Below are 112637 nucleotides of genomic sequence, written 5' to 3'. Positions count from 1 at the left end.
GATCCTCGGCGCGAGCAGCCGCCAGGTCACGCTGCGGGTCGTGATCCCCTCCGCCACCTCGTGGATCTTCACCAGCCTGCACGTCAGCTTCGGCTTCGCGCTGATCGGCGCGATCGTCGGCGAGTACATCGGCGCGACCAAGGGCCTCGGCCTGCTGGTCTCGGCGTCGCAGGGCACCTTCAACGCGGCCGGCGTCTACGCGGCCATGGTGATCCTGGCCGTCGTCGCGCTGCTCGCCGAAGGGCTGCTGGCCTTCCTCGAACGGCGGCTCTTCCGCTGGAAGCCGGCCGACGCCGCCGACCGCTGAACTCCCCGCCTGCCACCGCACCCTCCTTCCCTTAAGGACGCCACCATGCGTACGCACCGCAAGCTCCCGGCCGCCGCGGCCGCCGCCCTGCTCGCCCTGACCACCCTCACCGCGTGCGGCGGCGCGACGACCTCCGCCGCCGACGGCGGGAACGGCAAGATCAAGATCATGGTGGGAGGTCTCGACAAGGTCATCTATCTGCCCGCCAGACTCACCCAGCAACTGGGCTACTTCGAGGACGAGGGCGTCCACGTCACCCTGCTCACCGAACCGGCCGGTGTGCAGGCCACCACCTCGCTCGTCTCCGGCGACGTCCAGGGCGTCGTCGGCTTCTACGACCACACCCTCGATCTGCAGGTCAAGGGCAAGCAGGTGGAGTCGGTGGTGCAGCTCGCGCACGCCCCCGGAGAGGTCGAGGTGGTCTCGAACCAGGCGGCCGCCGACCTCACCTCGCCCAAGGACTTCAAGGGCAAGAAGCTCGGGGTCACCGGCCTGGGGTCGTCCACCGACTTCCTGACCAAGTACCTCGCGGTCAAGAACGGCGTGCGGACGGACGAGTTCACGCCGGTCGCGGTCGGCGCCGGCCAGACCTTCCTCTCCGCCATCCGGCAGGGCTCCGTCCAGGGCGGGATGACGACCGATCCGACGGCCGCGCAGATCGTCGACAAGAAGCTCGGCAAGGTCCTCATCGACATGCGCACCCCCGAGGGCTCGAAGGAGGCGCTCGGCGGCCCGTACCCCTCCTCCAGCCTCTACATGAGCACCGACTGGGTGAACGGCCACAAGAAGGAGGTGCAGAAGCTCACCAACGCCCTGGTGCGGACCCTCAAGTGGATGTCCACGCACACCCCCGAGCAGATCGCCGCGAAGATGCCGTCCGACTACGCCCAGGGCGGCAAGCGGCTCTACGTCCAGGCGATCAGGGACACCCTGCCGATGTTCACCAAGGACGGGGTGATGCCGGCCGACGGCCCGGCCACCGTCGAGCGGGTGCTGAAGTCCTTCAACCCCAACCTCAAGAACGCCACGGTGGATCTGAGGAAGACCTACACCACCGAGTTCGTCAAGAAGGCGGGCTGACCGGCCGGCGGCAGGCGGCCGCCCCCGGTCAGACGAAGTTGATCTCCGCCCGGCCCAGCAGCGGATCGTCGACCAGCTGCCACAGCGGTACCGCGAAGTTGCCGAAGCCGTAGCGGCCGCCGAAGTGCAGGCCCAGTACGCGGTGGTCGGTGAGGTCGATGACCGGGGAGCCGCTGTTGCCGCCCAGTGTGGAGCAGTCGTGCTGGATGACGTTCCGGTCCGGCACCAGCTCGGTCGCGGTGCCGGGCTGGAGCCGTTTGACGTTGTAGATGTCCATGAAGATCCGGCGCATCGACTCCGGTTCGTTGCGCCGGCCGTCGTACGCCGGATAGCCCACGCAGTACACCGGACGCCCGGGCAGATCGCCGGGCGCGTCGGCGGCCACCGCCAGGGGAGAGGGCAGCGCGCCGCCGCCGTCCGGCGGCGCGACCCGCAGCAGCGCCAGATCGACGTCCTCGTGGATGCCCAGGATCTCCACGACGTCGAAGGAGGGACCGCCGCCGGGCTCGGCGCCGCCGTACTCCTCGCCCATGTCGACATTGACGCTGACGCCCGGCTGGAAGGTCCAGCCGGCGCCGCCGCCGCGGGCGAACTCCGCCGCCACATGACGGTTCGTCAGCACCACCTCCGGGCCGACCAGGAACGCCGTGCCGAGCCAGTCCAGGCTGATGTGCCCGGTCAGCTCGACCCGCCCCACCCGGGCCAGCGACTCCCGGATCGCCGCCCGGTGCCCGTCGAGCACCGCCCAGTCGCCCTGCTGCGGTGCGAAGTCGTGGTTCTGGACGAGGATGGCGGGCCGGCCCTCCAGCAGCACGATGGCCTCCATGCCGAAGGACTCGTCGTCGCTGATCTCGTCGTCGCGTCCCTCGGCGAGCTTCTCCAGACCGCTGACGCCCGCCGACAGCACCCGGGTCCGCTCCTGCTGGGCGAACTGGGAGATCTGCCCGGCCGGCAGCTCGTCCGCCGGAAGCTCCTCCAGGGACTCGGGGATCTCCCAGGACAGCCCCTCCCGCACCCGCGCTGCGACCTCCCGCAGGTCCGAGAAGACCCGCTCGGGTCCCGCCGCGACCGGTGATCTGCTCCCTCTGTGCATCGTGCCCTCCTTGGACTGTGGCCCCGCTAGACCGCCGCCTGTGCCGCGGCGATCTCGGCATGGACACTGGGACTGGTGGTCTCCAGATGGCGCATCACACTGCGCATCTGGGTGCCGACGTTGACGAACGCCGTGGTCCGGCCCTGGAACTGGACGTTCTCCACCCGCCGCGTGCCCCGGTGGAGCGCGACCACCTTCCAGTCGTCGGTCAGCACGGGCGAGCCCGAGGAGCCGCCTCGGGTGTCGGTGAAGTAGCGGATGTCGTGCTCGTCCGCCTCGTAGACGAGGTTGTTGCGCAGCGCCACCCGCTTCGGCCGGCCGCCCGGATGCTGGATGATGTTGACCGCGACGTAGTCGCCCCGGGCGACCGCCAGCGGCCGGTCCGCCAGCTTCAGCACCGGCCGGACCGGGCCGGGGGTCAACCGCAGTACCGCGTAGTCGAGTTCGGCGTCCGCGGCGAGCAGTTCGCCGACGGTGGCCTCCTCCGTCTCCACCTCGTCGGTGTCGAAGTCGAACCGGGCGGTGCTGTGCCGGGCCTGCAACTGCAGATCCGCGCCGTCGGCCATCGGCCGGCCCGTGCCGGTCCCGGCCCTGGCGTTGACCACATGGTGGTTGGTGACCAGCAGGTCCGGGGCGATCAGCCACCCGGTACCGGAGTGCGGGAAGCCGTTCGGCTGCAGCGGCGCGCCCCCCTGGTACGGCGGCACCTTGATCCGGGCCACCGCCCCGCCGGCCAGCTCACCGCCCCGCAGGAATCCGATCGGGACGGTGTCGTCCCGATGGATGATCTCCTCCTTGATCTCCACCGCCGGAGTGGGCAGACCGGCCAGCACATCCGGCTCACCGCCCGCCTTGCGGGCCACCTCGTCCAGGGCCCGCTGGAAGACGGTGAGCGGCTCGGCCTCGGTGGTCTCGGCCACCGCGTTGCGCAGCCAGATCTCCAGCGGCACCGAGCCGTCCACCAGCCGCTCCACCCGGTTCATCTCGTTGAGATCCGAGCGCACCTGCCGGCCGGGCGCGGGGTTGAGCGGCAGCGTGCCGCGGTAGCGGGGCATGATCCCGTCGAGCAGCAGCGGCCGGACGGTGGGGTCGGCCAGCCCGGTCTCCACGGCGGCGTCCAGCAGCTGCTGGATCTCGTCGGGCGAGAGATAGGTGTTCACCGGTCATCGCTTTCCACTGGGACGCGCCCGGGTACCGGCGCGTGCTGGACGATCCGGGAGGTGGCCGCCGGGCGGCCCGTGCTGCCCACTCCCATGGCCGCCGCCACTCCGGCGACGATCTCCCCGCTCTCGTCGGGCGTGTCCAGCAGCCGCCGGGCCAGCTCGTCGAGGGTGCCGCGGTCGCGGGCCAGCCGCAGGATCCCCGCGATGCTGCTGGGCGCCCCGCCCGCCTCCGGCCGGGTCGGCCCCGCGGCCTCGTTCAGGATCTCCATCACGGCGCCCAGCAGCGCCGGTTGACGCAGGGTCGCCCGGCTCATCGCCGCGCCGAGCGCGTCCAGCGTCTCGTCGTCGGCGGACAGGCCCACCACCTCCAGCGCATGGTCGAGCGCCGCGGGCTCCTGCTCGTAGATCTGCGAGGCGACCGCGCGCACCAGGACGGGCTGATCGGCGAGTACGTCGTCGGGCAGCTGCCGCAGCCGCTCGGCCAGCTGCTGATCCGCCTCCTCCGTGCCCCCGTTGCCCGAGGTCAGCTGCGCCCGCGCCAGCAGCGCGCCCATCGCCTCCAGGTCCTGCCCCAGGCCGACCGCGACGTCCTCCGCCACCCGCAGGTCCCGGCCGGCGCTCTCCCCGTCGCCGGCTTCCTCCGCGAGCCGGGCGGAGAGCAGCAGCAGCTCCAGACGGCGCTCCTCGCACCCCGCCCGCTCCGCCGGGCCGAGGGCCTGCGCCACGGCCGAACGGGCCTCGGGCAGCCGTCCGAGCCGGCTGAGCGTCTCGGCGAACAGCGCGTGCAGCGGGCTGCACGGCGTCCACGGGCGGCGCCGGCCGATCCGCTCGAACGCCGCCTCCGCGAACCCCTGTGCCAGCAGGTCCTCCACCTCGCGGGCGGCGATCCGCTCCCAGTCCTCCTGGTCGGCGCCCGCCGCGACCTGGTCCGGCGTGCCACCGCCGAGCCGGGCCGTGAGCAGCCCGGCCGCCCGGGGCGTCATGTCCTGCTGCGCCCCGGCCAGGAACCGCTCGACGCCCGGCAGCCACCGCTCCTCCACCGAGCGCGGGTTCTCGTCCAGCCGCAGCCGGTGGTAGATCTCCTCGGCCCGTGCCTCCAGCCCCTCGCGCGCGGCGTAGTAGTCGACGGCGCGCCGCTCGACGGCCCGCATCACCTCGGTACGGTCGCCGCCCGGCAGCCGCAGCATGATGGCGCGGACGTCGCCGCGGTAGCGCACGGCGTCCGGGCCGGCCGGCTCGACCATGTCCAGGTGGCTCAGCTCGTCGAAGAGCACCTGGGCCTGCTCCATGGTCGCCGTCCGCAGCCCGCAGGGTTCGGCGAGCACCTCCTTGATGACCTCAGGGGTGATCACCCGCAGCACCAGGCCCGGGTGGGCGAGCCGGCGTACGTCCTCGTCGGTGATGTGGCTGAGGATCCGGTCGTAGAGGATGCCCTGGACCAGCAGCTGGTCGACCCGGCGGAAGACCTCGCGGCGGCGTTCGGGCAGGCTGCGGATCAGCTCGCTGGTCCGCTCGGCCTCCAGCCCGGTGAGGGTGGCGGCCCGGGCGGCCAGCTTCAGGCTGAGCGGATGGCCGCCGACCCGGTCGGCCAGCGCCCGTGCCACGTCCGGGTCCCCGACCCCGCAGGACATCAGCACGTCGACGGCCGCCTCGGGGGCGAGTTCGCCGAGTTCGATGTCGAGCGGGGTGGTGGCTCTCGCCGGATGCTCGACCGACGCCCGCCCGGAGACGATGAACCGCAGCCCCGGATAGACGCTCTGCAGCGTGAGGAAGATCGCCCACATCCGTCCCACCACCGGTGAGCCGCGGTACTGCGCCTCCTCGAACGAGTCGACGGCGATCACGAACGGCGGGTCCGGCCGGCTCTTGTCGGTCTTGCCGTCCGCGACCGCCCGGACCAGGACGTCGGCGACCCGCCGGATCAGATCGGTCTCCCGTCCGGTGGCCAGCATCTGGAACTGCTGGGAGGAACGCCGCCCCAGCACTGCCCGGGTGGTGGCGAGTTGCTGGAGCTGGGTCACCCGGTCCTGCCCCTCACGCTGGCTGCGGACCACCTGCTGGCACTCGTCCGCCAGCGCGTCCAGCTCGGCGCGGTGGGCCGGGTACTGGACCCCCAGCTGCCGGGCGGCCTCGGCGATCAGGGTGACCGGCTCCCGCAGGGAGAGGGTGGGCCGTTCGAAGTCGATATACGCGAAGGGGAGGCCGCCGCCGGAACTGTGGACTCCGTCGAGCACGAACTTGGCGAGGAGGGTGCTCTTGCCCATGCCGCCGGGGCCGTGGATGACCAGCGGCGGCGCCGGCTCCAGGGCGCCGGAGGGCTGCTCCCCGGACGCCGCGGACAGGCCGGCATAGCGCCGCAGCTCCGCCAGTTCGCGGTCCCGGCCCTGGAACGGCCGCCGCACCAGGCGTTCCAGCGGCTCCAGCAGCCGGGCCCGCTCCAGGGAGTGCTGCAGCGCGGCGGTGTCCGGCAGCAGGCCGGTCGTGCCCGGCACCTGGGACAGCCACAGCACCGCCTGGAGGACGTCGGTCAGTTCGTCGGCGGTCATGCGGTCGGTGTCCGGCGGGCTGCCGGACAGGAAGGCCAGCGCGAAGTGCTCCGGTCCCGGGCCGGCGGGCAGCTGGTCGAGGTTGCACTCCAGGACCCGCCGGGCCGCCGCGGGTCCGGCCAGGCCGCGTAACGCCTCCTCCCGGACGTCCGACGCCAGGGCCCACTCGGCCCGGTCCGGCATGCCCAGGGTCGTGCAGTCGTCGACCAGTTCCAGGGCCGCGGCGCCGGCGGCCCGCTCCTCCCCGGGCAGCTTGAGCCGACGGGGATCGAAGCGGCCCAGCAGACAGGCCGCCTCGCGGTAGGCCCGGCGGGCCGCGGGCACGTCCGGGGCCCGGTCCTCGCCGGTGCGCAGCGCCGCCCGTAACCGGGTGGCGAACAACTCCCTTACGTCGCAAGGTGGTTCGGTGGTCCGCTCAGAGGGATCGATAGACATGGATGGCCCCCTCCGCGGCCGTGCAGATCCTGCGCATATAGCTTTCGCCGTGCCGGGCGTCCGTGGCGGAGGCGTGCAGCACCTCCGCGACGGCGATGTCCACGAGTTCGGCGATGGTGGCTTCCCGGGCGTCGCCGCTACCGAGGAGCGCGGGCGGTGATTCGTGGAAGACCTGGTCGAAGAAGGTCCGCAGATCGCCGGGCTCGACCACCCGCGCGGTGTCCCAGCAGATGTTTCCCCGCAGGTCGTGGGGGAGCTGGCGCATCGAGCGCCCGTATCCCAGGAGCACCAGCCGCGGCGCGTCGTCGCCCCGTACGTCGGCGTGCTCGTAGATGGCCATCGCCAGCTGGCCGATGAAGTCCCACACATCGGAGCTGGGGTCGAGCTTGTCGCACTCGTCGAGGACCAGCCACAGGCGCTCCTCGACGGCGGTGGCCCGGCCGGCCACCCAGTGCGCCGCCTCGTCGATCGAGGGGAGCAGATCGTTGAGGCCGGTGGGGTTCAGCGGGGAGGCCCCGGCGTGCGGACCGGCGACGAAGTCGGCCAGCCGCCGGACGACCCGGGCGGCGGTGGAGGTGCGCGAGAGGGTGACCCGTACCGGACGGAATCCGCAGTGCTGTCCGATGTGCCGCAGGAAGCCGTAGGTGTAGGACCGGCCGCTGTCCGGCTCGCCGTCGACCAGCAGGATGAACTTGTCGGGGTCCGCGATGAACCGGCGCAGGGTCTCGCGCAGGTCCTGGCGGTCGATGAACGCCTCGGTGCCGTTCTTGAGGACACAGGTACGGAAGTTGTCCCGCGCGTTGTGGGCGCGTAAGTCCTCGCGCAGCCGGTCCCGGAACTCCTCGGCCTTCCTCACCTGCGGCAGTACCCGCAGCCGGTCCTCCATCGTGAGCACCTCGACGAGCCTGAGCTGCCGCTGGATGTCGGTGCGCGACTGGTGCACGAGGGCGCGGGCGTTGTCGGCGCTGGCCCTCCCCAGCGGCAGCGCGGCGACGAATTCCGGGGGGAAGCCGAGCTGGGCGAGCTGGGTGTGCGGCTCGGTCGTGTTGACCACGAACTCCCGCACCCACTCGGTGACCAGGTCCCACTCGGTTTCGTCCAGCGGCACGTCGCACCTACCCCGGACCCTCGTCGAAGATCCGCTGGACCGGCTCCCTGACCTGGCGCTGGGCCAGGTACTCGGTGATGCCGTGGTGGTTCCTGCTGTCGTTGGTGACCAGCAGGTCGGTGACCTTTTCCTGCGGCGCGTACTCGGGCCGCAGGGTGTGGTCGAGCGCCACCAGGTCCCGCAGGTCCGAGGCGTTGCGCCAGGCGGCCACGCCCGCCGGAACCGCCGGCGGCCGCGCCAGATGGTCCTGCACCTCCGAGATCGCCAGTGGGGAGCCGAGGGTGACCAGCAGCTCCACCTCCCGCCCCTGCTCCATCAGCACCTCGTAGGCGATGATCGTGCCCAGGCTGTGCCCGACGATCACCAGCGGCCCTCCGTCCAGGCCGTCCAGGGACCGCGCGACCACCTGCCGCATCTTTGGCCCCGACCCGCCGAAGAAGTAGGCGTACACGTCCTGGAACGCATGCTTGACCAGCAGGCGGAACAGCGCGGTGCGGCCCGACTGGGGCAGCGGCAGCGCCTCCAACGGCAGCTCCGCGCTTCGCTCCTCGTTCTCACCGGCGTGCGCCAGCGTGTCGGCGAGGTAGGTCATGTCCCGCAGCCAGTCGGCCAGTGCGCGCTCCTCCAGGCCGGCCCGCCCCTCCAGCCCGAGGTCGCCGGCCTCCTGCCGGGCCTCTTCGAGCGTCCGGGCCACGAACTCCTCGGGCGGCTCGGCCTCGGCCCGCTCCGCCATGGCGGGCAGTTCCTCGATCAACTCCGGCCCGCCGTCCAGCGGGTCCGGCCGCAGATCGGGCAGCGGTGCCGGATACCGCACCGGGGCCCAGTACGCCATCCGCGACGCCGCACCCATGTCCCGGCCGAACAGCGCCGTGTCCCACTGGGACTTGAGCAGCTCCGCGCGCGGCTTGTTCCCGTTTCCGTGGACGTAGACAACCGTGGGTGGCATTGCGCTTCCCTCCGCGCCTCAGCGCTGCATCATGATGTCGTCGTGGGAGGCGAGGCGCTTCCAGCGCTCGCCCGGGGCGCGTACGGCCGGCATCAGATCGGCGGCCGGCAGCGGCCCGAGGTCCAGCGAGGTCAGCTCGACGACATCCGACACCGGCACCTGGAACGTCCGGAAGGCACCCAGGGGAGGCGGCGCCCCCGGCGTCGCGCCGGCCAGCGCCCGCTCGGCGTCCCGGGTGAGGTCCGGGCTCTGGTCGAGGACGTACGCCGTCGCCGCCAGCGACCCGTCCTGCACGAACGCCACCACCTTCCAGAAGCGCAGCGGCACCTGCACGCCCCGGTACGGCGGGTCCGAGTCGTGCAGCACCGGCCCGGTCAGCACGGTCAGCTTGCGGTCGAACGTGGCGGCGTGGTCCAGCAGGAAGTTCTCCAGCCCCTGCCACAGCTGCTTGCCCTGGTTGAACACATCGGCCTGCGGGGCGGCGTTGGTGTAGTGGAAGGTGTCCGCGTTGGCCTTGTTCGCCTCCGCGGCCCCGCCCCATACGGGATCGAGCCGGCGCACCAGATGGCCCTTGTCCAGGGAGTTGTCGCGGTACACCTCGTCACCGGTCTGCTGGTGCTCGTCCAGCCGCGGGTCGAAGCGCCAGCTGCTCTCCCGGGGCACGTGCTCCACCAGGAGGCGGCCGTCGATGCACACCGCGGTCGCGGCCGCCATCCGCCGGTCCGGGCGCAGCACGACGGTGAAGTGGGTGTACGGCAGGACCATGGACGGCACATCGGGACTGCTCGGCGTCGGCAGCGGGACCGGGACGCCGAGGAAGTTCTCGTCGTAGCCCGTTCGGTCGGCTAACGGGTCCCGGGTCTCGGTCCGGGCCGTCGCCCCACCCGACCGCGGGGAATCTGATGGGATCATGTGACCACCGGTTCCCGGTGGCGCGGACCACCGAATCGGTGCCCCGCGGGAAGCCACTCGAACAGCCGGGGCGTCCCCCGGCACCCGGCCCGGAGGAGCCCGTTCAGGCGGTTGGGCACCACGCCGCGTTCAGCGGTGCGCGGGCCACGGAACGCATCCAGGCATCGCCCGTCACCCCGCCGTCCCCAAGGAGCACCCCCATGCCGACCGGCCTCTCCCTCCACGTCGGACTCAACCAGGTCGATCCGGACAAGTACGGCGGCTGGGACGGCCGGCTCGTCGCCTGCGAGAGCGACGCACACGACATGGCGCGGCTGGCACACGGAGCCGGGTTCGACGACACCACCCTGCTCACCTCGGACGGCACCGTGAAGAACATCACCGCCGAGCTGCGCGCGGCGGCCAAGGCCCTCAAGAGCGGCGACATCCTGCTGTTCACCTACTCCGGACACGGCGGACAGGTGCCCGCCACCGGCGGCCGCGACGAGGAGCCGGACGAGTTCGACGAGACCCTGGTGTTCTACGACCGCGAATTCCTCGACGACGAGCTGCACCGGGAATTCGGGCGCTTCGCCCAGGGCGTCCGTATCCTGGCCCTCCTGGACTGCTGCCACAGCGGCACAGGCATCGAACTGCCCGGCGGGAACGAGCAGCACGCCCGCCTTATGCCGGTGCCCAAGCAGGAGGAGATCTACCAGCGCGACAAGGAGTTCTACCGGGAGATCCAGCGCGATCTCGCCGCGGGGAAGAGCCGTACGCGGGACGCCGACGCGCTCCTCATCTCCGCCTGCCAGGACGATCAGCTGGCCTCCGACGGCGCTGTCAACGGGGAATTCACCGGAACTCTGCTGAAGGTCTGGAACAACGGGGCATTCAGCGGTGGCTACCGCAGCTTCCACCAGGAAATCCAGCGCAATATGCCGGCCACCCAGGTCCCCAACCTCTTTATGACCGGAGCGCCCACCGACGCGTTTCTGGAGCAGCGGCCCTTCACGGTGTGACGGCGTACCGCGCGCCTGCGCGGGGGCACACGCGGACGGGACGCGGCCCGAGGGCCGCGTCCCGCACTCGGATTTCGCTCACTCACTCCGCGGGGTAGATGTCCCCGCCCCGCATCATGCTTTCCTGCTCGCTCTGGGACTGCAGCCTGCGGGCCTTCTCCTGAAGCCGCTTCCGCTCGTCCGGGTCGCTGGTGCGCTCCGCGGCCGCCTTCAATTCCTGAGCCTTGTCGCGCATCTGCTGGATTCGTGCGCGTGTTTCTCCTGTGGCATTCATGATCTGTCCTCGCACGGTGTAGGGAAGTCGCCTCTACCAGCGAATCAGGCTCGGCGGCCGTCGGCACCTCGAAGGGCCGCTCGCCCCACCGCGGAAATCGGCCGGCCGCAACGAAGCCGGATCGTAGGAACGCCCCGACCGCGGCGCGCCCGGGCGTCTCGGCGTGTCTCCACCGGATGGCCTTCCTGAATGGCGAGGGCGCCCCAGAGGGACGTTGGCTGAACCACAGCAGCACAACGTCCGCTGAGTGTCAGCGCTTCTGGTGTTTGACGCTCTCCTCGTTCAGTGGAGACCCTCCATGACATCCGAACCAGCACTTTGTGGGGGCGACGCCGAACTGTCATCGACAGAACACGGCGAGCACATTCCGCCCGACACCCCTGAGCAGAACTCGGCCCGCACCATTCTGTGGGAGGCAGTCACCCATCGGCCCCTGGAGGAGGTCGCCGCCCTTGTGGAACTGCTCAAGCGCAGCGACGACGTTCCCAACCCCGGTGACGAGGCCCTGCGAGTGGCGGTCGTGTCCCGTCCGGTGAGCGAGGTCGCTGCGCTCTTCGAACTGCTCCGGGCCGCCCCGAACACCGTGGAATCGAGCCATGACGCGCTGCGCGCCGCGGCCGTGGGCAGGTCGGTGGAGGAGGTCGCGCAGCTGATCGAGCTGTTCGACCGCACGAAGCAAGGCGGTGCCGACCTCTTCGGCGGCGCCGACCCTTACGGCGGCGACTCCCCGCACCTGTCCGACCACTTCCCTCCCGGCCCTGGTGGCCCCATGGAGCCGGAGCCCACCACGGCCATGCACGTCCTCGACCCCGACGTACGGCCCCTGGGCAACGCCGCGCCGCCGCACACCGCCCGCCGCGAGGCCCCGCCGCAGCACCCCAACCGCCCGCCCTGGGCCCAGCAGCAGGCCGGCCACGCACCGCAGGGCGGCCCGGCGTGGCACGCCCCGCACCAGGAGCCCCGGCCGCCCGGCTACGCGCTGCCCGGTGTGCTGCACTCGGTGCTGCGCTGGCCGGCCGCCGCGGCGCTGGCGCTGTGCGGGCTGAGCCATCTGCCGGTGAACTCCTCGCACATGCAGGGCGCGCAGGCCGCCGCCGGGCTCTCGATGGCCATCACCGTCATCTACCTGCTGCTGGCGGGCTGGCTGGCGATGCGCGACACCGCCATGGTCTGGACGGTGAGCGCGGCCGCGGCCATGGTCATCGTCGCCCTGCACGCACTGTCCCGGGCCGGTGTCCTGACCCCACTGGGCAGCGGACTGGGCGACACCGCGATGTGGCCCGAAGTCATCGCGGTGGGACTGGCCATCGTCAGCGCGGGACTCGCGGGGGCGGCGCTGCTGATCCGCCCGCGCCGGGTAGACCCGGTCACGGCCGGAGCATGAGCGGCCGCCGTACACATGGCGCCGTGGGCGCGGGCCGGGACCCCGACGGGGGCCCCGGCCCGCGCCCTTCGCCCGCCCGGTCGACGGGCGCGGCGCCTCAGGAGTGCGGAGCGCCGTAGTGCCCGGCGAGCCGCCGGCGGTACTCGTCGTCGCCGATGTGCTTCTCCCGGTCGAACTCCGGTGCGTCCTCGATGTCCTTCTTCGTACGGGCGAGATAGACCGTGCTCCGGTCGTGGTCGATCGAGGAGACCACACCGGCCGGCAGCAGGACGTGCCGGCCGAAGATCCACACATGGGTGTCGACGACCAGACAGGCGGAGCCGGACTCGTCGACCTGTGCCTCGACCGTCCCGACGGTGCCGTCGATCGCCTCGACCGAGTAGCCGGTGAGATCGGTCCCGGCCCGGCGTTCCACGGCGTCGTGGTAGCGCCAGATGCTGTCCGTCACAGCGACACCACCCCTCTCACTTCTCCTCACCTGCCTCGGTGTCCGCCCGGCCGCGCGGCTACGCCCGCTCGCTCTTCTCGGTGGTACGGAACGCCAGCTTGTCGTCCCGCACCTCCACCAGCACCTCGTCCCCGGCCGACAGCGCACCGTCCAGCAGCAGCCGCGAGAGCGCGTTGTCGACCTCGCGCTGGATGATGCGGCGCAGCGGCCGCGCCCCGTACTCGGGCTGGTGGCCGCGGTGGGTGAGCCAGTCCACGGCCTGGGGGGCGAACTCCACGGAGATGTCCTGGGCCTCCAGCCGGCGCCTGGTGCCCTCCAGCAGCAGACCGGTGATCTGCTGCAACTGGGCGTCGCTGAGCCGGTGGAAGACGATGATCTCGTCGAGCCGGTTGAGGAACTCCGGGCGGAAGTGCTCGCGCAGGCTGGCCAGCGCCCGCTCCCGGGCCGCGTCGCCGCCCGGTGCCCCCGAGATGTCCGCGCCGAAGCCGAGCACCCCGCGACCGCCGCTGAGCGCGTCGGAGCCGAGGTTGCTGGTCATCACGATGACGGTGTTCTTGAAGTCGACCGTACGGCCCTGGGAGTCGGTCAGATGCCCGTCGTCGAGCACCTGCAGCAGCATGTTGAAGACGTCCGGGTGGGCCTTCTCCACCTCGTCGAGCAGCAGCAGCGAGTACGGGTGGTGGCGCACCGCCTCGGTCAGCTGGCCGGCGTCCTCATGACCGACGTATCCCGGAGGGGCGCCCACCAGCCGGCTGACGGTGTGCCGCTCCTGGAACTCGCTCATGTCCAGCCGCACCATGCGCTCCTCGCTGCCGAACAGGGCCTCGGCCAGCGCCCGGGCCAGTTCGGTCTTGCCCACGCCGGTGGGGCCGAGGAAGAGGAAGCTGCCGATGGGGCGGTTGGGGTCGGCGAGCCCGGCCCGTGAGCGCAGGATCGCCTCGGAGACCGCCGTGACGGCGTCGTTCTGCCCGATGACGCGGTGGTGCAGCCGGTCCTCCAGGCCGAGCAGCAGCTCCTTCTCCTCCTGCGTCAGACTGCTCACCGGCACACCGGTCTGCCGCGACACGATCTCGGCGATGTCCTCCGCGGTGACCATCACGATCCGGCCGTCACCGCTCGGCGCCGCGCCCCGGGCCGCCTCGATCCGCGTGGTGAGCGCGGTGATCCGGTCCCGCAGCTCGGTGGCCCGCTCGTACTGCTCGGCGGCGACCGCCTGGTCCTTGTCCACGGCCAGCTGCTCCACCTCGCGCTCCAGGGCCCGTACGTCGGTGGTCTTGGCACCCGAACGCAGCCGGACCCGGGCGCCCGCCTGGTCGATCAGGTCGATGGCCTTGTCCGGCAGGAAGCGGTGCGGGATGTAGCGGTCGGAGAGTTCCACCGCCGCCAGCAGCGCCTCCTTGGTGTAGCGCACCTGGTGGTGCGCCTCGTAGCGGTCCTGCAGTCCGCGCAGGATCTGCACCGTGTCGGAGACGGACGGCTCGGGCACCAGGATCGGCTGGAAGCGGCGGGCGAGGGCCGGGTCCTTCTCGATGTGCCGCCGGTACTCCTCCAGGGTGGTGGCGCCGATGACATGCATCTCGCCGCGGGCCAGGGCGGGCTTGAGCATATTGCTCGCCTCCAGCGAACCGCCGTCGCCGCTGCCGCCGCCGGCCCCGACGACCGTGTGCAGCTCGTCGATGAAGACGACCAGCGATTCGGGGTGCGCCCTGACCTCCTCCATGATCCCGTTCATCCGCTCCTCGAAGTCACCGCGGTACCGCGTGCCGGCGACGACGGCCGTCAGGTCCAGGGCCACCACGCGCCGGCCCGCCAGGGTCTCCGGCACGTCCCCGTCGGCGAGCCGCTGCGCCAGGCCCTCCACGATCGCGGTCTTGCCGACGCCCGCGTCGCCGACCAGCACCGGGTTGTTCTTCCCGCGGCGGGAGAGCACCTCGATGGTCTGCTCGATCTGCTCCTCGCGGCCGATGACCGGGTCGATCCGGCCGGCCCGGGCCAGATCGGTCAGATCGCGGCTGTACTTGTCGAGGGTGGGAGTGTCGTGCTTGGGCGCGGCGCCGTGCTCGGGTCCGCCGTGCTGGGGCCCGTGGCCGCTCTGCGCGGCGGCCTGCGGGTCGAAGTGGGCGAGGTTCAGGATGCGCCCGGCCGCCGAGTCGGGGTTGGCAGCCAGCGCGTCGAGCACATGCTCGGGGCCGATGTACGACGCCCCGTTGTCCCGCGCCAGATCGTGCGCGCCCAGCAGCGCCCGCTTGACCGCGGGGGTCACCGCGACGCTGGACTGCTTGGGGCCGTCGCCGGCGCTGCGGTCGATCTCGGCCGCGAGCGCGTCGGGGTCCGCGCCGGCCTGCCGCAGCAGCGTGCGGGTCGGCTCGGCGGACAGCGCCGCCCGCAGCAGGTGCTCGGTCCCGAGCTCGGGGCTGCCGTGCTCGGCGGCGTAGGTGGCCGCGGAGGTCACCAGGTCCCGGGCGGGCCCGCTCATCAGCCGCGCGATGTCGGCCTGGCGGGGTACGGGCTGCCCCGGCTCGCCGCTCCCGGACGTCGCCCCACCGCCGAAGAAGCGTGCGAGGAATTCACTGAACGGGTCCGGGCCGTAACCCTCCGGACCCATGAATCCATTGCTCATGTGTGTCCGTTCCGCTGTCACGGCGGTACCGCGACATGCTGCCTTGCCGGGTTCCTTGGGTCGCCTACGGGCTCCTGCCTGGCGGGTGCCCGGGGGACGAGGCGTCACACACCACTGCTCTGCTTCAGGATCGGCTCCAACAGACCCATCCGCACCCGGACGGCGGTCAGGTCAGACCTCCTGGTGGATGCGGGCCAGATCGGCGGTGAGCGCGTCGAGCCAGATGACCGAGTCGAGCAGGAGGGCGGCGGAGCGCGCCCGGGCCTCCCGGTCCGGGCTGTCGCGCGGGATGGGCGGGGCCACGGCCAGCAGGGCGCGGATGTCGAGCGAGGGGCGCGGCGGGGGCCGCTGGTCCCGGGCGGCGGCATCGTCGGCGCACAGGCGACGGGCCAGCGCCCGGTACTCGGCCGCGGTCTCGTCGGCCGCCCGTTGCAGCCAGGCGCCGACCTCATGGTGGGTGATCCGGCCGGGCCGGCCGGGCAGCAGCCGTTCGCCGCGCCGGGCGTCCGCCCCGGCGACCAGCACCGCGGGCCAGTCCGGCTGCCGGGCGGTCTCCTCCCGCGGCTCGCTCTGGTACTGGGCCAGGCTCTCCTGCGCCAGCGCCAGCGCACGGTTGATCGCGTGGATGCCGCCGGTGCCGGCCGCACCGGTGGCCCCGGCGGCGGACGCGGTGCCCCGTGCGTCGGTTGGCCCCGGCTCCACGACATGGCCGACGGTCCGCCCGATGGCGTCCGCGACCGCCGAGCACACGCCGGCCATGCTGCGGCTGACCTCCCGGCCCGCGCCCCGCGGCCAGGCCACCAGACCGCAGGCCAGCCCGATGAGGCTGCCGGCCAGCACGTCCAGCAGCCGCACCGGGGCGAGCTGCCAGGTGACGGGCGAGACCTGCGCGAACAGCGTGGCGACGACCAGGGTGAAGCCGCCCTGGGCCCAGGCCAGCCCGCGCAGCGGTCCCATGAAGAAGGCCAGCAGCATCACCGGCGGCAGCAGCGCCGCGTACACCGCCGGCCGGTCGTGGACCACGGCGAGCAGCCCGCCGGCCAGCAGCGCGCCGGCCAGCGTGCCGATCAGCGCCTGCCGCACCGCGGAGCGGGTCTGCAGGCTCGTCGTTCGGGTGAGCGTCAGCGTCGCGAGCAGGACCCAGAAGCCGTGCTGCAGATCGAGGAGTCCGGCGACGGCACGGGCCGCCGCCAGGCCGAGCGCGAACCGGCAGGCGTTCTGGAAGATCACCGAGCGCGGGGTGAGGTGGGTGGTCAGCCGCCACCACCACAGCTCGGGGGCGTGTGCCCGGGCGTAGCCGAAGGCGTGTCCGGCCGGATCGCGGTCCACGGTGCGGTCGCCGAGCAGCAGCCGGGTGGCCAGCACCAGGACGACCGCGGCGTCCGCGGCCTGGACGACCTGGGACCTGCGGTGCACGAAGACCAGCCGGTCGTCGCCGCCCAGCTGCTCCAGGGAGTCCAGGGCCCGATGGGCGCGGGCCGGCGCCAGCTCGCGCTGCAGCGCCGCGGGCGACGGCCCCTCGGCGGGCCGCAGCCGCCCGCCCCGCCGCAGCGCCACCGCCGCCTCACGGGCCGCGACGCTGATGCCCTGGAGCAGTGCGACCGTCTCCGGGCGGTAGCCGTGCCGCCCCCCGGCCACGGCGTGCAGGGCGACCAGCCGGGCCAGCAGGGTGCGCACCGCCTCGGCGGCGTGCGCCATCGCCTTGTGGGCGAGAGTGGGCGAGGAGGGCAGGTCGGCCGGCGGTACGCGGGCGGGCCGCAGGGCGTCGGCGGCCGTGCGCGCCCGGGCGAGCGCCTGCCCGGGGACCGGCCCGCCGTGGTGGTCCGCCAGGCCCGCGGCCGCGTCGGCGGCCTCGGCCAGCAACCGCCGGAAGGACGGGGTGTCCGGTTCGGGCAGCACCAGGCGCTCGGCCAGCGCGAGCAGCACCGCGCCCAGTAGGAAGCCGGACAGCCGCTGGCCCAGGGTGTCCGGGGCGTACGGCGGGAAGCACGGGAGGATGTACAGCAGCTGCATCCCGGGAGCCGCGCCGGCGATCCGTGGCCCGGTGGTGCCCGCGTAGGCGACCAGGAAGCCGATGACGAGCATGCCCAGGACGGCGGCCCAGGTCTCGACGGCCAGCAGGGTGCCCAGCGTCAGCAGCCCCAGGCCCGCCGGGATCGCGGTGAGGACGGTCGCGGCCCGCTGCCGCCCGGACCCCGGGATGCGCGCCAGCGCCCCGAGCGCGACCACGGTGAAGGTCGCGTACACCGACATCACGACCAGGTCGAGCCCGTAGCGGCAGACGTAGAAGGCGACGCAGGACGCGAGCGTCACCCGCAGCGCGTTGCCGACCACCGGCCGGTGCGCACGCAGCACCGCCGCGTCGGGCCCGCCGGCCGCACGCCCCGGCCCACGCCGTGCGGATACTTCCTGCCGCGGCCTCACCTCTCCACTATTGGCCCGCGGCCCGGGCCCCGCACCGCACGCGGCCCAGCCAGCCCCCGGCCGCCTCGAACGCCCGCTCCGCGGCCGGCAGCGCCCCGAGCGCGCCCAGGAACCCGTGGAAGGTCCCGGGGTACTCCTCGACCCGGGCCGCTACGCCCGCCGCCCGCAGCGCCCGGCCGTAGGCCCGGCCCTCGTCGCGCAGCGGATCGCACTCGGGCAGGACCAGCAGCGCGGGCGGCAGCCCGGTCAGGTCCGGCGCCAGGCCGGGGGAGGCGTACGGATGGCGGCCGTCGCCGTCCGGGCCCAGATACTGCTGCCAGTACCAGCGCATATGGGCCGTGGTGTGGAAGAAGCCGGTCGCGTAGTCGGTGGCGGACGCGCCGGTCAGGCGGTGGTCGAGAGCCGGGTAGAGCAGGAGCTGGGCCGCGAGCGGGGGGCCGCCGCGGTCCCGGGCCATCAGCGTGACCGCGGCGGCGAGCCCGCCCCCGCTGGAGTCGCCCCCGACGGCCACCCGCGCCGGGTCGCACCCCAGCCGGTCCGCCTGCGCCGCGGCCCACACCGCGGCCGCGTACGCGTCCTCCGCGGCCGCCGGGAAGCGCGCCTCGGGAGCCTTCCGATAGGCCACCGAGACCACCAACGCGCCGCTGCGCACGGCGAGTCGGCGGCAGGTCGCGTCATGGGTGTCGAGGTCGCACAGCACCCATCCGCCGCCGTGGAGGAACACCAGCAGCGGGCCGGGCCCGGTGGCTTGGGCCCGCGGGCGGTAGAGGCGTACGGGGAGGTCGGGCGCGCCGGGCGGCCCCGGGACCCGGCGGTCGAGGGTGTCCACGCCGTCCGCCGGGCCGGGCCGGGGCCCCGCGCCGGTGCCGGAGGCGCGGCGCAGCGACGCGACGTCCAGCGGACCGCGGGCGGGGTCGGGGAACCGCGCCGCCATCGCGTCGGCGATCCGGCGCGCGAGGGGCGGCAGCGGATCGGGGGAGGAGGACGGCGGGTTCATGCCGTGGTCAGCCCTCCGTCCACCGCGAACTCGGCGCCGGTGATGTACGAGGCGGCGTCGCAGGCCAGGAAGCGGACCAGGTGGGCCACCTCGTCCGGCCGGCCGACGCGGCGCCACGGCACCCGCGGCCACTCCCGGCCCCCGGGATCCGTGCCCAGCGCATGCGCCACCATGGGGGTGTCGATCACTCCCGGGTGTACGGAGTTGACCCGGATCCGGTCGCCGGCCAGATCGAGGGCGGCGGACCTGGTCAGCCCGCGCAGCCCGAACTTGCTCGCCCCGTAGGCCGCGTGCCCCGCGATCCCCCTGAGCCCGGCCGTCGACGAGATGGTCACGATCGACCCGCCGCCGGCCCTGCGCAGCTCCGGGACCACCGCCTTGATGCCGAGGAAGGAGCCGACCAGGTTCACCCGCAGCAGCTGGGTGAAGTCCTCCTCGGTCTCCTCGTCGACGGGGGCGGCGTGCCACACCGCCGCGTTGTTGACCAGGATGTCGAGCCGTCCGAAGGACGCCGTCGCGGCCTCGGTCACCCGCTGCCAGGCGCCCGCGTCGGTCACGTCGTGCGGGACGAACACCGCGGCGTCCCCGAGTTCGGCTGCGACCGCCCGGCCCTCCGCCACCCGTACGTCGCCGAGCACCACCCGCGCCCCGGCCTCGACGAACAGCCGCGCCTCGGCCGCGCCCTGGCCCCGCCCGGCACCGGTGATCACCGCGACCTTGCCGTCCAGCCGCTCCGCGCCGGCGCTCATGCCCGCTCCTCAAGCGCGCGGAAGTGCGGGATGACCGTCTCGCCCCACTGCCGGATGGTCTCCAGGCACACCTCCTGCGGCACGGTGCCCATCTGGATCAGGCACATCACCTCGTCCACCCCGATCGCCCGCAGCCGCTCGACGTAGGCGATGGCGTCCTCGGCGGAGCCGTAGGCGTGCCGGGCGTGGTACGGACCGGTGTCGACCGGCCGGGCCGGGATGTTCGCCTCGTGCAGCTTGGCGACGAGCTGTGCCCGGCGCCGCGCCAGCGCCTCGACATGGTCCTCGTCCGGTGCGTAGGCCCTCGGCGCGGGTCCGTCGCCGTACCAGTGGGCGATCGCCTCGGCGAAGAACCGCTGACCGCGGGTCCCGATCCGGTACGCGTCGTCGGCGTCGTCCAGCACGATCGTGGGGCACAGTGCGGACAGATGGTCGTTGGGCCGCTCGGTGACGAGGTGCGCGCCGCTGCGGGCGGCGATCGCCTTGTCGTAGAGCGTGCGCATGGCGCGTACGTCGTCGGCGCCCGCGAAGCCCATCACCAGGGCGCCGACGCCCAGTTCGGCCGCGCGCCGGAGGCTCTCGTGCTTGCTGCAGGCCATGAACAGCGGCGGGTGCGGGGCCTGGACGGGCCGGGGGAGGACCGCGCCGGGGCCGATGTCGATCGACCCGTGCCACTCGAAGGTCTCCGCGCGCCAGGCACCGGCGAGGATCCGCAGCGCCTCCTCCACCTGCGGCTGGGTGTCCTCGGGCCGCACCCCGAACATGGCCATCTCCTGCCGGGTGGCGCCCCGGCCGGCGCCGATGTCGACGCGTCCGCCGGAGAGGACGTCGAGCATCGCGGCGCGCTCGGCGACCCGGACGGGGTGCTGGTAGCCGAAGGGCATGGTCACCACGCCATGACCGATGCGGATGCGTGCGGTCCGCGCGGCGACCCAGGTCAGAAAGATCTCGGACGCGCTCATATGCGCGTACTGGCGGAGTGCGTGGTGCTCGACCGCCCAGATCCGGTCGAAGCCCATCGCCTCGGCGTGCACGGCCTGTTCGACGCAGTCGTGGAGGACCCGGCGTTCGTGTTCGGGGGCGGGGTCGGCGAGTTGCGCCTCGAAGATCATCGAGAATTTCACGAAACTCCCTTCAGGGTATTTCGAATAGAAATATGTCTAGCAGTAACACCCGTACATCGGAAGGGAGTTGGTGCCGTCCGATCCCCGCGCCCCGGTCCCTTCCGCTCCGGCCGCACCCCGGGCGCGGGCGGACGCGGACCGTAGACTGAGGCTCGTGACGGAGACGAGGGCGGGCGCGGTGAACTCCGGCGATGCGGAGCGGCCGGCGCTGCCGGCGACCAGCTGGGCGGTGCTGGGGCTGCTCTCGTTCGGTGAGGAGCTGTCCGGCTACGACCTGAAGAAGTGGTCGGACGGCTCGCTGCGCTTCTTCTACTGGAGCCCGTCCTTCAGCCAGATCTACGGTGAGCTCAAGCGCCTGGAGAACGTCGGCTACGTCAGCTCGCGGATGGTCGCCCAGGAGACCGGCAACCGCGACAAGCGGGTCTATGTGATCACCGACGAGGGGATGGCGGCGGTCCGGCACTGGGCGCGCGAGGCGCCGGTGGAGCCGCCGGTCCTCAAGCACGGAGTGATGCTGCGGCTGTGGCTGGGCCATCTGCTGGAGGCCGACCGGATGCGTGAAGTGCTCGGCCGGCACCGGGAGTACGCGGAGGCCATGCGGCAGCGCGCCGAGGTGGACGTCGAGACCGCCCGCGCCGAGGAGGCATGGGCCTACCCCTCACTCGTCCTGAAGTGGTCCGAGCGCTTCTACACCGCCGAACGGGACCTGGCCGACGCGATGCTGGCCGACCTCGACGAGCTGGACGGCGGACGCGGCTGAAGTGCGCTGCGAGGGTGTCCGTGATGACGTGGGGCAACGGATCTGATCGATGCCATGCGGCGCTGCCCATGCCGCGGGTCCGCGGCGCCGACGACACCGCCGCCTCTTGTCTGCGAGGGAGCGCGGCGACTACGTGTCGGCGGACGGGCCGGGCTTCGCCTGGAGTTCGTCGAGTCGCAGAAACGCCAGGGCGCGGCGCATCAGGTCGACGAGATCCTCGGGTTCGTCCTGCCAGGCCCAGTACTCCATGGTGACGGTGAAGGCATCCAGCACCGCGGTGGTCAGCAGCCGCACTTCGAGGCTGTCGACAGGGGCGGACGCCCGGGACGCCAGCGCGGGCGCGAGCCGTTCCTGCATCTCCCGCCCCGCAGCGAGCCAGCGCGTCTTCAGGACGGGGACGGTCCCCAGGACCCGGACCAGCCGCCGGGCCCGGGCGGCGTCCTCCAGGCGCCGCTCGGCCGTCGCCGTCCCGAAGGACGCCTCAAGGGCGGCGCTGAGCGGTTCATCGACCGGATGTGCCGCGAGGACGTCCACGAGCTGGCCGACGCTGGAGGCGAAGAGGGGGGTGAGGGCGTCCTCCTTCGTCGAGGAGTAGCGGTAGAAGGTGCGCAGGGAGATGCCCGCGGCCGAGGCGATGTCCTCGACCGTCGTCGCCTCGTACCCGCGGTCGGCGAACAGGGCCGCCGCGGCCTCCGCGATCTCCAGCCGAGTCTGAAGGCGCCGATGCTCCGTCAGGGACGGACGGCCCCGCGCTGCCGCCATTGTGTGCTCCTCACCGTGCTTCACCTTGGCCGTCATTCTCCCAGACATTTATTGGCACGCTGCGCCAAAAAAGCGTATGTTGAGTGACGCCTGATCAGGTGCCGATCGGCCGGCGGTCGATTCGTCTGCTGTGTCCGGTGCACCCGCAACGCCAACGAAGGAGCGGACCATGTCCCGCACGTACCTCGTCACCGGAGCCGCCTCCGGCATCGGCAAGGCCACCGCCACCAGCCTCAGGGAGCAGGGGCACACGGTGATCGGCGCCGACCTCAAGGACGCCGACATCGTCGCGGACCTCGCCACCCCCGATGGCCGGGCCCATCTGGTCCGGCAGGCCGGCGAGCTGAGCGGTGGGCGCCTCGACGCCGTGATCGCGGGCGCCGGCCTCGCCGGATTCGACCCCCGGGCCGTCAGCGTCAACTACTTCGGCGCGGTCGCCACCTTGGAAGGGCTGCGCCCCCTGCTGGCCGCCGGTACGGCCCCGCGCGCCGTCGTCATCGCCTCGGTCGCCTCCGTCCACCCGTACGACACTGCCATCGCCGACGCGGCGCTCGCCGGTGACGAGGACGCGGCGCTGGCCGCCGCTCAGGCGGCGGTCGACCGGGGAGAGGGCTATGCGATCTACGGCTCGACCAAGGCCGCCATCGCCCGATGGATACGCCGCACCGCAGTGACCGCCGACTGGGCGGGCGCCGGCATCCCCCTCAACGCCATCGCCCCCGGAACCGTCGTCACCCCCATGACCGAGCCCATGCTGGCCAGCCCGGACCTGCGCGAGATCGTCGATGCGACCGTCCCCATGCCGCTCCACGGCCACGCCCAGCCGGCGCAGATCGCCCCGCTCCTGACCTGGCTCACCTCCCCGGAGAACGAACTGGTCACCGGCCAGGTCGTCTTCATCGACGGCGGCGCCGACGCCGTACTGCGCGGTGACGGCACATGGTGAGCCGCGAAGGGAAACGGCCGATCGGAGACGTCCCGCAGCCCTCCCCAGCCGCAGCCACCGGAGGCTCACCCGTGCACACGCTCACCCGCACCACCGTCGTCACCGCCGACCCCGACACCGTCTGGCGGCTCATCGGCAGGTTCGGCGGCCTCGCCGACTGGCACCCCCTGCTTCCGCCGTCGGTGATCGAGGACGGCGCCGACCCCGAGACGCCCGGGGCGGTGCAGGCGTTCTCCGTCGACGGCCGCGTGCTCATCCGGGAACGGCTCCTGGAGAAGGACGACTCGCGCCGGACGCTCAGTTACACCATCCATGAATCCGCCGTCCCCGTCTCCGACTACGTCGCCACGCTGTCCGTCCACCCGCACGACGCGGGCGCCGAGATCCGCTGGGCCGCGACGTACGGGGCCGCCGACGAGCTCGTCCCCGAGATCGAGAAGCAGTTCGGCGACACCATCTACGCCACCGGCCTGAACGCCCTCAAGGAGCGCTTCGCCCGGCCATGAGCCGTGGCGTGACGCGCAAGGAATGTGACGCCAGCTCAAGGAGCGTCGGCGAGGACCAGCGCCCGGCAATCCGACGGCGTTCCCCAGGCGTCCCGCAGCGGTCGCGCCTTGCGGATCCACAGGGAGAGGTCCAGTTCCTCCGTGTATCCCAGGGCGCCGTGCAGTTGGAGCGCGGTGCGGGCCGCGGCGTATCCGGCCTCGCCCGCGGCGACCTTCGCCGCCGCCACCTCCCGGCGCGCCGACGGGGCGCCCGCCGCCACCGCCAGCGCCGCCGCGTGCACCAGCGGCTGGGCGAACTCCAGCCCGATGAGGGTGTCCGCCAGCCGGTGCTTGACCGCCTGGAACGAGCCGATCGGCACCCCGAACTGGGTGCGCTGCTTGACGTAGGCGACCGTCTCGGCGAGCAGGGCGCGGCCGAGGCCGAGCGACTGGGCGGCGGTGAGCAGCCGCGCGAGGTCGACGGCGTGCGCGGCGGCCGCGGCCACGGCCGGTCCGTCGGCCAGGACCGTGCCGCCGCGCGGGCGGGCCGGCCGCCGGGTCGGATCGAGGCAGGGCTGCACGGGGCCGTGCGCTTCGGTGCGGCGGAGCGTGGCGCCCTGGACGACGAGGACGGTGTCGGCGGCCTCCGCGTCCAAGGCGTACGGCGTGTCGGCGCACAGGCTGACCACGGCGTCGCCGGAGGCGATCCGCGGCAGCCATCCGCCGGCCCCGGCCTCGGCCCCGACCTCGGCGTCCTCGCCGAGCCGGCCCCACAGCGCCGCCGCGGCCACCGTCTCCGCCAGCGGGCCGGGCACCGCATGCCGCCCCAATTCCTGGAAGGCGACGACCAGTTCGACCGGCAGTGACCCCGTCCCGCCGTGCTTCTCCGGTACGGCGAGCCCGAACACCCCCGCCGCCGCGATCCGCGCCCACAGCGCCCGGCCGGGCCCGGTGTCCCCGCGCGCCCAGGCCCGTGCCGCCGCCGCGGTGCCGGACGCCGTCAGCAGGCCGTTCAGCGTACGGGCGAACTCCCGCTGCTCCCCGGTCGCGAGGAAGCGCATCACCGGCGTCCCTTCGGCAGGCCGAGCAACCGCTCGGCGATGATGTCGCGCTGGATCTCGTTGGTGCCGGCGTAGATCGGACCGGCGAGCGAGAAGGTGTAGCCCTCGGCCCACCTCCCGTGCGCGGGCGCCTCGTCGGCGTCGTCGGCGAGCGCGCCGTAGGGGCCGAGCAGGTCCAGCGCGGTCTCGTGCAGCGCGATGTCCAGTTCGGACCAGAAGACCTTGTTCAGGCTCGATTCGGCGCCCAGCTCCCCGCCGTCCGCGAGCCGGGTGGCGTGGGCGTAGGTGTGGAGCTGGTACGCACGGGCACCGATCAGCGCATCGGCGACCCGGTCGCCGAGAGGGCCGGCCGCCTCGGGGGCCCGGCGCCACAGCGCGGCCAGTCGTTCGGCGGCCGCCGTGAAGCGGCCCGGACTGCGCAGCGTCAGCCCGCGCTCGTTGCCCGCGGTGCTCATCGCCACCCGCCAGCCCCGCCCCGGCTCGCCGATCACCTCCTCGTCGGGCACGAACACCCCGTCCAGGGCGAGTTCGGCGAAGGCGGGCTTGCCGTCGAGGCGGCCGATGGGGCGCACCGTCACGCCGGGCGCGTCCAGCGGGAACATCAGATACGTCAGGCCCTGGTGCGGCCGGGCGGTGTCCGGGTCGCTGCGGAACAGGCCGAAGGCGCGGTCGGCGAAGGCGGCCCGCGACGACCAGGTCTTCAGGCCGTGCAGCAGCCAGCCGCCGTCGGTCCGTACGGCCGTCGCGCGCAGCGATGCCAGGTCCGAGCCCGACTCCGGCTCCGACCACGCCTGGGCCCAGATCACCTCGCCGCTCGCCATGGGGCCCAGGACCCGGGCGCGCTGCTCCTGGGTGCCGTGCTCAAAGAGGGTGGGGGCGAGGAGGCTGATGCCGTTCTGGCTGACCCGGCCGGGGGCGCCCGCGGCGTAGTACTCCTCCTCGAAGATCAGCCACTGCAGGATCGAGGCGCCCCGGCCGCCGTACTCCTCGGGCCAGGAGACCGCCGACCAGCGGTCCGCGAAGAGCCGGCGCTCCCACTCCCGGTGGGCGGCGAAGCCCCGTGCGGTCTCCAGCGACGGCAGCGGGGCGGCGGGTACATGCTCGGCGAGCCAGGCCCGGACCTCGGTCCGGAAGGCGTCCTCGGCGGCGGTGAAGGCGAGGTCCATCAGGCCCCGGCCTCCCGGGAGGACGGCTGCGGCTCCGTGGAACGCCGCCGCATCGCGTGGATGTCCATGCCGCCCAGCGGGTCCGCGGCCGTCTCGGCGTTGTGGGCGTGCGCGAGATGGTGCAGGCCGAACACCGAGTCCAGGCCGCCGTGCAGCCCCTGGAGGTCCTCGGCCTGGTTGACGGCGCGTTTGGTCAGCGCCAGGCCCAGCCGGGGCATCTCCGCGATGCGCAGCGCCAGTTCCCGCGTACGGTCGGCCAGTTCGGCGCGCGGTACGACCCGGTTGACCATGCCCACCTCGTAGGCCCGCCGGGCGCTCATCCGGTCCCCGGTGTAGAGGAACTCCTTGGCGATCCGCGGCGGCATCACCCACGGGTGGGCGAAGTACTCGACGCCGGGTATCCCCATCCGTACGACGGGGTCGGCGAAGAAGGCGTCATCGGCGGCGACGATCAGATCGCAGATCCAGGCGAGCATCAATCCGCCCGCCACACAGGCCCCTTGGACCGAGGCGAGCACCGGCTTGGGCAGCTCCCGCCAGCGGCGGCACATGCCGAGATAGACCTCCGACTCGCGGGCGAACCGGCTCTCCGCGCCCGCCTTGTCCGAGTGGTCCCACCACAGTCCCGCCCTGCGGTCGAAGGGAAGGTGCGCATCGCGCCCCGGGCTGCCGATGTCGTGGCCCGCGGAGAAGTGCCGGCCCTCGCCGGCGAGTACGACGACCCTGACCTCGTCGTCGTCCGCGGCGCGGTAGAAGGCGCGGTCCAGGGCGTAGGTCATCGCGGAGTTCTGGGCGTTGCGGTAGTCCGGGCGGTTCATGGTGACGGTCGCGACCGGGCCCTGGCGTGCGTAGCGCACGGGCTCGTCGTCGTGGGCAGCGGGCATCCGCCCCTCCTTCCCTAACAAGTGTTTGGTAGGTTAACGTACGGCCAGGAGCAGCGTCGAGGCCCAAGGAGGCTCGCGTATGACACCGCCCCGCTATGTGCCCGGCCACGATCTGCTCGCCGGCCGCAGCGCCGTCATCACCGCGGCCGCCGGGGCCGGCATCGGCGGCGCCACCGCCCGCCGCTTCCTGGAAGAGGGCGCCCGGATCGTCGTCGGCGACAGCCACGCGCGGCGGCTGGCGGAGAGCGCCGAGGCGCTCGCCGCGGAGTTCGGCGCGGACAAGGTCGAGGCCCTGCCCTGCGACGTCACCGACGAGGAGCAGGTGGGCGCCCTGCTGGAGCTGGCCGAACAGCGCCACGGCCGGCTCGACATCGTGGTGAACAACGCCGGGCTCGGCGGCACCGCCGACCTCGTCGAGATGACCGACGAGCAGTGGAGCAAGGTCCTCGATGTGACCCTGAACGGCACCTTCCGCTGCACCAGGGCCGCGCTGCGCCGGATGCGGCGCGGCGGCCGCGGCGGCGTGATCGTCAACAACGCCTCGGTCGTCGGCTGGCGCGCCCAGCGCGGCCAGGCCCACTACGCCGCGGCCAAGGCCGGGGTGATGGCGCTGACCCGCTGCGCCGCCGTGGAAGCCGCCGCGTACGGCGTACGGATCAACGCGGTCTCGCCGAGCCTCGCCATGCACCCGCACCTGGTGAAGGTCACCACGCCCGAGCTGCTCGCCGAACTCACCGAGCGGGAGGCGTTCGGACGCTACGCAGAACCCTGGGAGGTCGCCAATGTCATCGTCTTCCTCGCCGGCGACTACGCCTCGTACATGACCGGCGAAACCGTGTCCGTCAGCTCCCAGCATGCCTGAGGAGCGCCGCCGCGAACTCCTCGCCGCGGCCGCGGAGGTGTTCGCCGTCCAGGGCTACGACGCGACCACGGTCCGGCAGATCGCGGACGCGGTCGGGATGCTCGCGGGCAGCCTCTACTACCACTTCGATTCCAAGGAATCGATGCTGGACGAGATCCTGTCCACGTTCCTGGACGAGCTGTGGGAGGGCTATGACGCGGTGCTCGCCGCGCGGCTCGGGCCCAGGGAGACGATCGAGGCGCTGGTCACCGAGTCCTTCCGGGAGATCGACCGGCACCGCGCCGCCGTCGCGATCTATCAGAAGGAGGCCAAGCACCTCGCCGCACAGCAGTCCCGCTTCGGCTACCTCGCCGACTCCCGGCAGAGATTCGAAAGGGCCTGGCTGGGCACCCTGGAGCGGGGTGTGGCCGACGGAGTCTTCCGCGCCGACCTCGACGTCCGGCTGACGTACCGGTTCGTCCGCGACACCGTCTGGGTGGCCGCCTCCTGGTACCGGCCGGGCGCACGGCACCGCCCCGAGGAGATCGCCCGCCAGTACCTGTCGATGGTGCTGGACGGCATCGCCTTGCGGAACTGACCGGCCGATCCGCAGAATCTGACCAAGGAGACCACCATGTCCGAGGCATATATCGTCGAGGCGGTCCGCACCCCCGTCGGCAAGAAGGGCGGCGGTCTGTCCGGCGTCCACCCCGCCGACCTCGGTGCCCATGTGCTGCGTGCGCTGATGGCACGCACCGGCGCCGACCCGGCCGCCGTGGAGGACGTCGTCTTCGGCTGCCTGGACGCCGTCGGGCCGCAGGCCGGGGACATCGCCCGCACCTGCTGGCTGGCCGCCGGGCTGCCCGAGGAGGTGCCCGGCGTCACCGTCGACCGCCAGTGCGGCTCCTCCCAGCAGGCCGTCCACTTCGCCGCCCAGGGGGTGCTCTCCGGCACCCAGGACCTGGTCGTCGCGGGCGGCGTCCAGAACATGTCGCAGATCCCGATCGCCTTCGCCAGCCGGCAGGCCGCCGAGCCGCTGGGGCTCACCGAGGGCCCGTTCGCCGGCTCCGCGGGCTGGCGGGCCCGCTACGGCGAGCAGCCCGTCAACCAGTTCCACGGCGCCGAGCTGATCGCCGCGAAGTGGCGGCTCACCCGTACGGACATGGAGGAGTTCGCGCTCCGCTCCCACCGGCGGGCCGTGCGCGCCATCGACGAGGGCCGCTTCGACCGCGAGATCGTCCCCTTCGGGGACGTCGCCGTCGACGAGGGCCCGCGCCGCACCACCTCGCTGGCGAAGATGGCCGAGCTGGCGCCGGTCGTCGAGGGCGGCCGGCTGACCGCCGCGGTCTCCTCGCAGGTCTCCGACGGCGCGGCCGCCATGCTGCTGGCCTCCGAGCGCGCGGTGGCCGAGCACGGCCTGACCCCGCGGGCCCGTATCCACCATCTGTCGGTACGGGGCGAGGACCCCATCCGGATGCTGTCCGCACCCATCCCCGCGACGGCGTACGCGCTGAAGAAGGCGGGCATGACGATCGACGACATCGACCTGGTCGAGATCAACGAGGCGTTCGCGCCCGTGGTGCTGGCCTGGCTCAAGGAGACCGGCGCCGACCCCGAGCGGGTCAACGTCAACGGCGGCGCCATCGCGCTGGGCCACCCGCTGGGCGCGACCGGGGTACGGCTGATGACGACGCTGCTGCACGAACTGGAGCGCACCGGCGGCCGGTTCGGGCTGCAGACCATGTGCGAGGGCGGCGGGCAGGCCAACGTCACCCTCATCGAACGGCTGTGACCGGCCGCGCGGGCGGGTGACTCAGCGCGGCAGGGCGGCGAGGGTGCGGTGCGCCTCGGTCATGATCCGGTCGACGAGTTCCGCGCAGGACGGCAGATCCCCGATCAGACCGGCGACCTGGCCCGCGGCCATCACCCCGAGATCGGTGCGGCCTTCCACCATCGACGCCCGCAGCAGCATCGGGGTGTTGGCCGCGAGCAGGACCTGGCTCCAGGACAGCTCCTTGCCGTGCTTCATGGCCAGGCCGTCCCGGACCATCCGGGCCCAGCTCAGCCCGGACAGCTTCCGGAACGACGCGGCATGGCGCACCGCGCGCAGCAGCGCCGCGGTGCGCCCGGACCGCTCCAGCGCCGCGACCAGCTCGCTGCGCAGCATCCGGTGCGGCAGTCCGTCGACCTTGGTGGTGACGGTGATGTCCTGCACCGCCGCCTGTAGATAGCAGTCCTGGACCGCCGGCGGCACCGTGCTGTCCGACGTCAGCAGGAAGCGGGTGCCCATGGCGATGCCGGCCGCGCCGTAGGCGAGCGCCGCGACCAGGCCCCGGCCGTCGAAGAAGCCCCCCGCGGCGATCACCGGGATCTCGACCGCGTCCACGACCTGGGGGAGCAGCACGCTGGTGGCGACGCTCCCGGTGTGGCCGCCGCCCTCACCGCCCTGCACGACGACCGCGTCCGCGCCCCAGGCGGCGACCTTCTCGGCGTGCCGGCGGGCCCCGACGGACGGGATGACGACCACCCCCGCCTCCTTGAGCCGGGCGATCAGCTCGGGGGACGGGGCGAGGGCGAAGGAGGCGACCCGTACGCCCTCCTCCACGATGACCCGTACGCGCTCGGCCGCATCGCCCGCGTCGGCCCGCAGATTGACGCCGAAGGGCGCATCCGTACGGGACCGGACCTCGCGGACCGCGGAACGCAAGCGCTCGACGGTCATGGTGGCCGAGGCGAGGATGCCCAGGGCCCCGGCGTTGGCGGCGGCCGAGACCAGCCGGGGCCCCGCCACCCACCCCATACCGGTCTGGACGAGCGGGTGCCGCACGCCGACCAGCTCGGTCAGCGCGGTGGTGATCCGGGGGGCCGTCATACCGCCGGCACCTCGCGTTCGCGCAGCCCGTCGGGGTCGATGACCTCGCGGATCAGCCGCAGTTCCGCCTCGGAGGGCTCCCGGGTGCCGGGCACCTCGTCGGGCAGTACGAGCGGGAATCCGGTGGCCTGCTGGACCTCCTCGACCGTGACACCGGGGTGGACCGAGGCGAGCCGCATCGTGTGGTCCGCCGTCGCGAAGTCGAAGACCCCCAGGTTGGAGACCACCCGGGGGAGGTGGTGGTAGCGGGTCGCGGACGGTCCGGCGGCGGCCGCGCTGTCGTAGCCCACCCCGCTGATCATGTCGACCTTCTCGACGAAGACCCGGGTGGAGTGCCTGGGCACCCAGTAACTGACCGGATTGTTGAGGGTGTTGACGGGCGCCCCGCGGACGCCCAGCAGCTGGCGGGCCGGCCGCCGCCAGTCGCCGATGCAGGAGATGTTCTGGTTGCCGAAGCGGTCCAGCTGACTGGCGCCCATCATGACGTGCCGCCTGCCGCCGGTGACCATGGCCAGGTGCTGGCGGTAGGGCAGCCAGCCCTCGGTCTCCCCGTCGAGGCCGACCAGCCTCGCCTCGCCGTCGGTGAGCAGCAGGTCGGGCGAGAAGGTGCGCTTGGCGAGCCGGGCGCCGATGGCCGGGATCGGGCCCATCGGGCTGGCCAGCACCTCGCCGTTGTCGCGCCAGGCGTCGGCGCAGGCGATCACGCAGTACTCGGCGCGGGTCGTCGTGGAGGTCGTGCTCACCGCTGCTCCTCGTGCCAGGTCTGGACCGCGGACTGGTAGCTCTTCTCGTCCCCGTGCAGGAACCGCTCGGCGAACTCCGGCCAGGGTGTGGTCGCATAGAGCTTCTGGAAGGGCTCGTCGCGGCCGTAGTCGGGGGCGCAGGAGGTGAAGTGGGCGCCGTGGGGGGCCTCGACGACTCCGGTGACCGCGTACCGCTTGATGAGCAGGGTCTGCGGGACGGCCGCCGAAAAGCCGTCCACCAGCCGCTCGCAGGAGACATAGGCGGTCTCCGCGGCCTCGCAGAACAGGTCGTCGAAGTACGGGTCGGGGCCCAGGTACTGGCCGTTGCCGAGCCGGTCGGCGCGGTTGACGTGGACCAGTGCCGCGTCCAGCCGCAGCGCGGGCATGGCGACGAACGTCTCCGCGTCGTCGTACGGCGAGGTGACCGTCCGCAGACCCGGGTTGACCCGCATCACGTCCGAGCCGATCCCGGCCCGTACGGGCAGGAACGGCAGGCGGTTGGCGGCGGCCCGCAGCCCCCACATGAACATCGCCTCGTCGACCTCCGCCAGCTCGAACTCCCCGCGCTGGCGGGCGGCGCGGAAGTGCGGTTCGAGCGGGATGGAGTCCAGGGTCGCGAACGGGGCGACCAGCTTGCGGATCCGGCCCGCTGCCGCGAGCAGGCCGACATCGGGCCCGCCGTACGCGACGACGGTCAGATCGGTGACCGGGGACCGCAGGAGCGCCCGCACCAGCGCCATCGGCTTGCGGCGCGAACCCCAGCCCCCGATGCCGACGGTCATACCGCTGCGCAACCGGGAGACCGCCTCGTCGGGTGTCATGGTCTTGTCGGTCATGGCTGTGTGGCCCCCTGCCCGGTCTCGGTGCCGAAGGTGTCGCGGATCCGGTCGGCGACCCCGCTGAGGTTCGCCTCGAAGGTGAACCCCTGCTCGAAGCGGTAGCTGCGGCGCACGTCGACGGGGTCGATGCCGTTGATGGCGGCCTTGGCGAGCCGGAGCAGCGCGCCGTCCTTGCGGGCGATCTCGCACGCCAACTCCACTGCGGTGTCCCGGAGTCGGGCGGCCGGGACGACCTGCCAGACGGAGCCGTGCGCCCGCAGTTCGTCGGCGGTGGCGGTGCGCGAGGTGTAGTAGAGCGCCCGCATCAGATGCTGGGGGACCAGCCGGGCCAGATGCGTGGCCGCGCCCAGCGCGCCGCGGTCCAGCTCCGGCAGGCCGAAGGACGCATCGTCGCTCGCCACGATCGCGTCGGCGTTCCCGGCGAGACCGATGCCGCCGCCGAGGCAGTGCCCGTGCACCGCCGCGACGACCGGCACCTCGCACTCGTAGACCGCCGAGAACGCCTCGGCGCAGCCGCGGTTGGCGCCGATCAGCGCACCGTGGCCGCCCTCGGCGGTGTCCCGCTGCAGCTCCTTGATGTCGACGCCCGCGTTGAAGCCGCGCCCTTCGGCGGCGAGCACCACGCAGCGGATGCCGGGGTCCCGGCCGGCGGCGCGCACGGCGTCGGCGAGGTCGTACCAGCCCCGTACGGGAAGGGCGTTGACCGGTGGGAAGTCCACGGTGACGACCGCGACGCCCGGCTCGGGCCGGGAGGTGGAGACACCCATGAGCGGATCAGCTACCTTTCCACCAAGCGTTTGTTAGGTAGCGAAGTTAGCAGCGGATCGCGCGCTGCGGGAGGGGTACCGGTTGAGCCTGACTCTCGATCTGTCCGGGCAGGTCGCCGTCGTCACCGGCGGGACCCGCGGCGTCGGCGCGGGGATCGCCCGGTCGTTCCTCAAGGCCGGGGCCGACGTCGTGGTCTGTGCCCGGCGGCCCCCGGACACCCCCGTTGCCGCGGCCGGCCGCACGGCCCGCTTCCGCCCGCTCGATCTGCGCGATCCGCCCGCCGTGGGGGAGTTCTTCACCCATGTCGCGGCGGCGTACGGCCGCCTCGACTGCCTGGTCAACAACGCCGGCGGTACGCCCTACCGCCTGCTCGGTGCGGCCGCCCCGGAGCGGCATGCGCGGGTCCTCGAACTCAACCTCACCGCCCCGCTGACCGCCTCCCTCGCCGCGTACGAGGTCATGCGGGGCGAGCCGGCCGGCGGATCGATCATCATGATCGGCAGCGTCAGCGGCACCCGCCCCTCGCCCGGCACCGCCGCCTACGGCGCGGCCAAGGCGGGCCTGGACAGCCTCGCCCGCACCATGGCCGTCGAATGGGCCCCGCGGGTCCGGGTCAACACCCTCGTCCTGGGCATGGTCCGCACCGAACTGACCGCCCTGCACTACGGCGACGAGGCGGGCGTCGCCGCCGTCGGCGCCACCGTACCGCTCGGCCGGCTCGCCGAACCCGACGAGATCGGCGACGCCGCGGTCTTCCTCGCCTCCGACCGGGCGGCGTACCTCACGGGTGCCAGCCTGCTCGTCCACGGCGGCGGGGAACGCCCCGCCTTCCTCGACGCCGCCACCGCCCACCGCCCCGCCGCATCCCCGTCCACCGAGGAGAGCTGAGATGACCGGAATCTGCGCCGGCCGCGCCGTCGCCGTGACGGGGGCCGGCCGCGGCCTCGGCCGCGCCCACGCCCTCGCCCTCGCCGCCGAAGGGGCCGCCGTCGTCGTCAACGACCTCGGGGTGACCGCGGACGGCTCCGGGGCCTCGCCCGGCCCGGCGCAGCAGGTCGTCGAGGAGATCGAGGCCCGCGGCGGCCGGGCCGTCGCGCACACCGGCGACATCACCACCACCGACGGCGCCGCCTCGCTCGTCGCCGCCGCCCTGGACTCCTTCGGCCGCCTCGACGCCCTCGTCAACAACGCCGGGTTCCTGCGCGACCGGATGCTGGTCAACCTCGACGAGGACGGCTGGGACGCCGTCATCCGCGTCCACCTCAAGGGCCACTTCCTGCCGCTGCAACAGGCCGCCGCCCACTGGCGGGCCGAGACCAGGGCCGGCCGCACGCCCCGGGCCCGGGTGGTCAACACCAGTTCGGGCGCCGGACTGCTCGGCAGCGTCGGCCAGGGCAACTACTCCGCCGCCAAGGCGGGCATCCTCGGCCTCACCCTCGTCGCCGCCGCCGAGCTGGGCCGCTACGGCGTACAGGTCAACGCCATCGCCCCCGCCGCCCGCACCCGCATGACCGAGCAGACCTTCGCCGAGACGATGGCGGCGCCGGCCGAGGGGGAGTTCGACGCGATGGCCCCCGGCAATGTCTCCCCGCTGGTGGTCTGGCTCGCCTCCGCCGCCAGCGACGGCGTCACCGGCCGCGTCTTCGAGGCCGAGGCGGGCCGGATCTCCGTCATGGAGGGCTGGCGCCGCGGCCCCACCGCCGACAAGGGCGGCCGCTGGACCCCGGCGGAGGCGGGCGAGCACGCCCGCAAGCTGCTGACGGCTGCCGGGGAACCGCATCCGGTGTACGGGGCGCGCTGACCCGGGCGCCGGAACGGCGCGGTCGTCCCACCGCGTGTGGCGCTCCGGCTCCGCGCGGAACGCGACGGGCGCCGCCTCAGCGCCGTCCGGTACGCAGCCCCGCGAGAGCGGCTGCCCGGGTGAGCACCTCGACGAGCATGCCGGAGGTGAGCCGGCCGGTGAACGTGTTGCGCTGGCTGGGGTGTTGACTTCCGCTCCCCGCCCTAAAGGGCGGGGATTCCTACCACGGTCGGCTGACCGTCTCGGTGGGTTCCTGTTTCTTCGCGCTGCGCCGGGACGAGTCCCGGTCTTACCCGCGCTCCGCAGGCTGATACCGCCAGTCCGGCGGCCTTGGCGACGTTGACCGCCGCATTGATGTCCCGATCGAGGACAGCCCCGCATGCCCCGCACTCCCACACGCGGATGTGGAGGGGCTTGAGGTCGTCCTTGACGCCGCACTGCGAGCACACCTGAGACGTCGGCTCGAACCGGCCGATCCGTATGAGGGTGCGCCCGTACCGGGCGGCCTTGTACTCCAGCATCGTCACGAACGCCGACCATCCGGCGTCGTGAACGGACTTGGCCATACGCGTACGGGCGAGTCCCTTGACCGCCAGGTCCTCAACGGCAACCGCTTGGTTCTCACGGATGATCTTCATTGAGAGCTGGTGGTGAAACTCGCACCGTGCGTCGGCCACCTTCGCGTGCGCGCGGGCGACCTTGATCCGGGCCTTCGTCCTGTTGTTGCTGCCCTTGGTCTTGCGGGAGAGCCGCTGCTGTTCCCGCTTGAGCTTCTTCTCCGCCCGGCGCAGGAAGCGCGGGCTGTTGATCTTCGTGCCGTCGGAGAGGATCGCGAAATGCGACAGTCCCAGGTCGATGCCGACCTCCGGCGTGACCGGCGGCAGTACCTCATTCGCGTCAGTCTCGACCACGAATGAGCAGAAGTACCGCCTGGCCGCATCCTTGACCACGGTCACAGTGGACGGCGCGGACGGCAGGGCGCGGGACCACTTCACCCGTACGTCGCCGATCTTCGGCAATGACAGGTCTCCGCCCGGGGTGATCTTCCAGCGGGCATTCGCGGTGAACCGGACCGACTGCCGGTTGTCCCGGCGCGACTTGAACCGGGGCGCGCCCATGCGTGGACGCTTACCCTTGAGACCGTCGAAGAAGTTCCGGTACGCGGTATCCAGGTCCCGGAGGGACTGTTGCAGGACCACGGCGGAGACCTCGCTGAGCCACGCCCGTTCCTCGGTCTTCTTCGCCTCGGTGAGCCGCTTGCCCAGCTCGGCGGAGGGAACGAACGGCAGCCCGGCGGCGCGGGCGTCCTCGCGGGCGCGAAGCGCGTCGTTGAAGACCACCCGAGCGCACCCGAACGCCCTGGCCAGCGCTGAGCGCTGCGGACCGCTCGGGTACATCCGGAAGGAGTACCTGAGCTGCATGTCCGTGATCGTACTAAGTTGGGTTATGGCTGAGTATCAGAACATCCGCACTGGTAGGCATCGCGCGTTCGTCATGCATGCGAGAACCGCTTCACCACCGGGCCAAAGCCGGGTGCACTGCGATTAGTCCACGGCCTCGGCGCGGCGGCGCAGGGACGGGGCCAGCGCCAGCTGGCCCGCGGCCGCGGCCAGGCACAGGGCGGTGCAGGTCAGCCAGAGGGTGGTGGAGCCGATGACGAGGAGGCGGGTGCCGACGATCGGAGCGATCAGGAAGCCGGTGCCCCAGGCCATGCCGATCAGTCCGTTGTAGCGGCCGCGGAGGTGGGCGGGCGCGAGGTCGGCGACGACGGCCGCGGTGACGGCGAAGACCAGGATCTCGCCGAGCGTGGAGACCGCGACGGCCAGTGCGTAGCCGGCGGTCGCCGAGGCCGCGGCCGCCACCGCGTTGCCGCCGGCCGCGATCGTGAAGCCGGTGGCCAGCACCCGGCTCTTGTCGAAGGCGGCCAGCCGGTGGCCGATCAGCGGCTGTACCGCGATGACGATGATGCCGTTGACGCCCATGACCAGGCCGTAGGCGCTGCTGGACAACGCGGTGCCGGTCATCGCCAGCGGCAGGGTGGCGAATGCCTGTTGGAAGACGACCGCATAGCCGACGATGAGGCCGGCGAACGCCAGCATCGCGCGGTCGCGCAGGACGCCGCGGTAGCTGCCGGCGGTGCGTTCCCGGGCGGCCGGGCCCGTCTCCGGGATGGCCAGCCACACCAGCAGCCCGAAGAACGCGCAGGCCCCCGCGTCGAGCCAGAAGAGCAGTCGGCCGCCGTGCGAGGCGAGATAGCCGCCGAGCACCATGGCGACCGAGAAGCCGAGGTTGACGGCCCACAGCAGCAGGCCGTAGGCGCGGGTGCGGTCGGCGGCCGGCACCGCGTCGGCGACCAGGGCCTGGGCGGCGGGGCGGAACAGATCGATGGTGATGCCGAGGACGAAGCAGCAGACCACCAGCAGGGTGAGGCTCCGGGCGTGGCCGAGCGCGAGCAGGGTCGCGCCGTTGGCCAGCATGCCGCCGGTCAGCGCCACCCGGCGGCCGAAGCGGTCCGCGAGGAAGCCGCCCAGCGGCTGGGAGATCACCGAACCGATGCCGACGACGGCGAGGACGATGCCGGTGGTGGCGACGGACAGGCCCCTGACCCCGGTCAGATACAGGCTCAGGAACGGATTGACCATCGAGCCCAGGCGATTGACCAGGGACCCGCCCCACAGCACCCAGAACGCGGCGGGCAGCCCGCCCGCCCGCACCCGTACGTAGCCGCGCAGCCGCCCTGGGCGGGGCTCGCCGATCGCCGGGCCGGACGTGTCGATTCCGCTCATGGTCTCCGTTCCCTCCTTGGTTCTCTCCTCCGGGACGTGCGGATCGTCAGCGGCCGCAGCCGCGGAGCACGGCGGGGGCCGGGGGCGCGGGGGCCTGCCGGGCGGGGGACGGGGCCGGGCGGGAGGCCGGGGCCGTCCGGGCGCCGTCCGCCGTTGTCGGCTCGGTGCCCTGCGCCAGGGCCGCGCGGTCGACCTTGCCGTTCGGGGTCGTGGGCAGGACGTCCAGCAGCCGGATCTCCTGCGGGACCATGTACGGGGGCAGCGCGCGGGCGCAGAAGGCACCCAGGTCCGCGGTGTCCACGGACCGACCCGCCGTCGGGACGACGAAGGCGGTCAGCCGGAGTCCGCCGCCCTCGGGCTCCGGCAGGGCCGTCGCGGATGCCGCGGCGACGCCCGGGTACTGCGTCAACCGCCGCTCCACCTCGGCCAGTTCGACGCGGTTGCCGTTGATCTGCACCTGGGAGTCGGTCCGGCCGCAGAAGTAGAACTCGCCGTCCGCGCCCCGCACGGCCAGGTCTCCGGTGCGCAGCACCACCTGGCCGGACTGCGGGCACAGCGGGTCGGGGACCAGTGCCCGGTGGGTGGCCCGAGGGTCGTCCCAGTAGCCGGAGAAGAGCGCGGGGCTGCGCAGATGGATCTCGCCGGGCACGCCGGGCTCCGCCACGAGCGCGCCGTGCTCGTCGACGAGGAGCATCTCCGCTCCGGGATGCGCGACGCCGATGGAGAGCCGATGGGCGTCCTCCGGGAGGGGGTTGGGGACGTCCTCGAAGGAGCAGGCCATCGACTCGGTGGCGCCGTAGCAGTTGATGATGCGCGCCTTCGGCAGCAGTTCCTGCAGGCGGCGCAGTTCGGGCAGCGGGAACTCCTCGCCGCAGAACAGGATCGAGCGCAGCCGGTCGAGGGCGGCCAGCCGCCCGGGCTCATGGCGCAGCGGCTGCCGCCAGATCGACGGTACGCCGTTGACCTGGGTGGCTTCGGTCTCCCGCAGCACCCGCAGCAGATGCCGGGGCCAGCGCACCAGGTCCGGCGGGACCGGCACCACACTGGCGCCGCTGCCCAGCGCCAGGCCGATGTTGAGCAGCGAGAAGTCGAACTGCAGGGGCGAGGTGCTGGCGATGCGGTCCTCGGGCGTGGCGATGCCGTACGCGAGCATGCCCCGGTAGAACGCGACCACCGCCCGGTGGCTCATCACCACGCCCTTGGGGCGTCCCGTGGTGCCCGAGGTGAAGATGATGTACGCGGGGTCGGTGACGCAGGGCACCCGGCGCCTCGGCCGGGGCTGCTCGGGGGCGTGCTCCACGGTGAGTCCGCCGGGGCCGAACCGCGCGGTGGCGAGGGTGCGGGGGAGATCCGTGCGGGCGCCGTCGGACGCCTGGAGGTGGAGGGCGGGCCGGGCGGTGCCGATGAGGGATCGCAGCCGCTGCCCGGGGGTCTTCGGGCTGACCGGGATGAAGGTCAGGCCCGCGCGGGAGGCGGCGAGCAGCATCGCGAGGGAGTGCGCGGTGGTGTCGGCCTCCAGGATCACCCGGGCGCCGGTCTCCAGGCCGAGGGTGAGCAGGCCGCCGGTGTACGCGTCCGCCAGGGCGCCCAGCTGCGCGTAGGTGGTGACGGTGGTCAGGCCCGGCCGGGCGGACTCGATGACGGCCGGGGCGTCAGGGGTGTGCCGGCCGGCGGCGAGCAGGAAGTCGTGGAGGAACTCCCCGGCGGTGCCGGCCGGGGCCGGTGGCTGCTGACTCACGTGGCGAAGCCCCCTCGTGGTGGTCGGGAACGGTGATCCGGGGCGGGCCGGGCGGTGCCGGTGCTTCCGGGTGGCCGGTGCGGCGGCGTCCGGTCGGTGGTCGGCGCGGCTGCCCCCGTGACCGCCGCACCCCCCACCAGGCTTCCGCTGTACGGAAGTTGAATTCCGTTGAGCGATGGTCAGACTCTCATGTCGGCAGTGGGGGTGGGGTGTGAGGTGGGTCACTTTGGAGGGTGTTCGGGGTCGGTGAAACCTGGACAGGTCGCGGCGGGTTGTGGCAGCGTCGCCCCTGTCTGGAATTCATCTTTCGCATGGTGGAAGTGTGTTGATGGGGGAACGTATGTCCGGGGCAGGACCGCTATCGCTGGGCCAGCTCTCGGTATGGCACGACATCCGGGGACTGCCGGCGCCGCGCCGGCACGAGCCGAACAACGCGGCGGCCTGGCCCCTTCCGCCCGGCGTCGGAGCGGAACAGGCGCGCACCGCGCTGCGCGCCCTCGCCGCCCGGCACCCGTCGCTGCGCACCCGCTACGACCTCCAGGACCCCGACGCCCCGGGGCAGTTGCCGCCCGACACCGACTTCGACGACCGGCTGGAGATCGCCGAGAGCGCGGCCGGCGAACCCGCGCGGCTCGCGGCCGAACTGGCCGCCGAGCCCTTCGACCTCGGCCGCGAACACGCCTGGCGGGCCCGGCTGCTGACCCGCGCGGGCACCCCCGCCCAGCTGCTGTTCGCCAAGCACCACATCGCCGCGGACGCCTGGGCGCAGGAGCTGCTCCATCAGGACTTCCGGCGGGCGCTCACCGACCCCCGAGGTCTCGGCCCCGCCCCACCGGGCCCCGCCGACCTCGCCGCCGAGCAGTACGGCGCCGCCGGACTGCGTCGGCAGGCCGCGGCCCTCGACCACTGGGCGCAGACCCTGGCCCAGGCCCCCTCGGCCGCCCTGCCGCGCGGCGCCGACACGGCGGCCGACGCCGTCCAGTGCACCCTGCGCTCCGCGGCCGCCCGCCCGGCCGCGCACACCGTCGCCGCACGCGCGCGGGTCTCCGTCGCCAGCGCCGTGCTGGCCGCCTACGTCCGCAGCGTGGCCCGCAGATGCGGTGTCGACGCCCTGCTGGTGCAGCTGATGAGCGCCAACCGCTTCGCCGGCCGCTGGCGGGGTGTGGTGACCTCGATGAACCAGTGGGTGCCGGCGCTGATCGAGGACGCCCGCAACGAGGACCTGGTCAAGCTCGCCGACGCGGTGCACTGGAGCGGCCTCGGCGCCTTCCGGCACGGGATGCACGAGGTCACCGCCGTCGCCGCGCTGCGCGCCCGTATGCCCGGAGCCGCCGAACCGGCCTGCGCCTTCAACTTCGTGTCCGTGCCGGACGACACGGCGCCGGACGCCCCGCCGCCCCGGGGGCCGGGGACCGCCGCTCCGCCCACGCTCACCTGGGAGGAGCCCTTCACCACCATCGGCCCGCGATGCTATGTCCGCGCCGTGGAGAGCGAGGACGCGCTCTCCCTCCGGCTCACCGCCAAGGACCTCGACCGCGCCCACTGCGCCGAACTGCTGTGGGATCTGCACGAGAGCCTGCTGACCGCCGCCGGGCGGCCCTGACGGGCATCCGCCCCGCCGGCTCCTGAACGGCCGCACGGCCGGGGAACCGGCCCGTACCGGCGCTGTCCGCCCCGGTGATCCCGGGTTCCGGACCACGCCGCCCGCCCCGCCCGGCGATGCGCCGTCGCACCAACCGGCCGCCCCCTGCCGCTCCTTCGTTCCCCGCGCTCGTTCCTGCCCCAGGAGGCCGCCGTGCCCGAACACGTGATGATCATCCACCGCTGGACCGACCGCTACGCCGACTACGCCGCCTACCTCGACCACCGCGCCCACCGCGTCAGCTACCTCACCACCGAACGGGCCGCCCGCCACCTGCCCACCGAACAGGCCGCCGGCGTACGGCTGGTGGACAGCACCGAGGACGTCAAGGCGGTGCGCGAGGCCGTCGACGCGCTGGTCGAACGGAGCGGACCGCCGACCCGGATCGTCGCCCTCCAGGAGACGGACCTCGACCTGGCGGCCGAGCTGCGCGACGCGTTCGCGCTGCCCGGGCAGCGCACCGGGGACCTGCTGCCGCTGCGCGACAAACTGCTGATGGCGCGGCGGCTCGCGGTGGCGGGCGTCGCGGTGCCGGCGACGGCCGCGGCACCGGACCACGAGGCGGTGGCCGCCTTCGCCGCCCGGCACGGCTGGCCGGTGCTGGTCAAACCCCGTCGGGGCACCGCCAGCGCGGGCATCACCCGGCTGGCATCCCCCGGTCAACTGCGCGCGCATGCCTTCCCGCACGACATCGACCTGCTCGTCCAGCAGTGGCTGCCCGATCAGGTCCTGCACGTCGACGGCGTCTTCGACGGAGCGGACGTCGGCCCCTGGCGGGCGTCGCGCTACCTCAACACCTGCCTGGAGTTCACCACCGGCAGCGCCCTGGGCTCGGTCGAGATCGACGACGCCGAACTCCTGGCCCGCATCGAGGAGATCACCGCCGCCGCCGTCGGCGCGCTGTTCACCGGGCCGTCGGTCTTCCATCTGGAACTCTTCGAGGGCGACGGCGGCGCGCTGACCGTGCTGGAGGTCGGCGCCAGGCCGGGCGGTGCCGAAGTGCCCTTCATCTGGCGCGAGGTGCACGGCATCGACCTGATGGCCGCGGCCTTCGCCCACCAGACCGGCACCCCCGACCCCACCCCCCGCCGCCTCGCCGAGCCCGCGCGGGTGGCGGGCTGGCTGCTGGTGCCGCCGTCCGTACCACCGCCCTGCCGGGTGCGGGCGCTCACCCCGCCCCGAGCGGACCGCCCCCGCACCGGGCCGTACGCCCAAGTCCTCCCGGCGGAAGGCGCGTTGCTGACCGGCGGGGGTTACGAGCACGCCGGGGCGAGGTTCCGCTTCCGGGGGAGCGGCAGCGCGGAGGTGACGGCCGCCGTCCGCCGCGCGATGCGCGAGGCGTCGCTGGCGTGCGAACCGGTCGATCCGCAGGCACCCGGCCGGCTCGTGGTGGTCGGCTGCGGCAATCCGCCCTACCGCGAGTACGCGCTGCGCACCGTCGCCGGGCGGGTGCGCACCGCCCTCGTACAGGGCACCGCCGTCGACTGGCAACGGCGCTATGTCGCCGACCGGTTCCGGGTCACGGACACCTCCGACCCGGCCGCCACCACCCGCGCCGTCGCCGCACTGCTGGCCGGCCATCGGGGTCCGGGAGCCGTCCTGACCTGGGACGAGACGCTCCTGGAGAGCACCGCCGAGGTCGCCCGCCGGCTCGGTCTGCCGCATATGAGCCCCGAGGCCGCGCACCGCTGCCGCGACAAGCTGGCCACCCGACGGCTGCTCGGCGCCGCCGGGGTGCCCTCGGCAGGCTTCCGGCAGGTGGGCACCCGAGCCGAGGCGCTGGCGGCGGCGGAGGCGCTCGGCTGGCCCGTCGTGGTCAAACCCCGTGCGCTGGCCGGCAGCATCGGCGTCACCCGCGCCGACGACCCCGGACAGCTCGCGCGCGCCTACGACCAGGCGCTCGGCGCCTCCTTCCCCGGCATCAGCGCACCGGCCGACGCGATCGTGGAGGAGTATCTGCCCGGCCCCGAGATCAGCGTGGACTGCGCGGTGTCCGACGGCGCCGTACGGATCGTGAACGTCGCGCACAAGCGGCTGGGGTTCGCGCCGCACTTCGAGGAGGTCGGACACCTCGTCGCGCCCTGGCGGGAGGAGCCCTGGGCCGACGAGGTGCGGTCCGTCGTCACCGACGCCCACACCGCACTGGGCATCCGTACCGGACTCACCCACACCGAGATCCGCCGCACCCCCACCGGACCGCGCGTCGTCGAGGTCAACGGCCGCCTCGGCGGCGACTTCATCCCGCTGCTGGGCACCCTCGCCACCGGGGTCGACCCGGTCGCGGCCGCCGTCGACCTCGCGCTCGGCCGCGCACCCGACCTCACCCCGGTCCGCGACCGCTGCGCGGAGGTGCGCTTCGTCTACCCCGAGCGCGACGGCACCGTGCACTCCCTCGATCTGACCGCCGCCGCGGCCGTGCCGGGCATCGTCGAGGCCGTCCCGCTCGCCGCGCCGGGCACCGAACTGCTGCTGCCGCCCCGGGGGATCGTGCCCCGGCTCGCCGCCCTGGTGGCCGTCGGCGACACCCCCGAGGAGTGCGCCGCCGCGCTCGACCGCGCCCAGCGCTCCGTACGGCACTCCCTGGCCCCGCTCCACTGATCCGCACCGGCCGACGAGGAGAGACAGACCCATGACCCGGATACCCGCCGACCCCGCGGCGGCCACCGGCCGACTCGGCGGCCCGACCCGCGGGGACCACCGCACGCAAAGGACTTCGAGATGACCGCCGTGACCGTCGCCCCGCCCTCCCCGAACCTGGCGCTCAACCAGCTGGTCGACCGGCGCCGCGCCGAGGGGGCCTCGCTGGTCCATCTCGCCTTCGGCGAGGCCCGGCTGCCGGTCCTGCCGCAGCTCGCCGAGCAGCTGGCGCTCGGCGCGACGCGCGCCGCCTACGGGCCGGTGGCCGGCGCCGAGGGCGTACGCGACGCGGTGGCCGGCTACTTCACCCGCCGCCGGCTGCCCACCGAGGCCGACCGGGTGATCGTCGCGCCCGGCAGCAAGCCCCTGCTGATGGCACTGCAACTGGTCATCCCCGGCGATGTGCTGCTGCCGCGCCCCGCCTGGAACACCTACGCCCCGCAGGCCCGCTACGCGGGCAAGAAGGTCTACGGCGTACCGATCCCCGCCGAGTGCGGCGGCGTCCCCGCACCGGGCGCGCTGCGCGAGACGATCCGGCGGGCCCGGGCTGCCGGCGACGACCCCCGGCTGCTGGTCCTCACCCTCCCCGACAACCCCACCGGGACCCTCGCGCCGCCCGCGCTGATCCGCGAACTGTGCGCACTGGCCCGGGCCGAGGACCTGCTGATCGTCTCCGACGAGATCTACCGCGACATCGTCCACGACCCCGAGTCCACCCCCTTCCTCAGCCCCGCCGAGGCCGCCCCCGAGCGCACCGTCGTCACCAGCGGACTGTCCAAGACGCTCGGGCTCGGCGGGTGGCGGATCGGCGTGGCGCGCTTCCCGGTGGGCGAGACCGGCGCACTGCTGCGCGACGCGGTGACCGCGGCCGCCAGCGAACTGTGGTCCACCCTCGCCGCTCCCATGCAGCAGGTCGCGGAGTACGCCTACGGCGAGCCGCCGGAGGTCCTCGCGCGAATGCGGGCGAGCGCCCGGCTGCACGGCGCGGTGGCCCGGGCGGTGCACCGCATCGCTCTCGAAGCGGGCGCGGAGTGCCGCCCGCCCACCGGAGGGTTCTACGTCTACCCGGACTTCGGGCCGCTGCGCGAGCGGCTGGCCGCACACGGAGTCACCGACGCGGCCTCGCTCGCCGGCCGCCTCCTGGACGACTCCGGGATCGCCGTGCTCGCCGGCCATCTGCTGGGCGACGACCCGCAGGCCCTGCGCTTCAAGGCCGCCACCAGCCTGCTGTACGGCGACGAACGCCTGCAGCACCAGGCGCTGCGGGCCGACGACCCCGCCCGCCTGCCGCACATCGGCCGCGAACTCTCCCGGATCGCCCGGGGCTTCGCCCGTCTGAAAGGAGCATGACGATGAAGGAGATACCTCCCACCGCCGCGTCCTTCGCGCAGCTCGCCGCGGCGGCCGACCGGCTGCTGGCCGATCTCGCGGGGCTCGACGACCAGGCCGTCGCACAGCCGTCGCGCCTGCCCGGCTGGACGCGCGGCCATGTCCTGAGCCACCTCGTGTGCCAGGTCCCGGCACTGGAACGGCTGCTGGAGTGGGCCCGTACCGGCGTCGAGACGCCCCAGTACGCCGACCGCGAGGCCCGGGACGCCGAGATCGAGGCGGGCGCCCGCCGGCCGGCCGCGGCGCTGGTGGCGGACGTCCGGGCCAGTGCCGCGCACTTCCGGCGCACGGCCGAGCAACTGCCCGCGCCCGCCTGGCGGGCCACCGTCCGGCCCTTCACCGGTGAACTGTGCACGCCCCGGCGGATACTGGTGATCCGGCTCCGCGAACTCGAACTGCACCACGTCGACCTGGACCTCGGATACGGCTTCGCCGACATCCCCGAACCGGCGCGGCAGATCATCCTCGACGACGTCCTCGGCTACTACGCCGCCGCCGAGGGCGTACCGGACTGCACGCTCGGCGACCGCGAGGGCGCACTGCTCGGCCGCTTCGGCACCGGCGGCCCGGTCGTCTCCGGCGAACCCGCCGACATCCTCGCCTGGCTGGCGGGGCGCAGCGCCGGCGCGGCACTGGAGTCGACGGCGGAGCTGCCCGCACTGCCCGCGTGGCTGTGACCGACCGCCCCACCCCGAGAGGAAGACGAACGGCGATGGCAGTCACCGTCGAACCGGAGCGGTTCGACCTCGGTTCGGTCCGCAGCTCCCTGCTGGACCGCATCCAGGCCAACCTCGCGGTGCTCGCGGACCACCACCACGGCCCCGGAGCGCACCTCCGCCTCGGCGCGCCCCTGAGGTTCCGCACCTGGGACGGGGCGGACGGTCTGCCGACGGTCGATGCGCCGCTGCCGGAGCGGCTGGCCGTGGCGCCGAGGCTCCTGGGGCTGCGGGTGGTCCGGCAGGAACGGCCGTCCCGCGGCGAGTTGAGCCGGGCGATCCGCGCCGCCGTCGGCGTGCGCTACATCGTCGCCGACGCCTTCCAGCTGCCCTGGCTCCCGTACTACGGCCGGGCCCACACCGCGCACGGCTTCCTGCTCGCCGCGGGGCCCGACGGCTGGCACGTCACGGACGCCTACCTCAGCGAGACCCCGTGGGGAACGGCGGCGCCCGGCCACTGGGTGCTGTCCGCCGACGAGCTGGCGGGCATCGAGTCGGCCGAGGTCATCGAGCTGGCGCCGGCCGGTGCGTACCCGGCCGCCGGACCGCCGCCCACCCAGGAGGCCGACGAGGCCGCGGTGACCGCCTACCTCGCCGCGTACGACGCCTGCGCCGACCGCGCCCGAGCCGTCGAACGGCTCACCGGCGAGACCTGGTTGCTGATGCGGGCCCGCAAACTGCACGCGGCCTACCGCGCGTTCGCCCGCCGGACCGGCGAGACCGAGGCCGAGCGCGCGCAGCTGCGCGCCTGGGACGAGGCCCTTGAGTGGACCCGCCTCGCCCACCGCCGGGTGTCCCGGGGCCGCGCCGAGCCACCGGGAGTCGTCGACCGCCTGCGGGCGGTCCTCGCGGCCGACCGCACGGTCTTCGGCGCCGCACCCGCCGCCCCCACCGCCTCCCCGTCCCCCGACGAGGACCGCTGACCACCCGCCCACCACCGCAAAGGCCACACCATGGACACCCGATTCACCGCACTGCTGCGCCCCTTCCTCAAGCTCGCCGGCCCCGACGAGCCCGTCATCGCCCCCGACACCGACCTGCGCCGGCTCGGTGTCGACTCCATGCAGGCCATCGAGCTGCTCTTCGTCATCGAGGACACCTTCGGGATCTCGCTGCCGGACGACGAACTCAACGACGCCACCTTCGCCACCGCCGGCAGCCTGTGGCGCGCGATCCGCGCACAGCTGCCCGACGGGACCGGCGACCGCGCCGACGGCCAGGAGACCCCGTGAGCACCGAGGCCCCGAGCGCCGTGCCCCACCCCTCGCCCGGCCGGCGGTCCGCCGGTGCCGTGCTCGACGCCCTGCCGCGCACCGCCAGTGGCGAGCAGGTGTGGGCCGCGCTCGGCCGGGCGGGACTGATCACCCGGGCCTATCGCGACGGCACGGTCGGGGCGGGAGCCGACCCCGCGGGACTTGAGGGCCTGCTCACTGCCGTCGACGCCCGCTTCTCGATCGCCGCCACCCTGTCGGTCAGCGTCCAGCTGGCCACCGCGCTGCCCGTTCTCGCGGCGGGCCGCACGCCCGTGGCGCGGCGGGCACTGGAGAGGGCGCTCTCCGGTCGGGAGACCGTCGCCCTGGCGGCCACCGACGTCAGCGCCGGCACCGACCTCACCGCGCTGCGCACCCGGGTGCTGATCGAGGACGACGGCCTTGAGCTGTCCGGCGAGAAGAACTGGATCGCCAACACCACCACCGCCGCGTCCTTCCTCGTCCTCGCCCGGCACCGGCCCGGACGGCACTTCACCCACTTCACCTGGGTCCTGGTGCCCGCCGGCGCCCCGGGAGTCGGCGTGCGGCCCGCCGACTCCGCCCTCTTCGCCGACTCCGGCGTCGGCCATCTCACCCTCGACGGCGTACGGCTGGGCCGGGACCATGTGCTGGGCCGGGCCGGCTTCGGGCTGCCGCTGTTCGCCCGGCACATCGGCACCGAGCGGCTCGCCGGCGCCCAGTGGGGGGTCGCACTGTGCCGTCGCGTCCTCGCGGACACCCGTCGCCACCTGTCCGGCCGCGCGCACGGCGAGGGCACCCTGTGGGACCTGGAGGTGGTGCGCCAGCGCTTCGCGTCCTGCCTGCTGCGGGTACGTGAACTCCGGGCGCTGATAACGGAGTTCGAGGACGCGGTGGCGGTGCGCCACGATGCGGCGGCGGCCGCCACGCTCAAGGCGGCCGCCGGCGCGACCGTCCAGCATGTGCTGACCGAGTGCGGCCAGCTGTGGGGCGCGGCCGGCTTCGCCACCGGCGGGATCCAGGAACTGCGCGCCCAGGCCGCGCTGTTCGGCATCGGCGGCGGTGCGAACGAGGTGGTGCTGGGCACCCTCGCGGACGCCGCCGAGAGCGTACTGGACGGCCTTGTGCGACCCGGCACCCCGCCGTGACCGCACCGATCGAGGTGGCCGACCGGCTCTGGGTGGCCACCGCCACCGCGGAGGGGATGGCGCCCAGTGCCCACCGCGACGATCTGCGCCGGGCAGAGCGGATGCCCGGGTGGCGCGCCCGGGAGTTCCTCACCGGGCGCGCGCTGCTGAGGGAGCTGCTCGCCGCCGTGCGGCCGGCCCTGGCCGCTGCGGACGTGGTCGCGGACCCGCGTGGCAAGCCCTGGCTGCGGGGGCATCCCGGCATCGGCATCAGCGTCTCGCACAGCGAGGGCGCGCTCGCCGCTGGAGTCGCCGTCGGGTGCGCCCTCGGCGTGGACCTCCAGCGCCCCGGCGCCCGGGTCGGCGCGTCGTTCGCGCGCCGGCTGCTGGGCGAGCACGCCGAGCGGATCGCGGCACTGCCGCCGGCGCGGGCCGCCGAGGAGGTGGCCTGGGTGTGGACCGTCCAGGAGGCGTGTGTGAAGGCCACCGGGGCGGGGTTCGCCGGCCGCCCATGGGCCATCGACGTACCCCCGGGCGCCCGCTCGGGCCGCTGGCGCGACTACCGCTGGATGGCGCTGCGCGAACACTCCGCCACCCCCTTGAGCTGCGCATTCCCCGTGGAGAGGGGATTCGGCCACGACGAGCGCTGATCGGTCGGTCCGGTGAAGGTGCCAAGTCCCCTTCTCTGCACCAGTGTTGTGTGACATATTACTGGCGTGCCCATGAGACACGGACGCTGCCTGGATACCTCCGATGTGGTCGTCGTCGGGGCCGGTGTGGTCGGCGCGGCCTGCGCCTACTACGCCGCCCGGTCCGGCCTCTCCGTCGCCGTCGTCGACCGCGGAGCCGTCGCGGGCGGCACCACCGGCGCCGGCGAGGGGAACCTCCTGGTCTCCGACAAGGAGCCGGGACCCGAACTCGACCTGGCGCTGCTCTCCACCCGGCTGTGGCGCGAACTCGCCGCCGAACTCCCCCCGGAGATCGAGTACGAGACGAAGGGCGGGCTGGTCGTCGCCGCCGACGAATCCGGGCTGGAGTCCCTGCGCGCCTTCAGCGCGGCGCAGTCCGCCGCGGGCGTGCACAGCAGCCGGCTGCCCGGCGACCGGCTGCGGGACGCCGAACCGCACCTCGCGCCCGGCCTCGCCGGCGGTGTGCTCTACCCGCAGGACGCCCAGGTCCAGCCCGCCCTCGCGGCCGCGCATCTGCTGCGCGCGTCGGGCGCCCGACTGCACCTGGGCGCGGCGGTCACCGCGCTGCTCACCGCGCCCGACGGCACACTGCGCGGTGTGCGCACCCCCCGAGGCGACCTCCTCGCCCCCGCCGTCGTGAACGCCGCCGGCACCTGGGCCGGCGAACTGGCCGCGCTCGCGGGGGTGACCGTCCCCGTCCTGCCCCGCCGGGGATACGTACTGGTCACCGAGCCGCTGCCGCGCGTCGTACGGCGCAAGGTGTACGCCGCGGACTATGTCGCCGACGTGGCCAGCGGCTCCGCGGCGCTGCAGAGCTCCGCCGTCGTCGAGGGCACCCCGGCGGGCCCGGTGCTGATCGGCGCCAGCCGGGAACGCGTCGGCTTCGACCGCACCCTCTCCGTCGAGGTGCTGCGCCGGCTCGCCGCCCAGGCGACGGCCCTGTTCCCGGTACTGGCGGGGGTCCGGGTGATGCGCACCTACCAGGGGTTTCGGCCCTACCTTCCGGACCACCTGCCCGCCATCGGCCCGGACCCCCGCGCCCCGGGCCTCCTGCACGCCTGCGGCCACGAGGGCGCGGGCATCGGACTCGCCCCGGCGACCGGTCGGCTGATCGCCGCCGCGCTGACGGGCACCCCCGGTCCGCTGGAGGCGAAGCCGTTCCGCCCGGAGCGCTTCGAGGAGAGGAGCCCCGCATGACCCGTCGCCGCACCCCCGCCGGCCTCGTGCGCGCCGAGCCCGGCCCGCCGTTCGAGATCACCCTCGACGGCCGTCCGCTGCCGGCGCTGCCCGGCCAGAGCATCGCCGCCGCGCTGTGGGCGGCCGGTGTGCTGTCCTGGCGGAGCACCCGGCGCACCGGCCGGCCGCGCGGTGCGTTCTGCGGTATCGGCTCCTGCTTCGACTGCCTGGCCACCGTCAACGGCACCCCCAACCAACGGGCCTGCCTGATCCCGGCCCGGCCCGGCGACGCGATCACCACCCAGGAGGGCCACGGGCATGCCGACCTCGCCGTCTGACCCCCACGACCTCGCCGTCATCGGCGCCGGGCCGGCCGGGCTCGCCGCCGCCACCACCGCCGCCGGACTCGGGCTGACCGTGGCGCTCGTGGACACCGCCGCCCGGCCCGGCGGCCAGTTCTACCGGCAGCCCGCCCCCGCGCTGGGAGCCCAGCGCCCCCAGGCCCTCCACCACTCCTGGCGCGCCTACGCCCGGCGCGCCGCCCTCCTGAACGCCCAGCTCGCCGCCGGCCGCATCCGCCACTTCGCCGAACACCACGTCTGGGCCGTCACCCGGGACGCCGGGCACTGGACTCTGCACGCGGCGACCGGGCCCGACGGCGCACGGGGCCGGGCCGAGCTGTCCGCCCGCCACATACTGCTCGCCACGGGGACGTACGAGCGTCAACTCCCCTTCCCCGGCTGGACGTTGCCGGGCGTCGTCGGCGCGGGCGGCGCACAGGCGATGCTCAAGGCGGGGCTGGTGCTGCCCGGCCGGCGGATCGTGGTCGCGGGCAGCGGGCCGCTGCTGCTCGCCGTCGCCGCCTCGCTCGCCACCGCCGGAGCCACCGTGCCGGTCGTCGCCGAGGCCGGCCGCTACGCCGGATACGCCCGCGCCCCGCGCACACTGGCCGCCAACCCCCGCAAGCTGATCGAGGCGGCGGCCCACGCGGCGACTCTCGGGCGCTACGGCGTACGCGTCCACCGCCGCAGCGCCGTCACCGCCGTACACGGCAGCGAGCGGGTCGAGGCGGTCACCATGTCCCGGCTCGACCGGGACTGGCGGCCGGTGCCCGGGACCGGCCGCCGCATCCCGTGCGACGCGCTCGCCGTGGGGCACGGGCTCGTGCCGCAACTGGAGCTGGCGACCGCACTCGGCTGCGCCACCCGCCCGACGCCCGACGGCACCCCCGCCCTGGTGGTCGACGACCGCCAGCGGACCACCGTCGACGGGATCTGGGCCGCCGGGGAGACCTGCGGGGTGGGGGGCGCGGAACTCGCCCTCGCCGAAGGCGAACTGGCCGCCCACGCCGTCGCCGGCCGGGCTCCCGGTGCCGCGCTGCGGCGCCGACGCGACCGCCTGCGCCGCTTCGCGCGCACCATGGCCGCCGTGCACGCACCGGGCTCCGGCTGGTCGGCTGCGCTGCGCTCGGACACCGAGGTCTGCCGCTGCGAGGAGGTCACGGCCGGCCGGATCCGGCAGGCCGTCGACGAGCTGGGCGCCCGCGACACCCGCACCGTCAAACTGCTCACCCGCGCCGGAATGGGCTGGTGCCAGGGGCGGATGTGCGGCCCCGCGGTGGCCCACCTCGCCGGCGAGCGGACCCCGCCGGCCGACCGCCGTCCCCTCGCCTGCCCCGTCCTTCTCGACCGACTCGCCAGTGAATAAGGACCGTTACCGCACCCGTACGCCTTCCTGAGGAGACCCGCATGGCCCCGCGCACCCGCCCCTGGCACGGCATCATGGTCGCCACCGCCCTTCCCCTGCGTGACGACCTCTCCATCGACTACGACGCCTACGCCGCCCAGGTCGCCCGGCTGCTCGCCGCCGGCTGCGACGGCGTCGTACCCAACGGCTCCCTCGGCGAGTACCAGACCCTCACCGACGAGGAACGCACCCGGGTCGTCCGTACCGCCGTCGAGGCGGCCGACGGCGACGGGGACCGCGTGATGTCCGGGGTCTCCGCCTACGGCAGCGCCGAGGCGCGCCGCTGGGCCGAGCGGGCCGCCGAGGCGGGCGCGGGGTCCGTACTGCTGCTGCCGCCCAACGGCTATCGTGCCGAAGGGGCCGCGGTCCGGGCGCACTTCGCCGAGGTGGCCGCCGCCGGGGTCCCCGTCGTCGCCTACAACAACCCCTTCGACACCAAGGTCGACCTCACCCCGCGGCTCCTGGGCGAGCTGTACGGCGACGGCAGCATCGTCGCCGTCAAGGAGTTCAGCGGCGATGTCCGCCGGGCCTACGAGATCGCCGAAGTGGCCCCGGAACTCGATCTGCTGATCGGTGCCGACGACGTCCTGCTCGAACTCGCCGTCGCCGGGGCGGTCGGCTGGATCGCCGGCTACCCGAACGCGCTGCCCGAGTCGTGCACCGCTCTGTACCGGGCCGCCGTCGCCGGCGACCTCGCCACCGCGCTGCCCCTCTACCGCGCACTGCACCCCCTCCTGCGCTGGGACTCCCAGCCCGCCTTCGTGCAGGCGATCAAGCTCTCCATGGACCTCGCCGGACACCACGGCGGCCCGACCCGCCCGCCCCGCTTCCCGCTCCCCGCGGAGCAGGCGGCGGTGCTGCGCGCCGCCACCCAGAAGCTGCTCGCCGACGGCCACCGCTGAGAGAGGCCCCCATGCGCACCCGCCATGTCTTCCACGCCGTCGACTCCCACACCGAGGGCATGCCCACCCGCGTGATCACCGGTGGCATCGGCACCATCCCCGGCGCCACCATGGCCGAACGCCGGCAGTACTTCGCCGAGCACCGCGACGACGTCCGTAGGCTGCTGATGTACGAGCCGCGCGGACACGCCGCCATGAGCGGCGCGATCCTCCAGCCGCCGACCCGCCCCGACGCCGACTACGGCGTGCTGTTCATCGAGGTCTCCGGCTTCCTCCCGATGTGCGGACACGGCACGATCGGGGTGGCCACCGTGCTCGTCGAGACCGGCATGGTCCAGGTGCGCGAACCCGTCACGACCGTACGGCTCGACACCCCCGCCGGGCTGGTCACCGTCCAGGTCGCGGTGGCGGACGGGCGGGCCACCGCCGTCACCCTCACCAACGTCCCCGCGTTCTGCGCCGGACTCGACCGCAAGGCCGTCGTCCCCGGCTACGGCACGCTCGGCTACGACCTCGCCTACGGCGGGAACTTCTACGCGATCCTGCCGCTGGAGAGCGTCGGCCTGCCCTTCGACCGGGCCCGCAAGGACGACATCCTCGCGGCCGGGCTCGCGCTCATGGACGCGGTCAACGCCACCGACCGGCCGGTCCACCCCGAGGACGAGCGGATCGGCGGGCTCAAGCACGTCTACTTCGCCGCGCCCGGGTCGGATGCCACCCGCTCCCGGCACGCGATGGCCATCCACCCCGGCTGGTTCGACCGCTCACCGTGCGGCACCGGCACCTCCGCGCGGATGGCGCAGCTGCACGCCCGCGGTGAACTGCCGCTGCACCAGGACTTCGTCAACGAGTCGTTCATCGGTACCGAGTTCACCGGCCGACTCGTCGAGGAGACGACCGTGGGCGGGCGGCCGGCCGTCGTGCCCACCGTCACCGGCCGGGCCTGGGTGACCGGGACCGCGCAGTACTTCCTGGACCCGGCCGATCCGTTCCCGGCAGGGTTCCTGCTGTGATCCCGGGGCACAAAGGCCCTGCCTGCCAGGCGGTTTGCACAACGTGACATTGTACGCTGGCACTCCGCGTCAACTCGGAGGACCAGATGGGTGAGCTCAAGCATCGCAGCCTGATCACCGCTCAGGAGCGGCTGCGCGATCAGGTCGCCCATCAACTGCGCGCCGCGCTGATCGCGGGGGAGCTGCGCCCGGGTTCGGTCTATTCGGCCCCGGGCCTCGCCGCGGACTTCGGGGTCTCGGCCACGCCGGTGCGCGAGGCGATGCTCGACCTGGCCCGTGAGGGCCTGGTCGAGCCGGTACGGAACAAGGGCTTCAGGATCACCGAGGTCAGCGAGCGCGACCTCGACCAGTACACCGAGATCCGGGCCCTGATCGAGGTCCCGGTCGTCGGCCGGATCACCCGGACCGCCACCCGCGAGCAGCTGGCGGCGCTGCGCCCGATCGCCCTGGAGATCGTCGCCGCCGCCCGCGCCCACGACCTCATCGGCTATCTGGAGGCCGACCGCCGCTTCCACCTCGAACTGCTCGGCCTGAGCGGCAACGACCGCCTCGTCGAGACGGTCGGCGAGCTGCGCAAACGCTCCCGCCTCTACGGCCTCACCCGCCTCGACGAGTCGAACCAGCTGCTGCCCTCCGCCGAGGAGCACATCGAGCTGCTCGATGTGATGCTGACGGGCGACGCCGAGGCGGCCGAGGCATGTATGGCCCGCCACCTCGGCCATGTCCGCTCCCTGTGGGCCCAGGGCCGCGAGGAACCGCGGGTACCGCACCCGCAGCGCAGGCGGGCCGCGCGGCACGGCTGACGGCCGCCGGATTAGGGCGTCCCGGACAGCAGCCCGTCCATCCACTCCTCCACCGCGTCGGCGGTGCGGGGCAGCGCCGACGACATCAGCCGGGCCCCGTCCGCCGTGATCACCAGGTCGTCCTCGATGCGGACCCCGATGCCGCGCAGCTCCCTCGGCAGGGTCTCGTCGTCGGGCTGGAGGTACAGGCCCGGTTCGACGGTGAGCACCTGCCCCTCCTCCAGCACGCCGTCCAGGTACTGCTCGGCCCGCGCGCGGGCGCAGTCGTGGACGTCGAGCCCGAGCATATGGCCCGAACTGCACAGTGTGTAGCGCCGGTAGAGGCCGCTGCCGGCGCTGAGCGCCTCCTCGACCGGGACGCGCAGCACGCCCCAGTCGGCGAGGCCCTCCGCCAGGACGGACATACATGCCTGGTGGAAGTCGCGGAAGCACGCGCCCGGCTTCAGGGCGGCGATCCCGGCGTTCTGCGCGGCGAGGACCAGGTCGTAGACCCGGCGCTGGACGGGGGAGAAGCGGCCGGAGAGCGGCAGGGTGCGGGTGATGTCGGCGGTGTACAGCGCGTCGGTCTCCACGCCGGCGTCGAGCAGCAGCAGTTGGCCGGGGTCGAGCGGGCCGTCGTTGCGGATCCAGTGCAGCACACAGGCGTGGGCGCCGGCGGCCGCGATGGTCTCGTAGCCGGTGCCGTTGCCCTCGGCGCGGGCGCGCAGATTGAACACGCCCTCGATCCAGCGTTCGCCGCGCGGGTGGCGCAGCGCGTCGGGCAGCGAGCGGACGACGTCCTCGAAGCCGGTGACGGTGTGGTCGACGGCCTCCTGGAGCCGGTCCACCTCCCAGTCGTCCTTGATCAGCCGCAACTCGCTCAGCGCGATGGCGAGTTCAAAGTCGTGGGCGGCGTTCCGGCCGGCCGGGAGGTGGGGGAGGGCGTCCAGGTCGGCGCAGCGCAGACCCGTCATCCGGGCGGCCTCGGCCAGGTCGGGGCGGCGGCCCACCCAGAACTCGCCGTACCTGCGGTCCCGGTAGAAGGCGCCGTCGCCGTTCCGCGGTGACCGCGGCCGCAGATACAGCACGGCCTCGCCGTCCGGCTCCAGCACCAGGACGTGCCCCGGCTGGTCCTCGCCGGTCAGCCCGGTCAGCCAGGCGTAGCCGCTGTGCGGACGGAAGCGGTGGTCGCAGTCGTTCGAGCGGGCCGTCAACTCGCCGGCCGGGACGAGCAGCCGCTCGCCGGGGAAGCGCGCGGCCAGCCGGGCGCGGCGTCCGGCGAGTTGCTCGAAGCCCGGGACGCGGGAGTCGGTGGGCGGCGGGGTGGCGGCCCACCGGTCCGTCATGAAGCGGGCGAGGGCGCTCGACACGGGCAAGTCATGGCTGCCGGTGTGGAGTTGGGCGGCACGCGCGGTCACGGAAACCTCCGGAGGGGAAACTTCGGACGGCTCTTTCCTGAAGCCTTGTCAGTGCAATTTCACATTACTATGTTACGGGTCACACCTCGTGGAGTGAAGGCCATGGCCTCGAACCCCACCCCAAGTCCCCACCCCCTCATGGAGGTTCAGGTGTCACACCGGCGCCTGCCCGGCAGATTCCTGCCGGCCGCGATCCTCTCCACCGCCCTCGTCCTGCCGGCCGTCCAGACCGCCCAGGCCGTACCCGGGCGCTCCGCACCGTCCACCACCCCCACCCGGCAGGCCGCGCCCCGGCCGCCGGCCGCCGACCACCCCGACGACCGGGTACCCCACCTCGCCAAGGCCCCCGAGCCGGGTGCGGCCCCCGTACCGGCACCCCGGTCCGTCACCGACAAGGGCCGTGTACCGGGCCCGCGGACCAAGCCCGCCACGACCCACCACGCGCGCCCCGCCGCCGCTCCCTGCACCCTCGACGGGATCACGGGGCTGAGCCCCGAACAGCTCGCGGACTTCCTCGCCGACCCCGCCGTCACCGCCGACGGCTGTCTGCGCGACCTCATATGGAAGTGGGACCCCCGGCTCGTCCCCGTGATGTCCGACGCCCACGTCCAGGCCGTCGCCCGGCGCATCGCCGGCCTCGCCGCCGGCCACGACGGCAGGAACACCAGCCACCTGTACGAGATGTTCACCTACCTGCACGCGGTGGCCTACCACGACTTCTCGCACGGCGAGATCGACACCACCGACGAGCCGACCGTCAACGCGGTGCGCGGCGCGGTCGACGCGTTCGGCGCCGCCGCCCACACCTTCGACGCCACCCGGGAGAACGCCGACACCCTGCGCGAGGCGCTGTACGGCGTCGGACCCGGCGGACGGCAGTACCAACTCGGCCTGATCCAGAAGATCCTGGCCACCATGGACCCGGACCACACCGCCACCCACAAGGACCGCTCCTGGGGCAACGCCGCCCTCGCCGCGCTCACCACGAGCTACCTCGGCGTCTACCCCGGCAACCAGGACACCCCCTTCCAGAAGGCGGTCGCCGCCGACCCCCGCTACCGCGCCGCCTTCCGGGCCTTCGCGAACTACACCCACCTCAAGGGCACCGACAACGCGTGGGTGGCGCGCGACGCGCTCAGCGAGTACGGGCGGTTCGGCCAGATCGAGGCCCTGAAGGGCGAGATCGTGCCGGCCCTCGGCGAGCTGCTGGCCCTCGTCACCCGCACCTTCGGCGACGGCAGCGAGCCCTGGGGCAAGGTCGTCACCTGGCTGATCGAGTTCGACGCCTGCACGCCGTACAAGGTGTGCAGGCAGGACATCGAACGCCGTCTCTTCCCCCACACCTACCGCTACGACAAGGGCCGGATGGAGGTCCGCACCGCCCTCGACCGCCGCACCGTCGACCAGCTGTACTACGCCGGCAAGCAGGTCAAGGCGCAGTTCCACCGGGTGCTCGGCACCGACAGGGCGCTGGACGGCGACACCAACACCACGCTCCACACCGTGCTGTACGCCTCCCGCTCCGACTACCGGCTGTACCAACCGATCCTCACCGGCCTGAGCACCGACAACGGCGGGATGTACATCGAGCAGGGCGCGACCTTCTACACCTACCAGCGCCGGGTCCCCCAGGACTCCGCCCTCACGCTGGAGGAGCTCTTCCGCCACGAGTACACGCACTACCTCAACGGCCGCTGGGCGGTACCCGGGATGTTCGGCGCGGGCCCGTGGTACGAGGGCGACCGGACCACCGCAATGGACGAGGGCACGGCCGAGTTCTTCGACGGCGCCACCCGCGACGACGGCGTCAAGGTCCGCAAGTCCCTGGTCCGGGGCGTCATCAACGACACCTCGGGCGGCGGCCCGCGGATGACCGTCGACCAGCTGCTGCACGCCACCTACGCCGGGGACGGCTTCCGCTTCTACCACTACGCCGGCACGTTCTTCGAGTTCCTGTGGTCCGAACACCCCTCGCTGCTGCGGGAGATGTACGGCTACGAGCGTGCCGACGACCCCGCGGGCTTCGACGCCTGGCGGAACCGGATGGGCAAGGACGCCGGCCTGCAGCGCGCCTACGACGCCTTCCTCGACGAGCAGATCGCCCATGTCGACGACCTCTTCGTCCCGGACACGAGGTTCACCCCCGTCGGCTCACTGAAGCTCGCCGACGCCGCGCAGGTCCGCAGCGCGTTCGCCGCCGCCACCTCCCACACCCCCGCGTGCAAGGACAACGGCGACCCGGCCTACGGCCGCTTCGTCTGCACCGGCAAGATCAGCGCGAAGCTCACCGACCCCGGCAGCCCCGACAGGGGCTTCAAGGACATGTCCGAGGCCGTCGACGCCACCCTCCTCGACCGCTCCGCGTCCGCCGCCGACAACTTCGCCGATATGAACTGCTCCTTCGGCGCGGTCACCGTCCGCTCGCGGGGCGGTTCCGGCACCGCGCACTACACCTGTGAGGGACCGCTGCGGCGGTGACGTACGACGCGGCAGCGTGCCGCGGTTCAGCCGTCCGGCATGTCCAGCCGCCGGGTCGTACCCGGCGCGATGCTGAACGACCGCTCCCGCAGCCGCACCCGCACCGCCGCCTGCTCGGACTCCGGCACCGCGATCCGCACCTGCTCGGCGCTGATCCGCAGGTCGATGTCCCAGTGGCGGCGGTAGCGGATGCGTACGTTGAACTTGGAGAGTTCGGGCAGCGGGGCCGGGTCGAGCCACAGGGCCCGGTCCCGGGTCTCCAGGCCCGTGAGGCCCCGCTGGACCAGGTCCAAAGAGCCGGCCATCGCCCCCAGATGGATGCCCTCGGCGCTGCTGCCGCCGTGCAGGTCCGCGACGTCCCCGGTCAGCGCCTCCTCGCAGTACGTCCAGGCGTCCGGACGCTGCACCCGGGCCAGGACCCAGGCGTGGACCAGGGCGCTGAGGGTGGAGCCGTGGCTGGTGCGGTGCAGGTAGTAGTCGACGGTGGCGTGCCAGGTGTCGTCGTCGAGCGGATAGCCCAAGTGGCCGAAGACCGAGGCGAGTTCGGACGGCGAGAAGAGGTAGCCGAGCATCAGCACATCGGCCTGCTTGGAGGCTTGGTAGTGGTTGACGGTGTCGCCCTCGGCCTCCAGGATCCGGTCCAGCCGGCGGATGTCGCCGTACCGCTGCCGATAGCCCTCCCAGTCCAGCTCGGCCAGGTCCGCGTAGCCGGCGAACTGGCTGATCACGCCCTGGTGGAAGGGCACATGAAGCAGCCGTGCGACGTCCTCCCAGCGCTCCGGCTCGTCCGGGGTGAGCTGGATGCGCTCGTAGAGCTGCCGCTGGTGCGCCTCGGGCAGCGACCGGGACAGCTCCAGGGCGCGCAGCAGGACCCAGGCCGCGGTGACGTTGGTGTAGGCGTTGTCGTCGACGCCCGGCTCGGCGGCCCCCGGATAGCCGTCGTGGTACTCGTCGGGGCCGACCACGCCCCGGATGCGGTAGCGGCCGAGGTCGGTGTCCCAGGCCGCGGCGGCCGCCCAGAAGCGGGCGACCTGCAACAGCATCTCGGCACCCTTGGTGTGCAGGAACTCGGTGTCCCCGCTGGCCTGTCCGTACTGCCAGACGTTGTAGGCGATCGCCGATCCGACGTGGTGCTGCAGACGGGAGTGGTCGGGCAGCCAGCGGCCGGAGCGCGGGTTGAGATGGAGCTGCTGGGTCTCCTCCCGCCCGTCGCCGGCGCTCTGCCACGGATACATCGCCCCCGCCCGGCCCGCCTCCTGCGCCGCCCGGCAGGCCGCGGGCAGCCGCCGGTAGCGGTATTCGAGCAGCGCCCGGGAGACCTGGGGCAGGTGCAGGTTCAAGAACGGCAGCACGAACAGCTCGTCCCAGAAGACATGCCCGCGGTACGCCTCGCCGTGCAGGCCCCTCGCCGGCACCCCGACATCGAGTTCGGCGGTGTGCGGCGAGAGGGTCTGCAGCACATGGAACAGGTGCAGCCGCAGGATCCGGCCCGCGTCCCCGGGCACCTCCAGCTTCGCCTGCCGCCACAGGTCCTCCCAGGCGCGCCGGTGCGAGGCCATCAGCTGCCGGAAGTGCGGGGCCCGCACCACACAGTCGACGGCCGCGTGCCGGGGGCTCTCGATCGCCGGGTCGCGGGAGGTGTACAGCGCCACCGTCTTGTCGACGACCACCGTCGCCCCGGAGGTCACCGGCAGCGACAGGGTGTGGAAGGCCCGCAGCACCGCGATCCGGGTGCGCGGTGTCCCGCCCCGCCCGGGGGTGGCCCGGATGCGCGCGGCCAGCGCGATCTGGATGTCCGAGTCGGTGGTGCGGCAGCTCAGCCACACCGTGTCGGGCCGCTCGGCACCGGTCTCCCAGCCCCGCAGATGCTGGTCGGCCAGCCCGCGGTAGCGCTCGACGCCGGTGTTGCGGACCGCGCCGTCGATGCCCGACTCCACCTCCACCGCGCCCGCCCAGCCGTCGGCGGTGAACGAGGTGCGCATCGCGGCCAGATGGGGCTCGCCCATGTGCACCAGGCGGCGCTGCTCCACGCGCAGCCGCCGGCCGGCCTCGTCCTCGTAGACCGACCAGCGGATCAGGGTGCCGTGCCGCAGGTCCAGGGTCTGCCGGTGCTCCGTCAGCTGCCGGTGGCCGGGCGTGAGCCACGGCCCGGGAGGCGCGTCGGCGGGGCAGATCCGGTAGCGCAGCGGCAGCCAGTTGGGCAGGTTGACCATGTCCTCGTTCTCGACGGGCTGGCCCGCAACGGTGGAGGTGAGCCGGTTGTAGCAGCCGGCCGCGTAGGTGCCGGGGTAGTGCGTCGGCCCCGAGAGCACCTCGCTGGCCGCGCCGCGGGTGACGAAGTAGCCGTTGCCCAGGGCGCAGAGCGTCTCGCGCAGCCGCTCCGCGCCCGCGTCGTACCCCTCGTACGACCAGGTCCACGCGTTGCCGCCGGTCGGCATCAGCCCTCCCCGCAGATCAGCAGTTCGCCGGGGTCGGCCACCACCACATCGGCGCCCCGGCGGCGCAGCGCGGCGGCGCCGTCCGGCCCGGCCGACCGGTGCACGCCCACCACCAGGCCGAACCCGCCGCGCCGACCGGCCTCGACACCGGCCAGCGCGTCCTCCACCACGGCGGCATCCCCGGGCCGCACACCGAGACGGCGCACCGCCTCCAGGAAGAGCGCCGGATCCGGCTTGCCCGGCAGCCCGAGCCGGCCCGCCTCCCGGCCGTCCACCACGGCCGCGAACAACGGGAGCAGCCCGGCCGCCGACAGCAGCTCGGTGGCGTGCCGGGACGCCGAGGCGGCGGCACACGGCATCCGCGCGTCCCGCAGCGCGTGCAGCAGGCGTACGGTGCCGGGCCAGACGGCGACGCCGCCTTCGCGCAGACGCGCGGTGAACGACTCGTCCTTGCGGGCCGCGACGGCCCGGACGGTGTCGGTCCCCGGCCCGTCGTCCGGGCCGCCGAGCGGCAGGTCCAGGCCCCTGGACGCCAGGAACGCGGCCGCGCCGTCGTGCCGCGACCGGCCGTCGACCAGGCGCAGATACTCCTCCACCGGGTCGAAGGGGCGCCGGTCGCCCGCGGCCGCCAGACAGGGGTCGAAGGCGTCCTTCCAGGCCGCGGCATGCAGGCCCGCGGAGTCGATGATGACCCCGTCGGTGTCGAAGACCACGGCCCGCAGTGAGCGCAGGCACGCGGCCAGGGACGGCGCACCGGTCATATGACGGTTCCGTTCGTCGGTGTGTCCATTCCATGGCACCACGGCTGATGGCCCGGGGCGCGGCCGCGCCCCTGGCGAGCGCATCGCGGCGGCGCGACGATGGAAGTCACCACCGTGGCGATCGACGGCACCCCCGTGGCGACGGTGGGCCCCACCGAAACCGGCGACCGGGAGGAAGGCGGTGGCGGCGATGGAGCGGTCCCTGGTCGTGGGCGTCGACGGCTCGGACTCGGCCCTGCGGGCGCTCGACTGGGCGGTGGACGAGGCGGCCCGCCGCAAGCTCCCGCTGGATGTGCTGCACGCCTCGACCTGGGAGCGCTTCGAGGGCACGGCGCAGGGCCCCGAACGCCCCGGTGAGCAGGTCCTCGCGGAGGGCGTCGTGCAGTCCGCCGCCGAACAGGCCCGCTGCCGCAACCCGGACCTCAAGGTCGGTGCGCAGGTGGTGGCGGACGACGCGGTCACGGCCCTGCTGCGGGCCGGTCACTATGCGTCGGTGCTGGTCCTGGGCTCGCGGGGGCGCGGCGAGATCGCCGGCTGGCTGCTCGGCTCGGTCGGGATGGCGGTGGCGGCGCGGGCCCGGTGCCCGGTGATCGTGGTGCGCGGGGACGCGGCCGGGATGGCCGGGACGCACCGGTGCGTGCTCCTGGGCGTCGGCGATCCCGAGAACGGGGCGGCGGCGGTCCGCTTCGCCTTCGAGGAGGCCGAGGTCCGCGGCTGTCTGCTGAAGGCCGTCCACGCCTGGCGCCGCCCCGCACACGAGCCGGCCGATCCGCCGCTGCTGGCCGACCAGGCCCAGAGCTACCACGAGAAGCAGGCGGCGGCGCGGCTGGACGAGGCACTGGGGGAGGCGGCCGGCGCGCATCCGTCCGTGCACGTGCGCCGCACCACCGTCGAGGGCCCCACCCACAAGGTGCTGGTGCACCGCGCCGCCGCCGCGGATCTGCTCGTCATCGGCGCGGGCCACCGCCACGGCCACTTCGGGCTGCCGCTCGGGAAGGTGGCGCACACCGCGCTGTGCCACGCCGACTGCCCCGTGGCGATCGTGCCGCGGCGCGCCTGACGCGGCCCGGCCAGGACCCATCGGACAGGCCCTAGGCGTGCATACGGAACGGGGCCAGCATCTCCCGCTCGGTGCGCCGCCGTACCCGGTCCGTCAGCACCGACAGCCGGTGCGAGACCATCGCCCGTACCGGCTGCGGCGACCGGATGCGCCGGGCCGTCGCGGGCAGTTCGGCGAGATCCTCGGTGAGCCGCTGGTGGGCTTCCGCCAGCCGGTCGCGCGGGGTGCTGCGCTCGCCGCCGCGCATCATCGTCTCCAGCAGCGGCGTACTGTCCGCCGGGGCCGGCTCGTCGGCCAGGCCGATCACATCGAGGCAGCCGGGGCGGCGGAAGATCTGCTTGCTCCCGGGGGAGGTGGCCTTGGCCGCCGACAGCTTCATCACCGGCCGGCCGTCGTAGGCGACGAGCTTGTACGCGGAGTCCAGGTAGGGCGCGTCGGCGCTCACCCCGACCCGGGTGCCGACCGCGAAGACGTCGATCGGCGCCCCCGTGGACGTCAGGTCGTGCACGCTGTATTCGTCCAGTCCGCCGCTGGCGACGATCCGCACCTGCGGCAGGCCCGCGTTGTCGAGCATCGCCCGGGCGCGGCGGGACAGTTGGGCCAGGTCGCCGCTGTCCAGCCGGATCGCCGAACCGTCCCCGCGGCCCAGCGCGGCGAGCACGCGGGCGGCCGCCGCGACCCCGGAGGCGGTGTCGTAGGTGTCCACCAGGAACGTCACGGGCCCCGGATGGCAGAGGGCGAACGCGGTGAACGCGGTCTCCTCGTCCTCGAACGCCTCGATGTAGGAGTGCGCCATCGTGCCGATCGCGGGCAGATCCTCGGCGTGCGCCGCAGCGACATTGCTGGTGCCCGCGAAACCGGCCATGGCGCCCAGCCGGGCGACCTGGTGCGCGACCGCGGTGCCGTGGGTGCGCCGCAGCGAGAAGTCCACCACCGGGTGGCCCCGCGCGGCGATCACACAGCGGGCGCACTTGGTCGCCAGGGCCGTCTGATGGCTGAGCTGATTGAGCACGAACGACTCCACGAGCTGCGCCACGGGCAGCGGTGCGGTGATCTCCAGCAGGGGCTCGTTGGCCAGCACCACCCGGCCCTCCGGCACCATCCGGGCCTCGCCGGTGAAGCGCAGGCCCAGCAGCGGGGCCAGGTCCGCCGACGGCCGACGCAGCACCTCGGCGAACACCTCGACGTCCTCGCGGCCCACATGGAACCCGGCGAGGTAGTCCAGGACCGTCTCGGCGCCCGCGGCCACCAGGAAGCCCCGCTCCGGCGGTAGTTCCCGTACGAAGCAGCTGAAGGTCGCCGGCTGCTCCATGCCCTCCCGGAGGAACGACAGGGCCATGGTCACCTCGTACAGGTCGGTGATCGTCGCATCCGACATAGCCGACTCCTTCCACGGCCGCGGCGGCGTCCGCCACGGCCCCGGCTCACGCCATCGCATCCGTCCAGCCGTAGGCGACGCGGGTCTGCCGCCGCGGCGGGGCGGCGCCGACGTCTTCGAGTTCCTCGTCCGCCACCCGCAGCAGCTGCCCGGCGAGGTCCCGCAGGGCCCGGCCGGCCGCGATCTCGTCCCCGATCTCCGGGATGTCCCGGTCCTCAGGGCTGCACCGGGCCGTGCCGTGCCCGGTGAAGGTGGTGGTCGCGGTGGTGAGCACCGCCCGCGCCGTGGTCGTGCCGTCCTCCTCGACGAGGGTGAGACGGACGGGCCAGTCGACTGTGTTCGCCATGGCTTACCCCAGCTTCCTCGTGCCCTCTGTCGTCATCATCCGCCTTCTCACTCGTACGGCACCACCGCCACCGGGCACGGAGCGTGATGGACCACCGCCTGTACGACATGGCCGATGCGCGGTGCCGGCAGCACCCGCCGGTGCCGTCGCCCGACGACCAGCAGCGCCGCGCCGGCCGTGTCGCGCAGCAGCGCCGGCGCCGCGCTCTCCATCTCCACCCGCGCGTCCACCGGCAGCTCCGGGTACTTCTCCCGCCACGGCCGGAGCGTCTTCGCCAGCTCGTCCCGGGCCAGCTGCGCCGCCTCCTCCGCGGCGTACGGCTCCACACCGCCCCCGCGGTTGTAGGCGAACGACGGCAGATGCCGGCCGTGTACGGCGCGCAGCGGGACACCGCGGCGCACCGCGCTGTCGAAGGCGAACGCGAGCACCGACTCGGCGGGCTTGCGCAGGCCGACGCCGACCACCACCGGACCCGCCGGCCCGGCCGTCGAGCCGCCCTGCCGGGTGCGCACCAGCACCGTGGGGCAGTCGGTGTGCGCCACCAGCTGCAGGCCGAGTTCGCCCAGGACATAGCGCGTCACCGGGCCCAGGTTCCGCGAACCGAGGACCAGCAGATCGGACTGTTCGGCGGCGTCCTTGAGGGCCTCGTAGGGGTCCTTGGCCACCATGTCCCGCGTCACCGGCAGATCCGGGCAGCGGGCCCGGACGGCCGCCTCGGCCTCGTCCATCATCCGGTGGGGCCAGTAGTTCTGGTCGTCCTCCGTGAGGGGGTGGGGCGCCGGTTCCGGGGCGAGCAGCACCCAGGCGTGCAGCAGCCGCAGCCGCGCCTGCCGGGTGTGCGCCTCCTGCGCCGCCCACTGGACCGCGGACAAGGACTCCGGCGTACCGTCCACGCCGGCGGTGATGACGTCCTTCATCGGCTCGCTCCTCTCCTGCGGCGGCCATGGCGGGCCCGGTGTGCGCCGCTACCCCTCCAGCGTCCGCCCGGGTCCGCCCCGCGCGCACGGCGACCGAGGAGCGCGGGCCGCAGGGGCGCCGGGCCGCTCACCGCTCACACCCGCCCGTGTGCCCGCTGTGCCCGCCGGGACAGCGAGTCGATGACCACGGCCAGCAGCAGCACCCCGCCCGTGATCATGAACTGCACGGCGGCCTGAATGCCCATCAGCGCCACACCGGAGGCGATCGACTGGATGACCAGGACGCCGAGCAGCGCGGACCAGGTCCGGCCCCGGCCGCCGAACATGCTGGTGCCGCCGATGACCGCGGCGGCGATCGCGTCCATCAGCAAGATGCCCGAGCCCGAGGTCTGGGTGGCCGAGGTGACGCGCGAGGCCAGGAACAGCCCGCCGATCGCCGCCATCGTCCCGGACACCATGAACACCGAGATCCGCACCAGGCCCACACTGAGTCCGGTGCGGCGGGCGGCTTCGACGCTGCCGCCGAGCGCGAAGATCATCCGTCCGTAGCGGGTCCGGCGCAGCACCTGGTCGAGGCCGACCAGGAAGACCAGGAAGATCAGCAGGGCCAGCGGCAGCCCCTGGTACTGGTTGAGCACCCAGGCCGCGGCCAGGGAGATCACCGCCAGCACACCGGTGCGCACGGCGATCTCGCTCATCGGCCGCACCGGCACCCCGGCCGCCCTGCGCCGCCGTACGTCCAGGTAGGAGGCGAGGAAGTACCCCGCGGTGCCGACCACCGCCAGGCCGTACGCGGCGGCGACATCGGTGAAGTAGAAGCTGGTCAGCATGGCGACCAGACCCTTGTCGTCGAGGTTGACGGTGCCGCTGTAGCCCAGGATGTAGAGCATCAGCCCGTTCCAGCCCAGCAGGCCCGCGAGGGTGACCACGAACGCGGGCACCCCGACCTTGGCGAAGAAGAACCCCTGCACGGCTCCGATCACCGTGCCGGCGAACACCGCGATCAGCAGGGCGATCGGTTCCGGCACGCCGTGCTGCACGTTCAGCACCGCGAACGCGGCCGCCGCCAGCCCGCTCACCGAGCCGACGGACAGATCGATCTCACCGAGCAGCAGTACGAAGACGACACCGATCGAGATCATCCCGATGCCCACGATGTCCACGCTCAGGTTGGACAGGTTGCGCGGTGAGAGGAAGTTCTTGTTGAGGCTCTCGAAGATGATCCACACCACCAGCAGCCCCAGGACGACCGGGACCGAGCCGAGCTCACCGGCGTGGAACCGGCGCCGGAGGATCTGCAGCGGGTTCGGGCCGCCGCCGCTGTCCGGCGGCCCGCCGTTCGGGCGGGCCGCCCGCTTCCCGCGTCGCGCCGCCTCCCGGAGGCGGCTCACCGCTCCGCCTCCCAGCCCTGCGCCTTGCGCCGGGTCACCGCGTTGTCGGTGGCCCCGGTGATGGAGGAGATGATCTGCTCGTGGGAGGTCGTGCCGACGTCGAAGAAGCCGTTGTTGCGGCCGAGCCGCAGCACCGCGATCCAGTCCGCGACGGCCTTGACGTCCCCCAGGTTGTGGCTGATCAGCAGCACCCCGAGACGGCGCTCGCGCAGCTGCTCGACCAGGTCGAGGACCTGCGCGGTCTGCTCGATGCCCAGGGAAGCGGTGGGCTCGTCGAGCAGCACGAGCCGGGGCTCGCCGAGCATCGACCGGGAGATCGCGACGGTCTGCCGCTGGCCCCCGGACAGCGAGGCCACCGGGATGCGCACGTCGGGGATCCGGATGGCGAGCGCGTCGAGCAGCTCCAGCGTGCGGCGCTCCATCTCCACCTCGTTGAGGATCCCGGCCCGGTGGAGCTCCCGGCCGAGGAAGACATTGCCGACCACGTCGAGGTTGTCGCAGAGCGCGAGGTCCTGGAAGACGGTGGCGATGCCCAGGTCCTGTGCCTCGTGGGGCCGGGTGATCCGGACCGGGCGGCCGTCCCACTCGACGGTGCCGGTATCGGCCGGGTCGACCCCGGCGATCACCTTGATCAGTGTGGACTTGCCCGCCCCGTTGTCCCCGACCAGAGCGACCACTTGTCCGGCGCGCACCTCCAGCTCGACATCGGCCAGGGCCTGGACCGCGCCGTACCGTTTGAAGACCCCGCGCAGTGCCAGCAGGGGCGGTGCTGTCATGGGGTACCTGCCTTACCTGGTCAGCCCGGCCTTGGCGCACAGCAAGGCTCTCTAAGGACTCACACAATCCACGTTACTGTCGATAAGGCGGCAAACCAGACAGCAGGGATCAGAACGCGATCGAAAGGCCGTATGACGGGTGCGGTAAGTGTCTCGTCGGGCTCCGCCGACTCTCCCGTAAGACCGATGCCACCTCATCCCCCGAGCGCCAGCGCGACCACGTCCTAGCAGTGACGAAGGAGCACGGCGGCCACATCATTGCGTGGGCCGACGACTGGGAAGTATCCGGCGGGACCAACCCCATGACTCGCCCCGCCTTCGGCCCCTGGCTCCGAGGTGAACGCGGCTCCTATGACGGCGTCGCAGGTGCCGCCGTAGACAATATCGGCCGCACCGTCGTGGACTGCCTCAACACCGGATACATGATGCGTGACGAGGGGCTCACGCTGCTGACGTACGGGCACGAAGGACCGTGGGACCTCGACGACCCGAACGACGAAAACCGCTTCACCATGGAGGCGTGGGGCGCTCAGTTCGAGCTGCGCGCCATCCAGCGCAGGAACCGGGACCAGGCGGCAAAGGCCCGTGCCGCTGGCCGCCCACACGGCAAACCCTCCTACGGCTACGAATACGTACGGTTGTCGCCCACCAGCGGGGTGGACCACGTCCGCCTGAGCCCTGATGCTGCTGAAACCCGCCGGAGTCTCGCCAAGCGCATTCTTGCCGACCCCGAAAGCGTCTCACCGTGGACCGAAGCGGCCAGGCTCACGCGTGCTGGCGTCTTGGCGCCCAGTGACCACGTGCGCGTTCTCTACGGAAGAGAGCCCAAAGGCACACCGTGGTACGGCTCCACAGTGACGCGGCTGCTCTTGAGCAAAGCAGCACTCGGCTACCTCATGCACAAGGGGGAGCCCGTTGTGGGCGACGACGGGCACCCTGTGCGGCTTCCTGGCGCCGATGGGCAGCCCGTAGAGCAGCTGTGGGACTACCCAACACACTTGCAACTGGTCGAGGTTCTCTCAAGCCGTGCACAGCCGGGCAGGGGGACGTGCGGCGCCGGTACATATGTGAGGCGCGCCTGCGTGGCTACCCTAACGCTGACCACTGCCGACCTGCTCCGGGAATCACAGCATCGATGCTGGACGAAATTGTGACGCACTGGTTCTTGGGCAACTGGGGTGAGTCCATGTTTATGGAAACGGTTTACGATCCGGGCAACGGCATACCTGAGCGAATAGCAGAGGTGGAGGCGAGCCGGAGCAGGCTGCGCGCTGACCGTGAAGCTGGGCTTTATGACTCGCCGGAGGAGACGGAATGGTTCCGCGACCGGTATTCGGGAATGAGCCGTGAGATATCAGCGCTCAAGGCCGAGCCGCACACCTCCGGGAATGGTCACTAGGCCGACGGGCGAGACGGTTGATGACAAGTGGGTCAACGCCCCGGATGATGCAGCGCGCCGTGAGCTGCTGGGCGAATTCCGGGTGATGGTGACCGTGTGACCGGAGGGGGCACCTCGGCGCTGGCATGTCGGGATGATGCACGGCCCGGACAGGGACCCTGGTACGCAGCCTGACTCACAGGCGGGGCGTCTGGCCGCGTGGCCGGGCACCCTACCCATGTCATGCACGCCATTCGCGAATGCCGAGGTGCGGTGCGCCGAGGCTACGGCATCACGTGCTGGGCGAGGGCCGTGCACATTGCTTGGGCGTAGACGCCGACCGATGGGCGCTGCAACAGAGGGAGCCGGGCCCGCCACGGGTTCAGCTCCCTCTCACGTTGCGCTAGTGCCCTCCGGACGGAGAGTGACAAGGAGACGGATTCTGGGGCCGAAAAACGGCCCTAGCATCCGGTTCGATTCCGGCCCGGGTCGCTTACAAGGGATCACCCAGCGACTGGACTACCTCCGCCGGCGCCACTCCTGCCACAGCTCCTTCCGGTCCTTGGAGTTCTGGGGCCACAGGGCCCGCGCAAGGGCAGTCAGACCAGAGAAGATGGTTACGAGCACAGCGACGGCCAACACGGCGCCCCACGGGGCCGTCTCCAGCAGGTTGAACACGAACGTAAGCCTTCCGACCTTGAACGGTCGGCGGGCCACTCAGGCAGCTAGTACGGCGCTCCCCAGCGCGCTGCGGTGGTGCCCGCCCCGGTAACTGGTCACGGGGAAGGAAGGGTTGGGGCCTCTGGGTGTGATCTGCGGTGACGCGTCGATGGGATCTGGCTTCCAGAGGCAGTCGGTTTCTTGAGGCTGCATCCCCAACGACTGGGAAACTAGGAGGAGAAGGGCAGACGAAATCCACTCGATGAGCGAGCGCAGAACTTCCGCGAGTGCTGCCAGATACTCGCGCACTACGGCCCTCGCGTCTCCCCCGCTTTCAGTTGCCAAGCGGAGATCGTGAGCAGCGCTACGCAGGCGCTCTGACGCCGCACGTACACCAATGTTTCGATTGCATCTACCGGCGCGCTGACATCGGAAGACGATGGGGGGCAGTTCACTCCATGACTCCTGAAATCCGGGACTTGCCTTTCCGGGGGCGTGCACCCGAATTGCAGGAGATGTCAGACGGAACTCAGGCTCCCAACGAGTCCATTCTGTTACGTCCCGCCAAGCCTGTGCGAGCTTTTCAGCAATCTCCGGATGCACATCGACATTAAGCTGAAGTTCGAGTGCTCGCTCAAACGCTTCGGCAATCTGGACTTCCACCGCAGATACGTGATCAGGCAAAGCGTGCCTTGACATATTCACCCCCTAACTCTCCTTCGAGAGCGATCAACGTGTCACGGAGTACCGGAGTACCTATACCGGTTCGGGTGGCACTGCATGTCGACTTCGGTAGGTGGCACCGGTTAGCCATGGAGTGACAGCTACGGAGTGTTCCACCGTGTGCCGATGCTCAAGTGTACGTGCTGCAAGCGCAGTTCACGGCTCCGAGCTTGCTTTGGAGCACTCGATGCTCCGCGATCGGGGCGCCTACATGCGCCGCCCTGATTCGGCTCGGCTGGCGGAGGCCACAAGCGACAGTAACGCGCACTGCCCTGCAGCACAGGGAAGGAGACGTACTTGACCTGGAACGGAGACCGCCGCTCCCGCCTCCCCGCAGACTGGCCCGTCCGGCGCCTATCTGTCCTGAAGCGCGACGGCTTTCAATGCGTGGCCGTCCTACGGGACACGGGGGCGCGGTGCGCGGCGCCGGCCACGGACGTGGACCAACATCGTCCCGGGCGACGACCACGCCCCGGAGAACCTTCAGGCGCTATGCCGCTGGCATCACGCCCGGAAGTCGAGCGCAGAGGGCGCGGCGGCTCGGCGGAGGCGCCCGTCCCGGCGGAGGCCGGAGCGCCGGCATCCGGGAGAGCTGTGACCTGAGTGGCTGAATACCGGAAGCGATCAGCGCGTCTATTTGAAAAATACGGCAATTGGTTCTAGCGGATCGTAGATTGATTGCGATATGGTGGGCTGCTGCAGTTCACTGAACGCATGAATGAACTCGCGCTCCTCACACCTGCTTTGTTGTTCGTGGCGTTGATCAGCGTCCTCGCGATAACCGCAGTAGCCCATGGTGACCCGGACCTTCGTGGGAGGGCCGAGCGAGTATTGCGGATCTTCCTTCGGCGTCCGTAGCGCTACGTGGATGCCTGGAGCGAGGACTACCGGGACCGGCTGGTCATCAAGGCGTCCCCGCAATCCGCGGTGGGCCGGGACATGCGCGGCGGCCTCCAGGAACTGACCCTGGCCAATGAGCGGCTGGTGGCGGCGGTGGAGGACGGCCACGTCCGACACCAGGGAGAAGCGGTTCCCCTGGGCCGCACACTGCGTCGGCACGTCCTGAACACCAGGCGCCGGCCGAACCGTTACGGCCTGTCCTTCGGCAAGCCCAACCGGGAGTCCGCGCACAAGGTCGACGCTTACGCGGCCACGCTGCTGGCCGACCTGGCGAGACATCGACTCATCGAATCCGGCAAGACCCGGCCCGCCGAGCGGTCCGGGTCCGTGTACTTCTTCTCACGTGCTCCCTTGTGTCCCCTCTAGCCCAGAACTGGAGGGGACTTAAGGTGCGCTAGTCGATTTCGGTCAGCGCCCAGACAACAGCTTGTCCACTGGCGCTGAAGTGGACACCAGGCTGCGCGACCATCGTGCGAAGTCGTGCCACGAACCGCACCTTGACTTTCCGGCCGTCGACGCTGGCGACTTCGACCCTCACCTCCTCGCGCCCCAGAACAAATTCCCCGCTCAATTCATTGGCGCCCCGGTACTCCAGGGTGAAGCCCTTCAGGGCCGCCTCTACGATGTGTTCCCTGTCTTTGTTCTTTGCGATGGGGTGGTCGAAACGAACTTCGTCCTCGATGACGAGCTCGCTTTCGCTGGTATGGAACTTCTCTTGGAACTTGACTGTCTGAAATTCAGGCAGGACGCGAATGAGTTGAGTCGTCATGGGCCGGTTCCCTTCACGGTCAGATTTTCGTCGTCGGTTGTGGCGCACCACCTGATGCATTCGGGTGAACGCCTTCTGGGGGTGTGTGCCGAACAGTAGAGGTACCCATGCGATCCGCGGCGATAGCTAGGCCATCCGGGTTTCTGGATGAACTCCCGCTGGCAATTCAGATATCGCGTCCCTCAGTGGCGCCACGTGCCGAATTAGACATTTCCTGAACCGTCGGATGTCCAGAGGAGCGCATGACCGACACCACCTTCTCCCCGACAGAGCGAGCGGAGCTGGGGTTCTCCCGGCTGCGCGCGGACCGTGAGCGGCTGGATCGAATAGACCGGTACATGCGTGGCGAGCATGACGGGCCCTACATCCCCCGCAGCGCCACCGAGGAGTACAAGCTCTGGCCAAGCGGGCCATTGCCGATTGGCTGCCAGTTCAAGGTGCGCACGATCAGCGGCATGGTGCCGGAGGCGGAGCGCGACACGCTCACCGTGGACTGTGCGGCCGGAACGGTCGTCCTCAACGGCGCGGCCTCCCGCCTCTACACCGCCACCCGGGCCTCCGTGCCGGAGCAGGCGTTCACCGTCGAACCCGGCTCCACCCCATGGCATTTCGCGCGGACATGGCCGCGTACGACCCGCGCGCATCGGTGACGGTCCGGTGGCGCCACGCATTTTGGTAGCAGAGAGGCAAGCCGGCTGTGACGGTTCGTAGTGGATGGCTCGTGACGCGAGGACCGGACGGCGCGGGCCAGACACGGGAGGACACCCGCGTGGTCCCGATCGGGACGTTCACCCCCGCCGGGGAACTGTCGCCCCGCTCCGGCGTGGTCCCCGGCGGCAGCCCGTTCGCCCTGGTCTCCGCCGGGGAGATGGAAGCCACCGTGGGTGTGGGCCGGGCCGTCATCCAGGGCACTGCCCCTCAGGGCGCCTATCCGGTGGCGGTCACTGCCCCGGAGTCGGTGGCGTTCGCCGCAGGGGACGCGCAGTTCCCCGGATCGACGTGGTGGCGCTGCGGGTCTATGACGACCCGTACGACTCGTCGGGGAAGGAGAAGGCAGTCCTCCAGCTACTTCAAGCTGCAAACCCGGCTGGAAGGTCTTGGTATTTGAGGGCAAGAAGACTTGCGGCAAGATCGTGGCCTCAGCTGGGGTCTCCCTCGCCGCCCTTCTGGCGATCAACCCGCAGATCAAGAACCCGGACCTGATCCACCCCGGCGACAAGATCAGCATCCCGGACAAGGGCGCCAAGCCCCCGGCCAAGGCCAAGCCGGTGGTGTCCCTGCTCCACATCCGCACGGCGGCCGTGCGTGACCCAGGCCGGAGCCAGGGTGGCACCACCTACCCGGCCGATGTACGACACGTCGAATCCGCGCTCCGTGCGGAGGGCCTGTTGAACGGCCGTTGGTGCGACGGCTCGTTCGGATCCATGACTCGGATCGCGTACGCGAACTGGCAGAAGCGGGCCCGCGTCGGTGGCCCGCCGGACGGCATCCCCGGAATCGCCTCGCTCCGCCTCCTGGGCACAAAGCACGGGTTCACCGTGAAGGGGTGAGACAGACGTGAGCGAGCGTGACGAGCTGGGCGGCGTCACCATCGGGGCTCGCGAAATCTATGACGAACTGGTGGCGCTGCGCGGCGATGTACGGAGCCTGTCCCAGACCCACGAAGCAGTGACCCAGACCCTGACGGACCACGAAACCCGGCTCCGGGGCCTGGAGCGGTGGCGCTACGCCCTGCCCGTGGCGGCCCTCACCTCCGCCGGAACCCTGATCGCGGCGGCCCTGAAGGCCACGGGCGCCGCGTAACGAGCCCAGTGCAAGACGACAAACACCCCGCGCCCCAGGGCGCGCTACGCCTGGAGGACCCCTGTCCCGTCCCCCACATCGCGCTCATCGGCAAAGCCCGGTCCGGCAAGGACACCGCAGCCGCCGAATTCGGCCGGCACGCGGCCTACACCCGCCTGGCGTTCGGTCCGGCGACTCCTCCAGGAGTACGGCCAAGCCATCCGGGACCAAGACCCGGACTTCTGGGTCCGCCCCGTTCAGGCCCAGCTCCGCCAGGGGACGGAATGGAACCTGCTGTGCATCGTCACGGACCTGCGATACGCCAACGAACTGGCCGTCCTCCGGGCGGCGGGGGCCGTGGTCGTTCGCGTGGAGCGGCCAGGGGCGGGCCTGGTCGGACAAGCCGGTGAACACGACTCGGAAACGGAGCTGGACGGCATCACGCCAGATCACGTGCTCCGTAACGGCGGAACGGTGGCCGACCTCCAGGCCAGCGTCCGCGCTTTGATCGACAAGTGGGGAGACTGAATGTTCGACCTCATCCGCCAGGCCATCCGGGACAACCCCGCCAGGGCCCGCACGGCCCTGGGCGCCCTCCTGGTCCTGGTGGGCCACTACATCCCCGCCGTGGCGGACGTGGCCGTGAATGACCAGGCCATGGACGCGATCACGTTCGTGGTGATCCTGTTCCTGGGCGAAGGCGCATCCCGGAAGGTGGCGGCCAAGTACAACCCGGCGCCCCTGCCGGAGGAGTCGGTGGGCGACGGCATCGGCAAGTTGGTTATTTGTCCCGGAACTGCAGTGCGGGCGGGCATCGTTTGGCCGCGATAAGGGCGCGGCCAGGACGGGCGTCTCTACCCTTGAGGGACTAGCCATGCGAGTAGTGAAACAATCAGCGCAATGAGCCCTGCAAGCCCGCCGATCACGGTCCACAGAGCTTGCGCTCGCGGAGACGGTGTCCACCTTGAGATTCTACTTGCCGACCTTTCCGGATCTCGCAAATAGACCCCAGCCCTGGGTGGGGTTGCGAAGAATACCAACCTCCAGTAGAAAATGCAGAACAGGGCAAGCATGTAGTCACTTCGATCAAAGGGCGTGAAGGACTTACCCCTGACGGTGAGTGCTGCCATCAATGTCAGCCCGATGGCTTCAGATATTGCCGGCGTCGTAGCGATTACTGCCACGTAAGGCCTGATGATGCGTTGCCCTCGGAGTGCAGCAATCGTTGCTTCCATTAACCTATCCGCCTGTTGTGCATTGTCGCACTCTACAGTTACGCTGAGGTACCAAACTTGAATTCGCTGAAACCAGTTCCGAAAAGATCTCAATCTTGAACTGGGCTGACGCGTCCCGAATTCGATAGTGATTACTTCTTCAGGCGGGGAAGATGCGGAAGATGCGGTGATTTCCAAGTATTCGAGGGTGTCTGAATCAGGTAGCTCGCTATCTAGGTCAGTTAGGCTGGAGCCGGTAACTAGTGTTGTTCCGTCGTTTGTCATTCCGGCGAGACTTATCGATGCGTCCGGGTGGATCGTCGAAATTGCGCTAACTATGGAATCTAGTGCTTCGCGCCGGGGAGCCTTAAATGGGGCGGTCGCTCTTCTGATTTCGGTTCGCAATTACGACTTTCTCTTTCTTCTCTGATTTTATTGCGGCTTGAAGTCTCGCGTTTTCGGTATGTCGTGTTCCGCTGGGTGGAGTCGAAAGCTGAGTAGCTGACGGATGCGCGATCACCCGGTGTCACGTATCGAACAGCTCCGGACTTCGGATCCTTCTCAGGGGGTTGCCCGCGGGTGTTCATTATGGCTAGCGAGATGCTTGTGCCGCAGGCAGTCGACTAGATCGATGAAGCGGATTGGCAGGGTGGCCTGCCCTGGGCTGCGTAGGACCGCACTCTGGCTAGCCCTACGTGTCTAGGACGGCCTTAACTGGCCCCACCGCAACGGGTTGCTTTGGCTCCGCCAGGTGTTCGACCGGCGGGCCGTCGGTGGTCCGTGCACAGGCACAGCCAGCGAGAAAGACGCCGTCAGGGGCCGGGGGGCGGTCGTCTGGCCGTTCGAGATGTGGGGCCACTTCTGCCTGTTCCCCGTAGACCCGGACACCGGCGCCAAGGCGCCCGGCGTGACCTCCGTTTTGTCCATGCTCCCGAAGGGGCCGGGTCGGCGGCCCACGACGTGTTCGAGCGCCTGGCCCGTGGGGAGGACGTGGCCCGGGTCCACCCGGACGCCATCCAGCCGGAGTTCCTGTTCCTGGAAGACGCGGTGAGGAGCGACGAGCACAACTACGCCGGGTCGTTCGACGCCATCGCGCGGATTGGCGGGGAGACCGTGGTCCTGGACTGGAAGGCCACCAGGAGCGGTGTGCATGAGGAGGTTGCCTTGCAGCTCTCCGCGTACGCGAACGCGGACCGCATCGTGAAGGCGGACACCGGGGAGTCCGTCCCGATCCCGGCCATCGACGCGGCGGCCGTCCTCCACGTCCGTCCGGAGGGCTGGAAACTGGTCCCCGTGCGACACGGCAAGGAGCTGTTCCAGACCTTCCTTCATCTGCGGGCGGTGTTCGACTGGGAGCGCGGCGGAAAGCGCGGGGTGATCGGCCGGCCGGTGGCCTCCGGCGGGGAGGTGGAGACGGGCACCCAGCGGCGCGCGGCGTAGAGCAGGTGGGGGGCTCTGTCACAGCCCCACCGCACACATCGTGGGCCCGGCCACTCCGTGCGACGGGCCGGCCCGTGAGGCGTGGGACGAGAAGGTAGGAGCAGCCCTCGACTTAATCGAGGACATTCACGTCGACCTTCGCCGCGCCGTGTCTCTGATGGTCACCGACATCATCGTCTTCAACTCAGGGGCCGACGGCGGAGGCAGCGCCAACAAGATGCCCGGTGTCGTCCTCATGAGCCCCGGACTGGAGTGGACAGCTCTGCACTACGCGATGTGCATCGTGCACGAGAGCTTGCAACAGCTCCCTGTTCGTCCTGGACGCGGTGTACGAGATGTTCAACCTATCCCCGGCCGAGCTGGAGAAGGACAAGTACCGCGCCCTCTCGGCAGTGAAGATCGGCTGAGAGGACGTAATGGCGCCCGCGGGGTTGATCAAGGAGGGGATTTTCCCTCGCCATCTGCAGGGTGTGTGAGACCAGCCTTGGCGCAGGCCGACGCGTACTTGGGAGTGCAGATCTGGTCGATCGTGTACAACCCGTGCTTGACCACGGTCTCCTTGATGTTCTTCGCGGTCACCGGGATCGGGGTGAGCAGCACGGCCGGGATGCCGCGGGTGGTCGGGCTGCTGACGCGCCGGGGGGCGATGTCCTTCAGGCTCTTGCCGCGGGCCAGCGCCACGGCCATGGCGGCGGCGTTGTCGGCCTCGGGACGGAAGGGCTTGAGGACGGTCATGGTCTGCTCGCCCGTGAGGAGCCGCTGCACCGCGTCGAGCTGGGCGTCCTGCCCGGTGATCGGGGGCAGCGGAGTGACCTTGTCGGCCTTGAGTGCGGCCATGATGCCGGTGGCCAGCCCGTCGTTGGCGGAGTAGACACCGTCGATGTTCTCGGGGCCGAGGGCGGCGATGGCGGCGGACATGTTGGCGTTCGCGGCCTCCTGGCGCCAGCCGGCGGTGTCGTACGCCTTGCCGATCCGCACCCTGCCCCGCAGGACCTCCAGCGCGCCCTGCTTGAACCAGGCGGAGTTGGGGTCGGTCTCCCCGCCGTTCATCATCACGATCTGGCCGGTGCGGGCCTTGTCGCCCATCGCCCGCAGCAGCGCCCGGGCCTGGAGCCGGCCGACCTGCGCGCCGTCGAAGGAGACGTACGCCGATATCGGCCCCTCCGCCAGCCGGTCGTAGGCGACGACGTGGACGCCGGCCCGGCGGGCCCGCTCGATCGGCGCGCGCAGCGAGCGGGAGTCGACCGCGTCGAGGACCAGGACGTTGGCCCGCTTGGTGAGCATCGCGGCCATCTGCGCCTGCTGGGTGGCGATGTCGTGATCGGCGCTGACGATGTCCACCTGGCACTCGGGGCACAGCTGGTGGATCCGCTTCGCCATCAGCGGCTTGTCGAAGTGGTAGAAGCGCCAGTTGTTGTCCGGGAGCAGCACCCCGATCCGCGGCGGTTCGCCGGACGCCGACCGGGCCGGCTTGTCCACCTCGGCGGCCTTGCCGCAGGCCGCCGGCCCGGCCAGCAAGCACGCTCCGAACAGGACGACGGCTGCCTTGCGCAGGCGGCTCTTCACCTCAGGGCACCCCCTCACCCTCGCCCGCGCCGATCCGCTCCTCCGGCTGCACACTGATCTCGCTCCACACCTGCTTGCCGCCGCTCAGCGGCACCGAGCCCCAGGACAGCGACATCGCCGAGACCAGCAGCAGCCCGCGGCCGCCGGTGGACTCCCAGTCCACGCTCACCGGCTTGACCGGCGCCCGCGGCGAGGTGTCGTTCACGGCGATCCGCAGCCGGTCGGCGGCCATCGTCAGATCCAGCTGCACCTCGCCCTGCGTATGGGCGATGGCGTTGGTGACCAGCTCGGACACCACCAGCAGCGCCACGTCCAGCTCCTGGGTCACGCCCCACGAGCGCAGCGTGCGCCCGGTGAAGCGGCGGGCGTGCATGACGGCGTCGGGGAGCCGCCACACCGCCCAGCGGGCCCGGGTCGGGCGGACGCGCATGCCGTCGTAGCGGAAGACCAGCACCGCCACATCGTCGTCGCGCCGCTTCGCCCCGCCCAGCAGGTCGTCTGCGAGCCGTCCGGCATCGGCCGGATCGGCGGCACCGAGCGCCTCCCGTACCCGGCGGATGCCGTCCTCCAGGGTGAGGGTGGAGGACTCGGCCAGCCCGTCCGTGAGCAGGACCAGGACCGTGCCGGGAGCCAGCCCGACCTCGGTCAGCGGATACTCCGCCTCCTCCGCGACCCCCAGCGGCGGCCCGCCCTCGACCACCATGGCCTCGGTGCTGCCGTCGGGGTGGCGCAGCAGCGGCGGCAGATGGCCGGCCCGCACGAACCAGGCGATGCCCTCCTCCATGTCCAGGTCCACATAGCAGCAGGTGGCGAAGAGGTCGGTCTCCATGCCGAGGAGCAGGCGGTTGGCGTGGGAGATCACCACGTCGGGCGGATGCCCCTCGACCGCGTAGGCCCGGATGGCCGTGCGCATCTGGCCCATGATCGTCGCGGCCCCCGCGCTGTGCCCCTCCACATCGCCGATGACCAGCGCCACATGGCCGGCGGAGAGCGGAATGACGTCGTACCAGTCGCCGCCCACCTCCAGCCCCATCGTGGCGGGCAGATAGCGGACCGCGGCCACCCCGCCGGCCAGCTCCGGCAGTTTGCGGGGCAGCAGACTGCGCTGGAGCATCGTGGCGAGTTCGTGCCCGGCGTCCATGGCGTGGGCGCGGACCAGGGCCTGCCCCACCAGACCCGCGGTCGCGGTCAGTAGAGAGCGCTCCTCCGGTCCGAAGTGGTGCTCCGTTTCCCAACCGATCAGGCACACCCCCACGATCCGGCCCTCGGCCGGCAGCGGCAGGACGGCCAGACCACCGGGGCCGATACCCGCCAGGCCCGGTTCGAGCGCCGCGGCAGGGGGCCACAGGGCGACATGGCCGCCCCGCAGCACGCCCTCCAGGGTGGGCAGCGCATGGCACGAAGCGTCGGGCCACTCGGAGCGCCATTCGGACTGCCAGGACGGGGGCCAGGATTCCGGTTCCGGCGGGTCGAGGGCGGTGACCACCAGCCGGTCGGCCTCCAGCTCGGCGACCGCCATCCGGCTCGCGGCCAGCGGCGCCCGCAGCGTCGTGATCACCGAGCGGCTGACGTCCCGTAGGGTCGTCGCGCCGGCCAGCGCGGCCGACAGCCGCTGGACGATGGAGACCTCGTCGGCACTGGGGCGCAGGTACGAGGCGTCCGCGACCACCCCCAGCATCCGCTCCGGCACCCCGTCGGCGCCGGTCAGCACCCGGCAGCGCAGCGTCAGCCAGCGCAGTTCGCCGTTGGGCCGGCGGATCCGGAACGACAGCTGCTGGCCGGCGACGGGCACCTCGCCGGGCTCCACGATCGACATCAGCGCCGGTACGTCGTCCGGCGCGGTGCGCTCCAGCAGCGTCTCCACGTGCCGGTCGAACTCCCCGGCGCGGATCCCGAACAGCTCCAGGACCTGGGTGTCCGCCTCGATCCGCCCGGTGTGCAGGACCAGCGTGAAGGCGCCGCCCCGGAGGGTGTCCAGCCCCGGGCCGAGCAGCGACCGCCGCTCCGTCCGGGCCAGCACCCGCGCCTCGATCGCCTCCAGACCCGCGGCCACCTGGTCGGCGTGCAGCTCCAGCAGATGGCGGCGGTCGGCGTCGAAGGCGTCCGGCGCCTGTTCGACGACGACCAGGCAGCCCAGCCGCCTGGCATCGCCGCCCAGCGGCAGCACCCCGAGCGAGACGGTGGCCGGCATGGCCCCGGTGCCGTTGCCGGGCTCCGCGCCGGTGCGGTCCGCGGATCCGGGCCCGCCGTGCTCGGCCAGCTCCGCCGGGCTCAGCCACTGGGCGAGGCCGGTGCGGAAGGCCGCCGCGACCGGGGAGTTGCCGGACAGGGGGTAGCTCGTCGGCAGTGTGTAGGGGACACCGGAGCCACCGACCATCTCGGCCAGCTGAAGATCGCCGTCCCCTTCGGCCGGCACGTAGACGGCGGTCAGTTCGGCCCCGGAAGACCCAAGGACCCGCGCGGTCACTGCTTGCACCGCCTCCGTACACGGGAAGCCGTCGTCGTAAGCCACGGTCGCCGTATCCGCCCTCGGGGCCAGGGCGTCGACCCCGCCACCGCCTCATTGGATATGTCGTAATTTACCCTCTTCACCCCATGGTGCGGCATTCAAGGACGTGGGAGCCAGTCGGCGGGAAACGGGATCGCCCGCCCTCGTCAACCGGGGTTCGGCACCGTTCAGCCGGGGACCAGTACCGCCGCCCCGTGGACCCGGTCGCCGGCCAGGTCGGCGAGCGCCTCGGGGGCGCGGCTCAAGGGGTAGGGGCTGACGGTGACCTGGAGGCCGATCCGGGCGGCGGCCTGGAGGAACTCGCGGCCGTCCTCGCGGGTGTTGGAGGTCACGCTGCGCAGGTTCCGCTCGTAGAACAGATGGCGCTCGTAGGTGAGCGCGGGGATGTCGGTGAGATGGATCCCGGCGACGGCCAGCGTGCCGGACCGGTCCAGCGCTTCGAGCGCCACCGGCACCAGATCGCCCACCGGCGCGAAGAGGATCGCCGAGTCCAGCGGCTCGGGCGGGCGCGCGTAGGCGCCGGCGGCCGAGGACGCGCCCAGCGCGAGGGCGAGTTCCCGGGCCTGCGCCGACCGGGTCAGCACATGGACCCTCGCCCCTTCGGACAGCGCGATCTGCGCGGCCAGATGCGCCGAGGCGCCGAACCCGTAGATGCCCAGCCGCCCGCCCGGCGGCAGCGCGCTGCGGCGCAGCGCCCGGTAGCCGATGATCCCGGCGCACAGCAGCGGCGCCAGCTCCGTGGCGCTGCGGTCGTCCGGCAGCGGATAGGCGTAGTCGGCGGGGACGAGGGCGGCCTCGGCGAAGCCGCCGTCGGCGTCCCAGCCGGTGTAACGGGACGCCGGGCAGAGGTTCTCGCGGCCGGCGCGGCAGTACCGGCAGTCGCCGCAGGTGCCGCGCAGCCAGGCGCCGCCGGCCCGGTCGCCGACGCGGAAGCGGGTGACCGCGTCGCCCGCGGCGACCACCCGCCCGACGATCTCGTGCCCGGGTACCGCCGCCGACCGGTGCGGGGTCAGATCGCCCTCCGCGAGATGCAGATCCGTACGGCACACCCCGCATGCCTCCACCCTCAGCAGCAGGTCGTCGGGGCCGGGCTCGGGCGCGGGGCGCCGGACCGGGACCAGCGGACCCGAGGCGATCGGGCCGGGCCGCCGGACGGCCCAGCCGGAGACGGCACCGGGGCCGACGGCCGCCGCGGTGTCCCCGGCCGGCGTGTGCTCAGCCGCGTGACCGGCCATACCTCCAGGATCGCCGCCGACCGGGAGGCGGACAAGCGGCGGTGGACGCCACCGCCCGTCAGGAGTCGGCGGCCCGGCGTCCGCCGGTGGAGCCCGTACGGCCCTTCTGCACGATCGAGGTGAGCGCCGACAGCCTCCGCAGCAGCGTCGGGCGGGGGCGCTCGGGCGTGGCCGCGGCGACGGCGTCCGACGCGGTGGGCGGCGCGCCGCCCGGCGACCGGGCCGGCGGGGGCTCGGGGTTGCCCGGATTCTGCGCCCGGTCCCGTTCGGTGTGCGGGGCCCGGTCCGGGTCGGTGTGCGGGGTCGGCGCGGTGGGCTTCGTCTTGGGCGCGGTGCGCGCGGCCTCGGCGCGTACGAGCGCGCCAAGGGCGGCGAAGATGTCGAGGGGCATGCCGAATCTCCTGCGGTGCGAGAGTCCTGAGGGCTGACGACGGCAGGCCGCGATCGCCCCGCGGGCCCCGTTGCGGGGTGGGGTGGGCGTGCGACCGGGGTCGGGATCAGCAGCGCAGGACGGTCACCCGCGTCGGCGCGGCGGCAGCGGCGGCCGTGCTGACGGCCCAGGACAAGGCGTCACTCGCTGTGCAGACGCTCTCCGCCACGGCGGAATCCCGGATCGCCTTGCCGCCGGGCCCGGTCGGGACCGGGTGGCGCAGATGGCAGACCGATGCCTCGCACATGCGCCGGAATCCGCTGCCCGGGTGCCTGTCACCGATGCCGTGCGACGCCAGCAGCGGCGCCGGGGCGACGCAGGACCGCTCGGCCGGACCGGGTGCGGCGGGAGCGTCGGCGCGGGTGAGGCAGCGGCCGGCCTCGGCGGCCTGTGCCTCGGAGGAGTCGGCGGTGAGCGCGGAGTGCACCAACGCCAGGAGTACGAGGAGCAGCAGCACGCGCCAGCCGCCAGTCGCCGCCGAGCGGCCGGTGCTGACGGTGTCGCGCATGCGGGTCTCCCAACGCTCTTCCAGGATGGGGTTCCCTGGAAGGGATCGGGGCACTCGGGAGAGACCGGAAGGAGGCCGTAATTCCACCCGTTTTGGCTAAACCTTGGACGTATACCCCTTAAATCTGATAAGTCTCCGTCGGTTCGTGGAGGCGGGTAAGCCTCCGTCAGTTCGTCGCGGTGGCGCGGCCGAAGTAGTGCGAGAACCGCTCCAGCGGATCGCCGTCCGAGTTCCACGGCCAGGGCGTCCCCACGCCCCCGGTCGCGCGCAGCGCGGTTGCCGCATCGGCCATCCGGACGGACTTGATCAGCGCATACGCCAGCAGGTTCAGATCGGCCAGCGCCGCCGCGTGGTGCAGGAACCCCGGGCGCGGCCAGTAGTGCGCGGCCTGGTCGAGCGCCCGGGTGGCGTCGGGGCGGCGCCAGATCTCGTTGGCGCCGAGGGCCGTCAGACCGCCGGGCGCGACCGACCGCAGATGCGTACGGACGAGCGCGGTCAGCTCCAGGCCGGCGGCGGGGGCGTCGGGCGGCATGACGGAGCGGACGCCGTCGAGCAGGTCCAGCACCAGGGCGCTGGAGCCGCACTCGTCCGGCGAGAGGTAGCCCAGGGCCTGGAGGTGGGCCTCCCGGTTCCAGGGGTCGCGCGCCTTGATCTCGCGCCAGATCGCCGACATCTCGCGCGACGGGCGCCGCTCCAGGCGGAGCGTGGCCAGGTGCAGGGTCCAGGGAGTGGGGTCGGCGGGGAGCAGCTCGGCCGCCAGCAGCAGGGTCTCGCGGACCTCGTCCAGACCGGCGGCGGAGCCCTGCTGCCGGGCCTGGAGCAGATCCGACCAGGCGTGCAGCAGCAACGCGCCCTGGTGGTGCGGATTGTGCTGCCGCCAGATGCCGGGGAGCGCCCGCCCCGCGGCACCGGCCAGCACCCGGAGGCGATGGGCCTTGCGGTCCCAGTCCTCGCCGGCTTCGTCGAGCACGCCCGCCATCATGGCCATGACGGCGGTGTCGAGAGAGCCGCGGGACCAGCAGGTCTCGACGCGCCGACGGACCTTGCCCAGATCGTGGTCGTCGAGTTCGGGGACCAGATGGGGACGGCTGCCTTTGCGGCGTCTGAAGACGGGCATGTCCGCGGAGGCCCTTCCGGGGTGGGTCGTGGTGGGTGGAGGTACGGGCCCGAAGGCCCGCCAAGGGCGGCGGCGTGCCAGGCACGCCGCCGCCCGTGAGAGGCGTCTCGTCGGGTCAGCGGGAGGAGACGGACGCCCGCTCGGTGTTGCGGCCGAGCCGGTCGCGGAGCAGGGAGATCGCGACCACCACGACGGCCAGCAGCACCGACAGCAGCACCTGGATCCGGCCGCCGCCCGGGCTGTCGTCCGTGAGCATGTATACCAGCACGAAGGAGATCATCGCGATGGTCGCCCAGGTCAGGTAGGGGAAGAGCCACATGCGGACGACCAGCTTCTCCGGGTTCTCGCGCAGGATGATGCCGCGCATCCGCAGCTGCGAGAAGCAGATGACCAGCCACACGAAGAGCGCGACCGCACCCGACGAGTTCAGCAGGAACTGGAAGACCGTGTCCGGCCACAGGTAGTTGAAGCCGACCGCGACGAAGCCGAAGACGACGGAGACCAGGATCGCGGCCTGCGGGACGCCCCGCGAGTTGGTCCGGGCGAAGCTCTTCGGAGCGTCGCCGCGCTGTCCGAGCGAGAACGCCATCCGGGAGGCGGTGTAGAGACCGGAGTTGAGGCAGGAGAGCACCGCGGTCAGCACGATGACGTTCATGAACTGGCCGGCGTGCGGGATGCCGATGGAGTCCAGGGCCGCGACGTACGAGCCCTTCTTGGTGATCGAGGGGTCGTTCCAGGGCAGCAGGGAGACCACGACCAGGATCGAACCGAGGTAGAAGACACCGACCCGCCAGATGACGCTCTTGGTGGCCTTGGTGACCGCGCGCTGCGGGTCCTCGGACTCACCGGCGGCGAGGGTGACGATCTCGCTGCCCATGAAGGAGAAGACGACCATCAGGACACCGGTGAGGATCGCGCTGGGCCCGTGCGGCAGGAAGCCGCCGTGCGCGGTGAGGTTCGCGAAGCCGGAGGCGGGGTTGTCGGAGCCCGGCAGCAGACCGAACATCGCCAGGCCGCCGAGGGCGATGAACGCGACGATGGCGACGACCTTGATGCCCGCGAACCAGAACTCGAACTCACCGAACGAGGCCACCGAGGCCAGGTTGGTGGCGGTGAGCACGACCATCACGATCAGCGCCCAGGCCCACTGCGGGACGGCCGGGACCCAGCTGGTGAGGATCGCGGCGCCGGCGGTCGCCTCCACGGCGAGCACGACGACCCAGAAGAACCAGTACAGCCAGCCGATGGAGAAGCCCGCCCAGCGGCCCAGCGCCCGGTCCGCGTAGGCGGAGAACGAGCCGGAGGTCGGGTTGGCGGCCGCCATCTCGCCGAGCATCCGCATCACGAAGACGACCAGCGCGCCCACCAGGGCGTACGACAGCAGAATGCCGGGGCCGGCCGCGGTGATGCCGGAGGCGGATCCCACGAAGAGACCGGCGCCGATGACCCCACCGACGGCGATCATGGACAGATGGCGGTTCTTGAGGCCGGAGTGCAGTCCTGATTGCCCCGGAGCCCCACCCTTGCCCGGGGGAGCGGGCGGAGCGGCCACGTGGCTGGAGGGAGGTGTAGTCATCTCGACATCCGTTGAGGGTTGGAGGGGTCATGCACGGGGTGCCTGCTGGGATCGCCTCGGTTTTGGACGCAGGAAAGGGCCGGGTGCTGGCAGGTGGCGATCAAGGCCCTGACGGATTCGAAAGCGGCGGCATGGGACCGCGTCCTTCGGATGCCCGCGCGAGTGGGGGAGCGCTGGTCGCGCCTCCGCGCTGTTGCTCGTCCTCCTTATGAGAGGTGAGCCGCATCACGTCCGGATATGGATTTGCGTCAGCGTATGTGGCGGTGCGCGGTGGCGTATTTGTGAGGCTCGACAAATTCGTCCCGGATGGCTGTGCGAGCGGCCAATGCACATTGCGCGATGTGTGGACTCGCGACCTGGTGCGGGCCGCTGGTCCGGCCGGACAACGGCGCCCGTGAAGCCTTGGCCGACCGGACAGACGCCTCCGACGGCCCGCGCCCTAGCGTGAGTTGGGCTCACACCACCAGTGCTGTGCGACCACAGCGGGACGGGGGACGGAATGCCCGATGAACGGGACGCGGAAGCCGACGCGATCGTGGTGATCGGGGCCACAACGCTGGCCCGCAGGGTCTGTGCCTCACTGCGGGAGGCCGGCCGCCCGGTCGGCCACCTCGCCGCACCGGACGACCAGGATCTGCGACGGGCGCTCGCCGTCCGGCCGGCCGCGGTGGCCGTCCTGGTGGGCGACGACCTCGCCGCACTGCGCTACGCGCTCGCCGTACGGCATGTCTGCGACACCGTCCGGATCGTCGTCACCGTCTTCGACCGGACGGTGGCCCAGCAGCTCCGGTCGCTGCTGTGCCACTGCGTGACCGTCTCACCCGCCGACCTCCTGGCACCGACGCTGGCCGGCCTGTGCGTGGACGCCGACGCCCTGGCCGTACGGCCCGAGGGGCGCGGCGCGGTGGCGGTGCGCCGGCGGGAGGGACGGCTGGTGGAGACGGCGTGGCGGCCGAGCCCGGCCGCGCGGCGGCGGGGCCTGCTGGGCCGGGTGCGCGGGCATCTCCAGCCGCACGACGCGGACGCCCGTCTGCTGCTCATCGGGCTGCTGGGCATCGTGACCGTGCTCGCCCTGGACTGGCTGTGGCTGGTCGCCGCCCTCCACACGCCGCCCGCCACCGCCTTCCTGGAGGCCGCCCGGGTCGTCGCCGGGGTCGGGCCGGCCGCGCCGCACCCGGGCCATCCCGTGTACGAGGTGGTGTCCGGGGTGGCGATGCTGGTGACGGTGGGGTTCACCGCCGTGCTGACGGCGGGCATCGTCGACCGATTGCTGGGCCCGCGGCTGGTCGGTGTCCTGGGACCGCGGGTGCTGCCGCGTTCCGGGCACGTGATCGTGGTCGGACTGGGGCAGGTGGGGCTGCGGCTGTGCCAGACGCTGCGGCAGCTGGGCGTCCCGGTGATCGGGGTCGAGCGGGAGCCGGCCGCCCCGAATCTGCGGCTCGCGCGGTCGATGGGGATACCCGTGGTGCTGGCGCACGGCGAGGACCGGGTGGTGCTCGCCCGGCTCGGCCTGGGGCGCGCCCGGGCGCTCGCCGCGGTCGGCTCCGACGAGCTGGACAACATCGCCGTCGCGGTCGCCGCCCACGCGGTGGCGCCGGACGTCCGGGTCGTGCTGCGGGCCGGTGAGGACGAGGCGAGTGCCGAGACCCGCTCGCTGCTCCCCCTCGGGCTGACCCGCGACATCACCAGGACCAGTGCGGCCTATGTGACCGCCCATCTGACCGCCGGCCCGCCGGGCGCGCCCCGCCACGTCGTCGCCGACACCGACTGCGACTATGTGGCCCTGCCCGGAGACGGCCTGGTCGGCCGGCCCGTCCCGGCGGGCGACGACTGCGGCCATGTGCAGGGCGGCGAGGGCGAGGTGCCTGGGGCCTGTCCGACCCTGACCCATCGGACACGACCTAGTCCCCGGACGGTATCCCCTGCTCGGTCCAGATGACCTTGCCGGTCGGGGTGTAGCGGGTGCCCCAGCGCCCGGCGAGCTGCGCGATGATGAACAGCCCGCGCCCGCCCTCGTCGGTGGTCCGGGCGTGGCGCAGATGCGGTGCGGTGCTGCCGGCGTCGAAGACCTCGCAGATCAGGGCGTCCTGCCGGATGAGCCGCAGGGTGACCGGCCCGGTGCCGTGCCGGATGGCGTTGGTGACCAGCTCGCTGACGATCAGCTCCGTGGTGAACTGCAGCTCCTCCAGGGCCCACGTCGACAGCTGTCGGCCGGCCAGCGACCGCGCCCGGCCGACCTCGGCCGGATCGGTGGCCAGATCCCAGGACGCGACCTGGTGCCCGCCCAGCGCGCGGGTCCGGGCCAGGAGCAGTGCGGCGTCGTCGGACGGCGGGCCGGGCAGCAGCGCCTCGACCACCGCCTCGCCGATCTCCGCCAGCGCCGGTCCGGGGGTCGCGAGCGCGGCGCTCAGGCGAGCCATCCCGACACCGATGTCCCGGTCGCAGGTCTCGATGAGCCCGTTGGTGAAGAGGGCGAGCAGACTGCCCTCGGCCAGCTCCAGCTCCCTGGACTCGAAGGGCAGCGTCCCCAGGCCGAGCGGCGGCCCGGCGGGCAGGTCGATGAGGTCGACGGCGCCGTCGGGCCCCACGATCGCGGGCGGGAGATGGCCGGCCCGCGCCATGGCGCACCGCCTGCTGACCGGGTCGTACACGGCGTACAGGCAGGTCGCACCCATGAAGGTCGCGGCCACGTTCGCGTTCTCGGTGTCCGCCGCCGGTTCCCCGCCGTGCGTCTTGACCAGCCCGATGACCAGGTCGTCCAGCCGGGCCAGCAGCTCGTCGGGCGGCAGGTCCAGGTTGGCCAGCGTACGGACGGCGGTACGCAGCCGGCCCATCGTCGCCGCGGCGTTGATGCCGTGCCCCACCACGTCCCCGACGACGAGGGCGACCCGGGCCCCGGACAGCGGGATCACATCGAACCAGTCACCGCCCACCCCGCTCGGCGCGTCCGCCGGGAAGTACCACGAGGCCACCTCCAACGCGGAGCCCCCGGACAGCTCGTGCGGCAGCAGGTTCTGCTGCATCACCCGGGCCGCGGTCCGCTCGCGGGTGAAGCGCCGGGCGTTGTCGACGCAGACCGCGGCCCGCGCCACCAGCTCCTCGGCGAGCCGTACGTCGTCCGGGACGAAGGGGCCCAGGCGGCGGGTGCGGAAGAAGGTGGCGGCGCCCAGTGTGACGCCCCGGGCCTGCACCGGCGCCACCATCACCGAGCGGAACCCGAATCTGCGGATCACCGCGGCCCGTGCCGGGTCCCCGGTGACCCAGGCGCTGTTGACGAAGTCCAGCTCCGGCTCGACCAGGGGCTCGCCGGCGAGCAGACAGCGGGCGATCGGCGAGGAGGGGGAGCGCCGGACGGCTTCGCCGACGGCCAGGCCCGCCTCCGGGCAGCCCTCGTTGACCGACCGCTGCCCCGAGCGGCGCATGGCGGGAAGGCTGTCGACCGGCCCGGGACTCGGCTCCTCGCCGTGCAGGACGCTGTCCAGCAGATCGACGGCGACGAAGTCGGCGAGTGCCGGCACCGCGACATCGGCCAGCTCCTGTGCGGTCCGGGTGACGTCCAGCGTGCTGCCGATCCGGACGCTGGCGTCGTTCAGCAGCGCCAGCCGATCCTGCGCCCGGCAGCGCTCGGTGACGTCGATGACCATGTACCAGAGGCCGATGCGCCCGCCGCGGGGGTCCGCGAGCCCGAAGAAGGACGCCGAGTAGGCGCGCTCCTGGGTGGGGTCCGCGTAGGTGGGGCTGCGGAACTCGTAGTCCATCACCGGTGCGCCGGTCGCCAGGACCTGCCGCATCCGCTCCTCGAACGCCTCGGCCTCCAGCCTCGGCAGCACCTGGCCCACCCTTCTGCCCAGTCGGAGCTCAAGGGGTATCAGGCGCTCCAGTACCTCGTTCACCCAGACGTAGCGCAGGTCGGTGTCGAGTACGGCCATGCCGACCGGCGCATGCGCCAGAAACGGTTCGAGCATCAGCTGGTTCACCCCGCCGCCCGGCAGCCGCCACTCCTCCAGGGCGAGGACCGACCACCGCTCGCGGTCGGCGCCGTCGAACACGGGGCTGACCTGCACCGCCAGCTGCAGCTCCCGGCCGTCCCGGTGGCGGGCGGCCACGGAGCCGCCCCAGCCGTCCCCCGTCCGGCACCAGCGGGCCACGGCGGCCACCCGGGCCTCGTCGCCGGGGAGCGCCAGCAGCCGGGTCGCCGGGCGGTCGAGGACCTCCTCGGCCCGGTAGCCGAGCAGCCGCTCCGCCGCCCGGGTCCAGGAGACGACCCGGCCCCGCGCGTCCAGTTCCGCCGTGGCCGCCTTCGCGATGTCACACGCCCGACCGGACCCGCCCGGCGGCACATTCTCCGAGGTCATGATCGCCAGCCCGTCAGCTCAATGGGGCATATCGCTCAGTTTAGGAGAATCCCCCACTAGGGGGATGGTTCGCGGCGGGATCAGGTCGCGGGCGGCAGCCGCAGCTGGAGCATGGCCAGCAGGCGCTGGTCCGGCCGGCTCAGATCGAGACCGGTCAGCTCCTCGGCCCGGCGGATCCGGTAGCGCAGGGTGTTGGGGTGCACATGCAGCTCGGCGGCCGCGGCCCGTACGTCGCCGAAGGCGTTCAGATAGGTCAGGACGGTCTCCGCCAACTGCCCCTGGTGGCGGCTGTCGTGGGCGACCAGGGCCGTCAACCGGGGGTCCCGCATGGCCGGGTGCGCGGAGAGCAGCGTCAGCACCTCGCTGACGAGCACCTCCGCCTGGATGTCGGGCAGTGCGGCGACGGTGGTGGCGAAGCCGACGCTCACCATCGCGTCGAGTATCCGGTCCGCCTCCCGGCGCGACGCGGGGACCTCGCCGAGCGCCGGCACGATGCGGCCGACCGAGCCGCGCAGCGACAGTCCCAGGTGGCGGCGCGCGGCGTCGGTGATCTCCTGCCCCCAGACGCGCAGGGTGCCGAGGTCGATGCTGCGCGGCAGCTGGGGCAGCAGCACATAGATCCGCGCGTCGCCCTGGGTGACCAGCGCGCTGCGATGCCGGGCCGCGGTGTGGACCGAGACGAGGTTGCTGACCTCGGCACGGGCCAGCTCCGGCGGGGTGGCCTCGGTGGATCCGTAGGAGAAGCCCAGGACCGCGGCCGGCCGGGCCGGGTCCAGCCCCAGATGGGAGGCCAGCGGCTGCGGCCCCGTCGTGCCCTCCAGCAGCCCGGCCGCCAGCGTGTGGGTCAGCGTCAGGTCCGCCGACAGCTCCCGGCGACGGCGTACGAGATGGTGTGCGGCGACCCGGGCCGCGCCCACCAGCGCCTGGTCCGACTGCTCGGTCAGCGGCGTCGACCCCTCCTGGACCCAGATGATGCCCAGTTGCCGCTCCCCGGACCGGATGGACACCGCGAGCCGGCGGCGGATGCCCAGCTCGGGGTGGCCGTCGATGTTGATCACGTCGTCGGAGGCGCGCAGCCGCTGGAAGACCCCCCACTCGCGCAGCCGCGAGAGGTACTGCTCGGGGCCGTGCCAGCCCAGGATGGACAGCCGCCGCAGATCGTCGACCTCGTCGGAGTCGGTGGACCGCGAGTAGGCCAGCACGCGGTTGGCGGTGTCCTCGATGCTGACGATGCCGCCGGTGAGGACGGCGGTGGTCTGGGCGAGCGCGAAGAGATCCCCTTCCTGGGCCTCCTCGCCGGGGCGCCCCGAGGGCGCGCTCTCCAGGGCCGCCCGGGCCAGCGCGTCCACCTGCTCCCAGCGCGCTTCGGTGCGTACGGACAGCAGCGCGACGCCGGCGTCGACGGCGGTCTCGCTCAGCGCGGCGGCCTGGCCGGGGGTGTCCACTTTGACCGCGACGGCGCCGGCCCCGTCCCGCCCGCCGGCCCGCAGCGCGGGGAAGGCGGCGCGGCCCCGGGCGCCGATGGCGAGGACCAGCTCGCCGGGGCGGGCCATCGGCGGGTCCTCGGGGTCGAGCAGGGCGACGCTGCGGATCTCGACGTCCAGCCCGGCGGGCGCGGCCTGCAGCTCGACCAGGGGGTCGCCCAGCGCCATGAGCAGCTGGCGCAGGGTGATGCCCGTGGGGGGTGAGGGTGTCGCGGCGGCTGGATCCATGATCGGCGCCTCTGCTGGGTTCGAATGGCGTGGTCTCCGTGCACTGCCGGCCCTCGCGGATGCACTCTCGCTGTGTCACGCCAAGCGGCCGATCGGCCAAAGGCTGAGTCACAACCGCGCGAATGAGCCACGCCAACAGTACTGATGCTATCCGCCGGACCGATCGCGGCCGCCCCGCCGTGGGCGTACCGCCGGGCCACGGGCGTACCGTCGGGCGGTGGGCCTTCCGCCGGGGTCGGCGGTGCCCGCGCACCGGGCCCCCTCGTCTACAGTGTTGTAGACCGTACGGGGCGCGGTGGACGCCGCTCCGCCCCGAGGTGTGGCTGCGCCCCCGTCCACCCGTCGCCAGAAACGGATCCCATGAGCGCGATCAGTATCGGCCAAGCCGTCGTCCTCGGAGCCATCGAGGGGGTGACGGAGTTCCTGCCCATCTCCTCCACCGGCCATCTCAAGATCGCTGAGGGCCTGATGGGGATCCCGGTCGACGACCGGACCGTCGTCGGCTTCTCCGCCGTCATCCAGGTCGGCGCGATCGCCGCGGCACTGGTCTACTTCGGCAAGGACATCGTGCGCATCGTGGGCGCGTGGTTCCGCGGGCTGCGCGACCGCGAGGAGCGCTACCACCACGACTACAAGTTCGCCTGGTGGGTCATCTTCGCCACCATCCCGATCGTCGTCGTCGGCCTGGCCGCCAAGCCCCTGATCGAGGGCCCGCTCGCCTCCCTGTGGGTGGTGGCCGGCTCACTGATCGTCGGCAGCGGGGTGATGTGGGCGGCCGACCAGATGGGCCGGCACAAGCGCGGAGAGGACGACACCTCCCTCAGGGACGCCATGTGGGTCGGCTGCTCGCAGATCCTCGCCCTCCTCTTCCCCGGCTTCTCCCGCTCCGGCGCCACCATGTCCACCGCCCTCATCCTCGACCTGGAGCGCGTCGCGGCCACCCGGCTGTCCTTCTTCCTCGGCATCCCGGCCCTCACGGGAGCGGGCATCTACGAGCTGAAGGACGCGGTCGGCAGCGGCGCGGCCATCGCCCCGCTGGCCATCGGCACCGTCGTCTCCTTCCTCGTCGCCTACGGCTCGATCGCCTGGCTGCTGAAGTTCGTCGCCAAGCACTCCTTCAACTCCTTCGTGCTCTACCGGATCGTCGTCGGTGCGCTGCTGTTCGGGCTGCTGGGCATGGGCGTACTGCACTGACGGCCGCCGCGCCGGACCGGGATCGCGGCCTCGTCGGTGGTATGGGTGCATCACGACGCACCCGCCCGACGCGGGCGCCGCGCCCTGGAGGTGGCCTTGTCGAACCGGGACGGCTCGGATACGGGCCCGGACGCCGAGCACGCGGCCGTACTGGCCCGTCTGCGGGTGGTGGAGGAAGCCGCCGAGCGCATCGGCACCACCCTGGACGAGCAGACGATCTGCGCCGAGCTGTCGCGGTTCGTGTGCCGGCACCTGTGCGACGCCGCCGCGGTGGACCTCCTCCCCGATGACGCCGCCGCGGCCCGGCCCCCGTCCCGGGAACCGGCGCTGCGCCGGGTGGCGTCGGCGGGGCTGGTGAGGGTCCTCCAGGCGCAGCTGTCGGACGACGGCGGCGGCGGGTCCGGCGGTGGGTCACCCGCCACGCGGGCACTTGCGGAGGGGCGCCCGATCACCGCCACCGCCGCCCTGGCGAAGGGCATGTCCGCCGGGTCGGCGTCGGTGCCGCTGCTCGCGCAGGGCCGCCGCTACGGCGTACTGCTCGCCCTCCGCGCGGGCGGCGGCTTCACCGACCAGGAGACCGCCGCCATGCAGTACGCGGCTCGCCTGGCGGCCGTCCACCTCGGGCACGCCCGCCATTACGCCTCCGCCCAGCGCACCGCGATGGACCTGCAACGGGCGCTGCTCGCCGAGCCGGGCCGGCCGCACCCCAACCTGGAGCTCGCCACCCGCTACCTCCCCTCCGGAACCAGCGCCCTGGTCGGCGGCGACTGGTTCGAAACGGTGCGGCTCCACTACGGACGCACCCTGCTGGTCATGGGCGACGTCATGGGCCATGGGCTCGACGCCGCCGTCGACATGAACGCCTACCGCTCCCACCTGCGCTATGTCGCCTCGACGGACCTGCCGCCGCACCGCGTACTGCGCCAGCTCGACGCGGCGGTGTCCGAGGACGAGGCCCGCCGCCCGGCGACCTGCCTGCTGGCCCGGGTGGATCCGGCGCGCGGTCTCGCCGGCTTCGCCAGCGCCGGCCATCTCCCCCCGGTGGTCTTCCGCGGCGACGGCGGCGCCGAACTGGTGCGCGTCCCCGTCGGCCCGCCCCTGGGCACGGGCGTGGGCGGCTACGAACTGGTCACCCGCGGCCTCACATCGGACGACACCCTGCTGATGTTCACCGACGGCCTCATCGAGCGCCGCGGCGAGGACATCGACGACTCCCTGGCCCGGCTGGCCCGGCTGCGGCTGCCCGCACGGGCCGGTGTGGCGGAGGTGCTCGACGAGGTCCTGCTCCGCCTCGACGGACTGCACGCCGAGGACGATGTCGCCGTCCTCGCCGCACGGTTGCGCGAGCACCCCGCGCCGGAGGCCGGCCCCGAGGCGTGAGGCCGGCGCTTCCTGACGCCGGGTCGGTTCTCCGTCCGGGCATGCCGAAGGGGCGGCCACGGCACCGAGCCATGGCCGCCCCTGGGGCTTCGCCCGGTCAGGCGCCCGGTGGCACCTGCGACGGGCGGCCCCGTCCCCGGGTGGCGCGGTAGCCGGCGATGCCCGCGAGCGCGGCGAGCGCACCGCCCGCAGCGGTCCAGATCCAGCGGTCGGACCACCGTCCGGAGGACCAGCCGCCGTCCGGCTCCCGCAGGGCGGCGGGCCGCGGCGACGAGGCGTCCTCGTCGTCCTTCGACGCCGCGGCCGCGGCACCCGGCACCAGGGGAGCCGCGAGCCTGCCGTCCACCGCGTGCGCGCCGCCCTGGTCGGCCACCGACGCCTGGACCTCGGCGTGCACCGGCAGCCCCAGGTCCTCCTGCGGAAGGTCGACGACCGTCAGGCGCACGTAATAGCTGCCCGGCAGCGGGTCGTTCGCCCAGGGCTCCGCCCAGCCGCGCACCGTGCGCAGCGTGCAGGACAGCTCCACGGACCCGGCGTCCTTGGCCGCCGCCTTCGTCTGGGCGCCGTACACGCACGCCTGGCGGCGCCGCAGCCCGTCGTACACATCGAGCTGCCAGGTGGCCGCGCCGTGCCGGGCGGCGGCCGCCGGCAGCGTCACCTTGGCCTTGACCGTGGCGCGCTGCTGGGTGTCCACGGGCAGCACCCAGTAGAGGTAGTCGCCGGTGGAGGCGTCGGCCGTCGCCGGCTGGTCCGGCTTGATGGCGGTCGCGGTACGGAACGAGGTGCCCGCCTCGGTCGGGGCGGCCACCTCCGCGCTCTCGCTCGGGCTCGGCGTGGGGCTGTCGGCGACGGCGGCTCCCGCCAGGCCGAAGAGGCCCGCGCCGGCCAGTACGGCGCTGGTCAGTAGGCGTACGGTGCGCATCAGTTGGTCCTCCAGACGGTCACGCGCCAACGGGAGATCCAGCCCCACAGCAGCCCGGCCAGCAGCCCGGCGAGAGCCAGTGAGACCAGCAGCCACCAGCCGTGGCCGAGGCCGAAGGAGGCCGCGTCGGAGGCGTCGCCGGGACCGTCCACCAGGTCGATGGACAGCTCCATCGGCAGGCCGGGGTCGGTCTTCACCGATGCGGGCGCCGAGAAGGAGTTGCTGACCTGCAGACAGACCGTCTCCGCCGCCGGCTTGTCGGCGTCGGCGTCGGCGGTGTCCGGCGACTTGGGATAGCGCAGCCCGGACGAGATCACGTCCGTACGGCCGTCACCGGCCTCCGCGCCGCGGACGATCTCCCGGCCGTGCACGGTCGAGGCCCGCAGCAGGACGCCGTAGTCGTTGTCGACGGCGCGGTCGGCGGCGATGCTCACCGAGGCCCGCAGCTCCTGGCCGGGCAGGACGTCCACCCGGTACCAGCGGTGCTCGGCGAACTTCTCGCGGTCGCTGTAGAGACCGGGCTTGAGCTTCGGCGCGGTGGCGCACTGCCGGGCGCCCTCCGTGGGCACCGGGGTGACCACCGGATCGGCGGCCCGGTCCACCAACTGGTGCACCCGGTCGCGGAGTTCCTTGGTGTGCTGCACGGAGGTGTAGGTGCCGCCGGTCGCCTCGGCGATGCAGCTCAGCTGCTGACGGGTCTTGGCGTCCGGCAGCAGCCCGAGGGTGTCGACGGTGAGGTGGATGCCCTCGGCGGCGATGTCACGGGCCACCTGGCAGGGGTCGAGCGGGGCGCAGGTGTCCTCGCCGTCCGTGATGAGCACGATCCGGCGCGTCCCGTCGCCGCCCTTGAGGTCCTTGGCCGCGCCCAGCAGCGCGGGGCCGATGGGGGTCCAGCCGGTGGGGGTGAGGGTCGCCACCGCGGTCTTGGCCTCGGTCCGGTCCAGCGGACCGACCGGGTAGAGCTGGCGGGTGTCCTTGCAGCCGACCTTCCGGTCCTCGCCGCGGTAGTTGGCGCCCAGCGTCCGTATGCCGAGCTGTACGTCCTCGGGCACCGCGTCCAGCACCTCGTTGAACGCCTGCTTCGCCGCGGCCATCCGGCTCTGTCCGTCGATGTCGCGGGCCCGCATCGAGCCGCTGACATCGAGCGTCAACTCGACTTTGGGGACCGGCTTCGCGGACGGCTCATCGGCGACGGCGGGGGAGGGCGCGAGGGCGGCGGCCATGGCGGCAAGCAGGCCGCACACCCCGACCGCCAACCGTTTTCTTGTGATCATCGCTGGATCGTATGGAGAAAACCACCTCGCTCCAAAACGGCCCCGGAACCGGCCGGAGGCCGATCACGCGATGCCGCGGCAGCGGTGGTCCAGCGCGGATCGATGCGGCCCGGCCAGGCGTCCTGACCGTCCGCCAGGGGCTGCTCCTGGGGCAGGGGGAGGCACCGGCAGGCGAAGGCGAGACCGGCGTCGGCTCCCTCGCCGTGGCGAGTTCTTCCGGGCGGCGTCAGGACGGGGTGGCGGCCATCCGCCGTACCGCCTCGGTGAGCACCTCGGGGGAGGTCGCCAGATTGAGCCGTACGTGGCCGGCGCCGCCGGTGCCGAAGTCCGGACCGGGGCTGAGGGCCACTCTGCCGCGGGCGAGGAACGCCGCGGCGGGGTCGTCGCCGAGCCCCAGCCGGCGGCAGTCGAGCCAGGCGAGGCAGGTCCCGGGCGCGGGGCGGTAGCGGACCGCGGGCAGCTGCTCCGCCAGCAGTTCGGCCAGCAGCCGTCGATTGTCGTCGAGGCCGGCGCACAGCGCGTCGAGCCAGTCGCCGCCGTCCCGCAGCGCCGCGGTGTGGGCGATGACGCCGAGGTGGCTGGGACCGTGACCGACCTCTTCGGGTACGCGTGCCAGGTCATCGGCGGCGGCCGGCCCGGCGACGGCGAGCGCGGCCTTGACGCCGGCCAGGTTCCATGCCTTGGTCGCCGACATCAGCGACAGCCCGCTCTCCGCTCCGGGCACGCTCAGATAAGGGACGAAGGCGGTGCCCGGGGCGACCACGGGGGCGTGGATCTCGTCGGCGACGACCCGTACGCCGTATCGGTCCGCCAGCGACGCGACGGCGGCCAGCTCCTCGGCGCTGTGCACGGTGCCAGTCGGGTTGTGCGGGCTGCACAGCAGATACGCGGCCCGGGCCCCACCCTTCGCGGCCCGCCGGAACGCGCCCTCCAGCGCCGTGAAGTCGATCCGCAGATCCGCTCCCAGCGGCGCCTCCACCACGCGCCGGTCCATATGCGCCACGAACTGGTAGAACGGCGGATACACCGGGCAGTTGACGATCACCGGATCGCCCGCGCGGGTCACCACCTTCAGGACCTCGACGATGCCCAGCATCACGTCGGGCACGGTCATCGTCCGCGGCACGGCGAGCCCCTGCCAGCCCCAGCGCCGGCGGGCGAAGCCGGCCAGCGCCTCGGCGTACGCCGTCCCCGCCGGGTAGCCGGTGTCACCGAGCCCGACCGCGTCCGTGATCGCCCGCGCGACCGGTGCGGCCAGCGGCACATCCATCTCCGCCACCCACAGGGGCAGCACATCGGCCGGATGGGTGCGCCACTTTATGCTCGTACGCCGGCGCAGCTCTTCCATGGAGAGCCGGCGCAGCGGATCGGTGCGGTCCGGGTCGTCGGGCGGGGTCGGCGCTCTTCGCTCCATGAAGCCAAAATAGGCGCGCGCGGCAGCGCGGTGCAGCCCTCGCGCGGCGGTTGGTCAGGAGGCCGCGTTCGCCGCGGCCGCCGAACGCCGGACCGGCACGGAGCTGATGTCGCCGGAGATCGCCGACGCCGGCAACGCCATGAGCCGGTTGACGGTGGCAAGCCTCGGTGACATGGGTTGACGAGGTCGACGTCGATGCCGCGGAGCCGTATGGGCTCCCGGACTTCCTCATGGCGGCGAGGTCGGGCAACGGCGCACCGCACGCCGCACACGAGCGGGGCATGGTGCTGCCGATCCTGCCGACGCGGGTGCGCCCGGGAAGGCCGCAGCGGGCGAACCCGTAGTGGACGGGGCCGTAAGGGACGGGGCCGTGCGGCGTGGGCGGTTCAGGCGGCCGTGAGGACCAGCGCGGCCTGGTCGTCGGGGGTGGAGTCGCCCGCGAACGCGGTGACCGCGGCCGTCACGGCCTCGATCAGTGTGGCGGCCGTGGGGGAGGTGCGGCCGCGGAGTGCGGTGCGGCAGCGGACCCCGGCGAGGGCGTCGGCGAGCCGGTGTTGGTCGAAGAACTCCCCGTCGGGGGCACGAGCCTCGGTGATGCCGTCGGTGACCAGCACCAGGCTGTCCCCCGGGCGGAGCTCGACCCGGCAGGAGGTCCCGTCGAAGTCCGGGCCGATGCCCAGGAGCAGGCCCGGCTCGGCGATCTCCTCGACCGTGCCGTCGGCCCGGCGTACGAGCGGGGGAACATGACCGGCGCGTATCAGGTCCAGCGTCAGGCCGCAGGCGGAGCGCCGTAGTTCGCCGTAGACGAGCGAGACGAAGTTGTCCTCCGTGGTGCTCTGGGCGAGCGCGTCGTTGATGGCGGCGACCACCGCGCCGGGGGCGGTGAGCAGCCGGGCGGCGGCCCGCGCGGTGTGGCGGACCAAGCCGGTGGTGGTGGCCGCCGTCGCTCCGCGCCCGCAGACATCGCCGATCATGAACGCCCAGCGTTCGTCGGGCAGCGGGAAGACGTCGTAGAAGTCGCCGCCCACATCGAGCCCTTCGCCGGCGGGGTGGTAGGACGCCGCGAGATCGGCGCCGGGTATCCGGGGCAGCGCGGGCGGCAGCAGACCGGCCTGCAGATCGCGGGCGAGCCGGACGCGGTCGGTGAACTGGTGGGCGTTGTCGGCGCTGGAGGCCGCCCGGCGGGCGAGCTCCTCGGCCAGGGTGATGACATGGCAGTCCAGGGGCCGGTCGGGAGTGGCCACCAGGGTGAGCACGCCGAAGGTGCGGCCGCGGGTCGTCAGCGGCACGCAGACGTATCGGCTGACATCGGGCTCCGGGGCGGGTCCCTCGTGGTGGACGAGGTCCGGTGCGGGTGCATCCGGGTGGACGAGGTCCGGTGCGGGTGCGCCGGGGTCGTCGACGTCCGGGGCGGGCGCGACGGCCTGGCCGGGCTCCGCGGGGGGAGCGCCGGCCGGGTGGCGGTCGGTCTCGGTGGTGCCCGAGGCGAGGACCCGGGCGACCGCGTGGTCGATCTCGTCGCCGATGCCCGGGGAGGCGAGGTACTGCTCCGCGGCGCGGGACGCGGAGGCCACCGCGATCCGCCGCGTCCGGCCGTCCTCGACGACATGGACGGTGCACAGCGGCGCCAGCGCGGGCACGGTCAGCCGGGCCATGCACTGCAGGCAGTCGAAGTAGTGCGGTTCGCGCGTGATCGCGGTGCTGGCGTCGAGCACGAAGGCCAGGTCCTCACGGGCGGCCTTCTCCCGCTCCTGGGCGGCGCGGCCGGCCTCCATGGCGCGGTGGCGTTGGATGGCCAGCGCGGTGATCCGGGCGAACGCGGCGCTGAGCGCCACATCCTTGTCCGCGGGGACCTTGGGGGTGCGGTGGTACATCGCGAAGGTGCCCAGCAGCTCGTCGTCCGCGCCCAGGATCGGGGTGGACCAGCAGGCCGCGAGCCCGGCCCGGCGCGCCAGGTCCTCGTAGCCCGCCCACCGGGGGTCGGTGGCGATATCGCTGACGATCACCGGGGCGCGCAGATAGGCGGCCGTGCCGCACGAGCCCACGTTCGGGCCGGTGGCCACGCCGTCGATCGCCTCGTTGTAGAAGTCGGGCAGGCTGGGGCCCGTGCCGTGCCGCAGATGCCGGCCATCGGGGTCGGCGAGCAGCACCGAGACGATCAGTCCCGGGGAGAGGTCCTCGATCGCCCGCGCCATGTCGGTGAGGATCTCGCGGAGCGGGGCGTCGCGCGCGATCTGCTCCAGCAGGATGCGCTGCTCGGCGGCGAGCAACTGGGCGTGGTGGTACGGGGTGGTCTCCACCGCGATCACGATCACCCCGTCGACCTGGCCGACCGCGTCCCGCCGGGGCTCGTAGGTGAAGTCGAAGAACCCCTCCCGCTCCGCCCCGGGCGCTCCGAGCACCAGCCGCCCGCCCCGGGCCCAATACGCGGTACCGGTGGTGTACACGGCGTCGAGGCGGTCCAGGACGCCCTGGGGCCCCAGCTCCGGATAGAGCTCGCCGACCGGTGCGCCGGTCTGTGTGCGCTCGCCGCCGAACACCTCGAAGAACGCCGGATTCGCCGCCTCCAGCACATGCTGCGGGCCGCACAGCGCAGCGAAGATCACCGGGGCCTGATCGAACAGGTCCTCGTACTCCTCGGTCCGGGTGTACGCGGTCGTGGACCGCGCAGTGACCGCTTCGAGGCGATCCGACGGTATGGACATCGCAGGCCGCCCTCTCTGGCATTCGCCGACCGCGCCGTCGAGTCCTCTCTTCACTCTTGCACACGGCGGTGCCGATGGGAGCGAACCGGCCTCCCGGGCACTCATCCGCCAGGTGCGCCCGCGTGTCGGTGACATCTGAGCGGCATACGGAGGAGGGCCACGGCGGCGGTGCCCGGCATCCGCGCAGCGACGTGGCTGTCTCGTCGATGAACGACGGCAGCGGTACGACAGGAGCGCATGATGGCCACTTCCGCCCCCGGGGGCTCCTCGCCCCTGGCCGCAGCGCGCCTTCGCTTTCGCGGATGGATGTTGGAGGGCCTGGTCGACATGGCCAAGCGCCACCCGGGTCCGCACGCCGGACCGCAGAGCGCCCACAAGGGGCAGCGGTGGTGGCGGGTGATGTGCCTGACCGGTGTGGACTACTTCTCCACCCTTGGCTATCAGCCGGGCATCGCCGCCCTGGCCGCCGGGGCGCTGTCGCCGATCGCCACCATCGTCCTGGTCATCGTGACGCTCGCCGGCGCGCTGCCGGTCTACCGGCGGGTGGCGAAGGAGAGCCCGCACGGACAGGGCTCGATCGCGATGCTGGAGCGGCTGCTGTCCTTCTGGAAGGGCAAGCTGTTCGTGCTGACGCTGCTGGGGTTCGCCGCCACCGACTTCCTCATCACCATCACCCTGTCGGCGGCCGACGCCGCCACCCACCTCGTGGAGAACCCGCACGTCAGCAGCGCCCTGCACAACCAGCAGATGATCATCACGCTGATCCTGGTCGCCCTGCTGGGCGCGGTCTTCCTCAAGGGGTTCCTGGAGGCGATCGGGGTGGCGGTCGTCCTTGTGGGCCTCTACCTCGCGCTCAACGCCGTCGTGGTCGTCGCCGGACTGTGGCATGTGGTCACCGCGGCGCATGTCATTCCCGACTGGTCCCATCTGCTGACCACCGAGCACGGCAACGCCCTGGCCATGATCGGGGTGGCGCTGCTGGTCTTTCCGAAGCTGGCGCTGGGCCTGTCCGGCTTCGAGACCGGTGTGGCGGTGATGCCGCACATCGAGGGCGCGCCCGGCGACACCGAGGCGCGTCCCACCGGGCGGATCCGGGGCGCCAGGAAGCTGCTCACCACCGCCGCCGTGATCATGAGTGTCTTTCTGATCCTCACCAGCTTCATCACCACGCTGCTGATCCCCGCGGCGGCGTTCCAGCCCGGTGGAGAGGCCAACGGGCGTGCGCTGGCCTACCTGGCCCATGAGTACCTGGGCTCGGCCTTCGGCAGCGTCTACGACATCTCCACCATCGCCATCCTGTGGTTCGCCGGCGCCTCGGCCATGGCCGGACTGCTGAACCTGATGCCGCAGTACCTGCCGCGCTACGGTATGGCGCCCCACTGGGCGCGAGCCGTACGCCCGATGGTGCTGGTGTTCACCCTTGTCGCGTTCCTGGTGACCTGGATCTTCGACGCCGATGTGGACGCCCAGGGCGGTGCCTACGCCACCGGCGTCCTGGTCCTGATCAGCTCCGCGGCGATCGCCGTGACCATCGCCGCGCGGCGGGCCCGTGAACGCGGCTGGACGATCGGCTTCGCCGTCATCGCCGTGGTGTTCCTCTACACCACCGTCGACAACGTCATCGAGCGGCCCGACGGTGTGAAGATCGGCGCCTGCTTCATCGCCGGCATCATGCTCGTCTCGTTCCTCTCCCGGCTCGCCCGGGCCTTCGAACTGCGGGTGACCAGCGTGCTGCTCGACGACATGGCCGACCGGTTCATCCGCGACATCGCCCACCGCAAGATCCGCCTGATCGCCAACGAACCCGACCAGCGCGATCTGGCCGAATACCGCGACAAGCTCCAGCAGATCCGCACCGACAACGACCTGCCGGTCGACGACGACTTCGTCTTCGTCGAGGTCACCATCGGCGACCCGTCCGAATTCGAGAGCGAACTGCGGGTGCGCGGGGAAGTACTGCACGGCCGCTACCGCGTGCTCTGCCTGGACAGCTCCACCGTCTCCAACGCCCTGGCCGCGCTGCTGCTGCACATCCGCGACGAGACCGGGCAGCGGCCGCACATCTACTTCGAGTGGACCGAAGGCAACCCCTTCGCCCAGCTGCTGCGGTTCTTCCTCTTCGGCCAGGGCGAAGTCGCGCCCGTCACCCGCGAGGTCCTCCGCGAGGCCGAACCCGACCGCTCCCGCCGCCCACGCGTCCACGTCGGCTGAGCGCGAGCACGCGCGCACGGCGGTCCCGGTCACCGGATCACCGGATCACTGGGTGAACGGCTGGACGGACTGGGCGTGCCGGAAGACGTTGCGCGGGTCCCAGTACTCCTTGGCCTCCTGAAGCCGACGGTAGTTGTCGTCGCCGTAGTACAGGCGGTGCGAGGGCTGGCCCGAGGTGTTCCATTCGGGGTCGTCGAGGTCGGTGTCGGGGTAGTTGATGTAGCACCCGTCCGTCACCGGCACCGGCTTCCCGGCGGCCGAGCCCTCGGTGGGCGCCAGAATCGGCACTCCGCCGGTGTCCTTGTAGACATCGCGGTAGAACTCGCGGATCCAGCGCAGGTGCGGCGCGGCGATGGAGGGGTCGATCTCGGCGTCGTGGTGGTCGGCGACACCGTCCTTGTTGGAGTCCCGCTTCCAGCTCCAGTAGGTCTGGTACTGCAGCTTCATCACGGAGCTGCGCTGGTAGACCGCGGTGTCCTGGCGGTCGGGGAGGTTGATCGCGCCACCGTAGGAGTCGATCTGGAGCAGCGCCTGCGGATTCTTGTAGCCGTCGTCGCGGGTCAGAGCGCCGTAGATGGCGGTGAGCTGCGCCTCGGTGAAACCACGTGTCATATACGCCGACTTGTACTTGCCGCACTGGTTGTCGCCGGAGCCGTTGAGGGTCTGGGTGGCCGTGAGCCAGGGCAGCCGGGTCGGCACATGCAGCCCGCCCATGGGGGCGTGCTCGCCCATCCGCCGGTCCAGTGGTGTGGGGTCGACGCCCAGGTCCTTGGTGATCCAGTCGAGGAAGGCGTTCAGCCGCGCGACGCTGTCCGGCCGGGTGGCGTCGAGCTGGGTGATCAGACCGATCTTGCCGTTGGAGTGGTGCGTCAGCTTCAGCAGCGTGAACATGTCGGTGAAGTCGCCGCGGAGGGAATCCGGCAGCTTCCGGGTGTTCTCGTACTCGAAGAACAGCCCGTAATTGCGCACCAGCGACTTGAAGCGCTCCGGCTGGCTCCTGAGCTTCTCCCAGGGCCAGGCGATGGCGTGCAGCAGGACCTCGCCCGGAGGCTTGGGCAGCCCCTTGAACCAGTAGCGGGTGACCACGCCGAAGTTGCCGCCGCCCCCGCCGGTGTGGGCCCACCACAGGTCCCGCAGCCGCTCGTCGGGGGAGTCCCGGCGGGCGACCACGACCTCCGCATGCTGGCCGTCGCGGACGACGACGACCTCCACCGCGTACAGGTAGTCCACCGTCAGGCCGTGCTGCCGGGACAGCAGTCCGTACCCGCCGCCCGACACATGGCCGCCGGCACCCACGGAGTAGCACGAACCGCCGGGGAGGGCGACGCCGAACGGTGCGTAGAGGTGGGTGGCGACATGCCAGTTGTTCGCGCCGGCCTCGACGCAGTACGCCCCCATCTCCTGGTCGAGATAGGCCCGGTCCATCTGCCCGAGGTCCAGGATCACCCCGACATCGTCGCCGCAGACGAAGTTCTCGTAGCAGTGGCCGCCCGACCGGACCGTGATGCGCCGGTCGAGGCCCTCGTCCGGGCGGTGGCTCGCCAGATACTTGTTGAGCGCGGCGACGGCCTCGTCCGGCGAGCCGATCACCGACACATAGTCAGGACTCGCGATGAAGCGCTGGTTGAAGCCTCGGCGCAGGGCCTCGTAGCGGGGGTCGCCCGGGCCCACCTCCGTACCGCACTCCGTTCCGGCCTTGGTCGGGTAAGTGGTCATGTGCTCTCCCTGAAATGGAGCGGTGGCGCCGTTCGGCGACCCGCGCGGAAGCTCTGCGTAATCAATGACTACTATCCGTGACCATCGCGGGGAGGGGAATGCCCGGAACGTGTCCCTCCGCGTGTCGTGGGTTGACCGCCGCGCTTCTGCGTCAGGACGCAGCGGCCGGTGCGGCCGGCGGCGCGCTCACCGGCAGGTGGTTCAGGCGTCCCGGTACAGGTCCCGGACCTCGGCCAGTTGCCGGAAGCCGGCCGAGGCGTAGGTGGCGACGGCGCCGACATTGCAGCTCGGAGTGCAGACGAGCGCGCTCGACGAGCCCAGCTCCCGGAGTGCGGCCGCCGCGGCGAGGGTGATCGCCTCGCCGTGGCCCCGGCGGCGATGGTCGCGGTGCACGCCCATCGGTTCGAGCAACCCGGGCCTGCCCGGACCGGCCGACCACACCGTCACCGCCGCCACCGCGTCGCCCCGCTCGTCGAGCGCGAGCAGACACCGGGCGTCCGCGTACGGCGGTCCGGCCGCCATCGCGTGCCAGCGCTCGTCCGTGAACGTCGATCCGTCGAACGCCGCCCGAACCACGGCGGCGAACACCTGCGCCTGTTCCGGCCCGACCACCTCGATCCGCACGCCCGGATCCTGCACCGGCTCCGTGAGGTCGCGGCGCAGCGGCGTCCACGGCTCATCGACGGTCCAGCCGTGCTCGCAGAGCAGGTCCTGGACCAGTGCGCCCGCCGGCGCCTCGATGTTCACCTTGCCGTCGGGCAGCACGCCGCGCTCCGGCTCGGCCACGTCTTTCACCAACCGCCGCGCCAGCTCCTCGTCCCGCCGAGCGTCCGGTGCGATCGTCAGCCGCAACAGCCCGGGGCCGTCCAGCAGCCCGACGGCGAGAATCCGTCCGCCCCGGCTCCAGGTCCTGACCGCCGCGGCCGTCGCTTCGGCGCCCGACCGCCAGAACCAGCCCAGGTCCCCCGGATGCAGCTGCATCGGCGCCCCGTCGCTCTGCCACTCCCGCAGCACACCCACGGCCGCGCTCAGCCCGTCGACTCCCGGTTCGCCCAACGCGATCGCCATACCGCCGATCACACACCACCGCACCGCGTGTCCGCACCCGGTTTCCGGCCGGCCGGCGTGGAGCGGCGTGGAGGACTCGGGAAGGCGGTCGATGAGCGAAGCGACTCGGCCTGGGCGTCCACGGTGGCCGCAGCGCCCGGTACGGCCCTTAGCCTGGAGGAATGGGCGGTGACGTGGTCACGGTGTTCCTCTGCGGGGATGTGATGCTCGGTCGCGGCGTCGACCAGATCCTGCCGCACCCGGGCGACCCCGCACTGCGGGAGGGGTATGCCCGAGACGCCCGCGACTACCTCGCGCTGGCCGAGGCGGTGAACGGCCCCATCCCCCGTCCGGTCGACTTCTCCTGGCCGTGGGGGGAGGCGCTGGGGGTGCTCGACGAGGCCGCACCCGCCGCGCGCGTGATCAATCTGGAGACCAGTGTCACGCGCAGCGACGCCTTCGCCCCCGGCAAGGAAGTCCACTACCGGATGAACCCCGCGAACCTCCCCTGCCTGACCGCCGCCCGCCCCGACGTCTGCGTACTGGCCAACAACCACGTCCTGGACTTCGACCGCAGCGGACTGCGGGAGACGCTCGACACGCTGACGGGCGGCGGGCTGCGGACGGCGGGGGCGGGCATGGACGCCGACGCGGCCCGGCGGCCGGCCGTCGTCCCCGTCGAGGCGGGCCGGCGCGTCCTGGTCTTCTCCTTCGGCCTGCCCTCCAGTGGCATCCCCCCGACCTGGGCCGCGGGCGAGGACCGGAGCGGGGTCGCGTTCGTGGCCGGGCCGTCCCAGGCCGCCGCCCGGGAGTGGGCCGTCCGCGTCCAGCAGGCGAAGCGGCCGGGGGACATCGTGGTGGCCTCGGTCCACTGGGGTCCCAACTGGAGCTATGGCGTCTCGCGCGCCGAGACCGCCTTCGCGCACACCCTCCTCGACGGCGGCGTGGACATCGTGCACGGGCACTCCGCGCACCACCCCCGCGGCCTGGAGGTGTATCGGGGGAGGCTCCTGATCCACGGGTGCGGCGATTTCATCGACGACTACGAGGGCATCACCGGCTACGAGCACTATCGGGACGATCTGCGGCTGCTCTACCTCGTGTCGGTGGAGCCGGACACCGGCCGCCTCCAGGACGTACGGATCACTCCGCTGCAGGCCCACCGGATGAGGCTGCGGCACATCTCCTACGAGGACTCCCGCTGGCTGCAAAGGCTCCTCGGCCGGATCGCCACCGGCTTCCAGGCGTGCGCCGCCTCCGAACCCGGGGGCACGCTGACGCTGCGGCCCGCCTGAGGCACACGCCCCCGGGGTGCTCCCTGTCGGCTGGGACGGGCGGTCAGATGTGCAGGGTCAGGGGCGGATGCGTGCCGTTGAGAAAGTGATCACCGATGTCCCGGAGGCGGTGGGTGGGGGAGCCCTGCGCCGTCAGGACGCGCGCATTGCGCCAGAACCTGTCGAACCCGGGGCCGTCTGCCGGGGCGTCGGCGCCATCGGTGAGTTCCAGGATCCGGGTGGTGATGTGCATGGCGGACCGGCTGGTGACCGCCTCCGCCGCGGCGACCAGGACGGCGATGTCGGCGCGCTCCTCGACACCGAGCTCGCGGCCCGCTGCGAGGCCCCTCGCCAGGGCCTCCGTCGCGGGTTCCACCACCGCCGCGGCGGTGTGCGCGGCGGCGACCAACTCCCCGTAGGCGAGCAGGAGATACGGGTCACCATCCGGGAGCCGCTCGTACGGACCGCTGTCGGGGCCCGAGGGCGGCCAGGTGCGCGGCGCGGCGCGACTGAAGTCCCGCGCCTCGGCCAGCGCTCCTTCGGCGATCCCCAGGCCGACGTGCACGAGGGCGAGCCGGAGCGCCAGCGGGGCGAGCGCGGCGAAGGGGGAGACGTCGTGCTCGTCGTGCGGGACGGCGCCCAGCACCTGGTCCGGGGACGACACCGGGACGCCTTCGAAGCCGATGCTGCCCGCCCCGGTGAGCCGCTGCCCCAGACGGTCGTGCGACGGATCGGCCGTCACACCGGGGTGTGCCGGGTCCACGAGCACCATCAGCGATTCACCGGTCTCGGTGCACACCGCGCCGAGCACCAGCCGGTCGGCCACGGCGACACCCGCGGCGAACGCCCGGCGGCCGTTGAGGAGATATCCGCCGGACGTCGGTGTCAGCGTCAGATCCGGGCCGGTCTCCGTCCCCGTGTCCGCCTCCGTCCCCGGAATGCCGGTGTCCCCGCCCCAGAGCCACTGCTCCTCGGCCGCCCGGTGTTCGAGTGCGGCGGCCCGCTCCGGGGTGCCGAAGAACCGGGCGCTCCACGACAGGGCGTAGTGCCGGCCGAGGAGCTCGCCGATGGAGCTGTCGGCCGCCGCGATCTCACGGATGACCGCGCAGGCGGTCCGCAGGTCGGCGCCCCCTTGCGCCGGGCCGGGCGGCATCAGCAGGGCCGGCAGACCGGCTTCGCGCACCCGTTGGAGCTCGTCGAACGGCGGCTTGCCCGCGCGGTCGCGGAGGAGCGCGTCGACGGCGAGATCGTCCGCCACCTCACGGGCGACCAGCGGCCATATGCCCGCCTCCGAAGGCTCGTTGGCCGGCGGGGCGACGGGACACGCTGCGGACCTCTTCGACATGACGCCGTGCACCGTCCCCTCTCGGATCCAGTTTCCCTAGTTTTCCCACTGGATTGATAGGGAAAGAATGCGTCCGGACTCCGGGCGCAGCAAGGGCCGTTCAAGGGGTGGACAGCGAGGTCTTGCAATCCGGACATCGCGTAGGGCGTCGCCGGTGGGGGAGAAGCCCCTGGAAGGCAGTGGGGGAGGCTCCCCGGGGAGGCCGGTGGCTCCTAGGGGTTCGTCCAGGAGTCGGGGTCCTCGGCCAGCGCGGAGACCGGGCCGGGCAGTTCGGCCGCCGCGACATCGGCGAGCGACACCTCGTCCAGGATCTGGCGGACGTTGGCGCGCAGCGCGATCCACAGCGGCAGCAGCGACTCGGCCGGGCCGGTGTAGGACAACTCCGGCGGGCGGACCCCGCGTACGGACACCAGGGGGCCGTCCACGACACGGATCACGTCCGCGATGCTGATGGCCTCCGCGGAACGGGCCAGCCGATAGCCCCCGTTGCCGCCGCGCTGGCTGAGGACCAGTCCGCCCCGGCGCATGTCGTTGAGGATGCCTTCGAGGAACTTGTGCGGAATGTCCTGGGCGTCGGCGATCGCCTCCGCCTTGAGCGGTCCCGCGTCCCGGGCGTCAGCGAGTTGCAGCGCGGCGCGCACCGCATAGTCCGCTCTGGCTGAAATCCGCATGCCTGCATTATTCCGCAGCGGCGGTGCGGGCTCTCGCCCCGGCCGCCTCCGGCCGCCTCCGGCCGTCGTCCTGGCCGCGGCCCCTTGACGTGGCTCGACGGCGGCTCGACACTCGGGGCGGGAACCCTAGTGAACGGGTGGGAAATCATGGGGCGTGCAGGGGCGGCAGCTGACCGCGCAGTCCGCGCCTTTCGGCCGCTTCCCCCGCTGACCTCACGCCGGCACATCGATCTCCTGCGCGTCTGCAGCGCGGCCGAACCCCTTCGCTGAGGCGGCCGCTCCGCGCCGCCCCTGGTTCCCCGCCGCACCCCCTCCGCAGCCGGGCCCGCGCCGACGGCGCGTCCGCCCGCCGCCCGAGGCGCATCCGCCCGTACGCCCCGTACCTCCGCCGGTCCGCGCGCCCTCGTGCGTCCGCGTACCGGCCCCGGACCCCAGGGAGCCGCATGTCCGCCACGTCTGCCGTGCCCGCCGCAACCCCAGACTCCGCCACATCCCGGCGCTCCGCCGCCTCCCCGGACGCCGTGCCGCCCCTGCGCGGCAGGATCGGCCGCGATGCGCGCAGCGGCCACTACGCCGTGCCGCACCGCTACCGCCTGCACCTGACTCCGTCCTGTCCGCACTGTCTGAGCATCGCCATCACCCACAGCCTGCTGGATCTCGGCGACACCCTCCCGGTGACGCTGCTGCCCGCCGTCCCCGACGCTCCGGACGGCGGTTACGCCACGCTGCGCCCGCTGTACGAGGCCAGCTCGCACCAGCACCCCGGACCGGCCGCGGCGCCGGTGCTCAGCGACGGCTGGACGGGGCGGATCGTCAGCACGCACACCCCCGACATCCTGCGGGACCTGTCCGAACGGTTCGGCACCCAGGGGCCCGTGCTCCATCCGTCCGAGGCCGGCCCCGACATCGAGGCGATCGGCCGGCTCTGCGCGCAGGACGTCAACGAGGCCGCACAGCGCGCCGGCCGGGTCGGTGTCGGCGGCCCGGCCTACGGAGTCGCGCTGGCGACCCTGCTGCGGGCGCTGGACTCGCTGGAGCAGCTGCTGGCCGGACGGGAGTATGTACTGGGGGGCGAACTCACCGCAGCCGACGTCCAGTTGTGGGTGACGCTGGTGCAGCTCGACACCGTGCACCGCTGGCATCTGGACGCCGCGGCGGTACACCGCATCGCCGGCCACCGCCGGCTGTGGTCGTATGCGCGCCGACTGGCGGCCCTGCCCGCCTTCGGCTCCCACCTCGACCTGGACGGCATCGCCCGCCGGCACCATGCGCACTGCCAGGGGCGGGAGGCCGCCGGTGCGGCGGTGCAGATCCTGGACTGGACGGCGGCGCATACCCCCGGGCGGGGCGCGCCCTGCGCCCGCTGACGGCCGCGGGCGCGGACGGCTGCCGGCGGAAAATGGCGTGATGATGGCTGTTCGATAGAATGATGCCATGCAGTCGTCGCAGCAACCGCCGCAGCCGTCCGTCCACCGCGTCGTCGTGCTGGCCCTCGACGGTGTGTACCCGTTCGAGCTGGGCATAGCGAACCGCGTCTTCGGCGAGGCGAAGCACCTGTACGAGGTCGTCACCTGCACCGTCGACGGCCTGCCGGTGCGGACCGGCGCGGACTTCTCGGTCACCCCCGATCATGGGCCCGAGGCCCTGGAGAGCGCCGACACGGTCGTCGTCCCGCCCTATGACCACAGCCTGCTCTCCGACCGGCTCACGCCGGCCATGGCCGCCGCCATGGCCCGTATCCGCCCCGGTACCCGGCTGGTGTCGATCTGCACGGGCGCGTTCCTGTTCGGGGCGGCCGGCCTGCTCGACGGGCGCACCGCCACCACCCACTGGGTGCTCGCGGACACCTTCCGCCGGCTCTTCCCGCACGTCACCCTCGATCCCGACGTGCTGTTCATCGACGACGGGGACATCTTCACCTCGGCCGGAGCCGTCTCGGGGGTGGACCTCTGCCTCCACCTCGTCCGCAAGGACCACGGCAGCGAGCTGGCCAACCACATCGCGCGCCGCTGCGTCATACCCCCCTGGCGGGACGGCGGCCAGGCCCAGTACATCGAGCAGCCGATGCCCGAGCCGGGCGCGACCGGCACCGCCGCCACCCGCGAGTGGGCCCTGGAGCGCCTCGACCAGCCCCTCACCCTCGCCGACCTCGCGGCGCACGCCGAGATGAGCCCGCGTACCTTCGCCCGCCGCTTCACCGAGGAAGCCGGCACCAGTCCGGGCCGCTGGGTGATCCAGCAGCGCGTCCATCAGGCCCGCCGGCTGCTGGAGACCACCGATCTGTCCGTCGAGCGGATCGCCCACGAAGTCGGCTTCGGCGGCGCCATCTCGCTCCGTCAGCATCTGCACTCGGTGATCGGCGTCTCCCCGCTGGCCTACCGGCGGTCGTTCCAGGCGACCAGTGGCGTCTGAGCGGCAGGTGAGCGCGGCGCGGATGTGGCGCGATCCCCGCATGGCACGATCCCATCGAATGCTGGCCATCTTGCCATTGTCGCGTGACGCCGGCGCCGCCAGTCTGGGGATATGACCGACTCGACGGCGCACCGCGCCACCTCTCCCACCATGCGTGCCATCAGCCAGAACGCCCACGGCGGCCCCGAAGTCCTCACCGAGGTCGAACTTCCGCGACCCACCCCGGGCGTCGGCGAGGTCCTCATCGCCGTCCACGCGGCCGGCGTCAACCCCACCGACTGGAAGCACCGCGCGGGCGGCCTGTTCCTGGGGTCGCCGCCGTACGTCCTCGGCTGGGACGTCTCCGGCGTCGTCGAGGCCGTCGGCCTCGGTGTCACCCTCTTCAAGCCGGGTGACGAGGTCTTCGGCATGCTGCCCTACCCCTACGGTGTCGGCTCGCACGCCGAGTACGTCACCGGCCCCGCGCGGGCCTTCGTCCGCAAGCCCTCCGCCATCGGCCACATCGAAGCGGGCGCCATCCCGCTCGCCGCCCTCACGGCCCATCAGGCGCTGGTCGACCTCGCGGACATCCGGCCCGGGCAGCGGGTGCTGATCCATGCGGCCGCCGGCGGCGTCGGCCATCTCGCCGTACAGATCGCCAAGGCCCGGGGCGCCCATGTCATCGGGACGGCCAGCGCCGCCAAGCACGACCTGCTGCGGGAGCTGGGCGCGGACGAGCTGATCGATTACCGCACCGCCGACTTCGCCGAGGTCGTCAGCGATGTCGACGTCGTCCTGGACACCCTCGCCGGCGACATCCGCACCCGATCCCTCGACGTGCTGCGCCCGGGCGGCATCGTCGTCTCGATCGTGGGCCCCCCGACGGAGGACGAGGCCAAGAAGGCGGCCGAGTTGGGCGTCCGGTTGGAGATGATGATCGTCGAGGCCGACCAGGCCGGCATGCGGGCGGTCGCCGACCTCGTCGAGGCCGGGTCGCTGCGCGTCCATGTCGACGCGGCGCTGCCGCTCTCGGAAGCCGCCAAGGCGCATGCGCTGGGCGAGACGAACCGCACCACCGGCAAGCTCGTCCTCACCGTGCGGTGATCCCCCGCCGCACCGGCTGACGCTCCGTGGGCCCGGCCTCCCGTCCCCCGGCACCAGGTGGAGAACCCGACATCCGCGTGGTGGGTGGTGGCGGAGTGATTCGCCCGGAATGGCCGAATTCTCGGTTGGTCGGGCTCTCGGAGCACGTGCAGGATGCAGATGCGGAAGGCGGCCGCGGTCTCCGTGCGCGGCCGTGTCATCGACAGGGGGAATGCTCCATGCGTCAGGTCCGTAGCACGATCAGGAAGACGGTGGCGGCGGCCGCCGCACTCGCCGGCGGCGCGCTGTTGACGCTCGGTGCGAGCGCGCCCGCCGCGCACGCGGCCGGCCCGGCGGGGGAGTACCAGGGATGCCCGTCCGGGTATGTGTGCCTCTACCCGAACGCCGGGTGGAACGGCGGCCACCCCACCTACAAGTGGTACACCTACGGCGCCCACAACATCAGCAACCAGTTCGGCGTCAAGAGGTTCTTCAACAACCAGACCGGCGGCGCCATCGCCCGTAACTGCACCGGCTCCAACGGCACCGGCTGCCAGGGCATCCAACGCGCCGGTACGTACGCCGACTACGACTACACCCCGTACAACTCCGTTCTGCTCGCGGCCCGCTGACCTCCCCGTCCGCGGCGTCGCCGGGCGCCGTCATCGAGGGCCGGGGCCGGTCCTCGATGACGGCGCCATGGCCGAACCGCCTACCGTCTGCTGCCGCCCTGACGGCCCGGCCTCACCTCAGGTGCCGGCCGAAGAACCGGTCCCCGTCCTCCACCTCGAACCACGGGGTACCGGTGTGCCCGCCCAGATTGGCGTGCAGCGTCTTCTCCTTGCTGCCGAAGGCGTCGAACAGGTCCAGGGCCCGCTGCCGGGGGTTCCCTTCGTCGTCCCACTGCAGCAGGAACAGCAGCGGAATGCCGACCTGCCGGGCCTCCTCGCGCTGGGCGCGGGGCACGTAACCCCCGGCGAAGAGACCGGCGGCCGCGATGCGCGGCTCGACCACCGCCAGCCGGATGCCGACGGCGGTCCACCCCGAGTACCCGACCGGGCC

The 112637-nt window shown here is 72.6% G+C and carries 98 protein-coding genes and 2 pseudogenes (2 of these 100 cut by a window edge); 48 read left to right on the top strand and 52 right to left on the bottom strand.

The window, feature by feature from the left end; genetic code table 11:
- Both ACZ4NB_RS00750 and ACZ4NB_RS00745 read left to right on the top strand, forming a co-directional pair.
- Positions 1 to 307: the 3' end of an ABC transporter permease gene (locus tag ACZ4NB_RS00750; protein WP_467657385.1), read on the top strand. It extends 569 nt beyond the left edge of the window; the window shows 307 of its 876 coding nt (coding positions 570-876); its start codon lies off the left edge, out of view; it ends in the stop codon at positions 305 to 307.
- A gap of 45 nt (positions 308 to 352) precedes the next feature.
- Entirely contained in the window at positions 353 to 1387 is a 1035-nt protein-coding gene (locus ACZ4NB_RS00745) for an ABC transporter substrate-binding protein (protein ID WP_467657384.1), read from the top strand.
- Positions 1388 to 1415: 28 nt separating this feature from the next.
- Here ACZ4NB_RS00745 and ACZ4NB_RS00740 read toward each other — a convergent pair whose 3' ends face one another.
- Genes ACZ4NB_RS00740 through ACZ4NB_RS00715 form a run of 6 tightly spaced genes read right to left on the bottom strand, consistent with a single transcriptional unit; the run spans position 1416 to position 9590 of the window.
- Positions 1416 to 2480, bottom strand: coding sequence for a trypsin-like serine peptidase (locus tag ACZ4NB_RS00740; RefSeq protein WP_467657383.1), 1065 nt, complete (start codon positions 2478 to 2480; stop codon positions 1416 to 1418).
- Positions 2481 to 2506: 26 nt separating this feature from the next.
- Positions 2507 to 3640 carry a trypsin-like peptidase domain-containing protein gene (locus ACZ4NB_RS00735; RefSeq protein WP_467657381.1) on the bottom strand — a complete coding sequence of 378 codons (1134 nt, stop codon included), beginning with the start codon at positions 3638 to 3640 and terminating at the stop codon, positions 2507 to 2509.
- Entirely contained in the window at positions 3637 to 6624 is a 2988-nt protein-coding gene (locus ACZ4NB_RS00730) for an ATP-binding protein (protein WP_467657380.1), read from the bottom strand. Before ACZ4NB_RS00730 ends, ACZ4NB_RS00735 begins: the two co-directional genes overlap by 4 nt.
- On the bottom strand, positions 6605 to 7732 hold the full coding sequence (locus tag ACZ4NB_RS00725; protein ID WP_467657379.1) for a hypothetical protein: 1128 nt from the start codon (positions 7730 to 7732) through the stop codon (positions 6605 to 6607). The genes ACZ4NB_RS00730 and ACZ4NB_RS00725 overlap by 20 nt, the downstream gene beginning before the upstream one ends.
- Positions 7733 to 7739: 7 nt before the next feature.
- Positions 7740 to 8678, bottom strand: a complete 939-nt coding sequence (locus tag ACZ4NB_RS00720) for an alpha/beta fold hydrolase (RefSeq protein WP_467657377.1) — start codon at positions 8676 to 8678, stop codon at positions 7740 to 7742.
- A gap of 18 nt (positions 8679 to 8696) precedes the next feature.
- On the bottom strand, positions 8697 to 9590 hold the full coding sequence (locus tag ACZ4NB_RS00715) for a DNA/RNA non-specific endonuclease (protein ID WP_467657376.1): 894 nt from the start codon (positions 9588 to 9590) through the stop codon (positions 8697 to 8699).
- Between the two features lie 200 nt (positions 9591 to 9790).
- Here ACZ4NB_RS00715 and ACZ4NB_RS00710 point away from each other — a divergent pair, with 200 nt between their 5' ends.
- Complete coding sequence (locus ACZ4NB_RS00710) at positions 9791 to 10591, top strand: caspase family protein (protein WP_467657375.1); 801 nt, start codon at positions 9791 to 9793, stop codon at positions 10589 to 10591.
- A gap of 82 nt (positions 10592 to 10673) precedes the next feature.
- Here the strand turns inward: ACZ4NB_RS00710 and ACZ4NB_RS00705 are convergent, their stop codons facing one another.
- A complete protein-coding gene (locus ACZ4NB_RS00705; RefSeq protein ID WP_467657374.1) occupies positions 10674 to 10865 on the bottom strand; it encodes a DUF6381 family protein in 192 nt (63 codons plus the stop codon).
- 298 nt (positions 10866 to 11163) lie between these two features.
- On the opposite strand from ACZ4NB_RS00705, the gene ACZ4NB_RS00700 reads away from it, so the two are divergent.
- Positions 11164 to 12249: a hypothetical protein gene (locus ACZ4NB_RS00700; RefSeq protein ID WP_467657373.1), complete on the top strand. Its 1086-nt coding sequence runs from the start codon at positions 11164 to 11166 to the stop codon at positions 12247 to 12249.
- 97 nt (positions 12250 to 12346) lie between these two features.
- Here the strand turns inward: ACZ4NB_RS00700 and ACZ4NB_RS00695 are convergent, their stop codons facing one another.
- From ACZ4NB_RS00695 to ACZ4NB_RS00670, 6 genes are all read right to left on the bottom strand, one after another.
- Positions 12347 to 12697, bottom strand: coding sequence for a PRC-barrel domain containing protein (locus ACZ4NB_RS00695; protein WP_467657372.1), 351 nt, complete (start codon positions 12695 to 12697; stop codon positions 12347 to 12349).
- A gap of 58 nt (positions 12698 to 12755) precedes the next feature.
- Positions 12756 to 15317, bottom strand: coding sequence for an ATP-dependent Clp protease ATP-binding subunit (locus tag ACZ4NB_RS00690; RefSeq protein ID WP_467657370.1), 2562 nt, complete (start codon positions 15315 to 15317; stop codon positions 12756 to 12758).
- Between the two features lie 171 nt (positions 15318 to 15488).
- On the bottom strand, positions 15489 to 17741 hold the full coding sequence (locus tag ACZ4NB_RS00685; protein WP_467657369.1) for an FUSC family protein: 2253 nt from the start codon (positions 17739 to 17741) through the stop codon (positions 15489 to 15491).
- Positions 17742 to 17748: 7 nt separating this feature from the next.
- Positions 17749 to 18738 carry an alpha/beta hydrolase gene (locus ACZ4NB_RS00680; protein WP_467657368.1) on the bottom strand — a complete coding sequence of 330 codons (990 nt, stop codon included), beginning with the start codon at positions 18736 to 18738 and terminating at the stop codon, positions 17749 to 17751.
- Entirely contained in the window at positions 18735 to 19487 is a 753-nt protein-coding gene (locus tag ACZ4NB_RS00675) for a glucose 1-dehydrogenase (protein ID WP_467657367.1), read from the bottom strand. The genes ACZ4NB_RS00680 and ACZ4NB_RS00675 overlap by 4 nt, the downstream gene beginning before the upstream one ends.
- The gene (locus tag ACZ4NB_RS00670; RefSeq protein WP_467657365.1) at positions 19484 to 20611 is read right to left on the bottom strand and encodes an LLM class flavin-dependent oxidoreductase; all 1128 of its coding nucleotides are present in this window, start codon (positions 20609 to 20611) and stop codon (positions 19484 to 19486) included. The genes ACZ4NB_RS00675 and ACZ4NB_RS00670 overlap by 4 nt, the downstream gene beginning before the upstream one ends.
- Before the next feature lie 154 nt (positions 20612 to 20765).
- Here ACZ4NB_RS00670 and ACZ4NB_RS00665 point away from each other — a divergent pair, with 154 nt between their 5' ends.
- Complete coding sequence (locus ACZ4NB_RS00665; protein WP_467657364.1) at positions 20766 to 21371, top strand: PadR family transcriptional regulator; 606 nt, start codon at positions 20766 to 20768, stop codon at positions 21369 to 21371.
- A gap of 129 nt (positions 21372 to 21500) precedes the next feature.
- On the opposite strand, the gene ACZ4NB_RS00660 is transcribed toward ACZ4NB_RS00665, so the two are convergent.
- Positions 21501 to 22133, bottom strand: coding sequence for a TetR/AcrR family transcriptional regulator (locus ACZ4NB_RS00660; RefSeq protein ID WP_467657363.1), 633 nt, complete (start codon positions 22131 to 22133; stop codon positions 21501 to 21503).
- A gap of 169 nt (positions 22134 to 22302) precedes the next feature.
- Here ACZ4NB_RS00660 and ACZ4NB_RS00655 point away from each other — a divergent pair, with 169 nt between their 5' ends.
- Entirely contained in the window at positions 22303 to 23079 is a 777-nt protein-coding gene (locus ACZ4NB_RS00655) for an SDR family oxidoreductase (RefSeq protein WP_467657362.1), read from the top strand.
- Between the two features lie 71 nt (positions 23080 to 23150).
- The gene (locus ACZ4NB_RS00650) at positions 23151 to 23585 is read left to right on the top strand and encodes an SRPBCC family protein (protein ID WP_467657361.1); all 435 of its coding nucleotides are present in this window, start codon (positions 23151 to 23153) and stop codon (positions 23583 to 23585) included.
- 35 nt (positions 23586 to 23620) lie between these two features.
- Here ACZ4NB_RS00650 and ACZ4NB_RS00645 read toward each other — a convergent pair whose 3' ends face one another.
- From ACZ4NB_RS00645 to ACZ4NB_RS00635, 3 genes are read right to left on the bottom strand one after another with little or no spacing between them, the layout of a single operon-like run.
- Positions 23621 to 24625 carry an acyl-CoA dehydrogenase family protein gene (locus tag ACZ4NB_RS00645; protein WP_467657359.1) on the bottom strand — a complete coding sequence of 335 codons (1005 nt, stop codon included), beginning with the start codon at positions 24623 to 24625 and terminating at the stop codon, positions 23621 to 23623.
- On the bottom strand, positions 24625 to 25791 hold the full coding sequence (locus ACZ4NB_RS00640; RefSeq protein WP_467657358.1) for an acyl-CoA dehydrogenase family protein: 1167 nt from the start codon (positions 25789 to 25791) through the stop codon (positions 24625 to 24627). The genes ACZ4NB_RS00645 and ACZ4NB_RS00640 overlap by 1 nt, the downstream gene beginning before the upstream one ends.
- On the bottom strand, positions 25791 to 26675 hold the full coding sequence (locus ACZ4NB_RS00635) for an enoyl-CoA hydratase (RefSeq protein WP_467657357.1): 885 nt from the start codon (positions 26673 to 26675) through the stop codon (positions 25791 to 25793). Before ACZ4NB_RS00635 ends, ACZ4NB_RS00640 begins: the two co-directional genes overlap by 1 nt.
- Positions 26676 to 26754: 79 nt before the next feature.
- Here ACZ4NB_RS00635 and ACZ4NB_RS00630 point away from each other — a divergent pair, with 79 nt between their 5' ends.
- Genes ACZ4NB_RS00630 through ACZ4NB_RS00620 form a run of 3 tightly spaced genes read left to right on the top strand, consistent with a single transcriptional unit; the run spans position 26755 to position 29308 of the window.
- Positions 26755 to 27537 (top strand): SDR family oxidoreductase, encoded by a 783-nt coding sequence (locus ACZ4NB_RS00630; RefSeq protein ID WP_467657355.1) that lies wholly within the window; start codon positions 26755 to 26757, stop codon positions 27535 to 27537.
- Complete coding sequence (locus ACZ4NB_RS00625) at positions 27530 to 28114, top strand: TetR/AcrR family transcriptional regulator (RefSeq protein WP_467657354.1); 585 nt, start codon at positions 27530 to 27532, stop codon at positions 28112 to 28114. The genes ACZ4NB_RS00630 and ACZ4NB_RS00625 overlap by 8 nt, the downstream gene beginning before the upstream one ends.
- A 36-nt stretch (positions 28115 to 28150) precedes the next feature.
- Entirely contained in the window at positions 28151 to 29308 is a 1158-nt protein-coding gene (locus tag ACZ4NB_RS00620; protein ID WP_467657353.1) for an acetyl-CoA C-acetyltransferase, read from the top strand.
- A 21-nt stretch (positions 29309 to 29329) separates the two neighbouring features.
- Here ACZ4NB_RS00620 and ACZ4NB_RS00615 read toward each other — a convergent pair whose 3' ends face one another.
- Genes ACZ4NB_RS00615 through ACZ4NB_RS00600 form a run of 4 tightly spaced genes read right to left on the bottom strand, consistent with a single transcriptional unit; the run spans position 29330 to position 32737 of the window.
- A complete protein-coding gene (locus ACZ4NB_RS00615; RefSeq protein WP_467657743.1) occupies positions 29330 to 30373 on the bottom strand; it encodes an NAD(P)H-dependent flavin oxidoreductase in 1044 nt (347 codons plus the stop codon).
- Positions 30374 to 30384: 11 nt separating this feature from the next.
- Positions 30385 to 31131: a CoA-transferase subunit beta gene (locus tag ACZ4NB_RS00610; protein ID WP_467657351.1), complete on the bottom strand. Its 747-nt coding sequence runs from the start codon at positions 31129 to 31131 to the stop codon at positions 30385 to 30387.
- Positions 31128 to 31967 (bottom strand): CoA transferase subunit A, encoded by an 840-nt coding sequence (locus tag ACZ4NB_RS00605; protein ID WP_467657350.1) that lies wholly within the window; start codon positions 31965 to 31967, stop codon positions 31128 to 31130. Before ACZ4NB_RS00605 ends, ACZ4NB_RS00610 begins: the two co-directional genes overlap by 4 nt.
- Complete coding sequence (locus ACZ4NB_RS00600; protein ID WP_467657349.1) at positions 31964 to 32737, bottom strand: enoyl-CoA hydratase family protein; 774 nt, start codon at positions 32735 to 32737, stop codon at positions 31964 to 31966. The genes ACZ4NB_RS00605 and ACZ4NB_RS00600 overlap by 4 nt, the downstream gene beginning before the upstream one ends.
- An 82-nt stretch (positions 32738 to 32819) precedes the next feature.
- Between ACZ4NB_RS00600 and ACZ4NB_RS00595 the strand changes: the two genes are divergently transcribed.
- Both ACZ4NB_RS00595 and ACZ4NB_RS00590 read left to right on the top strand, forming a co-directional pair.
- Entirely contained in the window at positions 32820 to 33626 is an 807-nt protein-coding gene (locus ACZ4NB_RS00595) for an SDR family oxidoreductase (protein WP_467657348.1), read from the top strand.
- A gap of 1 nt (position 33627) precedes the next feature.
- Positions 33628 to 34539: an SDR family oxidoreductase gene (locus ACZ4NB_RS00590; RefSeq protein ID WP_467657346.1), complete on the top strand. Its 912-nt coding sequence runs from the start codon at positions 33628 to 33630 to the stop codon at positions 34537 to 34539.
- Between the two features lie 76 nt (positions 34540 to 34615).
- Here ACZ4NB_RS00590 and ACZ4NB_RS00585 read toward each other — a convergent pair.
- The 4 genes and pseudogenes from ACZ4NB_RS00585 to ACZ4NB_RS00570 all read right to left on the bottom strand — a co-directional run.
- Positions 34616 to 34732: pseudogene (locus ACZ4NB_RS00585) on the bottom strand (uracil-DNA glycosylase); the annotation flags it as partial.
- A 10-nt stretch (positions 34733 to 34742) separates the two neighbouring features.
- The gene (locus ACZ4NB_RS00580; protein ID WP_467657345.1) at positions 34743 to 35960 is read right to left on the bottom strand and encodes an RNA-guided endonuclease InsQ/TnpB family protein; all 1218 of its coding nucleotides are present in this window, start codon (positions 35958 to 35960) and stop codon (positions 34743 to 34745) included.
- 123 nt (positions 35961 to 36083) lie between these two features.
- Positions 36084 to 37325 (bottom strand): MFS transporter, encoded by a 1242-nt coding sequence (locus tag ACZ4NB_RS00575; RefSeq protein ID WP_467657344.1) that lies wholly within the window; start codon positions 37323 to 37325, stop codon positions 36084 to 36086.
- Positions 37326 to 37371: 46 nt separating this feature from the next.
- Positions 37372 to 39063, bottom strand: a complete 1692-nt coding sequence (locus ACZ4NB_RS00570; RefSeq protein ID WP_467657343.1) for an AMP-binding protein — start codon at positions 39061 to 39063, stop codon at positions 37372 to 37374.
- A 340-nt stretch (positions 39064 to 39403) separates the two neighbouring features.
- Between ACZ4NB_RS00570 and ACZ4NB_RS00565 the strand changes: the two genes are divergently transcribed.
- From ACZ4NB_RS00565 to ACZ4NB_RS00500, 14 genes are all read left to right on the top strand, one after another.
- Positions 39404 to 40666, top strand: coding sequence for a condensation domain-containing protein (locus ACZ4NB_RS00565; protein ID WP_467657341.1), 1263 nt, complete (start codon positions 39404 to 39406; stop codon positions 40664 to 40666).
- A gap of 192 nt (positions 40667 to 40858) precedes the next feature.
- Positions 40859 to 43303: an ATP-grasp domain-containing protein gene (locus ACZ4NB_RS00560; protein ID WP_467657340.1), complete on the top strand. Its 2445-nt coding sequence runs from the start codon at positions 40859 to 40861 to the stop codon at positions 43301 to 43303.
- Between the two features lie 120 nt (positions 43304 to 43423).
- A complete protein-coding gene (locus tag ACZ4NB_RS00555; RefSeq protein ID WP_467657338.1) occupies positions 43424 to 44692 on the top strand; it encodes a pyridoxal phosphate-dependent aminotransferase in 1269 nt (422 codons plus the stop codon).
- A gap of 2 nt (positions 44693 to 44694) precedes the next feature.
- Positions 44695 to 45408 (top strand): maleylpyruvate isomerase family mycothiol-dependent enzyme, encoded by a 714-nt coding sequence (locus tag ACZ4NB_RS00550; RefSeq protein ID WP_467657337.1) that lies wholly within the window; start codon positions 44695 to 44697, stop codon positions 45406 to 45408.
- Positions 45409 to 45443: 35 nt separating this feature from the next.
- On the top strand, positions 45444 to 46370 hold the full coding sequence (locus ACZ4NB_RS00545) for a hypothetical protein (RefSeq protein ID WP_467657336.1): 927 nt from the start codon (positions 45444 to 45446) through the stop codon (positions 46368 to 46370).
- Between the two features lie 30 nt (positions 46371 to 46400).
- Positions 46401 to 46679, top strand: a complete 279-nt coding sequence (locus tag ACZ4NB_RS00540; RefSeq protein WP_467657335.1) for an acyl carrier protein — start codon at positions 46401 to 46403, stop codon at positions 46677 to 46679.
- Entirely contained in the window at positions 46676 to 47824 is a 1149-nt protein-coding gene (locus ACZ4NB_RS00535) for an acyl-CoA dehydrogenase family protein (RefSeq protein ID WP_467657334.1), read from the top strand. Before ACZ4NB_RS00540 ends, ACZ4NB_RS00535 begins: the two co-directional genes overlap by 4 nt.
- Complete coding sequence (locus ACZ4NB_RS00530) at positions 47821 to 48453, top strand: 4'-phosphopantetheinyl transferase family protein (protein ID WP_467657333.1); 633 nt, start codon at positions 47821 to 47823, stop codon at positions 48451 to 48453. The genes ACZ4NB_RS00535 and ACZ4NB_RS00530 overlap by 4 nt, the downstream gene beginning before the upstream one ends.
- Positions 48454 to 48525: 72 nt before the next feature.
- Positions 48526 to 49689, top strand: coding sequence for an NAD(P)/FAD-dependent oxidoreductase (locus tag ACZ4NB_RS00525; protein ID WP_467657331.1), 1164 nt, complete (start codon positions 48526 to 48528; stop codon positions 49687 to 49689).
- Positions 49686 to 50006: a (2Fe-2S)-binding protein gene (locus ACZ4NB_RS00520; protein ID WP_467657330.1), complete on the top strand. Its 321-nt coding sequence runs from the start codon at positions 49686 to 49688 to the stop codon at positions 50004 to 50006. The genes ACZ4NB_RS00525 and ACZ4NB_RS00520 overlap by 4 nt, the downstream gene beginning before the upstream one ends.
- The gene (locus tag ACZ4NB_RS00515; RefSeq protein WP_467657328.1) at positions 49987 to 51375 is read left to right on the top strand and encodes an FAD/NAD(P)-dependent oxidoreductase; all 1389 of its coding nucleotides are present in this window, start codon (positions 49987 to 49989) and stop codon (positions 51373 to 51375) included. Before ACZ4NB_RS00520 ends, ACZ4NB_RS00515 begins: the two co-directional genes overlap by 20 nt.
- 41 nt (positions 51376 to 51416) lie before the next feature.
- Entirely contained in the window at positions 51417 to 52316 is a 900-nt protein-coding gene (locus ACZ4NB_RS00510; protein WP_467657327.1) for a dihydrodipicolinate synthase family protein, read from the top strand.
- 11 nt (positions 52317 to 52327) lie between these two features.
- Positions 52328 to 53329, top strand: a complete 1002-nt coding sequence (locus ACZ4NB_RS00505) for a proline racemase family protein (RefSeq protein WP_467657326.1) — start codon at positions 52328 to 52330, stop codon at positions 53327 to 53329.
- 86 nt (positions 53330 to 53415) lie between these two features.
- Entirely contained in the window at positions 53416 to 54132 is a 717-nt protein-coding gene (locus tag ACZ4NB_RS00500; RefSeq protein WP_467657324.1) for a GntR family transcriptional regulator, read from the top strand.
- An 11-nt stretch (positions 54133 to 54143) separates the two neighbouring features.
- Here the strand turns inward: ACZ4NB_RS00500 and ACZ4NB_RS00495 are convergent, their stop codons facing one another.
- Positions 54144 to 55529 carry an aminopeptidase P family protein gene (locus tag ACZ4NB_RS00495; protein ID WP_467657323.1) on the bottom strand — a complete coding sequence of 462 codons (1386 nt, stop codon included), beginning with the start codon at positions 55527 to 55529 and terminating at the stop codon, positions 54144 to 54146.
- 138 nt (positions 55530 to 55667) lie between these two features.
- On the opposite strand from ACZ4NB_RS00495, the gene ACZ4NB_RS00490 reads away from it, so the two are divergent.
- A complete protein-coding gene (locus tag ACZ4NB_RS00490; protein ID WP_467657321.1) occupies positions 55668 to 58007 on the top strand; it encodes a collagenase in 2340 nt (779 codons plus the stop codon).
- A 26-nt stretch (positions 58008 to 58033) separates the two neighbouring features.
- Here ACZ4NB_RS00490 and ACZ4NB_RS00485 read toward each other — a convergent pair whose 3' ends face one another.
- On the bottom strand, positions 58034 to 60445 hold the full coding sequence (locus ACZ4NB_RS00485) for a glycoside hydrolase family 65 protein (protein ID WP_467657320.1): 2412 nt from the start codon (positions 60443 to 60445) through the stop codon (positions 58034 to 58036).
- The gene (locus ACZ4NB_RS00480; protein ID WP_467657318.1) at positions 60445 to 61206 is read right to left on the bottom strand and encodes an HAD family hydrolase; all 762 of its coding nucleotides are present in this window, start codon (positions 61204 to 61206) and stop codon (positions 60445 to 60447) included. Before ACZ4NB_RS00480 ends, ACZ4NB_RS00485 begins: the two co-directional genes overlap by 1 nt.
- 190 nt (positions 61207 to 61396) lie before the next feature.
- On the opposite strand from ACZ4NB_RS00480, the gene ACZ4NB_RS00475 reads away from it, so the two are divergent.
- Positions 61397 to 62266, top strand: coding sequence for a universal stress protein (locus ACZ4NB_RS00475; protein WP_467657317.1), 870 nt, complete (start codon positions 61397 to 61399; stop codon positions 62264 to 62266).
- Positions 62267 to 62297: 31 nt separating this feature from the next.
- On the opposite strand, the gene ACZ4NB_RS00470 is transcribed toward ACZ4NB_RS00475, so the two are convergent.
- The 5 genes from ACZ4NB_RS00470 to ACZ4NB_RS00450 form a co-directional block, all read right to left on the bottom strand.
- Positions 62298 to 63644 (bottom strand): nicotinate phosphoribosyltransferase, encoded by a 1347-nt coding sequence (locus tag ACZ4NB_RS00470; protein WP_467657315.1) that lies wholly within the window; start codon positions 63642 to 63644, stop codon positions 62298 to 62300.
- Between the two features lie 46 nt (positions 63645 to 63690).
- Positions 63691 to 63990, bottom strand: coding sequence for a dsRBD fold-containing protein (locus ACZ4NB_RS00465; RefSeq protein WP_467657314.1), 300 nt, complete (start codon positions 63988 to 63990; stop codon positions 63691 to 63693).
- A gap of 47 nt (positions 63991 to 64037) precedes the next feature.
- On the bottom strand, positions 64038 to 64907 hold the full coding sequence (locus tag ACZ4NB_RS00460; RefSeq protein ID WP_467657312.1) for a universal stress protein: 870 nt from the start codon (positions 64905 to 64907) through the stop codon (positions 64038 to 64040).
- A gap of 134 nt (positions 64908 to 65041) precedes the next feature.
- A complete protein-coding gene (locus tag ACZ4NB_RS00455) occupies positions 65042 to 66298 on the bottom strand; it encodes a sugar ABC transporter permease (protein ID WP_467657311.1) in 1257 nt (418 codons plus the stop codon).
- Complete coding sequence (locus tag ACZ4NB_RS00450) at positions 66295 to 67074, bottom strand: ATP-binding cassette domain-containing protein (RefSeq protein ID WP_467657309.1); 780 nt, start codon at positions 67072 to 67074, stop codon at positions 66295 to 66297. The genes ACZ4NB_RS00455 and ACZ4NB_RS00450 overlap by 4 nt, the downstream gene beginning before the upstream one ends.
- Before the next feature lie 119 nt (positions 67075 to 67193).
- Between ACZ4NB_RS00450 and ACZ4NB_RS00445 the strand changes: the two genes are divergently transcribed.
- The 3 genes from ACZ4NB_RS00445 to ACZ4NB_RS00435 all read left to right on the top strand — a co-directional run bounded on the left by ACZ4NB_RS00445 (position 67194) and on the right by ACZ4NB_RS00435 (position 71101).
- The gene (locus ACZ4NB_RS00445; RefSeq protein ID WP_467657742.1) at positions 67194 to 68228 is read left to right on the top strand and encodes a recombinase family protein; all 1035 of its coding nucleotides are present in this window, start codon (positions 67194 to 67196) and stop codon (positions 68226 to 68228) included.
- The gene (locus tag ACZ4NB_RS00440; RefSeq protein WP_467657308.1) at positions 68210 to 68473 is read left to right on the top strand and encodes a hypothetical protein; all 264 of its coding nucleotides are present in this window, start codon (positions 68210 to 68212) and stop codon (positions 68471 to 68473) included. The genes ACZ4NB_RS00445 and ACZ4NB_RS00440 overlap by 19 nt, the downstream gene beginning before the upstream one ends.
- 2226 nt (positions 68474 to 70699) lie before the next feature.
- On the top strand, positions 70700 to 71101 hold the full coding sequence (locus ACZ4NB_RS00435) for a hypothetical protein (protein ID WP_467657307.1): 402 nt from the start codon (positions 70700 to 70702) through the stop codon (positions 71099 to 71101).
- Between the two features lie 28 nt (positions 71102 to 71129).
- On the opposite strand, the gene ACZ4NB_RS00430 is transcribed toward ACZ4NB_RS00435, so the two are convergent.
- On the bottom strand, positions 71130 to 71504 hold the full coding sequence (locus tag ACZ4NB_RS00430; protein ID WP_467657306.1) for a hypothetical protein: 375 nt from the start codon (positions 71502 to 71504) through the stop codon (positions 71130 to 71132).
- Positions 71505 to 71746: 242 nt separating this feature from the next.
- Here ACZ4NB_RS00430 and ACZ4NB_RS00425 point away from each other — a divergent pair, with 242 nt between their 5' ends.
- From ACZ4NB_RS00425 to ACZ4NB_RS00395, 7 genes and pseudogenes are all read left to right on the top strand, one after another.
- Positions 71747 to 72154, top strand: a complete 408-nt coding sequence (locus ACZ4NB_RS00425) for a hypothetical protein (protein ID WP_467657305.1) — start codon at positions 71747 to 71749, stop codon at positions 72152 to 72154.
- A gap of 71 nt (positions 72155 to 72225) precedes the next feature.
- Complete coding sequence (locus tag ACZ4NB_RS00420) at positions 72226 to 72612, top strand: hypothetical protein (protein ID WP_467657304.1); 387 nt, start codon at positions 72226 to 72228, stop codon at positions 72610 to 72612.
- A 25-nt stretch (positions 72613 to 72637) separates the two neighbouring features.
- Complete coding sequence (locus tag ACZ4NB_RS00415) at positions 72638 to 73054, top strand: LysM peptidoglycan-binding domain-containing protein (RefSeq protein ID WP_467657303.1); 417 nt, start codon at positions 72638 to 72640, stop codon at positions 73052 to 73054.
- A gap of 7 nt (positions 73055 to 73061) precedes the next feature.
- Complete coding sequence (locus ACZ4NB_RS00410) at positions 73062 to 73307, top strand: hypothetical protein (RefSeq protein WP_467657301.1); 246 nt, start codon at positions 73062 to 73064, stop codon at positions 73305 to 73307.
- Between the two features lie 174 nt (positions 73308 to 73481).
- Positions 73482 to 73814: pseudogene (locus ACZ4NB_RS00405) on the top strand (deoxynucleotide monophosphate kinase family protein); the annotation flags it as partial.
- Positions 73815 to 74117: a hypothetical protein gene (locus ACZ4NB_RS00400; protein ID WP_467657300.1), complete on the top strand. Its 303-nt coding sequence runs from the start codon at positions 73815 to 73817 to the stop codon at positions 74115 to 74117.
- 1343 nt (positions 74118 to 75460) lie between these two features.
- Positions 75461 to 75940, top strand: coding sequence for a hypothetical protein (locus ACZ4NB_RS00395; protein ID WP_467657298.1), 480 nt, complete (start codon positions 75461 to 75463; stop codon positions 75938 to 75940).
- A gap of 435 nt (positions 75941 to 76375) precedes the next feature.
- Here the strand turns inward: ACZ4NB_RS00395 and ACZ4NB_RS00390 are convergent, their stop codons facing one another.
- The 7 genes from ACZ4NB_RS00390 to ACZ4NB_RS00360 form a co-directional block, all read right to left on the bottom strand.
- Entirely contained in the window at positions 76376 to 77506 is a 1131-nt protein-coding gene (locus ACZ4NB_RS00390) for a sugar ABC transporter substrate-binding protein (RefSeq protein WP_467657297.1), read from the bottom strand.
- Between the two features lies 1 nt (position 77507).
- Positions 77508 to 80018 carry a SpoIIE family protein phosphatase gene (locus tag ACZ4NB_RS00385; protein WP_467657296.1) on the bottom strand — a complete coding sequence of 837 codons (2511 nt, stop codon included), beginning with the start codon at positions 80016 to 80018 and terminating at the stop codon, positions 77508 to 77510.
- A 164-nt stretch (positions 80019 to 80182) separates the two neighbouring features.
- Positions 80183 to 81250, bottom strand: coding sequence for a zinc-dependent alcohol dehydrogenase family protein (locus tag ACZ4NB_RS00380; protein WP_467657295.1), 1068 nt, complete (start codon positions 81248 to 81250; stop codon positions 80183 to 80185).
- Between the two features lie 58 nt (positions 81251 to 81308).
- Positions 81309 to 81641 carry a hypothetical protein gene (locus ACZ4NB_RS00375; protein WP_467657293.1) on the bottom strand — a complete coding sequence of 111 codons (333 nt, stop codon included), beginning with the start codon at positions 81639 to 81641 and terminating at the stop codon, positions 81309 to 81311.
- 106 nt (positions 81642 to 81747) lie between these two features.
- On the bottom strand, positions 81748 to 82188 hold the full coding sequence (locus ACZ4NB_RS00370) for a hypothetical protein (RefSeq protein ID WP_467657292.1): 441 nt from the start codon (positions 82186 to 82188) through the stop codon (positions 81748 to 81750).
- Positions 82189 to 82354: 166 nt separating this feature from the next.
- Positions 82355 to 83305, bottom strand: coding sequence for a hypothetical protein (locus ACZ4NB_RS00365; RefSeq protein ID WP_467657290.1), 951 nt, complete (start codon positions 83303 to 83305; stop codon positions 82355 to 82357).
- Positions 83306 to 83420: 115 nt separating this feature from the next.
- Positions 83421 to 84881, bottom strand: a complete 1461-nt coding sequence (locus ACZ4NB_RS00360) for an amino acid permease (RefSeq protein ID WP_467657289.1) — start codon at positions 84879 to 84881, stop codon at positions 83421 to 83423.
- Positions 84882 to 85380: 499 nt separating this feature from the next.
- On the opposite strand from ACZ4NB_RS00360, the gene ACZ4NB_RS00355 reads away from it, so the two are divergent.
- Positions 85381 to 86820, top strand: a complete 1440-nt coding sequence (locus ACZ4NB_RS00355) for an NAD-binding protein (RefSeq protein ID WP_467657288.1) — start codon at positions 85381 to 85383, stop codon at positions 86818 to 86820.
- On the opposite strand, the gene ACZ4NB_RS00350 is transcribed toward ACZ4NB_RS00355, so the two are convergent.
- Both ACZ4NB_RS00350 and ACZ4NB_RS00345 read right to left on the bottom strand, forming a co-directional pair.
- Entirely contained in the window at positions 86783 to 89236 is a 2454-nt protein-coding gene (locus ACZ4NB_RS00350; protein ID WP_467657286.1) for a SpoIIE family protein phosphatase, read from the bottom strand. The two genes, ACZ4NB_RS00355 and ACZ4NB_RS00350, sit on opposite strands and share 38 nt — an antisense overlap.
- Before the next feature lie 80 nt (positions 89237 to 89316).
- Complete coding sequence (locus ACZ4NB_RS00345) at positions 89317 to 90948, bottom strand: PucR family transcriptional regulator (RefSeq protein WP_467657285.1); 1632 nt, start codon at positions 90946 to 90948, stop codon at positions 89317 to 89319.
- Between the two features lie 360 nt (positions 90949 to 91308).
- On the opposite strand from ACZ4NB_RS00345, the gene ACZ4NB_RS00340 reads away from it, so the two are divergent.
- Both ACZ4NB_RS00340 and ACZ4NB_RS00335 read left to right on the top strand, forming a co-directional pair.
- Complete coding sequence (locus ACZ4NB_RS00340; RefSeq protein WP_467657283.1) at positions 91309 to 92142, top strand: undecaprenyl-diphosphate phosphatase; 834 nt, start codon at positions 91309 to 91311, stop codon at positions 92140 to 92142.
- A gap of 96 nt (positions 92143 to 92238) precedes the next feature.
- Positions 92239 to 93522 carry a PP2C family protein-serine/threonine phosphatase gene (locus tag ACZ4NB_RS00335; protein WP_467657282.1) on the top strand — a complete coding sequence of 428 codons (1284 nt, stop codon included), beginning with the start codon at positions 92239 to 92241 and terminating at the stop codon, positions 93520 to 93522.
- Between the two features lie 97 nt (positions 93523 to 93619).
- On the opposite strand, the gene ACZ4NB_RS00330 is transcribed toward ACZ4NB_RS00335, so the two are convergent.
- The 3 genes from ACZ4NB_RS00330 to ACZ4NB_RS00320 form a co-directional block, all read right to left on the bottom strand.
- A complete protein-coding gene (locus ACZ4NB_RS00330; protein WP_467657280.1) occupies positions 93620 to 94444 on the bottom strand; it encodes a hypothetical protein in 825 nt (274 codons plus the stop codon).
- The gene (locus ACZ4NB_RS00325) at positions 94444 to 95718 is read right to left on the bottom strand and encodes a VWA domain-containing protein (RefSeq protein WP_467657279.1); all 1275 of its coding nucleotides are present in this window, start codon (positions 95716 to 95718) and stop codon (positions 94444 to 94446) included. The genes ACZ4NB_RS00330 and ACZ4NB_RS00325 overlap by 1 nt, the downstream gene beginning before the upstream one ends.
- A 226-nt stretch (positions 95719 to 95944) precedes the next feature.
- A complete protein-coding gene (locus ACZ4NB_RS00320) occupies positions 95945 to 97066 on the bottom strand; it encodes a MalY/PatB family protein (protein WP_467657741.1) in 1122 nt (373 codons plus the stop codon).
- 233 nt (positions 97067 to 97299) lie between these two features.
- On the opposite strand from ACZ4NB_RS00320, the gene ACZ4NB_RS00315 reads away from it, so the two are divergent.
- Complete coding sequence (locus tag ACZ4NB_RS00315) at positions 97300 to 97476, top strand: hypothetical protein (RefSeq protein ID WP_467657277.1); 177 nt, start codon at positions 97300 to 97302, stop codon at positions 97474 to 97476.
- 42 nt (positions 97477 to 97518) lie between these two features.
- Here ACZ4NB_RS00315 and ACZ4NB_RS00310 read toward each other — a convergent pair whose 3' ends face one another.
- Complete coding sequence (locus ACZ4NB_RS00310; protein ID WP_467657276.1) at positions 97519 to 99837, bottom strand: GAF domain-containing SpoIIE family protein phosphatase; 2319 nt, start codon at positions 99835 to 99837, stop codon at positions 97519 to 97521.
- A 240-nt stretch (positions 99838 to 100077) separates the two neighbouring features.
- On the opposite strand from ACZ4NB_RS00310, the gene ACZ4NB_RS00305 reads away from it, so the two are divergent.
- A complete protein-coding gene (locus ACZ4NB_RS00305; protein ID WP_467657274.1) occupies positions 100078 to 102048 on the top strand; it encodes an APC family permease in 1971 nt (656 codons plus the stop codon).
- A 45-nt stretch (positions 102049 to 102093) separates the two neighbouring features.
- On the opposite strand, the gene ACZ4NB_RS00300 is transcribed toward ACZ4NB_RS00305, so the two are convergent.
- Together ACZ4NB_RS00300 and ACZ4NB_RS00295 are read right to left on the bottom strand one after the other, a co-directional pair.
- Positions 102094 to 103764: an FAD-binding oxidoreductase gene (locus ACZ4NB_RS00300; protein WP_467657273.1), complete on the bottom strand. Its 1671-nt coding sequence runs from the start codon at positions 103762 to 103764 to the stop codon at positions 102094 to 102096.
- Between the two features lie 201 nt (positions 103765 to 103965).
- Positions 103966 to 104832 (bottom strand): GNAT family N-acetyltransferase, encoded by an 867-nt coding sequence (locus tag ACZ4NB_RS00295; RefSeq protein ID WP_467657272.1) that lies wholly within the window; start codon positions 104830 to 104832, stop codon positions 103966 to 103968.
- A 161-nt stretch (positions 104833 to 104993) separates the two neighbouring features.
- Here ACZ4NB_RS00295 and ACZ4NB_RS00290 point away from each other — a divergent pair, with 161 nt between their 5' ends.
- On the top strand, positions 104994 to 106106 hold the full coding sequence (locus ACZ4NB_RS00290) for a CapA family protein (RefSeq protein WP_467657271.1): 1113 nt from the start codon (positions 104994 to 104996) through the stop codon (positions 106104 to 106106).
- 43 nt (positions 106107 to 106149) lie between these two features.
- Here ACZ4NB_RS00290 and ACZ4NB_RS00285 read toward each other — a convergent pair whose 3' ends face one another.
- Together ACZ4NB_RS00285 and ACZ4NB_RS00280 are read right to left on the bottom strand one after the other, a co-directional pair.
- Positions 106150 to 107430 (bottom strand): acyl-CoA dehydrogenase family protein, encoded by a 1281-nt coding sequence (locus ACZ4NB_RS00285; protein WP_467657269.1) that lies wholly within the window; start codon positions 107428 to 107430, stop codon positions 106150 to 106152.
- 212 nt (positions 107431 to 107642) lie between these two features.
- Positions 107643 to 108101 carry an RrF2 family transcriptional regulator gene (locus ACZ4NB_RS00280; protein ID WP_467657268.1) on the bottom strand — a complete coding sequence of 153 codons (459 nt, stop codon included), beginning with the start codon at positions 108099 to 108101 and terminating at the stop codon, positions 107643 to 107645.
- A 443-nt stretch (positions 108102 to 108544) separates the two neighbouring features.
- Between ACZ4NB_RS00280 and ACZ4NB_RS00275 the strand changes: the two genes are divergently transcribed.
- From ACZ4NB_RS00275 to ACZ4NB_RS00260, 4 genes are all read left to right on the top strand, one after another.
- Positions 108545 to 109468, top strand: a complete 924-nt coding sequence (locus ACZ4NB_RS00275) for a glutathione S-transferase C-terminal domain-containing protein (RefSeq protein WP_467657266.1) — start codon at positions 108545 to 108547, stop codon at positions 109466 to 109468.
- Positions 109469 to 109535: 67 nt separating this feature from the next.
- Positions 109536 to 110513, top strand: a complete 978-nt coding sequence (locus tag ACZ4NB_RS00270; RefSeq protein ID WP_467657265.1) for a GlxA family transcriptional regulator — start codon at positions 109536 to 109538, stop codon at positions 110511 to 110513.
- Positions 110514 to 110624: 111 nt separating this feature from the next.
- Positions 110625 to 111596: an NADP-dependent oxidoreductase gene (locus ACZ4NB_RS00265; RefSeq protein WP_467657263.1), complete on the top strand. Its 972-nt coding sequence runs from the start codon at positions 110625 to 110627 to the stop codon at positions 111594 to 111596.
- A 218-nt stretch (positions 111597 to 111814) separates the two neighbouring features.
- Complete coding sequence (locus tag ACZ4NB_RS00260) at positions 111815 to 112207, top strand: hypothetical protein (protein ID WP_467657261.1); 393 nt, start codon at positions 111815 to 111817, stop codon at positions 112205 to 112207.
- Positions 112208 to 112319: 112 nt separating this feature from the next.
- Here the strand turns inward: ACZ4NB_RS00260 and ACZ4NB_RS00255 are convergent, their stop codons facing one another.
- Positions 112320 to 112637 carry the 3' end of a dienelactone hydrolase family protein gene (locus ACZ4NB_RS00255; RefSeq protein WP_467657260.1) on the bottom strand. The gene runs 405 nt beyond the window's last position, so 318 of the gene's 723 nt are visible here — the last part of the coding sequence; the start codon falls outside the window, past its right edge; its stop codon occupies positions 112320 to 112322.

The organism is Streptomyces sp. NPDC026575 (assembly GCF_055567415.1).
This window is presented reverse-complemented; position numbering and strand designations above follow the sequence as displayed.

Excerpts from the sequence above, each read along its gene's own strand:
- ACZ4NB_RS00745 (WP_467657384.1), top strand. The coding sequence starts at position 353 with ATGCGTACGCACCGCAAGCTCCCGGCCGCCGCGGCCGCCGCCCTGCTC.
- ACZ4NB_RS00740 (WP_467657383.1), bottom strand. The coding sequence starts at position 2,480 with ATGCACAGAGGGAGCAGATCACCGGTCGCGGCGGGACCCGAGCGGGTC.
- ACZ4NB_RS00730 (WP_467657380.1), bottom strand. The coding sequence starts at position 6,624 with ATGTCTATCGATCCCTCTGAGCGGACCACCGAACCACCTTGCGACGTA.
- ACZ4NB_RS00720 (WP_467657377.1), bottom strand. The coding sequence starts at position 8,678 with ATGCCACCCACGGTTGTCTACGTCCACGGAAACGGGAACAAGCCGCGC.
- ACZ4NB_RS00715 (WP_467657376.1), bottom strand. The coding sequence starts at position 9,590 with ATGATCCCATCAGATTCCCCGCGGTCGGGTGGGGCGACGGCCCGGACC.
- ACZ4NB_RS00710 (WP_467657375.1), top strand. The coding sequence starts at position 9,791 with ATGCCGACCGGCCTCTCCCTCCACGTCGGACTCAACCAGGTCGATCCG.
- ACZ4NB_RS00705 (WP_467657374.1), bottom strand. The coding sequence starts at position 10,865 with ATGAATGCCACAGGAGAAACACGCGCACGAATCCAGCAGATGCGCGAC.
- ACZ4NB_RS00700 (WP_467657373.1), top strand. The coding sequence starts at position 11,164 with ATGACATCCGAACCAGCACTTTGTGGGGGCGACGCCGAACTGTCATCG.
- ACZ4NB_RS00690 (WP_467657370.1), bottom strand. The coding sequence starts at position 15,317 with ATGAGCAATGGATTCATGGGTCCGGAGGGTTACGGCCCGGACCCGTTC.
- ACZ4NB_RS00680 (WP_467657368.1), bottom strand. The coding sequence starts at position 18,738 with ATGAACCCGCCGTCCTCCTCCCCCGATCCGCTGCCGCCCCTCGCGCGC.
- ACZ4NB_RS00675 (WP_467657367.1), bottom strand. The coding sequence starts at position 19,487 with ATGAGCGCCGGCGCGGAGCGGCTGGACGGCAAGGTCGCGGTGATCACC.
- ACZ4NB_RS00660 (WP_467657363.1), bottom strand. The coding sequence starts at position 22,133 with ATGGCGGCAGCGCGGGGCCGTCCGTCCCTGACGGAGCATCGGCGCCTT.
- ACZ4NB_RS00655 (WP_467657362.1), top strand. The coding sequence starts at position 22,303 with ATGTCCCGCACGTACCTCGTCACCGGAGCCGCCTCCGGCATCGGCAAG.
- ACZ4NB_RS00645 (WP_467657359.1), bottom strand. The coding sequence starts at position 24,625 with ATGCGCTTCCTCGCGACCGGGGAGCAGCGGGAGTTCGCCCGTACGCTG.
- ACZ4NB_RS00640 (WP_467657358.1), bottom strand. The coding sequence starts at position 25,791 with ATGGACCTCGCCTTCACCGCCGCCGAGGACGCCTTCCGGACCGAGGTC.
- ACZ4NB_RS00635 (WP_467657357.1), bottom strand. The coding sequence starts at position 26,675 with ATGCCCGCTGCCCACGACGACGAGCCCGTGCGCTACGCACGCCAGGGC.
- ACZ4NB_RS00630 (WP_467657355.1), top strand. The coding sequence starts at position 26,755 with ATGACACCGCCCCGCTATGTGCCCGGCCACGATCTGCTCGCCGGCCGC.
- ACZ4NB_RS00625 (WP_467657354.1), top strand. The coding sequence starts at position 27,530 with ATGCCTGAGGAGCGCCGCCGCGAACTCCTCGCCGCGGCCGCGGAGGTG.
- ACZ4NB_RS00620 (WP_467657353.1), top strand. The coding sequence starts at position 28,151 with ATGTCCGAGGCATATATCGTCGAGGCGGTCCGCACCCCCGTCGGCAAG.
- ACZ4NB_RS00605 (WP_467657350.1), bottom strand. The coding sequence starts at position 31,967 with ATGACCGACAAGACCATGACACCCGACGAGGCGGTCTCCCGGTTGCGC.
- ACZ4NB_RS00600 (WP_467657349.1), bottom strand. The coding sequence starts at position 32,737 with ATGGGTGTCTCCACCTCCCGGCCCGAGCCGGGCGTCGCGGTCGTCACC.
- ACZ4NB_RS00590 (WP_467657346.1), top strand. The coding sequence starts at position 33,628 with ATGACCGGAATCTGCGCCGGCCGCGCCGTCGCCGTGACGGGGGCCGGC.
- ACZ4NB_RS00580 (WP_467657345.1), bottom strand. The coding sequence starts at position 35,960 with ATGCAGCTCAGGTACTCCTTCCGGATGTACCCGAGCGGTCCGCAGCGC.
- ACZ4NB_RS00575 (WP_467657344.1), bottom strand. The coding sequence starts at position 37,325 with ATGAGCGGAATCGACACGTCCGGCCCGGCGATCGGCGAGCCCCGCCCA.
- ACZ4NB_RS00565 (WP_467657341.1), top strand. The coding sequence starts at position 39,404 with ATGTCCGGGGCAGGACCGCTATCGCTGGGCCAGCTCTCGGTATGGCAC.
- ACZ4NB_RS00555 (WP_467657338.1), top strand. The coding sequence starts at position 43,424 with ATGACCGCCGTGACCGTCGCCCCGCCCTCCCCGAACCTGGCGCTCAAC.
- ACZ4NB_RS00550 (WP_467657337.1), top strand. The coding sequence starts at position 44,695 with ATGAAGGAGATACCTCCCACCGCCGCGTCCTTCGCGCAGCTCGCCGCG.
- ACZ4NB_RS00545 (WP_467657336.1), top strand. The coding sequence starts at position 45,444 with ATGGCAGTCACCGTCGAACCGGAGCGGTTCGACCTCGGTTCGGTCCGC.
- ACZ4NB_RS00540 (WP_467657335.1), top strand. The coding sequence starts at position 46,401 with ATGGACACCCGATTCACCGCACTGCTGCGCCCCTTCCTCAAGCTCGCC.
- ACZ4NB_RS00525 (WP_467657331.1), top strand. The coding sequence starts at position 48,526 with ATGAGACACGGACGCTGCCTGGATACCTCCGATGTGGTCGTCGTCGGG.
- ACZ4NB_RS00520 (WP_467657330.1), top strand. The coding sequence starts at position 49,686 with ATGACCCGTCGCCGCACCCCCGCCGGCCTCGTGCGCGCCGAGCCCGGC.
- ACZ4NB_RS00515 (WP_467657328.1), top strand. The coding sequence starts at position 49,987 with ATGCCGACCTCGCCGTCTGACCCCCACGACCTCGCCGTCATCGGCGCC.
- ACZ4NB_RS00510 (WP_467657327.1), top strand. The coding sequence starts at position 51,417 with ATGGCCCCGCGCACCCGCCCCTGGCACGGCATCATGGTCGCCACCGCC.
- ACZ4NB_RS00505 (WP_467657326.1), top strand. The coding sequence starts at position 52,328 with ATGCGCACCCGCCATGTCTTCCACGCCGTCGACTCCCACACCGAGGGC.
- ACZ4NB_RS00500 (WP_467657324.1), top strand. The coding sequence starts at position 53,416 with ATGGGTGAGCTCAAGCATCGCAGCCTGATCACCGCTCAGGAGCGGCTG.
- ACZ4NB_RS00490 (WP_467657321.1), top strand. The coding sequence starts at position 55,668 with ATGGAGGTTCAGGTGTCACACCGGCGCCTGCCCGGCAGATTCCTGCCG.
- ACZ4NB_RS00485 (WP_467657320.1), bottom strand. The coding sequence starts at position 60,445 with ATGCCGACCGGCGGCAACGCGTGGACCTGGTCGTACGAGGGGTACGAC.
- ACZ4NB_RS00480 (WP_467657318.1), bottom strand. The coding sequence starts at position 61,206 with ATGACCGGTGCGCCGTCCCTGGCCGCGTGCCTGCGCTCACTGCGGGCC.
- ACZ4NB_RS00475 (WP_467657317.1), top strand. The coding sequence starts at position 61,397 with ATGGAGCGGTCCCTGGTCGTGGGCGTCGACGGCTCGGACTCGGCCCTG.
- ACZ4NB_RS00470 (WP_467657315.1), bottom strand. The coding sequence starts at position 63,644 with ATGTCGGATGCGACGATCACCGACCTGTACGAGGTGACCATGGCCCTG.
- ACZ4NB_RS00465 (WP_467657314.1), bottom strand. The coding sequence starts at position 63,990 with ATGGCGAACACAGTCGACTGGCCCGTCCGTCTCACCCTCGTCGAGGAG.
- ACZ4NB_RS00460 (WP_467657312.1), bottom strand. The coding sequence starts at position 64,907 with ATGAAGGACGTCATCACCGCCGGCGTGGACGGTACGCCGGAGTCCTTG.
- ACZ4NB_RS00450 (WP_467657309.1), bottom strand. The coding sequence starts at position 67,074 with ATGACAGCACCGCCCCTGCTGGCACTGCGCGGGGTCTTCAAACGGTAC.
- ACZ4NB_RS00440 (WP_467657308.1), top strand. The coding sequence starts at position 68,210 with ATGCTGGACGAAATTGTGACGCACTGGTTCTTGGGCAACTGGGGTGAG.
- ACZ4NB_RS00430 (WP_467657306.1), bottom strand. The coding sequence starts at position 71,504 with ATGACGACTCAACTCATTCGCGTCCTGCCTGAATTTCAGACAGTCAAG.
- ACZ4NB_RS00425 (WP_467657305.1), top strand. The coding sequence starts at position 71,747 with ATGACCGACACCACCTTCTCCCCGACAGAGCGAGCGGAGCTGGGGTTC.
- ACZ4NB_RS00400 (WP_467657300.1), top strand. The coding sequence starts at position 73,815 with ATGTTCGACCTCATCCGCCAGGCCATCCGGGACAACCCCGCCAGGGCC.
- ACZ4NB_RS00380 (WP_467657295.1), bottom strand. The coding sequence starts at position 81,250 with ATGGCCGGTCACGCGGCTGAGCACACGCCGGCCGGGGACACCGCGGCG.
- ACZ4NB_RS00375 (WP_467657293.1), bottom strand. The coding sequence starts at position 81,641 with ATGCCCCTCGACATCTTCGCCGCCCTTGGCGCGCTCGTACGCGCCGAG.
- ACZ4NB_RS00370 (WP_467657292.1), bottom strand. The coding sequence starts at position 82,188 with ATGCGCGACACCGTCAGCACCGGCCGCTCGGCGGCGACTGGCGGCTGG.
- ACZ4NB_RS00365 (WP_467657290.1), bottom strand. The coding sequence starts at position 83,305 with ATGCCCGTCTTCAGACGCCGCAAAGGCAGCCGTCCCCATCTGGTCCCC.
- ACZ4NB_RS00360 (WP_467657289.1), bottom strand. The coding sequence starts at position 84,881 with ATGACTACACCTCCCTCCAGCCACGTGGCCGCTCCGCCCGCTCCCCCG.
- ACZ4NB_RS00355 (WP_467657288.1), top strand. The coding sequence starts at position 85,381 with ATGCCCGATGAACGGGACGCGGAAGCCGACGCGATCGTGGTGATCGGG.
- ACZ4NB_RS00350 (WP_467657286.1), bottom strand. The coding sequence starts at position 89,236 with ATGACCTCGGAGAATGTGCCGCCGGGCGGGTCCGGTCGGGCGTGTGAC.
- ACZ4NB_RS00345 (WP_467657285.1), bottom strand. The coding sequence starts at position 90,948 with ATGGATCCAGCCGCCGCGACACCCTCACCCCCCACGGGCATCACCCTG.
- ACZ4NB_RS00340 (WP_467657283.1), top strand. The coding sequence starts at position 91,309 with ATGAGCGCGATCAGTATCGGCCAAGCCGTCGTCCTCGGAGCCATCGAG.
- ACZ4NB_RS00330 (WP_467657280.1), bottom strand. The coding sequence starts at position 94,444 with ATGCGCACCGTACGCCTACTGACCAGCGCCGTACTGGCCGGCGCGGGC.
- ACZ4NB_RS00325 (WP_467657279.1), bottom strand. The coding sequence starts at position 95,718 with ATGATCACAAGAAAACGGTTGGCGGTCGGGGTGTGCGGCCTGCTTGCC.
- ACZ4NB_RS00320 (WP_467657741.1), bottom strand. The coding sequence starts at position 97,066 with ATGGAAGAGCTGCGCCGGCGTACGAGCATAAAGTGGCGCACCCATCCG.
- ACZ4NB_RS00310 (WP_467657276.1), bottom strand. The coding sequence starts at position 99,837 with ATGTCCATACCGTCGGATCGCCTCGAAGCGGTCACTGCGCGGTCCACG.
- ACZ4NB_RS00305 (WP_467657274.1), top strand. The coding sequence starts at position 100,078 with ATGGCCACTTCCGCCCCCGGGGGCTCCTCGCCCCTGGCCGCAGCGCGC.
- ACZ4NB_RS00300 (WP_467657273.1), bottom strand. The coding sequence starts at position 103,764 with ATGACCACTTACCCGACCAAGGCCGGAACGGAGTGCGGTACGGAGGTG.
- ACZ4NB_RS00295 (WP_467657272.1), bottom strand. The coding sequence starts at position 104,832 with ATGGCGATCGCGTTGGGCGAACCGGGAGTCGACGGGCTGAGCGCGGCC.
- ACZ4NB_RS00290 (WP_467657271.1), top strand. The coding sequence starts at position 104,994 with ATGGGCGGTGACGTGGTCACGGTGTTCCTCTGCGGGGATGTGATGCTC.
- ACZ4NB_RS00285 (WP_467657269.1), bottom strand. The coding sequence starts at position 107,430 with ATGTCGAAGAGGTCCGCAGCGTGTCCCGTCGCCCCGCCGGCCAACGAG.
- ACZ4NB_RS00280 (WP_467657268.1), bottom strand. The coding sequence starts at position 108,101 with ATGCGGATTTCAGCCAGAGCGGACTATGCGGTGCGCGCCGCGCTGCAA.
- ACZ4NB_RS00275 (WP_467657266.1), top strand. The coding sequence starts at position 108,545 with ATGTCCGCCACGTCTGCCGTGCCCGCCGCAACCCCAGACTCCGCCACA.
- ACZ4NB_RS00270 (WP_467657265.1), top strand. The coding sequence starts at position 109,536 with ATGCAGTCGTCGCAGCAACCGCCGCAGCCGTCCGTCCACCGCGTCGTC.
- ACZ4NB_RS00265 (WP_467657263.1), top strand. The coding sequence starts at position 110,625 with ATGACCGACTCGACGGCGCACCGCGCCACCTCTCCCACCATGCGTGCC.
- ACZ4NB_RS00260 (WP_467657261.1), top strand. The coding sequence starts at position 111,815 with ATGCGTCAGGTCCGTAGCACGATCAGGAAGACGGTGGCGGCGGCCGCC.